Raw genomic sequence first — 111,667 nt, 5'->3', positions numbered from 1 at the left:
GGAGCCTGCGTGGTGGTGCGCAACCGATAGCCGACAGGACTGAAGGAGGCGGTTGAAATTGCCAGCCAGGATCGTTCTGCTCAACGGCGTCGGCAGTGCCGGCAAATCCTCGATCGCCAGGGCGCTGCAGCAGATCACCGCCGAACCATTCCTGCATGTCCAGATGGACAGTTTCATCGCGATGCTGCCCGATGCCTTGCAGGACCATGCCGATGGCTTTTCCTATGAAACCATCCGGCAGGACGGCAAGCCTTCGGTCGTGATCAGGACTGGACCGATCGGTGCACGGACCCTGCGCGGCATGCGCCACGCCGTTGCAGCCATGGCCGGACAAGGCAACAACCTCATCGTCGACGACGTGCTGTGCAACGGCGAAATATCGGAATATGTCGAGCTGCTGTCGGCCTTCGATCTCCATCGGGTCGGCGTCATGGCGCCGCTGGACGTTCTGGAAGCCCGCGAAACCCAACGGGCTGACCGGCTGCCCGGCCTGGCACGTTGGCAATATGGGCGTGTGCACAAGGGAATACGCTACGACCTCGAAGTTGACACCAGCGTGCTCACGCCGCTCGAATGCGCCCGTCGCATCCAGCAACAATTTCGACTATAGGCGGCGATCGATTGGCCGGGCTTGCCCTGCCTCAAACACGACAAGAGCGGCCATATGTTCGACGCCTATATTATCTGCGGCACGCCGAGAACCGGGAGCACTCTGCTGTGCAAGCTGCTGGCCTCCACCGGGACGTCAGGCGATCCCCACTCCTTCTACCGGCGGCAGGATGTGACGGAGTGGGCGCAGGAGTGGAAACTGCCAGCCCGCGAGACGATGGACGAGCTCGAATTCAGTGTTGCCTATCTCGAAGCGGCAATCGCTGCAGGGAAGGGCGGGACAGATATCTTCGGCCTGCGCCTGATGCGCGAAAACCTGGATGAGCTTTCGGCGATCCTCGACCGGATTTTTCCTGGGCTTGCGTCGGACACAGCGCGCTTCGAAAAGGCCTTTGGCCATGTCCTCTACATACACCTGTCGCGCGAGGACAAGCTGGCCCAGGCTGTCTCGCTGGTGAAGGCGCAGCAGACCGGCCTTTGGCATGTCGCGCCCGACGGAACCGAGATCGAGAGGGTCGGAGTTCCCGCGCAACCTCGGTATGACTTCCGGCGGATCAAGGGCGAGCTCGCCGAGCTTGAAGCGTATGACGCGGCCTGGAACACATGGTTCGCAAAACAGGGCGTCACCCCGTTGCGGGTAGGCTATGAGCGCCTTTCCGCCGATCCGGCCGCGGCATTGCTAACCATCTGCGAAGCCCTGGGCGTTCAAGCGCCTGACGCCGAGGCGGTGCGGCCAGGCGTCGCAAAGCTCTCCGACGAGACGAGCCTGGACTGGATGCGCCGCTTTCATGTGGACGCAGCCGTCTAAGGTGTCGATGCCGGGTGCTCAGGCCGTCTTCGCCACCACCGTCTCGCTCAGCCATGTGCCGATCTTGGCGCCGAGGCGATCGGGTGAAACCGGCTTGGGCAGATAGTCGTCCATGCCGGCCTCGATGCATTTGTCCCGGTCGCCCTTCAGCGCATGCGCGGTGACGCCGATGATCGGGATGTGGCCGCCCGAAGAGGTCTCGATCGCCCGAATGGCGCGGGTCGCTTCATAGCCGTTCATCTCGGGCATCGAGACATCCATCAGGATCAGCCTGGGACGCAGCGAGCGGTACATCTCGACCGCCGTGCGGCCATTGCCGGCGATGCGGTAGCTGAGGCCCAGGCCGTTGAGGATCTGGCCGAACACAAGCTGGTTCACATCATTGTCCTCGGCAATGAGGATGTCGATCGGCCCGTTCGGCGTGGCGGTCGATTCCGGCGCCGGGACCACCGGCAAGGCGGGGCCACGGATGACGGTGAAGGGGAGCGGTGCCGGCTGAGGCTGAGGCTGGACCGGCTCACGCGTGAATTGCGCCTTGCCGACCTGGGAGCGAGCCTTCTGGATGACCGAGATGACGGTGCCGAGCAGAACGGCGGAGCGCGCCGGCTTGGTCAGATGCGCGGCAATGCCGAAGTCGATGATCATCTTGCCGAAATCGACCTGGTCGACCGAGGTCAGGATGACGATAGGGATGGCCGACAGCCGGCTGTCGGCGGCAATGGCCCGCGCGACGTCGGCACCGTTCATGCCGGGCATCTGGTAGTCGAGGATGATGCAGTCGACTGCCGCACCCAGCTGGTAGGCGCGGTCGAGGAAGGCCAGCCCCACCGCACCGCTTTCGGCGGCGGCGCAGTCGAAGCTCCAGCTCCTCAGCTGTTCGAGCAGGATCTCGCGGTTGACCGGATTGTCGTCAATGACCAGCACGCGTGCGCCGGTGACGTCCACCGGCACGATCTCGTCGCGCGCCTGGGCAGTGTGAAGGGGCAGCGGCACCGCGAACCAGAACACCGAACCGCGGCCGATCTCGCTCTCGACGCCGATCTTGCCGGCCATCAGGTCGACGAGACGGGCGGCGATGGCAAGTCCGAGCCCGGTGCCTTCGTGACGGCGGGTCGACGATCCGTCGACCTGGGCGAATTTCTCGAATACGTTCTGCAGCTTCTCGGCCGGGATGCCGATGCCGGTGTCCTCGACACGCAGCTTGAGCTGGACGACGCCGTTGACGGTCTCACCGCCGACATCGATCAGCACATGGCCCTTCTCCGTGAACTTCACCGCATTGCCGACCAGATTGGTGACGATCTGCCGGAACCGGCCGGCGTCGCCGACGACATAGGCCGGCAGGCGCGGGTCGACACGCACGATCAGCTCGAGGTTCTTTTCGGCGACGCGCGCCGATACCAGCGTCGCCACGTCCTCGACAGCTTCGGAAAGGCGGAAGGGGGCGGGGTCCAGCGTCAACTGGCCGGCATTGATCTTGGAGAAATCGAGGATGTCGTTGATGATGGTGAGCAGCGCGTTGCCCGATTTGACGATGACGTCGGTGAAGGTCTTCTGGCGAGCGGTCAGTTCGGTCTTGGCCAGGAGCTCGGCCATGCCGAGCACGCCGTTCATCGGCGTGCGGATCTCGTGGCTCATATTGGCCAGGAATTCCGACTTGGCGCGGTCGGCGGCCTCGGCCTTGAACAGGGATTCGGCCGATTGGGCAAAGGCGCGACGGATCGCCTGTTCCATCGGCCGGAAGATCCAGAAGGCGACGACGGCCAGGACCGCGAACAAAAGGCCGCTCGCCCAGAGCAGCAGCCGGTCGCTGGCGATATCGGCCAGGTGACGCTCTTCATCCATGGCGGTGCGCACGCGGACCAGCATGGGCTGGACGAACAGATCGTTCTGGTTGCGGATTTCGCGGGAACTCCATTCGTCGGTCTTTTGCGCCACCGACATCAAGTTGAAGTTGCGCACCATGTCGCGCGGCGACCAGAACAGGTCGCCGTTGACGGAGGCCGCTTCGAGCTCGTTGAGGGTCCCGGCGGACAGGCGCGACCGAATCGCGGCGAGCTGCGCGCTCAGCGTTTCGATCTCGCCGGTCAGGCGCTCCGAATGGCCACGCGCCGCGGTGGTCAGGGCATCGCGCGTTTCTGCCCGCCAGGCGGAGCTGGTTGTCTCGGAGAAGCTGGTTGCGTTGCGCAGGTCGCGGGTGAAGATCACGAGATTGGCGCTCAGCGCATCGACCTCATGGCGGAAGGAATTGACGCGATTGAGCGCGAAAATGATGATGGCCGAAGCCAGCGCGAAGGCCAACAATCCTGAAAGATAACGAATCCGGACCAATCGGATGAAGGAAGAATATTCCGGCATGCGCAACCCCAACACATACGCATTATTTTAATGGTCGGGATTACGCTTCATTTACATTAAGATTTCGTTCGCGCGGACCGGCGAGTTGCTCGACAACGGAGAAGCGAGATCAGATCGATGCCGTGATGCCGCCATCGACATAGAGGATATGGCCGTTGACAAAGGACGAGGCATCGGAGGCGAGGAAGACACAGGCCCCGACCAGCTCCTCGACCTTGCCCCAGCGGCCGGCCGGCGTGCGCTTTTCAAGCCATTCGGTGAATGCCGGATCGGCGACCAGCGCGGCATTCAGCGGCGTGTCGAAATAGCCGGGCGCGATGGCGTTGCATTGCAGGCCGAACCTGGCCCAGTCCGTCGCCATGCCCTTGGTCAAATTGCCGACCGCGCCTTTGGTCGCCGTGTAGGGCGCGATGCCGGGGCGGGCAAGCGCCGTCTGGACGCTGGCGATGTTGATGATCTTGCCGCGCCCGCGACGGATCATGTGCCGGGCGACGGCCTGGCCGACATGGAAGACGCTGGCGACATTGGTCTGCAGCAGGCGTTCGAACGCGTCGGCGGGAAAGTCCTCGAGCGGCGTGCGGAACTGCATGCCGGCATTGTTCACCAATATGTCGATCGGCCCGCCGGACAGCTCGAAACTGTCGATCGCGGAACGGACCGCGTTGTGGTCGGTGGCGTCGAAGGCGAGCGTTTCCGCTCCGCCGATCTGCGCTGCCGCGGCGTCGAGCTTTTCCGCGTCACGGCCGTTGAGGATGACCACGGCGCCGGCTTGGCGCAGCCCTTTGGCCAAAGCAAACCCGATGCCTTGCGAGGAGCCGGTTACCAGCGCCCTGCGCCCGGCGAGATCGAACAGATTGGATGACATCTACGCTGATCTCCGTTGGTTCTCGCCATGCGGTCCCGATATCGGCGGCCGCCCGTCAGTTGTTCCGCGTCGCGACGAATGTGGCGGCGGCCTTCAGCAAGGCTGCGTTCTCGCCATAGGGTTCGAGCAATGCGTGCGCCTGCTCGACAAGCCCGTGCAACTGGCTGCGCGCCCAGTTCGTCCCGTGCAGCGCCACCAACGTTGCCTTGCCGGCGGCGGCGTCCTTGCCGGTGGCTTTGCCCATCTGGCTGGCGTCGGCCGTCAGGTCGAGCAGGTCATCGGCAAGCTGGAAGGCAAGGCCGACGGCCGAGCCGAATTCGGCCAGCCGCTCGCGGTCTTCGGCCGGAGCGCCGGCGATGATGGCGCCCGCCTCGCAGGCGAAGCGGATCAGCGCGCCTGTCTTCATCGCCTGCAGCCGGATGATGCCGGCTTCGTCCGGCGGCGTGCGCTCGGCTTCGAGGTCGAGCGTCTGGCCGCCGACCATGCCGCCGGCCCCGGCGGCGCGGGCGAGCGCCAGCACAAGGGCAGCCCGCCGCTCGGCCGGCAGAACGGTTGCCTCGCCGGCAATGATGTCGAAGGCCAGCGTCAGCAAGGCATCGCCGGCCAGGATCGCGGTCGCCTCGTCGAAGGCCTTGTGGACGGTCGGCTGGCCGCGGCGCAGATCGTCGTCGTCCATCGCCGGCAGGTCGTCATGGATCAGCGAATAGCAGTGCACGCATTCAAGTGCCGCGGCGACGCGCAGCGCCGCCTCGCCATCGGCTGAAAAAAGCGCCGCGCTTTCCATCACCAGGAACGGGCGCAGGCGCTTGCCGCCGTTCAGCACGCCATGGCGCATCGCCGCCATCAGACGGCCGGGCCGCGCGATCTCACCCGTGAGCGGACGGTCGTCGAGCAGCCGCCGCAGTAGCACCTCGACGGCGGCTGCCCGCCTGATGAGCGCCATTTCGAACGCCATTTCGTCGTCATTCGTCATGGCCGGGAGCGGTAGCCGACACTCAGACGTTGCGCAAGAAGGCAAGCGCCATTATGCCGGGGGAGGGAGAAGCACGGGTTGGGCGGCTTGGCGGAACCGATCGTCGATCATGAAACCGAAAAGCTGGACATGGCGCCGAGATCGCGCGGCGTGAACCGCCGCAGTCTCAGGCGCTGGGTCCGGCGTGGCATCGTCGTGGCCGCCGTGCTGGCGCTCATCCCGGTGGTGTTCACCTTTCTTTACTTGCCACCCTTCGTGCATCCGGTGTCGACGCTGATGCTGAAGGACCTGACGACATTCTCCGGCTATGACCGGCGCTGGGTATCGATCGACGATGTCGCGCCGGTGTTGGCCCATTCGGTCATCATGTCGGAGGACGGGCAGTTCTGCTTCCACCGCGGCGTCGATCTCGGCGAACTCCGGGGCGTCGTCGACGACGCGCTGGCCGGCGAGGCGACGCGCGGTGCCTCGACCATCACCATGCAGACGGTGAAGAACCTTTTCCTGTGGTCGCGGCCGCTGGGCTCGGTGCGCAAGGTCGTCGAACTGCCGCTGGCCGTCTACTTCGACGCGGTGATGTCGAAACGGCGCATCATGGAGATCTATCTCAACATCGCCGAATGGGGGCCGGGCATCTACGGCATCGAGGCCGCGGCGCAGCACCATTTCGGCGTTTCGGCAAAACAGCTGTCCAGACGGCAGGCGGCACTTCTGGCCGTCACACTGCCAAACCCGATCGCCCGCAATCCGGCGAAACCCGGACCGGGCCTGAGAAGGCTTGCCAACCTGATCGAACGCAGGGCCGGCCGTTCCGGCGCCTATGTCGGTTGTCTCCGGTAGGCTTGCTCAAAAAAATTCACGGCAGCGCTGGCCAAAACAGCATCAGGCGTGTATAGGCACCCGACTTTCTCAGATTTAGGCCCCGACATGGCCCTTTCACGAGGGCGGGCGGGGCTTTTGACCATGTAGTGGAGCATATCCATGGCCGTTCCGAAACGCAAAACCTCTCCGTCCAAGCGCGGCATGCGCCGCTCGGCCGACGCCCTCAAGGCCCCGACCTATGTCGAGGACAAGAATTCCGGCGAAATGCGCCGCCCGCACCACATCGACCTGAAGACCGGCATGTATCGCGGTCGCCAGGTGCTGACCCCCAAGGAAAGCTGAGACCAGCTTTTCCCAAGGTTTTTGGTTCCAAAAGACCGGCCAGTGGCCGGTCTTTTTGCGTTTGCAGGTGTCCGGGCCGGCATGACCTATGCCAAAGGCAAGGCGGTCGGTGGCGATACCCACCGGAGTGACCTTGCTGTACCGGGGTTTGAACGCTTTCGTCGCCGCCGTTTCATGTGGTTGGAAACACGCGAGACCCCGACCGCTCGAGCTGCGGATGATGACGAAGGCGAGGCAACAGAGGAGACCCCATGTCCAACCTGACCGTCACGCCGCGCACCGTCTTCCAGACATTCCTGGACTTTCCGCTGGTCGAAGACCTCGACAGGCTGAGCGCCGATGTCGCCATCATCGGCATGCCCTACGGCGCGCCCTATACGATCGACGAGACGATCAACGACCAGACCAATGCGCCGACCGCGGTGCGGCGTGCCTCGCAGCGTATCAGCCTTGGGCTCGATCGCTATGATTTCGACATTGGCGGTACCCTGTTCGACGGGCAGGACGTCAAGGTGGTCGATGTCGGCGATGTGCCGGGCGAAGCGTCCGATTCCACCGGGCATTACGCCAGAGCCGAGGCGGCGATCCGCAAGATACGCGCCGCCGGCGCGCTGCCGATCACCATCGGCGGCGACCATGGCATTCCGATCCCGATCTTCCGGGCGCTCGATGGCGAGGGGCCGATCACGCTGGTGCAGATCGATGCCCATCTCGACTGGCGCGACAATGTCAACGGCGTCAAGGAAGGCTATTCCAGCCCGATCCGACGGGCATCCGAAATGGCGCATATCGACGCGATCTTCCAGCTCGGCATTCGCGGCCAGGGCAGCGCCCGCATGGAAGAAGTCGAAGCGGCGCGCGCCTACGGCTCCAACATCATCACCGCCGGCCAGTGGCAGGATATCGGCACGGCGGCCCTGCTCGAGCGCATTCCCGAGGGCGGCCGTTACTACCTCACGATCGACGCCGACGGTCTCGATCCGGCCGTTATGCCGGCGGTGGAGGGACCGTCGCCGGGTGGCGTCACCTATCGCCAGACGATCGACCTGATCAAGGGGCTGTTCGCCAAGGGAGAAGTGGTCGGCGTCGACATCGTCGAGATCGCGCCGGCACGCGATATCAACGAGATCACGTCGATGACGGCAGGCAACATCATCCTCAATGTCATCGGTGCCGCCGTTCGCGCCGGTCAATTCAAGCGCCAAAATTGAAAATCAAGCGCTAGAGCAATTCCAGGAAAAGTGTGACACGGTTTTCCGTCCGGAATTGCGTAAAAACAAAGAGATAGAGCGGTTCGCCGTTTCCGTGAAACGGTGAAATGCTCTAGAACCGAAACCCTGCCAGCCGGACAACCGGCTGACAGGGTTGTTGCATCCGGTCTTCGACCGTGTTTGCGGCTTTGCACGAAAAATCTTGACGGCGTGCCTGCGGCGCATTCTACAGAAGATGCCCCCATATGGAGACGCCAGATGTTCGGTGCCGTCCCGCTCTTGATCGTGCCTTTCATTCTCTACAATCTCGGACTGCTCGGAATTTTCGGCGGCGGTGACGATCCGTGGGCGAGCGAGGTGTTCTCGTTCCGCATGATGTCGGGCGGGGTGTTCTCGATGACGCTCGGCGACCTGATGATACTGATCGGGCTGATCTTCCTGTTCCTCGAAATGGTGAAGTCGGCGCGCACCACCAGCGCTTCGATCATGGACCATCTCCTGTCGACGCTGGTCTTCGTCGCCTTCCTGGTCGAGTTCCTGCTGGTGAAGGGCGCAGCGCACTCCATCTTCTTCACGCTGATGATCATCGCGCTGTTCGATGTGCTGGCCGGATTCGCGGTGTCGATGCGGTCGGCCAGCCGGGACATCAACCTGAATTAGCCGGAACCTGAATTAGAGCCGGCGCCTCAGCCAGGATCGGCGGTGAAGCCAGCGGCCTCGATGCCGGCGATGGCCGCCGCCTCGTCATTGTCCGAGGTATCGCCGGAAATGCCGACGGCGCCAATAATGGCACCGGCCTTGTCACGGATCAGCACGCCGCCGACCACCGGCAGCACGCGTCCGCCCGACACGTCGGAGATGCCGGCCACCAGATGCGGGCGCTCCTTGGCGAAGGCCTCGACCTTGCGCGAACCCATGCCGATGGCCAGCGCGCCATAGGCCTTGCCGGCCGACATTTGCGGGCGCAGGAACGAGGCGCCGTCCTGGCGCTGGAAGGCGACCAGATGTCCACCGGCATCGAGCACCGAGACGCCAAGCGGCTTGAGCTTGAGATCGGCGCCCTTGGCGAAGGCCGCGGCGATGATCTCATTGGCTTTTTCCAGCGACAGTGCGGTCATTGCAGTCTCCTGTTTTGAAATGAGTCAATTTTCGGCCGCCAGCCGGATGAAGCAATCCCGCTTTCGGTTGAAATTGCTTCTCGTGAAGCGGTGTGATGGACAGCGCCGTGCAGCGAGATGGTATCGCTACGCGATCGACGATGGCCCGGTTCAGACCAGGTCGAAGCTGCCGGCGGTGTCGTGCGTTACTTTTTCTTGGCGCGGGCGGGCTTCTTGGCGGGCACTGCCGGTGCGTTGGCAAGGTCTTCGGCTTCCTTGGCGAGCCGCAGCGCGCGCAGCTTGTCGGTCTTGGCCTTGCGGGCGTCGCTCTCGGCGACATATTCCGCCATCGCCTTCTGGCGGACGGTCGCTGCTTCTTCCTGCTTCTTGAAGCGCAGATCGGCGCGAGCGCGGGCCGTATCCCTGGAGTTCTCAACCAACAGCCTGTCCAATCCCGTAAAGTGCGTTTTCCGCCTCTTGTAGCAGAGGCGGCCTCTCAACGGGGAAAATAGTTGGTCACGCGGCCGGGCTGGCGGCGCGCGCCTTGCTGGCGACGACGGCCTCATAGGCCGCTTGCAGGGTCGCCCGCACGGATGGGCCGGCCGTCGGGGCGGCCGGTTCGCCGAGGTGCTCATGGCGCAACTCGTCCATGAATTTTTCCCACATCGGCGGTCCGCCCTTTTCCAGAAGCTCGGCGCGGATCGACAATTCCTCGCTGGTCGGCAGCCAGACGCGACCCCAGGCGCCGAGATGGGCAAGGATCGGCACCAGCGTGATGGCCATCTCGGTCAGGCTGTAGATCGCCTTCTGCTTGTGCGAGGGGTCGTCGGCCTTGGTCAGCATGCCCAATTCCATCAGCCGCTTCAGCCGGTCGGCGAGGATGTTGGAGGCGATGCCTTCCATCGATCCGTTGAGCAGTTCGCGAAAATGGCGCCTGCCGCCGAAAATCATGTCGCGGAGGATGATCAGGCTCCAGCGGTCGCCGAACACTTCCAGCGACAGGTTGATCGGACAGCCGGACCGGCGATCAAGGCTCATTCGATTCTCTCCACAAAACCAGTTGCATTATCGTATCAGTTTTATTATGGTGCAACCGATTGCAAAATGCAATCGGATCGGGAGGCCATACGATGACGACGATCAATCGCCCGGAGATCATATCCGAAGCTTTCGGCGATCCTGAAAATCCCCCGCTGCTGCTGATCATGGGCGCGATGGCCTCGATGCTCTGGTGGCCGGAGGCGCTTTGCCGGAAAGTCGCCGATGCCGGCCTCTACGTGATCCGCTACGACAATCGCGATACCGGCCGCTCGACCAAATATCCGCCCGGCGAGCCGCCCTACACATTCGACGACATGGCCGATGATGCGATCGGTGTCCTCGACAGCCATGGCATCGGCAAGGCGCATGTCGCCGGCATGTCGATGGGCGGGATGATTGCGCAACGCGTGGCGCTCAAGCATCCCTCCCGTGTCGCGTCGCTGATCGTGATCAGCAGCTCGCCGATGGGCATGGACACCTCGCATCTGCCGCATATGAGCGATGCTTACGCCGAGCATTCGGCCGAGGGCGCTGGTGTCGACTGGTCGGATCGCGGCCAGGTGATCGATTTCATGGTCCGGGATATCAGGGCGATCGCCAGCACGGCGCATCCCTTCGACGAGGCCGGAATGAGAGACTTTATCGAACGGGATTATGACCGTTCCGGTGGTTTCCTGAGCGCCACCAATCACTTCCTGCTCAAGGGAAGTGATGAATGGAACGGCCGCCTGCACGAGATGACGGCGCCGCTGCTGGTCATCCACGGCACGACCGATCCGATCTTCCCGGTCGAGCATGGCGAGGCACTGGCCAAGGCGGTCGCCGGCGCGAAACTCCTGCGCGTCGAAGGCGGGGGCCACGAGATGCATCCGCAAGACTGGCCGGCGATCGCCGCCGCCATTGTCGCGCATATCCGATCCAATTGAGACGTCCCGGGCGAGCCTTGACGGACAAGCTTGCCGCAATAGTTAAGTAAATGCTTCAGTGTTAAAGGCGCGAGCATCCGGCCTCCGATGAAACCAGAAACGGACGAGAAAAGAATGTCCCTGACCCTTCACTTCCATCCTCTGGCCTCCTTCTGCTGGAAGCCGCTGATCGCGCTTTACGAGAACGGCACGCCATTCACGCCAGTCATCGTCGATCTCGGCGATGCCTGCTCGCGGGGCGCCTTCCTGAAGATTTCGCCGACCGGGAAGATGCCGGCGCTGCGCGACGATGCGCGCGACCGCACGGTGCTGGAATCGACCATCGTCGTCGAATATCTGGCCGCGCACTATCCAGGGCCGGTCGAACTCGTTCCCGCCGATATCGACCAGGCGCTGGCGGTCCGCCAAGCCGATCGCTTCTATGATTTCTATGTGCAGGAGCCGATGCAGAAGATCGTCGGCGACCGGTTGCGGCCGCAGGACAAGACCGATCCGTTCGGCGTCGAGCAGGCGCGCGACCAGCTGCGCAATTCCTACGCCATCGTCGAGCAGGAGATGCAGTCGAAGGTCTGGGCGATGGGCGATGCCTTCACCATGGCCGATTGCGCGGCCTCTCCGGCGCTCTTCTATGCCAACAAGGTGGAACCGCTCGGCGACAAATACCCGGCCGTGAAAGGCTATCACGACCGCTTGCTGCAGCGCCCCGCCTTCAGCAGGGTGATCGAGGAGGCGCAGCCCTACTTCAAGCTCTTCCCCTACAATAACGGCTGACCGCGATGCTGCACGATCCCGCCCAGCTCGACCTGATGTTCCAGGCGCTCGCCGATCCGGCGCGGCGGCAGATGGTCGACCGGCTGTCGCGCGGCCCTGCCTCGGTCAGCCAGCTGGCCGAGCCGCTGGCGATGTCGCTGTCGGCCGTCGTCCAGCACCTGAACCTCCTGGAGGCAAGCGGGCTGGTGCGCACGCGCAAGGTTGGGCGGGTGCGGACCTGCCAGATCGAGCCGAAAGCCTTGAGAGCGGCCGAACACTGGATCAACGAGCGGCGTCTGTCCTGGGAGCGCCGGCTGGATCGGCTCGGCGACTTTCTCGCTGAAAGTTGAAACGAAGCAGGAGACGATCATGCCCGGCAAAACAGATCGGCCCACCGCTGCGGTGTTTTCATTCCACAGAACCATTCCAGCTGACCAACGAGGACGCATTCCATGACCGAACGATCCGTTGTGCACTCCACCTTCGTCATCGAGCGCCTCTATCCGGCGCCGCCGTCGAAAGTCTTCTTCGCGCTCAGCAACCCGGACGCCAAGCGGCGCTGGTTCACCGATCCCGACAACCCGATGCCCGGCCGTTTTGAATTGGACTTTCGCGTCGGCGGCAAGGAGGTCAATGCCGGCGGGCCGAAGGACGGGCCGATCCACGTCTACACCGCCACCTATCAGGACATCGTGCCGGACCAGCGCATCGTCTACAGCTATGACATGCTGTTCGGCGCAACCCGCATCTCGGTATCGTTGGCCACGATCGAACTTCGTCCCGAAGGCATGGGTACGCGGCTGGTGTTGACCGAGCAGGGTGCTTTCCTCGACGGTCACGACACGTCGGACACACGTGAGCACGGGACCGGGGTGTTGCTCGATTTGCTCGGCGCTTTTTTAAGCTCCGGCAACTGAAGGCCGAGAAGCCGGCAAGCACATCAAAAAATCAGGCTTCCCAAAATTGATCGAGCCAGATGTTGAGTCTCAGGAAGCCGGCGTTGCTTACTGTATAGACACGCCGCGTGCCTTCGGCCTTGGCATGGACCAGACCGGCGTCGAGCAAAACTTTCAGATGCTGTGAGACGGCCGGGCGTGAAACCGGCAGCCCGGCTGCCAACTCGTTGACGGTCTTCGGGCCGCGTCGAAGTTCTTCGAGAAGGTGGCGCCGATTGGGGTCGGCGATCGCCATGAAGGCGTCGGAAAACATCATCGCTTATTTGTGGGGCAAAGTCTTTCGAATCTCAACTGCTTGCTTCTGCTTTTCTTCTTGGGTCAAGACGCAGTGCTTCCGGCGTGACGGAGCGGTCGGCCGGCTGGGTCTTGAAGGCGTCACGGCCTTCGATCGGCACCGGGGCGCGGCGGCTGATGCGCAGCAGCGTGTAGCCGCCCAGGCAGAGATGCGCGAAGGCGGTTGCCAGGAACAGGCCCTCCGGACGCATCCAGCCCATCAGGGCCGCGGCCAGCAACGGCCCGATCATGGTGCCGAAGCCGTAGAGCAGCAGCAGCCCGCCCGATACCTTGACGAAATCCTCCGACCGGGCGTGGTCGTTGGCATGCGCGACGGCGATCGAATAGAGCGTATAGGCGAAGGCGCCGTAGGCTGCGGTGAAGACGATGACGAAGACACCGGAGCGCGGTTCGAACAGGAAGATCATGAGCGCGACGAGCGCCGCGCCGAAGGCGGCACCCGCCAGCACGAAACGGCGGTCGGTCTTGTCGGACAGGCGTCCGGCGGGAAGCTGCATGGCGGCGCCGGCAACGACCACGAGGCTCATCATCAAGGCGATTTCCGCCGTGGAGATGCCGATGCGAGCGCCATAGACGGCACCGAGCGTGCCCCAGGCACCATTGGCGATGCCGATCAATAGACAGGCGATCGCGGAGACCGGCGAGTTGGCGTAAAGCCCTTTGACGTCGAGCTTGACGTCCTGCAGCGGCTTGGGGTGCGACGCCGTCGACACCGCGGTCGGGATCAACGACAGGCAGAACAGGATGCCGGTGATCATGAACAGCGACGCCGACTTCACGTCGCCGCCGGCGACGATCATCTGTCCGCCCATGATCGAGGCATAGGTGACCATCATGTAGAGGCCGAAGACGGTGCCGCGGTTCTCGTTGGTGGCTTTCTCGTTCAGCCAGCTCTCGATGACCATGAAGGCGCCGGCCATGGTGAAGCCGGTGAAGGCGCGCAGCAGGATCCAGACATATTCGTCGATGATGAGACCGGTGAGCAGCGCCACGATGGCACCGGAGGCGGCAAAGGCACCGAAGGCGCGCACATGTCCGGCACGGCGTACGATGCGCGGCGCGAAGAAGCAGCCGGTGACGAAGCCGCCTGCCCAGGCCGTGCCCATCAGGCCGAGCGATGCGGTCGAGAAGCCCTCCACCTGGCCGCGCAGCGGCAGCAGCAGCCCGTGCAGTCCCGATGCCGCCAGCAGGAAGGCGGTGCCGCGAAGCAGGGAAAGGATCGGTCTGTAGGATGCGAGCATTTTTTGATCCGGCTGGACTCTGGAACGGGTGACAGGGTCTGAAGACAGTCGCATTCGGGCTTTTCGGCGGCGGCCCGTGCCGCTGACGGATTATCCGCGGCGGAACAGTGCCTCGGCCGCCGACTTGGTGCTGTCCTTGGTTTTGAGCTCCGCCTCCAGCCTGGCGATCTCGTCGCGCAGGATGCCGATCCGTTCTGACAGTTCACCGACGGACAGCAGCGCCAGATCCTGCCCGATTTCGTGCGGGCGCGCCTTCTTCTTGGGTTCGTCGTCGAAGATCGCCATCGTCGCTCCTCCTCCGCCACACCAGATTGGCCATTTGCCTGATTTGGCAATGAGCATACATAGGGCGGGGGTGTCGATGCAAACAGCCGGTAGGAATGCGGCGAGGAAAGACGGGAAACTTCATGGCGAGCGGACAGAAAATTCCGGCAAGGATGACGGCGATCGCGATTTCGGAGCCGGGCGGCCCACGGGTGCTGAAACCGGAAATGCGCGACGTGCCGCAGCCCGGTCCCGGCGAGATCCTGATCAAGGTGCATGCCGCCGGCGTCAACCGGCCCGACGTGCAGCAGCGCAAGGGCGCCTATCCGCCACCGCCCGGCGCATCGGACCTGCCGGGCCTTGAGGCGTCGGGTGAAGTCGCCGCCCTTGGCGACGAGATATCGCGCTGGCGCATCGGCGACCGGGTCTGCGCGCTGACGCCGGGCGGCGGCTACGCGGAATATGTCAAGGTCCATGCCGGCAGTGTGCTGCCGCTGCCGGCCGGCTTCACGCACACCGAAGCGGCGGCGGTGCCGGAAAACTATTTCACCGTCTGGCACAATGTGTTCGAACGCGGCGGCCTGAAGAAGGGCGAGACGCTGCTGGTGCATGGTGGCTCATCCGGCATCGGCACCACGGCGATCCAGCTTGCCTCGGCCTTCGGCGCCTATGTCGTCACCACCGCCGGCAGCAAGGAGAAGTGCGACGCCTGCCTGAAGCTCGGTGCCGACCGGGCGATCAATTATCGCGAGCAGGATTTCGTCACGGCGGTCAAGGAGGCGACGGATGGCAAGGGCGCCAATGTCATCCTCGACATGGTCGGCGGCGATTATGTTCAGCGAAACTACGAGGCCGCGGCCGTCGAAGGCCGCATCGTCCAGATCGCCGCGCAGGCTGGCGCCGTCGCCAGCGCCGATTTTTCGAAAATCATGGTCAAGCGGCTGACCCATACGGGCTCGACGCTGAGGCCGCGTACCGTCGAATTCAAGGCGGCGATCGCGGCGGCGCTCGAAGCGCAGGTGTGGCCCCTGCTTGGCACACGCAAGGTTGCTCCCGTCATGGACATGATCTTCCCCCTTGGCGAAGCCTGGCGCGCGCACGAGCGGATGGAAGAGGGCGAGCATATCGGCAAGATCGTGCTCGACGTCGGCTAGCAGGCTGTTGAATAGGCGTATCGACATTCGGTGATGCCTGCCTGGCTGGTATCTCTGTGGCCTGAGTCAACGCGGCACGCGCCTGCCTACAAGATGAACAGAACCTTAATGGTGCAATGCAGCATTTGCATCATTGCTATGCAAAATCAGTCATTCAAGTCGCCCTCCATGATGACTATTTGAGCATCATCGAAACGAACACCCCATTTGGAGGACTACCATGAACCCGATCCGCGCTTTCCGTAACTGGCGTATGTACAACGAGACCGTGCGTGAACTGAACCGCCTCAACGCACGTCAGCTCAGCGACCTCGGCATCAACCGTGGCGACATCGAACGGATCGCCCGTCAGGCGATCTGACTTCAAGCGTGACCCGGCCACGGGGCCGGGTACACGCCTGGAAGTAGAGCCGTCGAGACGTTACCCGTCTCCGGTTCCGAACCCGCTGGACACTGTCCGGCGGGTTTTGTCTTTTTGGGCCAAGAAAAAGCGGCCGGTCAACTGTCCCGTGATATCGGCGGCGGCGGGCTTGACCTCAGTTTTCGGCATGGCACTTTGGCAGGCGGTTGCCGCATGACCGCGTGGTGGCGCCAACCCGCCAGCAGACCCGGCCGGTGGCGCTGCTCAAGGGCGCCGAGCCGTTCCGTTAGCCTCCGGTTCGCGGTTTCCGGCGAGTGCATCCAAAAACGTTGCGAAACGGGCAGGGAACGGTTATACAGGCCGCGAATTTCCCATTTTGGTGGCTCTAAACCACCGCCCGCGCGGGAACGCGGGCGAACGAGAAGGATTTTTAAAAATGGCCAATACGCTGCTGATGCCCAAGGCGACCGCCGTCTGGCTGGTCGACAACACCGCGCTCTCCTTCGAGCAGATCGCGCAGTTCTGTGGGCTGCATCCGCTCGAGGTCAAGGCGATCGCCGATGGCGAATCGGCGCAAGGCATCAAGGGCATGGACCCGATCATGACCGGCCAGCTGACCCGCGACGAGATCGCGCGCGCCGAGAAGGATGCCAACCATCGGCTGAAGCTCTCGGACCCCAAGGTTCGCGTGCCCGAATCCAAGCGCAAAGGGCCGCGCTATACGCCGCTGTCGAAGCGCCAGGACCGGCCGAACGCCATTCTGTGGCTGGTGCGCAACCACCCCGAACTCAAGGACGCGCAGATTTCGCGCCTCGTCGGCACCACCAAGTCGACGATCGAGCAGATCCGCGAACGCAAGCACTGGAATTCGGCCAACCTGCAGCCGATGGACCCGGTGACGCTGGGCCTTGCCTCGCAGATCGACCTCGACATGGAAGTCAACCGCGCTTCGCGTGGCCGCGAACAGGCACAGCCGGTCGGCGACACGCTGCTGCCGGCGGCCCTGACCGAGCGGCTGGTGCCGGCCCCGGAGAAGCCCAAGGACGAGGACGCCGAACTCGATGCCAACGCCGTGTTCGCCAAGCTCTCGGCACTGAAATCGAAGGACGAGGATTCCGACGACGAGAAATGAGCGCCCGCAACATGACGACAAAAAAGCCCGCTTCGAGCGGGCTTTTTTGTCAGCTTCGCGCCGCGCGGTCCGGCGCCATGCCGTAGTCCTCGCTGCGTTCCACCGCGCGGTAGAAGTCGGCGAGCTGCTTGCCGCGCTCCGGCTTGAAGATGCGGCCGGCGATGACCACCGAGGCGATGCGGTCGATGCGGAAGGCGCGGAAGTCGTCGCGCATCTCGCACCAGGCGACCAGCGTCCATACCTTGCCCCAGAACCACAGGCCGAGCGGCCGGATGTCGCGCGCGGTGCCGCGCCCTGCCTCGTCCGAGTAGTCGATGGTCAGCACCTGGCGCTTTTCCACCGCGCGCTCGATCAGGTCGATCGCCTCGCGGGCGGCGTCGCTGACCACCCACATCGGCGTGTGGATCTCGGTGCGGGCAATGCGGTCCTTCTCGGCATCGGGAAGCACGGCGCCGATCTTGACCAGCGCCTCGTCGGCGGCACGCGCCATGGCGGCGCCGCCGAAGGCGCGCACCATGCGCGCGCCGGCAACCAGCGCCACGATCTCGTCACGCGTGAACATCAGTGGCGGAAGGTCGAAACCCTCCCTCATCATGTAGCCAACGCCAGCCTCGCCGTCGATCGGCACCCCGGTCGACTGCAGGTCGGCTATGTCGCGATAGATCGTTCGCTCGGAAACCTCGAGCCACGTGCCGAGCTTCTGGGCGGTGACCAGACGGCCACCACGCAGATGCTGCACGATCTGAAAGAGCCTGTCGGCGCGGCGCATCGTTTGCTTCCCCAGTGTTTTTCCTGGAGCAGTTCACCGTTTTATGGAAACGGCGACCTGCTCCAACTCTTTGTCTTGATGCAATTCCGGACGGAAAACCGTTCCACACCGGAATTGCTCTATGCATGCAGTGGCTCCCGGACAGGATCCACTTCCAAATGACATGCATTAAGGTTTCAGCCCTTCGCGCTTGCGCTGCGCGGCAACGAACTCCGCGCCAAAGGACAGTTTTTTCGTTGTCGGCGTCTTCGCATCGAGCACGCGCCAGAATGGGACGATGTCGCTCAGCGTCATGCCGCGTTCGAGATCCTCCCTGGCGGCTTCGGCAACGGTGCGCAGATGATAGCCTATGGTGACCGGGCATGTCACTTCGGCGCCATGTTCGACGGCAAGCGCGGTGCGCAACGCGCGCACGTCCATCTCGACGCCTTGGGGAATGGAACGGATGAAATCGTCGACCTGCCGCGCCGTCGGCACCAGCATCGGCTGGCCTTCGACGACGTCTCCCATCGTGCGCGGCGTTGGTTTCACGCCGTTGACGCCCGGCGTGTTCAGCCTGTCGTTCCAGCTTTTCATCGATCGTCCTCTCGGCCGGCCATGCGCATTATCCCACCATCGCACGCAGCTCCTGACAGCATACTGTCAGGAGGCTTCAGCATACTCCCTGGCGAACAGCCCCCGCATCTGCGCGAGATCGCCGCCCTTTTCGGGGTAGAGCGTCTGCAAAAAGGCAAGGGCGAAGGTGCCGGGCGCCGAACCCGGCGCGGAAACGATCCTGCCGTCGGCCACGGCATGCAGGACGTCCTGGTAGTTGATGTCGCCGGCATAACCGGCTTCGTGGCGGTTGATCCAGTCGCGGCCATTGCTGGTATGCCTGGCCTTCGCGAACAGGCCGGCCCGGGCCAGCGCAAGCGTCCCGGCGCAGATGCCGCCAACGACGCCGTCGCGGGACGCGACGGCCGTAAGCAGTCCTGCGACATCCGGCTGTGCCTTGCCCGCCCATTGATCGGAACCGATTACGGCGACGGCATCGAGATCTGCATTCTCATCGACACTCGCGGAGCGGTCGGGCGTTAGCCGAAAACCGCTGATTCCGGTTACCGGCTTGCCTTCAGGCGTCAGCGAGACGGCGCGGGCGCCGAACCATTCCACCGCCGAGGCCGCCAGCAAGCCATATTCCCAGTCGGCGAAGCCTTCGATGAACAGAAAGCCGATTGTCTTCCGATCAGGCATAAGCCCGCTCCATCCCTTTAGCGCCGGACTTTGTTTTCATGCATGTCGCGATATATCTGGGCGTTGACGCGCCCATGTCCAACGCGCTGTCTCTAAATCTTGTCTCAATTGCCGCGATGGCGACGATCGGCATACATGTCCGGCCAGCCGATATCCTTGCGGATGTCCGCCGGCAGCGAATTCATGAAGCGCTGGGTGCGGATTTCGTTGCGCATGGTCCGCACCTTGCCGACATAGTGCTGCACGCCGCGAAGAATGGTAAACCCGTTCATGACTATTCTCCTCTCTCTGACTGGAGACAGTATCGCATACCCCTCCTGACAGCAGTCTGTCAGGAGGATGGCAGGCGCACGACAATAGCGCGGACGGGCGCGGGTCGCCGGGGTGTGGTTCTTGGGACCACGGCTTCCGACCAGCTTACCGACAGCGGAGTGTTCACTGATTAGGGGAAAGTCAATCTGCCGTTGTTCAATCAGCGGCGACGGACTGTCGGAGCGCGTGGCCTTTAGCGTCATGGCTGCCGTTCCGATATGGAAGGAGAAAATTCCCCCCAAGACAGGGAGACACCCGATGAGCCTGCAACTGACAGGAATCCACCATCTCACCGCCATCACGGCCAACGCGCCCGGCAATCTTCACTTCTACACGAAGGTGCTCGGCTTGCGGCTGGTCAAGAAGACGGTGAACCAGGACGACACCTCGGCCTACCACCTCTTTTATGCTGACGGCGAGGCTACGCCGGGCACCGACCTCACCTTCTTCGACTGGCCGGTCGGGAGCGAGCGGCGCGGGACGCACAGCATCGTGCGGACCGGCCTCAGGGTCGGCAGCCGGGAAAGCCTTGCCTGGTGGAAACAGCGCCTGACCGACGAGACGATCGCGACAGGAGAAATCGCCGAGATTGGCGGCTATGCCAGCCTGGATTTCGAAGACCCCGAGGGCCAGCGCCTGCGGCTGGTCAGCGATGGGGGCAAGGGCGATAGCCATCCCTGGGCGCAAAGTCCGGTGCCGGCCGAGCACCAGATCCGCGGGCTCGGACCGATCGTCATCAGTGTCCCCGACGTCACCAACACCGAGGCGGTGGTGACGGGGGTCATGAACATGCGCAAGGCGCGGGAGTATGGGTCGCCGGAAGGCCAGGTTCACGTCTTTGAAATGGGCGAGGGTGGGCCGGCGGCGGAGCTGCATGTCCTGGTGCAGCCAGGTGTCGCGCCGGCAAGGCAAGGCGCCGGTGCGGTCCATCACGTTGCGTTCAGGGCGCCGGACCAGGAGACGCTACATCAGTGGACGGCGCGCCTGGCCGAATTCCGCCTGCCGTCGAGCGGCGAGGTCGAGCGCTATTACTTCCGCTCGCTCTATTTCCGCGAGCCGAACGGCATCCTGTTCGAGATCGCCACCGACGGGCCGGGCTTCACCGCTGACGAGCCGCTGGAGACGCTGGGCGAAAGCCTGGCCCTGCCGCCATTCCTCGAAGCAAGGCGCGCTTCGATCGAGGCTGGGCTGAAGCCGCTGAAATAGGCCGCTGCGCGCTCAAGGCGGGCGCCGCGTCCCGGTTCGGGATCGCGGCGCCGGTTCTTCCCCGGAGACCGGACGATCCGCTTTGACAGCCAGCCACGTTGCTGGTCAAAGGCGGCATGACGAAATTCCTCGCCCTTGTCATTATCGGCTTCATGGTCATCCAGCTGATCAAGCCGCTCGGCTGGCCCGGGCTCAAGCGACGGGCTGATTTCTGGAAGCTGGCGCTGCTCGCCATGGCCGCGATCTCGCTGGCCGCCGTGTTCGGGCATTTGACATAGGGCGGCCAAGACAGAGCCTACCCGGTCGGCGTTCAGCCGGCGATCACTGGGCCGACAAGATGCTCGGCCCACACCCGGTAGCCGGCCTCCGAGGCATGGAAGCCATCCGAGGCGAACCCTGCCTCGGGATCGGTGATCGGCAGGCGAGGTGCGGGCACCGCGCCGCGCTCTAGGCACAGGCGCTCGCCCATTCGGTTCATCGCGGTGGCGCGGACTTCCAGGATCTTGCCGAGCAGCGGCGGCATCGCCGGCGCGCGGGTGAACTCCAGCACCGGCGACCACACCACGCGCGCCTCCGGCCATTTGGCGCGTAGCCCATAGAGCAGGCCGCCGAACTCCTTCTTGAAGCGCGGCACCGAGTGGAAATTCTTGGTGTCGTTGGTGCCGATGGCCAGCAGGATGTGCGTCCACGGATCGGCCGACAGATTGGGCAGGACATGATCGCGGATCTGGCCCGATGTCGCCGAATTGAAGCCGGCGGCGCGCCAGCGGACAGTGCGGCCGGTGCGCCGCGAAATCAGCACGGCGAGCTGCGCGGCTAGTCCGTTTTCGGAGTTGCCGATGCCGACCGAGGCGGCGGAGGAGTCGCCCAGCACCAGCAGCGAGATCGCAGGTGCTTCGCCTGATAGTTCATGCATGACCGGCCCCTGCGCCGGCAGCATGCGGGTGGTGCGACGGCGCACGCCCAAGCCCTGCCAGACATAGACGGGGTAGGCGAGCCAGGTGAGAAGGGCCGGGAAGCGCATGGCGATACCGTGAAATGATCAGGCAGGCTTATCGCATGTTCGGGCCGAGGTGAACGCCTTCAGTCGCAGCAGTTGGACTTGCCGGCCTGGTTGTCCTGATATTCATCATGCAGCCGCACCCAGTCCATCAGGCCGTGATAGGGACCGTTCTCGTTACGGCCCTTCGGCGTCATGTCGAGATAGTCATAGGTGCCGATCTGCGCCTCGCCGCCGCGGGCGCGCGACGTGAAAGTGAGGAAGATGTCGCCGTTCTCGTCCTTGTAGAAAACACTGGTGCCGGGAAGTTCCTTCGAGGTGCGGGGACGGGTCTCGAAATTGTAGGTGGTTTCACCGGCGGCGATCTGCCTGTCGGTGAAAGAGACCTGCATGTCGAAGTTGAAATCCGACGCATAGGACGACACCCAGTCGAACTTCCAGCCCATGCGCTGCTTGTAGGGCAGAAGCTCAGCCAGCGGCGCGCGCGAGATCACGACCAGCGACACGTCGTGGTGCTTGAGGTGCTGATTGGCGCCGTCGATATGGTCGGCAAGGAAGGAGCAGCCCTCGCAATGATGCGAGCAGCCCGGACCGAACATGAAGTGGTAGACGATCAGCTGGCTGTTGGCGCCAAACAGGTCGGCCAGTTTCTTCGGTCCTTGCCCGGTCTCGAAGACATAGTCCTTCCTGATCTTCAGCCACGGCAGCTCGCGCCGCTCGGCCGCGACGCGCTCGCGCAGCCGCGTCAGTTCCTTCTCGCGTGCCAGATGCGCCTTGTGCGCCTGGAACCAGTCTTCGCGTGAAACAACCTTGTTGCGATGCATGTATCTCTCCCTGTCTGCATCCCAAGGACGTTCGGGACGAGCGAAAACCGACATCGCCGCAGAGGAGATAAGGGTGGAGACGCGCCGTCCCAAGCCCGGCATGCCACAAACAAAAACCCGGGCGCGGCGGCCCGGGTTTGAAGGAAGACGAAAAAGATGTGGTCAGGCGGCCTGTTCCAGGCTCGCTTTCCATTTGCCCAGCGCCGCAAGGTGGTTCATGTGGGCGCGGTGGGTGAAGGCGGCCTGGCCGGCGGCGACGTTCGAAGCCTTGCCGCTCCAGGCCTTCTGCGGGGCGGCCTGCAGCGCGCGGCCGTAGGAGAAGGTCAGCTTCCACGGGTGCGGACCGATGGCGTTGATCGCGCTGAGGTTTGCGGTCGCCTCCTCGTCCTCCTGGCCTCCGGAAAGGAAGGCGATGCCCGGCACCGCCGCGGGCACCGTCTGGCGGAACAGTTTTATGGTCTTCTCGGCGACTTCCTCAGGGCTGTCCACCGTGCCTGACTTCTTGCCCGACAGGACCATGTTGGGCTTCAGGATGGTGCCTTCGAGCACGACGCGGGCTGCATGCAGTTCGTCATAGAGCTTGATCAGTGTCGCCTTCGATATCTCGTAGCAAGTGTCGATGTCGTGGGCGCCGTCCATCAGCACTTCCGGCTCGACGATCGGCACGATGCCGGCTTCCTGGCAAAGCGCTGCGTAGCGGGCGAGGGCGTGGGTGTTCGCAGCGATCGAGCTGGCCGAGGGCACGCCCTTGCCGGTATCGATGTCGATCACCGCGCGCCATTTGGCGAAGCGGGCGCCGAGCTGGTAATAGTCGGCAAGCCGCTCGCGCAGGCCATCGAGGCCTTCGGTGACGGTGTCGCCGGGAAAGCCGGCCAGCGGCTTGGCGCCGGCATCGACCTTGATGCCGGGAATGGCGCCTGAAGCCTTGATGATGTCGACCAGCGGCGTGCCGTCGGCGGCCTTCTGGCGGATGGTCTCATCGTAGAGGATGACGCCGGAAATATACTTCGTCATCGCGTCCTTGGCGCGGAACATCATCTCGCGATAGTCGCGGCGGCTATCGGCGGTCGATTCGACGCCGATGACGTCGAAGCGCTTCTTGATCGTGCCCGAGCTTTCATCGGCGGCCAGCAGGCCCTTGCCGCCCGCCACCATCGCGGCGGCAATGTCTTCGAGACGTTCGCTCATACTTGCTTCCTCCTGAAGGGGTTCTTCCGCGCATAACGGAAGTCTACCGCCAAAGGAATGGCATCGGAAAGCTCGAATCGATTGAAAGTCCCGGGCCGCCTCTCCGGCTCTCGCCGAGTTGATCGGATTGCCCGTTTTTCCTGGAATGCCTACCGCTTCAGCACATCGACGCCGGGCAGCGGCTTGCCTTCCATCCATTCCAGGAACGCGCCGCCGGCGGTCGAGACATAGGTGAAGTCGTCGGCGACACCGGCGTGGTTGAGCGCTGCCACCGTATCGCCGCCCCCGGCAACGGAGACCAGCTTGCCGGCCTTGGTGCGCGCCGCGGCATGCTTGGCCGCGGCCACCGTGGCGTGATCGAAGGGTGCGATCTCGAAAGCGCCGAGCGGGCCGTTCCAGACCAGCGTCGCGGCGCGGTCGATCCATTCGCCGACGGCCGTCACGGTCTTTGCGCCGACATCGAGGATCATGCCGTCGGCCGGCACCTCCGAGATGGCGACGGTTTCGCAGGCAGCGCCCGCCTTGAATTCCTTGGCGACGACGCCGTCGACCGGCAGGATGATGGCGCAGCCGGCCTCGGCTGCCTCGATCATGATCTGCTTGGCGGTCGCGGCCAAATCGTGCTCGCACAACGACTTGCCGACATTGGTGCCGCGCGCGGCGAGGAAGGTGTTGGCCATGCCGCCACCGATGACCAGCGCGTCGACCTTCTTCACCAGGTTCATCAACAGGTCGATCTTGGTCGAGACCTTGGCGCCGCCGACGATGGCGACGACCGGACGGACCGGGTTGCCCAGGCCCTTCTCCAATGCTTCGAGTTCGGCCTGCATGGTGCGGCCGGCGAAGGCTGGCAAGAGGTGTGCCAGCCCTTCCGTCGAGGAGTGGGCGCGATGCGCGGCCGAAAAGGCGTCGTTGACGAAGATGTCGCCATTGGCGGCGAGCCGTTCGGTGAAGGCCGGATCGTTCTTCTCCTCGGCCTTGTAGAAGCGGGTGTTTTCGAGCAGCAGCACGTCGCCCTTGTTCATTGCAGCGACCGCGCTTCCCGCCGTGTCGCCGACGCAGTCCGAGGCAAAGCCGACGGGACGGCCGAGCACCTGCGCCGTCGCTTTCGCGATCGGCTCCAGCGAGAATTCGGGAGAGGGGCCATCCTTGGGGCGGCCGAAATGGGCGAGCAGGATGACCTTGGCGCCCTTGCCGGACAGCTCGGCGATGGTCGGCGCGATGCGCTCGATGCGGGTGGCGTCGGTGACCTTGCCGTCGGCGACGGGAACGTTGAGGTCGACGCGCACCAGCACGCGCTTGCCGCTGATGTTGCCGATGTCGTCCAGTGTCCTGAAGGCAGCCATGCCGATCCCTTTCCTCGAAAAATCGCCGGGACCATACCCCGCATCGGCTACGATGCAAGGCTTGGGCTGGGTTCGGGACGAAATTTTGAGGCGGGCGGGCACACAGTCCGTGAAGACAGCGCCGACGTGGATGAGGGAGGCGCAAACGAGCGCCGCAGTCAGCTTCCCGTCGCTGCCTTTTCGACCGGCGGCTCAGGGGCGTCATCCGTCTTTGCCGCCACCTGCGTTACCACCGGTCTGCGCCAATCGCGGATGAAGGCAGCGAGGCGGTCGACGATCTCGCCGGCACTGAGGAAGACCGGCACCCGCGCCACCGGCGCGGTGGGCTCGAAGGAGAGACCCAGCCCGGTGATCCTGCCCTTGTCATCGACATCCCTGACGATCAGCTCGATCGGACCGATCAGCACACGGTCGGCATATTCGGCATGGCCGCCGAGCCGCGCGGTGACCAGCGCTCCGACGGTCTGCTTCTGCTCAGCTTCGGTCAGGCCCGGCGCGTAGGCGGCTTCCAGTTCGGCGGCCGAGCGTGCCGGGTCGACGGCGAAGGCGCCGAAGAAATCGGCGTCCTCGGGATCGACGACGGCGCGGCTGGCGAACAGCTTGTCGAGCAGGCGTGGATAGCGGTCGGGCACGAAGATGTAGACCTGGTCGCCGGCGGCGAGCCGGCCCATGTCCTGGAAGCGCATCGAGCGGCCGTCGCGCAGCACCAGCGAGGGCCGCGCCCAGCGCGGAATGCGCTCGCCGCGTGCCACCGGGCTGCCTTGTGCCACGCGATAGGCAAGCAGCTCGTGGTGGGCGGACCCCGGCAATTCCAGCTCGACCTTGTCCAGCGGGCCGAGGCGCGCGGGCACGATGAGGCCAAGGCGACGCGCCAGCGGGCCGACCGTCCAGCCCTGGATAACCAGCGACACAAGCACGATGATGAAGGCGGCGTTGAAGATGGTGCGGCCATTCTCCAGTCCGCCGAGCAGCGGGGTGATGGCCAGCAGGATCGAAACCGCGCCGCGCAGGCCGACCCAGGAAACAAAGGCGACCTCAGGGCGAGGCAAGCGGAACGGGATCAGGCAGAGCCAGACCGCGATCGGCCTGGCGATGAACATCAGGAACAGGCCAAGCGCTATCGCCGGCAGCATGATCGCCGGGAATTGCGAGGGCGTCGCGAACAGGCCGAGGATCAGGAACATGATGATCTGTGCCAGCCACGACATACCATCCTGGAAGCGCTTGAGGATGGTGACGGCGCGGATGTCGGAATTGCCGGCGATGAGCCCGGCAAGATAGACCGCCAGAAAGCCCGAGCCGCCAATGGCGCCTGCGGCGGCGAAAACCATCAGCGATAGCGTCAGCACGAAGATCGGCAGCAGGCCATGATCGAGGTTGAGCCGGTCGACGAGACGCACGATGCCGAGACCGCCGAGTATGCCGACAACGGCGCCGAGGCCCATGTTGACGAGGAAGCCCAGCACCAGGTTGGCGATCAGGACGTTGGTTTCGGGATTGGCGTGGGCGGCGATGATCTCGACCAGCGTGATGGTGAGGAAGATGGCGATCGGATCATTGGTGCCGGATTCCACCTCAAGCGTGGAGCGCACGCGCTCGCGCAAATTGATCTCGCCGGCGCGCAGCAGGAAGAACACCGCAGCCGCGTCGGTGGACGCGACGGCAGCCCCGAGCAGGAAGGATTCCAGCCAGCTGAGGTCGAGCAGATAGTAGGCGGCGGCCCCGAACAGGCCAGTGGTGAGCAGCACGCCGAAGGTCGCCAGCGACAGCGCCGGCCCCGCCGCCTGCCGCAAGGCATTGAGCGGCGTGCCGAAACCGGAATCGAACAGGATGACGGCAAGCGCCAGTGAGCCGGCAAAATAGGCGACGCGGGCATTGTCGAATTCGATGCCGAGGCCGTCGGTTCCGGTGGCGAGCCCGATGCAGAGAAACAGAAGCAGGAGGGGGGCGCCGAAGCGGAAGGCGATCAGGCTCGAAAACGCGGCGGCGACGACAAGCGCTGTGCCGACCAGCGTGACGAGATAGATCGCATGCTCCATCCGTGATTTGCCCCTCGAATTCCTGACGCATGACCCCGAAATCGGGATCGATTTCGGAAAGGATCATGCGCCAAGTCAAAGTGTTACAGCGTCCTTTGCGCGTCCGAGGACGCGCGGCGCTGTAATGCTTTCCCGATTCAACGGAGAGTGGGGCGAAGGCATGGCCAGCGCAAGGCGGGAGGGTGGTTTTTTGGCCTATGCCGCTGATTTTCGGGCGGCTGACCGTTGCGGCTCCGGCAAATGAAAACGCCCGGGCGAAGCCGGGCGTTTCAGGGTCTTGCGAAGACGGACCTTCGATCAGGCGATGGTCTTGCCGAAGGCGACCGCGGTGTCGCCCATGCGGTTGGAGAAACCCCATTCATTGTCGTACCAGGACAGCACCGAAACGAAGTTGCCGTCCATCACCTTGGTCTGGTCGAGCGCCATGATCGAGGAACGCGGATCGTGGTTGAAGTCGATCGAGACATTCGGGTGATGGGTGACGCCGAGAATGCCCTTGAGCTTGCCGTTGGAGGCGGCGATCACCGCTTCGTTGATTTCCTGCACCGTGGTTGCGCGCTTGGCGATGAACTTGAAGTCGACGACCGAGACGTTCGGGGTCGGCACGCGGATCGAGATGCCGTCGAGCTTGCCCTTGAGGTCGGGCAGCACGAGGCCGATCGCCTTGGCGGCACCGGTCGAGGTCGGGATCTGCGACAGCGCTGCGGCGCGGGCGCGGTAGAGGTCCTTGTGCATGGTGTCCAGCGTCGGCTGGTCGCCGGTGTAGGAATGGATCGTCGTCATCATGCCCTTTTCGATGCCGACCGTCTCGTGCAGCACGGCGGCCAGCGGCGCCAGGCAGTTGGTGGTGCAGGACGCGTTCGAGATGACGATGTGGTCCTTGGTCAGCTTGTCGTGGTTGATGCCGTAGACGACGGTGAGGTCAGCGCCGTCGGCGGGTGCGGACACCAGCACGCGCTTGGCGCCGGCGGTGAGGTGCGCGGCGGCCTTGTCACGGGCGGTGAAGATACCGGTACATTCGAGGGCGATGTCGACACCGAGTTCCTTCCAGGGCAGCTGCGTCGGATCCTTGATCGCGGTGACCTTGAATTTTTCCTTGCCGACGGTGATCTGGTCGCCATCGACGCTCACCTCGTGCGGGAAGCGGCCGTGCACGCTGTCGTAGCGCAGCAGGTGCGCGTTGGTTTCGACCGGGCCGAGATCGTTGACGGCGACGACGTCGATGTCCTTGCGGCCGGACTCATGGATGGCGCGCAGGATGTTGCGGCCGATGCGGCCGAATCCGTTGATGGCAACTCTGACGGTCATGTTTCTCTCCCTGGGAGTTGGAAGGTAATTTGGTCCGCAGCTTCATAGCGGCGGACGGCCGAAGAATCCAGCCATTCAAGGCATGGATTTAAATCGATTAGGTTGGGCCAGCCCACGAAAAGGCAAACGCAGTTTCGTGGGCCTGGGCACTTCAATCGGTTATTTGCCGTGCAGACGGGCTTCCGCCGCCTTGGCAGCCGCCTCGGCGGTGATGCCGAAATGCGGATAGAGCTGCTCGATGGTGCCCGAGGCGCCGAAGCCGGTCATGCCGATGAAGATGCCGTCGGAGCCGATGAGATGATCCCAGCCCTGGCGGATGCCGGCTTCGATCGCCATCTTGATCGGCGCGTTGCCGATCGTCTTCTTCCGATAGTCATCGCTCTGCTTGTCGAACAGTTCGAAGCAAGGCACCGACACGACGCGGGTCGGGTGGCCGTGCTTCTCCAGCAAGTCGCGGGCGCCAAGCGCGATCTCGACTTCGGAACCGGTGGCGAAGATCGTCACCGCCGCCTCGCCGCTGGCCGCGGCCAGTTCGTAGGCGCCCTGGCTGCTCAGGTTCTTGTCCGAGTGCTCGGTGCGCACCGTCGGCAGGTTCTGGCGGGTCAGCGCCAGGGTCGACGGGGTCTTCTCCGATTCAAGGGCGATCTGCCAGCATTCGGCGGTTTCCACCGCGTCGGCCGGACGGAAGACATTGTGGTTCGGGATGGCGCGCAGCGCCGCCATATGCTCGACCGGCTGGTGGGTCGGGCCGTCTTCGCCCAGACCGATGGAATCATGGGTCATGACGAAGATCGAGCGGATGCCCATCAGCGAGGCAAGCCGCATCGATGGGCGGGCATAGTCGGAGAAACACAGGAAGGTGCCGCCATAGGCGATGAGGCCGCCATGCAGCGTCAGGCCGTTGATCGCGGCGGCCATGCCGTGCTCGCGGATGCCGTAGTGGACATAGCGCTGGCCGTAATCGTCCGGCGTGATGTTCTTGGTCTGGCTGGTCTTGGTGTTGTTGGAGCCGGTGAGGTCGGCGGAGCCACCGATGGTTTCGGGCACGGCGCCATTGATGATTTCGAGCGCCATTTCCGAAGACTTGCGGGTGGCGACCTTCGGCTTGTCGGCCGAGAGCTTCTTCTTGTAGTCGGCAATGACGGCGTCGAAATTGGACGGCAGCTTGCCGCTGGTGCGACGCTCGAACTCCGCCTTCAGCTTGGCGTCGGCCTTGGCGAGGCGACCTTCCCAATCGGTGCGTGCCTTGACGCCAGCCTTGCCGGCGGTGCGCCAGGCGTCGAGGATGTCGGCCGGGATTTCGAAGGGCGGCGAGTCCCAGTTGAAGAACTTGCGTGCGCCGGCGATCTCGTCGGCGCCAAGCGGCGAGCCGTGCGCCTTGTTGGTGCCGGCCTTGGTCGGCGCGCCGAATCCGATGGTCGTCTTGCAGGCGATCATCGTCGGCTTGTCGGAATGGCGGGCGGCTTCGATGGCATAGGCGATGGCTTCGGGATCCGTGCCGTCGATGTGGCTGGCGTTCCAGCCGGAGGCCTGGAAGCGGGCGACCTGGTCGGTGTTGTCGGCGAGCGAGACCGGGCCGTCGATCGAGATGTTGTTGTTGTCCCAGAAGACGATCAGCTTGTTGAGCTTCAGATGCCCGGCCAGCGCGATGGCTTCCTGGGAAACGCCTTCCATCAGGCAGCCGTCGCCGGCCAGCACGTAGGTGTAGTGGTCGACGAGATCGTTGCCGAAGGCGGCATTCATGATGCGCTCGCCGAGCGCGAAGCCGACCGAATTGGCGAGGCCCTGGCCGAGCGGGCCGGTGGTCGTCTCGATGCCGGTGGCATGGCCGTATTCGGGGTGGCCAGCCGTCTTCGAGCCCAGCTGGCGGAAGTGCTTGATCTGGTCGAGCGTCATGTCCTCGTAACCGGTCAGATGAAGCAGCGAATAGAGCAGCATCGAACCATGGCCGGCTGACAGGATGAAACGGTCGCGGTCGGCCCAGTGCGGGGCCTTGGGGTCATATTTCAGGAAGCGCGTGAACAGCACCGTGGCGATATCGGCGCAACCCATGGGCAGGCCGGGATGGCCGGAATTCGCCTTCTCGACGGCGTCCATGGAGAGAAAACGGATCGCATTGGCCATCCGGTCATGTTGTTCACGCGACGTCATGGTTCCTCCAGAAATGGGGGTTTGGGGCTTGGGAGAGCCCTTGAAAAGGGTGCGCGACACATAGCAGGCGCGGGCTTTTAGTCAACAAATCGGGTGCATATTTGCCGGTCTTGTGATGCCGACGGCGGGCCTACATTAGCGTTAGCGGGGGACAGTCGCGAGAGCTTTGTTGACGTCGCCTTCACCCGGTGCCTAATGTTTCCGATATAACGCGTTCTGAACGCGAACGATTCGGTGATGGGCAGGGCACAGGACGAACGCCATGACCGGGGAAACCACGCTCAAGGAAGTGATCGCCAGGCTGGGCAAGGCCATGGAGGGGCTGGAAAACGCCGTCGCGGCCAAGCTCGAGCACGAACGCGACTACTCGGAAGCCGAGGCCGAGGTGCAGCGGATGAATGCCGACCGCTCGCGGCTGGCGCAGGAACTCGACAATTCCGAAGCACGCGCCGAACGGCTGGAAGACGCCAACAAGGAAGTCTCGCGACGGCTGGTAACCGCCATGGAAACCATCCGCGCCGTGTTGGACAGATAGGAGCTGGCCCGATGGCACAGGTCACGGTTTCAATCGACGGCAAGCAGTATCGCATGGCCTGCGACGAGGGCCAGGAAGAGCATCTGATCGACCTTGCCGAACGCTTCGACCGCTATGTTTCACACCTGAAGGACTCGTTCGGCGAGATCGGCGACCAGCGGCTGACCGTGATGGCCGGGATCATGGTGATGGATGAGCTTTCCGAGCTGCAGAAACGCGTCAAGGGCATGGAAAGCGAAGTGCTGACCTTGCGCAAGACGCGCGACGAGGCGCTGACCAAGGCCGACAAGAGCGACAGCGTGCTGACCAATGCGCTCGGCGCGCTGGCGCAGCGCATGGAAGATCTCACGGCGACGCTGGCGGTCAACAAGGCCTGAGCAAGTCGCGGTTGAACGGCATCGCGCGCCGGATCTGTTGTTTCATGCAGACCTGTCTCCGGCAGAGACAGCTTCGACTTCGGCGGACATCCGAAAATCCTGCCGCAATTTCCATCGAGGACAGAATCTTTTTCGCCGCCAGCGCTGCAGCTGGCAGGTATAAGCATTTTGTCGGCGCTGCCGGGAGTGCTAAAAAGGTGTCGGGCCGCGGCAGCGGGTTTGCGGCATTGTCAAGGGTAGGGATAGATCATGAGCCTTCGTATCAACGATATCGCACCGGACTTCACCGCCGAGACCACCCAAGGGGTGATCAAATTCCATGACTGGATCGGCGACGGCTGGGCGATCCTGTTCAGCCACCCGAAGAACTTCACTCCGGTCTGCACGACCGAGCTCGGCACGATGGCGGGGCTCGAAGGCGAGTTCAAGAAGCGCAACGTCAAGATCATCGGCATTTCGGTCGATCCGGTTGCGAGCCACGACAAATGGCAGGCCGACATCAAGACGGCGACCGGCCATTCCGTGAACTATCCGCTGATCGGCGACAAGGATCTCAAAGTCGCCAAGCTCTACGATATGCTGCCAGGCGGCGCCGGCGAGACGTCGGAAGGCCGCACACCCGCCGACAACGCCACGGTGCGCTCGGTCTATGTCATCGGACCGGACAAGAAGATCAAACTGGTGCTGACCTATCCGATGACCACGGGCCGCAACTTCGATGAGGTCCTGCGCGCGGTCGACTCCATGCAACTGACCGCCAAGCACCAGGTGGCGACGCCGGCGAACTGGAAGCAGGGCGAGGACGTCATCATCACGGCCGCCGTTTCCAACGAGGATGCGATCAAGCGTTTCGGCGCCTACGAAACCATCCTGCCTTATCTCAGGAAGACCAAGCAGCCATCGGCCTGAACAGGCGCCGGAACGTTTTTCGTCTTTTTCACCCCTACGGGCCACGTCATGCTTGACTGGCCAGTAGGGCTGGACAAGCATGCCTTTGTCGGGGTTCGGTGGAGAAAATCATTCCTGCCGCGGCGTTGGGTTGGGAGCTCGGTTTGGACATTGCTTTGGCAAGACCGCAGGTCAGGGGCTTCTATGACAAGCCGACCGGGGCCATCCAGTATATCGTCGCCGATCCGGCCACGAAGCGCTGCGCCATCATCGACCCGATCCTCGACTTCGACGAGAAATCCGGCGCAACGGGTACGAAGTGCGCGGATGCCTTGCTCGATTTCATGAGGGAAAACGGGCTGGAGCTGGAGTGGATCCTCGACACTCACCCGCATGCCGACCATTTCTCCGCCGCGCATTACCTGAGGGAGAAGACCGGGGCGCCGACAGCGATCGGCGACAGGGTCGTCGATGTCCAGAACCTGTGGAAGGCAATCTACAACTGGCCGGATTTTCCTGCTGATGGCTCGCAGTGGGACAGGCTGTTTGGGGAGGGCGAGACCTTCCGGATCGGAACACTTCCGGTCAAGGTGCTGTTTTCGCCTGGACATACGCTGGCGTCGATCACCTACGTGGTCGGCGACGCCGCCTTCATCCACGATACGCTGTTCATGCCCGACAGCGGCACGGCGCGGGCGGATTTTCCCGGCGGCAGCGCCTTGCGGCTCTGGCATTCGATCCAGGCCATCCTGGCTTTGCCAGATGAAACGCGCGTCTTCGTCGGCCATGATTATCAGGCCGGCGGCCGCGAGCCTCTGTGGGAAAGCACGGTGGCCGCGCAGAAGGCCACGAACATCCATCTGGTCGCCGCGCACAGCGAGGCCGAGTTCGTCGCCTTGCGCGAGGCGCGTGACCGGTCCCTGCCGATGCCCAGGCTGATCCTGCATGCACTGCAGGTCAACATGAACGGCGGACGGCTGCCGGAACCGGAGGCCAATGGCCGGCGATATCTGAAGTTTCCGCTGGATGGGCTTTGAGGGATATTTTTGTGCGTCACCGCCGGTGAAACTGCCGATCTCCGGCGAGATGCCCGGCAGGGCAGAAGGGGGCTGTCCCGCCGACCTGTCAACCAATTGTAGCTGGCCGTCTAAACTGACGTCCGGCCGGAGATGGCTGAAATCGAAAAGTAGCGTTCCTTCACAACCCCCTCTGTCCTGCCGGACATCTCCCCCGCAAGGGGGGAGATTGGCCATGGTCCCGGTTTTCGCCAACCGCCAGCCGAATATGAAAAAGGCGGCGCCAGTTTCCTGACGCCGCCTTTTGATCTTGTTGCCGAACCCGGCTTTACGCTGCCGGCTGCGCCTCGATGGTGCGCAACGCCTGCATCTGTCGCTTGGCGGCGGCCTTGACTGCATCCTGCACCTTCTCGAAGGCGCGCACCTCGATCTGGCGCACGCGTTCGCGGCTGATGTCGAACTCGGCCGACAGCTCTTCCAGGGTCAGCGGCTCCTCAGCAAGGCGACGCGCCTCGAAGATGCGCCGCTCGCGATCGTTGAGCACGGCCAGAGCGCCGGACAGCATGCCGCGCCGGTTTTCCAGCTCGTCCTGCTCGATCAGCATCTCTTCCTGGCTTTCGTGGTCGTCGACCAGCCAGTCCTGCCATTCGCCGGACTCGCCTTCCGTCGCCCGGATCGGGGCGTTGAGCGAGGCGTCGCCGGACAGGCGGCGGTTCATCGACACCACTTCGGCTTCGGAAACGTTGAGCCGCGTGGCGATCTCGGCGATCTGATCGGGCTTTAGGTCGCCGTCATCCAGCGCCTGGATCTTGCCCTTCACCTTGCGCAGGTTGAAGAACAGGCGCTTCTGGTTGGCGGTCGTGCCCATCTTGACCAGGCTCCACGAGCGCAGGATGTACTCCTGGATCGAGGCCTTGATCCACCACATGGCGTAGGTCGCGAGGCGGAAGCCACGCTCGGGTTCGAATTTCTTGACGGCCTGCATCAGGCCGACATTGCCTTCCGAGATCACTTCGCCGATCGGCAGGCCGTAGCCGCGATAGCCCATGGCGATCTTGGCGACGAGCCTCAAATGGCTGGTGACGAGCTTGTGCGCGGCGGACGTGTCTTCATGCTCGGCATAACGCTTGGCGAGCATGTACTCTTCCTGCGGCTGAAGCATGGGGAAGCGGCGGATTTCTTCCAGGTAGCGGCTGAGGCCGCCTTCGCCGGAAACGATACTGGGTAGTGACTGGGCCATGATAGCGCCCCCTCTCTATTGGAGTGATGCCCCCGAAACGCGGCGGGCATGTGACGCGAGCACCAAAAGGCTCGCCCGCGACATCGGATCATATACAGGAACAAAACCAGAAAAGACAGCATTTGTTCAACACGAAACGGTGTGTCACGCTGAAGTGAACAATGTCAGTCAGGTTTTTGATGGCTGGCTCAACGCCTGTCGTCAGCAGGTTCAGAACTTGCAAAAGCCGCCGACGAGTTCCTCCATGTCCCTCGGTATCGGCGCCTCGAACCTCATCGTTAAATGGGTATCGGGATGACGAAATGCAAGGAGCCAGGCATGCAAAGCCTGCCGGGAAAATGCCTTGACCTGGCTTTTCAACGGTTCGGGCAGCCGGTTGGCCTTGGTGCGGAAGGCCTGGCCGTAGTCGGGGTCTCCGATCACCGGATGACCGATATGGGCCATGTGGACACGTATCTGGTGGGTGCGGCCGGTTTCCAGCCGGCATTCGACCAGGCTTGCGGTGGCGAACTCCTGCTGTTTCTCGCCAAAACGCTCCTGGACGGCAAAGTGGGTGACGGCGTGGCGGGCGTCGTCGCGGCCTTCCGGCACCACGGCGCGGCGCACCCGGTCGGCGGCGCGGCCGAGCGGCGCGTCGACCGTTCCGGTCGGCCGCTGCGGTATGCCCCAGACCAAAGCCAGATAGGCGCGTTCGAGATCGCCGGTCAGGCCATGATCGGCGAAGGCTTCGGATAGGGCCTTGTGGGCGCGGTCGGTCTTGGCCACCACCATGACGCCGCTGGTCTCCTTGTCGAGGCGATGGACGATGCCCGGCCGGCGCACGCCACCAATGCCGGAAAGGCTCTCGCCGCAGTGATGGATCAGCGCATTGACCAACGTGCCGGTCCAGTTGCCTGCGCCGGGGTGCACGACAAGCCCGGCCGGCTTGTTGATGACGATCAGTGCGTCATCTTCATAAAGCACATCGAGCGCGATGTTCTCGCCCCGCGGCTCGGCCGGCTCGGGCTCCGGCATGGCGACCGAGACACTTTCGCCTGGAAGCATCTTGCGCTTGGTTTCATCAACCGGCTTGCCGTTGATGGAAACGGCTCCCTGCCGGATCAGCATCTGCACGCGGCTGCGCGACATGTCCGGGCCAAGGCTGGCAGCCAGCCATTGGTCGAGGCGCTGGCCCGCCGCATCCGCGCCCGCCACCAGCACGGTGGGTGCCTCCATCAATCCGTCCTCTATCAATTGAGGGGCCTCTTCGCTATGAGCGCTCATTGAAAAACCGTTCCGGAATGTTTGCCATGGCCAGCCCAACCGCCGAGGAAGATCAGGAAAAGCCGCTCGACCCCGAAGTCGAAAAGGTGCGCAGGAAACTCGTCCGTTTCGTCGGCATCAATCTCGGCCTGCTGTTTCTTGCCCTTATGGTGGTGATCGGCGCCCTTGTCTACAAAGCGCGCAACGCGCCAGCGACGAACCCGCCGCTGGCCGGCGATATCCAGACCCCCGCCGGCGAGCTTGCCAGCGGCGACATCGTGCTGCCGGTCGGGGCCAAGGTGGTGAGCCAGTCGCTGTCCGGCAACCACGTCTCCATCGATGCCGAGCTCACCGACGGCGGCCGCGCGATCTTCATCTACGATATCGCGGAGCGCCGCCTGATCGGCCGTTTTGCAATTCGCAACAGATGACGGGTTTCGCCGAACATCGTCGCGTCGCGACCGTTGCGCTGGTCGTCGCCAACTATGACGAGGCGATCGCCTGGTATGTCGGGCGGTTGGGTTTTGATCTCGTCGAGGATGTCGATCTCGGCGGCGGCAAGCGCTGGGTCACGGTGGCGCCGGCCAACGGCCAGGGCGCCAGGCTGCTTCTGGCCGAGGCTTCCGACGAGGCACAAAGCAAAAGCATCGGCAACCAGACCAGTGGCCGGGTTTTTCTCTTTCTCGAAACCGACGACTTCGCCCGCGATCACGCGGCGATGCTGGAGAAGGGCGTCGAATTCCGCGAGGCGCCGCGTTTCGAACTCTACGGCACGGTGGCGGTTTTCGCCGATCTGCACGGCAATCTCTGGGACCTGATCGAGCCCAAACGGTAACGCGTTAGCTGCTTTTTGTCCGATGCGGCAAAGCAGCCGAAACCCCAGTTGCTTTTTCCCAGCCGTCAGCCTATATCGCCGGTTCTTGAACGCGCCCATCGTCTAGCGGTCAGGACACCGCCCTCTCACGGCGGGAACAGGGGTTCGATTCCCCTTGGGCGTACCAAGGATTTTCTGCCAGATGCGATGCTTGCGCTATACGGCCTGTTGCAGCAAGTTGGCTGCATGAAACAATTGGCTTTGCCGCTCCTCATTTCCGCGTCCCTGATCGCCCAGTGCGGTCCGTCGTTCTCCAAGGACAGGAAGATCACCGGCACCATTCGAGGTTTCGAATGTGGCGATAATTGCTATCTGACTATTGTCGACCGCAAGAAGCAGGAGCAAGTCGGCCTGTGTTCCGCTCCCGAGTGCGGAAGCTGGAACGAGCAAACCGCGATGCCGTCCCGCTACAAGGGAAAACGCGTGACCGTTACAGTCGGACAAGGGAAGCAGATCGATGACAGCGGCAACGTGATGGGAGAGATGATGTCCTTCACGAAGATCAGATTTCTCGACTAGCCTTGGCGGTATTCGCGACCACCTCGCGCTCCAAGTGGAAGTGGAGGGCCAGCGCAATGCCGGCCCCTTTTGCTTTTAGACTGCTGTGCAGCGGTCCGTCCGGCGCAACAACGGCTCGGCCGTTCCTTCCCACAGTTTCGGATCACATTCTGACAAAGTACCCGTGTGGGTTGCGTTCACCGAAAGAAGCGGCAAAACCCGCGAAAATCCGGCGGCCGCATGGCCGAATTCACCCAATTTAAGTCAGGCCGCGACGCTTGAAAGCACAACGATCTCTGTTACTTGGCATGCGGGTAGCGTCCGCGGATGGCGGACTTTGGGTCGGGTAGAGTTGGGATGTCCTCAGTCAAGATGATTTGCTCGCGCTGCCATGGCGGCGGCAAGGTTTTCGATTGCTCGAGATGGTCTGCGTCAAAAGGGCATTGCTGCCCGCAGGGGACGCATCAGACAAGCTGCCCGGGGAAGACCATCGCATGCGCCGAATGTGGCGGCGTGGGGATGCTGGCGGTGGCCGAGCTCAGGGCCGTCGCGTAGTCGCGGTTTCGGCCAGGGCGCTACTAGCCCGCCTTTGGCTAGGGCTGATAACCGCAATCCTTAAAAACGTTTCCCTGGCTATTACAACCAGGAACGGTTTCGCCGGCGTGCCAACATTAGGGTTCGCCGCTTCTGGCGCGGCAGAGCCGATTGCATTAGCATCACCTCCTGGATCTTGAGGCACAGTTCGAGTGGCGCGCAGAACGCCGCGTGCCGGGGAGATCCGCACGGGCAGCTGATGCCTCGGGAGGGGCCAATGCAGAAACTGCAGTCGCAGGGTGTCCACCACATCACGCTGGTTGGCGCCGGCCGCCAGACCTCGATCGATTTCTGGGAGGGCGTGCTCGGCATGCCGTTCATCTTCGAGCAGCCCAACCTCGACAAGCCCAAGGAGAGCCATCTCTATTTCGATCCCGGCGACGGCCGGCTGATCACCGTCTTCACCGACGAAAGCCGCACGCCGGAGAAGCGACGCACGCCGACCGATACGGGCTGTGTCCACCATATCGCCTTTTCGGTGTCGCGCGTCACGTTCCTGCAGGCGGTCGCGCGGCTCGACGAGCGCGGCATCGAGCACAGCGGCGTCAAGGATCGCGGCTTCATGGATTCGATCTATTTCGAGGATCCGCTCGGGCTGCTGATCGAACTCGCCTCCTATCGCTTCGAGCCGCCGGCCGGCTTTAGCCATGCCGACGTGCTGATGGAAGCGCACAGGCTGCGGGTCGCGCGCGGCGACTACAACATCGCCGAAGTGCATCTCGCTGATGCGATCCAGGCGCTCGTCGAGCGTTCGCGCGCAACCCTGTCGGATGACCGGGCGCCGAAGAACCCATACTGAACGGGCACAGAGGGAGGAACAAATGGCCAAGACAGCGACAATAAAGGCGAAGAAACCCGCGGCCAAGGTGGCCGCAAAGACGACCCCAAAGGCGGCGGCCAAAGCAGCGGCGAAACCGGCAGCAAAGGCCACCGCGAAACCCGCTGCGAATGCCAAGGCCAAGCCGGCGAAGAAACCGGGGCTGAAGCTCAGCATGCTGAAGCCGAGCGTCAACAACATGACGGTGCGGGTTTTCGCGCGCGCGGCCGGATTCGACGCCGCCGAGACCGACGCCTGGGGCCACACGCGCTCGCCCGAATATATGGCGCGCAATCCGGCGCACCTGACGCCGATGATCGAGGACAAGGGGCTGCCCAGAGGCGTGCTTTGGGAAAGCTGCGCCATCATGCAGTATCTCGCCAACAAGCACGGGCTGGAGAAATTCTATCCCACGGCGCCGGCCAAGCGGGCAATGGTCGACAGCGCCATGTTCTACCTGATCGGCACCCTCTACCCCTATGTGGCGCGCGCCACCTATCCGGCGCTTGGTTTCCCGCACTATGCCGGCGAGGTCGGCCACAGCGACGCCCATCCCGACAAGAAGTCCGAAGCCCAGAAGGCAGCCATGGCCGCGATCGCCGAGCCGCTGGAGGTCTTCCACAGCTTCTTCAGGGACGGCAAGCCGTTCATCGGAGGCAAGCACCCGTCGATCGCCGACATCCGGCTGGCGGCGACGCTCGAGTTCCTGGCCGTCATCGACTACGCGCTGCCTAAATGGACGAAGGAGTACATGGCGGCGATCGAAAAGAAGCTCGGCAAGGCCTACGCCGAGCCGGCCGGCGACGTGCGCGGCTATATCGCCCATGTGAAGTCGCAGGCCAAGGGTTAGGGATTCGTTAACCAAAGCCCTGTCTACTGCCCGGAATTCACCGCGCGACCACGGATGTACTGGCGCCGAGGTGGAAGGAAAGGTCGGCCCCGCGCCGGCCTTTTGCTTTTTGGGGTGGTGGTGCCGGCACATCGCGGCACGAAACTCAGCAACGCCGAAGCATCAACTTTTGCGTCGAGATATTGTCATTGCCAACGTCGGCTCTAACATCCCTTACAGCCAGTCCAGCCATGAATGCCGGCCGGCAGTGAAATGAGGGATTGCAATGAAGTGCGTCGCGGCAAGGCTGATGATCGCCGTTGGAATGCTGGTCGGGACCCTTCTCCCGTCACAGGCCGCGACGCTCAATACAATGGCTGATGTCGGCGCCGCGATCCAGGCATGCTGGACGCCCCCGGCGGATGCCGGGAATTCGACCGTAACCCTGAGCTTCAGCTTCAAGCGCGACGGCACGCTGATCGGTCCACCAAGGGCGACTGCCGTCAAGGTGACCGGCGATGACAAGGCGCGGCAGGCGTTCATCGACGCGGCCACCGCGGCCGTCAAGAATTGCACGCCCCTGACTTTCTCGCCGACGCTGGCACAGGGCATTGGCGGCAAGGTGTTCACGTTGCAATTGGTTTCCCCGAAGCAGTTGCAATCGGTCTCCCCGAAGTAAGAGCTGCCTTCACCGACCTTACAGCGAGAAGCTAGGTGACCTTTCCTGACGCCAATGGGGCGTCTCGCGGAAAGCAGGGTGCCCGGCAGGCTTTACGCCTCTGGCAGGTACCCTCCGGGACCAACGGCTCAATAGCCCGGCGCTTCTGGGATAAATGGCTCAATGGCTCAGGCGCCGCGCCTCGGCATGCCGTGCCAGATCCGGTGTTTCGAAGACGTAGTCGTTCCAGGCCGATTCCGGAATTTGCCCAGCCAGATAGCACTCCAGCAACAGGTTCTGCTCGGCATTAAGCGGCCGTGGCGCGCCCTCATGATCAAGCCCGAGGGAATGAAAAAGGTTTCTTGTCAGTTCCGATACCGTGAAGTGGATCGACATCAGCGTTCTCCTTTGCCTTTCAACGCCGCGGCCCAGGCAAAGGTTTCAGGTCTGGTATCGGATTTAGCCGAGCGCCTGGCGTCCTGACCTTGCAGCATTGGCGCTCATCGATCGAGCCGCACTGTTTTCCGGTTCGTCTCAATCTTGAAATAAAAATGTAATATCGAATTTACAGAGGTGGTCATATTACACTAAATGAAGGTCTGCTTAGGCTGAAAGTCTTAAAATATTAGACTAAGCTCATTTAGTGAAAGGTTAGATCAGTCTAAAGAACGTGATTCCAGACTATCCGCAACAAGTATCATGTCGTCCCGATGACCCGTTTCTGGTTTCTCATGATGATGATCGCACTGGTAATGGTGACCTCCTTTGCGCTCGGCACAACATCTTCCTACGCGGACAGTTGCAGCGCGATCAGAGGTCAGTTGCTTTCCGCCGGTCGCGGTGGCGGCGTGAGCCCGGAACTGGCGCAGCTGCGCCGCCAGCTCGCGGCGATCCAGGGCCTGGAGAGGCAGCGCAAATGCACCGCGCAAAGTGCCGTGGGAGGTTTCTTCAATGCTTGCGCCGACCTTGCCAGGAACCGGTCGGACGTGCAGCGCCAGATCGTGGCCGCGTCCAATTCCGGCCGGGACATTTCGGGCCTGCAGGCACGGTTCGTGGCGCTCGGTTGCACATCCCGGGGCAAGGAGCAGCGCCCGGCGCCGAAGGCGCAGTCCGCGGCGGCAACGGCGATGCCAACGTACAGCGGCAACACGATGCTGTTTTGCGTGCGCCTTTCGGATGGATATTTCTTCCCGGCGCCCAAGTCGCAATTCGCCGGCAACGACGATCTCAAGGATACGGCCGATCAATGCCGTTACATCTGTGACAATCCGGCGGTCGACCTCTACACGCTGAGCGATGCCAGTCTGGAAACCGAAAAAATGGCCGCGCTTGATACGCGCAAGCCTTACACAGAATTGCCAACCGCTTTCCGCTACCGTGAGGATGCCAATTTCAAGGCCTGTGACGTCAAGCGCTATTACCGGCGGGTAGCCGAACTGAGAGCGAGGACGGTCACGCCCACGAACATGAGCAATGCCATCATCCCCCTGCCACAGCCAAAGCCGGACCTCGGCAGTGTCGCGGCAATTCCGGGATCCAGCCGCGAGGCTCCGGGCACCGCTCAGTTGCAATCGATCGAGGCCAGCAAGCGGTCGGTGCGCGTGGTTGGCCCTGCCTTCTTCCCCGTGGAATAGCAACGGTTTTTCGAACCCGGCGGCCGACCGCCGCGATGAGCCTGTCGCTTACCTGGCCGCGATCCTGGCCGCCGCGATCTGGCTGGAACAGGTGCCTGCTCCCGGCGTTGTGATCGACATCAGCTGGGAGCAACGCCATGGCGACGTTCAGGGAAATGCGGGTTCTGGAGATCCTCGAAGACGGCTCCTTGACCAAGGACGAGAAGATCGCCGAACTGCGCAAGATCGAATCCGAGGCGCGCGGGCTGCAGCGGGCAGCGTCGGAGAGCCCGATGGGCGACGATGACGGCTGGCAAGACGATCTGCGCCAGGTTCGTCTGGCGCTCGACAAGCTCGGTGCAAAGGAACCGAAGAAGGGCGCGGCAACGCTATAGAGTCCTATCTGCTGTAGGGTTCCGGCAGGCGCTTTCTGAAGAAGTTAGCCTAGTCGCAGACCATGCGAACGCGTTGGCCTGGAGCGCTTACATTCCTGCACGCCAGCTGCTTTTCCGGGCCGGAAGACGAGGGAGCCGGGGAGGAAAGCCTCCTTTGATGCCGTTTCTGCAAGGCAGGCTTCACAACTCTGCGCTCGGAAAACCGTTCGGGCGACTGTGGTGGCGCCGGAAACGCGCCATTGTCGACCTGCGACGGTCCGTAGTCGACATTGGGTGGCGGCCGGTCCCAGAAGCGCCTGGCATCGAGCGGCCGCGGGATGATGACCGTGCCGTCATAGCTGCGCGAACAGCCGCTGCCGAAAAGCAGCGCCACGCCCAGCAAAAAAGGCCCTATCCGTCCAGACATAAGCAACACCCCTGCGGGCGCTTATAACGCAGCGTTGGCCGACCCGGCAACCGGACGGAACAACGCAGCAACAACGGTCCGGTTGCTCGTTAAGGTTAGCGGATCGTTAATGCTTCTCGGGCACATTCCGCCGACGAACCGCGGAGGGAGGGTTCGGCCTTGATTTTCGGGGTGGGGACAGCATGGCGGAAGCGGACGAAGCAATCGGCGCACGCGGCAAGCGCGAGCCCGGCAAGGCAGCAGCGCAAGGCGGCGACGCCTTGCCGCATACTGCCGACATGGATCGCGCCGAAGGGCTTCGCCAGCTTGTCGAAGCCGGCTCGGACTGGATCTGGGAGACCGATGCGGAGCTGCGCTTCTCCTGGCTTTCGCAGGGCTACCAGGCGGCGACGGGCATCGATCCGGCCGATGTGCTTGGCCGGTTCCGCTTCGATTTACTCAACCAGGTCCTGAAGGGCAATCGCAGCGCGGCAGCGCATCTGGAGGATCTGCAGGCGCGCCGGCCGTTCCGCGACTTCGTCTATGAGCTGAAGGACGGCGGCGCCGACTGCCGCTGGGTGCTGACGTCAGGCTTTCCACGCTTCGACAGCGAAGGAAAATTTGCCGGCTATCGTGGCATCGGCCGCAACGTCACCGCGCTGGCCGCCGCCTTCGAGGAGATGGCGCCGAAACAGGACGAAGACGTTTCCTCGCAAAGCCTCGTCAACCTTCGCACGATGGTCGATTCGATACCGATCGGGGTGCTCGTCCTCGATGCCGATATGCGCGCGGAGGTGATCAACCGCGCCTTCCATGACTTCTGGAGGATCGATCCAAACCGCGCCGGGATCGGCTCCAGCTTCCGCGAGCTGATGGAAGCCAGCCGTGCCATCGATCCTTTCGGTGCCGACGAGACTGCCTGGCAGCGCCATGTCGCCGAGCGCGAAGCCGAGATTAGGGCCGGCGTCGCTGGCTCCAGGCAATTGCCGCACAATGACGGGCGCACGCTGGTCGCCTCACTGGCATCGCTGGCCGGTGGCAAGCGGCTCATTTCCTATGTCGATGTCACCGACATGAAGGGCCGCGAGACGGAAGCCGAGGATGCCCGCAAAAACCTTGCGACCGTTCTGGAATCGCTGCCGGCAGGCGTCATCATCTACGACCGAGACGACAAGTTCGTCTTCGCCAACCGCAAGCTGCAGGATTCGCTGCCGGCACTGAAGCCATACTGGCAGCCTGGGCGCACTTTCCGAGAGGCGCTGGAGTTCGGCCACTCGGTCGGCTACTTCCGCTCGAGCGGCGATGCCGAGGTGGACAGCCTTTATGCGGTCGATACCGAACGCTGGCTCGACGGCATGCTGAGGCGCTACCGTCTGCCAAATTCTTCCTATGAGCGTCTCAATGCGGATGGACGCTGGTATCAGGTCTACGACATGCGCACCGATGACGGCACGTTCATCGGCGTGCGCGTCGACATCAGCGACCTCAAGAGCCGCGAGGCCGCCTTGCGCGACTCGATGCGCCAGATCGATCTGTTCCGGCACGTCATGGACGAGCTGCCGGTGGCCGCCTTCATCAAGGCGCAGGACCTGAACATCGAATTCGTCAACAAGGCCTGGTGCGCGCTGACCGGCCTCGCCAAGGAAGATGTCATCGGCCGGACCGACCGGCAATTGTTCGGCGCCGAGGAAGCGGAAGGCTTCAGCCATGACGACGCCGATGTCGTGGCGACCGGCAATGTGCGCGAGGTCGAGGAGCCGATCACCCATCGCGACGGCACGGTGCGGCAGTTGATGACGCGCAAGAGCCGCCTGGTGGCCAGCGACGGCTCGGTGCACCTTGTCGGCTCCAGCACCGACATCACCGATGTCAAGGCACGCGAGCGGGCGCTGGAAGAAAGTATGCGCGAGAACGAGGTGTTCCGCAGCCTGATCGACAACGTGCCGGTGTCGATCTACGCCAAGCGCTCCGACCTCAGGCAGTTCTACGTCAACAAAGGCTGGTGCGATCTCACCGGTCTCAGCAAGGAAGAGGCGATCGGCAAAACCGACGTCGAGATCTTCGGGCCGGACGGCGAGGCCTTCGTCGCCGGCGACCTGGCCGTGCTGCGCACCGGCGAAACCCAGGAGATCGAGGAGACGGTGACGCTTGCCGATGGCAGCGTGCGCCACCAGTTCGCCCGAAAGGGCGCGATGATCGCGTCCGACGGTTCGCTCTATCTGATCGGATCAACCACCGACATCACCGAATTGAAGATGCGCGAGGCCGAATTGCGCGAGGCGCGCCAGCGTGCGGTGCTCGCCGACCGCGCCAAGTCGGAATTCCTCGCCAACATGAGCCATGAGATCCGCACGCCAATGAACGGCGTGCTGGGCATGGCCGAACTCCTGGCCAAATCCAATCTCGATCCAAAGCAGAAGACGTTCACCGACATCATCGTCAAATCGGGCAACGCGCTTTTGACCATCATCAACGACATCCTGGATTTCTCCAAGATCGATGCCGGCCAGCTGGTGCTCGATCCGGCGCCGTTCAATCTCGCGGAGGCGATCGAGGACGTCGCGACGCTGGTGTCGACACGCGCCAAGGAAAAGGATCTCGAACTCATCGTGCGCATCGAGCCGAGGCTCGGAAGCCTGTTCATCGGCGATGTCGGCCGGATCAGGCAGATCGTCACCAACCTGCTCGGCAACGCGGTGAAATTCACCGACGAAGGCCATGTGCTGGTCGACGTGACCGGCGAACGGATGCCGACCGGAACCAGGCTGACGATCTCGGTCACCGACACCGGGATCGGCATCCCCGAGGAAAAGCTGAAGCTGGTGTTCGAGAAATTCAGCCAGGTCGACACCTCCTCGACAAGGCGGCACGAGGGCACCGGGCTTGGTCTCGCCATCACCTCGCGACTGGTCGAACTGATGGGCGGCAAAATCGGTGTCGAGAGCGCCGAGGGCAAGGGTTCGACTTTCTGGTTCGAGGTGACGCTGCCCAGCGCCGAACAGCAGAACGGGCAGCGCATCATGCCGGTGGATGTGACCGGCGCTCGCGTGCTGATCGTCGACGACAATGCCGTGAACCGTGCCATCCTGACCGAGCAGATGACGTCGTGGACATTCGATTCATGCGCGGCTGAAAGCGGCGCCGAGGGGCTCAAGGTGCTGATCGCCGCCGCGGCCTATGGCGTACCGGTCGACTGCGTCGTGCTCGACTACCAGATGCCTGGGATGAGCGGCGCCGAAATGGCGCGCATCGTGCGAAACACCGCCGGCCTCGCCAACACGCCGATCATCATGCTGACCTCGGTCGACCAGTCGCTTGCCAACACCAGCTACCGCGATCTCGGCATCGACGCACAGCTGATCAAGCCGGCGCGCTCGTCGGCCCTGCTGGAAACGCTGGTCGCGACCGTCCAGCGCCATCGCCACACCACGGTTGGCCACGCCGCCCAGCCATCGGCAGGCGAGGACGCGCCTCAGCGGCCGCAATTGGCGCTGTCCGAGCAGCGCGCACAATTGCAGCCACCGCCGGTTCGTCCCAGGCTGCCGGCCGTCGGCGATGACGGACAGAGGCTTGATATCCTCGTGGCGGAGGACAATGAGGTGAACCAGATGGTCTTCACCCAGATCCTTGGCGAGACCGGCTACGGCTTCGAGATCGTCAGCAACGGCCGCAAGGCGCTCGACGCCTTCGGCAAGCTCAATCCTTGCATGATTCTGATGGACGTCTCGATGCCGGAGATGAGCGGTCTCGAAGCGACGGCCGCGATCCGCCGGCTGGAGGAAGACACCGGCACGCATGTGCCGATCGTCGGGGTCACCGCGCATGCGCTCAAGGGCGATCGCGAACGATGCCTGGAAGCGGGCATGGACGACTATCTGCCAAAACCAATCAGCCCCAGGGCCCTCTTGGAGAAGGTCGAGCGCTGGGTCGGCGCCAGCCGCCAGGCGCAGCGCAACGCGGGATAGCACCGCGTCGCGGATTCGCGGCATCTGAAGAGGCAAGCCGAAGGAATCAGTGGGAGATTCCCTGCTACCCCCGCGTGCAATGACTATGGTGCGATCGCACCATATCAAAGGCTGTGCCTAGCCGGGACAATGGCGGCATCGAATTCCGCTCATCCAGTTACGGGCGGGAGCAGCGACCGCCGGCAAGGAACAGCGTCACTCTACCCCAACGGACCTGTTTTCGGCGATGGCCCGGCCACGACACGCTCTGGCCTCGAGCAACGCACTCCCGTCCGGATTTTCTTCATCCTTGAAAGCCCCGTCGAATCCGGCGGTGGCTACGGCCTACGCACGGCCCAAGCCCATGATTCCGGGGACAAACTCGGATCGGGCCGCGAACCAGCCGCGCTACCGCCTTTGCCGGCTTCGGCAACGCGTTACCGGGCTGACATGAAACTGTCATGCGACTGTTATAATCGAAGGCTATTGGCCTCAGCGGGCGCTGGCAAGAAATGGCGCCGAGAGACCATCTTCCGAACAGGAGCAGGCCACATGAGACATTTCATCCGCTCGGCGGCCGTTGCGATTGCAATGGCTGCGGCGTCCACCATCACCCTTTCCGCGGCAATGGCAGCTGACCTTTCAGGCGCCGGCTCGACCTTCATCTATCCGGTGTTCGCCAAGTGGGCCGACACCTACAAGAAAGACACCGGCGTCGGCCTCAACTACCAGTCGATCGGTTCCGGCGGCGGCATCAAGCAGGTCATCGCCAAGACCGTGACCTTCGGCGCCACCGACAAGCCGATGTCCGATGCCGATCTGGAAAAGAACGGCCTCGTGCAGTTCCCGATGGTGATGGGCGGCATCGTGCCGATCGTCAACCTCTCCGGCGTCAAGCCGGGCGAACTCGTCCTCGACGGCAAGACGCTGGCCCAGATCTATCTCGGCGCCATCACCACCTGGGACGATGCCGCGATCAAGGCGCTGAACCCCACCCTAACCCTGCCGTCGACCGCCATCGCCGTCGTGCACCGCTCGGACGGCTCGGGCACCACCTTCAACTTCACCGACTACCTGGTTAAGCTCTCGCCCGACTGGAAGGACAAGGTCGGTTCGGACACGGCCGTCGAATGGCCGACCGGCGTCGGCGCCAAGGGCAGCGAAGGCGTTGCCAATACCGTCAAGCAGACCGACGGCGGCATCGGCTACGTCGAATACGCCTATGCCAAGCAGAACAACCTGTCCTACTCAAAGATGGTGAATGCAGCCGGCAAGGTCGTCGAGCCGTCGCTCGAATCCTTCGGCGCTGCCGCTTCGAACGCCGACTTCAAGACTGCCAAGAACTTCAACGTCATCATCACCAACGAGCCCGGCGACACCACCTGGCCGATCGCTGCTTCGACCTGGGTGCTGATCCACAAGGTTCCCGATGACGCTGCTGCCACCGGCGAAGCGCTGAAATTCTTCGCCTGGGCCTACAAGGACGGCAAGGAAACCGCCAAGGCGCTCGACTATGTGTCGATCCCCGACAGCGTCGTCGACCTGATCAAGGCTTCGTGGAGGACCGACATCCAGGCCGACGGCAAGCCCGTCTACGCCGGCGAGTAACATCTCTGGAGGAGCGCCGCGCCCGCGGCGCTCCTTTTCCTTCAACTCGAAAGAGCCGAGCTTGACATGAGCGCTGTCCAGGAAGCCTTGCCAGCCATTCGAGGTTCGCGCGACGCCATCGTCAGGCGGTTTGCGCTGACAGACGCGATCTTCCACGCAATGACCCGCGCCGCCGCGATATTGGTGCTGGTGCTGCTCGGCGGCGTCGCGATCTCGCTGTTTGCCGGCTCTTGGCAAGCCCTCTCGACCTTCGGCTTCTCGTTCCTGACCAGCGAAAGCTGGAATCCGGTGACGGAGAAATTTGGCGCGCTGGCGCCGATCTACGGCACCATCATCACCTCGGCAATCGCCATCCTGATCGCCGTGCCGCTCGGCATCGGCATCGCCATCTTCCTCACCGAGCTTTGCCCGCGCCCGCTGCGGCGCCCGATCGGCATGGCGGTGGAATTGCTCGCCGGCATTCCCTCGATCATCTACGGCATCTGGGGCCTGTTCGTGCTGGCGCCGTTCCTGCAGACCACGGTGCAGCCGTTCATCATCAGCGTGTTCCACGGCGTCCCCGGCCTCAGCAGCTTGTTTGCCGGCCCGCCCTACGGCATCGGCCTGCTGACATCGTCGATGATCCTCGCCATCATGGTGCTGCCTTTCATCACCTCGATCACCAAGGACGTCTTCGACACGGTGCCTCCCGTGCTGAAGGAATCGGCCTACGGCATCGGCTGCACGACCTGGGAAGTGACCCGCCGCGTCGTCATCCCCTACACCCGCATCGGCATCATGGGCGGCGTCATGCTCGGCCTTGGCCGCGCGCTCGGCGAAACCATGGCGGTGACCTTCGTCATCGGCAACGCCCACCGCATCAGTACGTCGCTGTTTGCGCCGGCAACGACGATCTCGGCGACCATCGCCAACGAATTCACCGAGGCGGTCGGCGATCTCTACACGTCTTCGCTGGTGGCGCTCGGCCTGATCCTGTTCGTCATCACTTTCCTGATCCTTGCCATCGCACGCTACATGCTGATGCGCATCGACGCCCGCACCGGAGCCTGACCGATGTCGACAGCCACGTCGCTTCACCAGAGCCGCAAGCGCAAGAATGGCGTGATGATGACGCTGTGCGTCGCCGCGGCCGGCATCGGCCTTGCCTGGCTGGCGCTCATTCTCGGCGCCCTGCTCTACAAGGGCCTGTCGGGTGTCAATCTTTCGGTCTTCACACAAATGACCCCGCCGCCCGGCGATGCCGGCGGCCTGCTCAACGCCATCTACGGCAGCATCGTGATGACCGTCATCGGCATCATCGTCGGCACGCCGATCGGTGTGCTGGCCGGCACCTACATGGCCGAATACGGCCGCTTTTCGAAGCTCACTACCATTGTCCGCTTCATCAACGACATCCTTCTGTCGGCGCCGTCGATCATCATCGGCCTGTTCGTCTACGAATTGATGGTCCGGCCGATGGGGCACTTCTCGGCGATCGCCGGCGCCGTCGCGCTGGCGATCCTGGTCATCCCCGTCGTCGTGCGCACCACCGAGGACATGCTCAATCTGGTGCCCAACGCCTTGCGCGAAGCCGGCACCGCGATCGGCGCGCCGCGCTGGGTGGTCATCCGTTCTGTCGCCTACCGCGCCGCGCTTTCGGGCATCGTCACCGGCATATTGCTGGCCATCGCCCGCATCTCCGGCGAGACGGCGCCGCTGCTGTTCACCGCGCTCAACAACCAGTTCTGGTCGAGCAATCTCAACGCGCCGATGGCCAGCCTGCCTGTCACCATCTTCCAGTTCGCTCTCAGCCCCTACGAGGAATGGCAGCAACTGGCCTGGACCGGCGCACTCATAATTACATTGACGGTTCTCGCGCTCAGCATCTTTGCGCGCAGCCTGACCGGACGCAGAGAGGACAAATGAGCCAGATGTTGTCTCCAGACATGACGATCGCCGCCGAGGCAGCCGCCAAGGCAAAGATCGAGGTCAAGAACCTCAATTTCTACTACGGCCAGTCGAAGGCGCTGAAGGACATCACGCTGTCGCTGCCCGAACGCAGCGTCACCGCCTTCATCGGACCGTCGGGCTGCGGAAAGTCGACGCTGCTGCGCGTCTTCAACCGCATCTACGAGCTCTATCCCAGGCAGACAGCCGAGGGCCAGGTGCTGCTCGACGGCAAGAACGTTCTCGACCGCTCGCAGGACCTCAACCTGTTGCGCACCAAGATCGGCATGGTGTTCCAAAAGCCGACGCCGTTCCCGATGTCGATCTATGAGAACATCGCCTTCGGTGTCAGGCTCTATGAGAAGATCAGCAAGGCCGAGATGGACGGCCGCGTCGAACAGGCGCTGAAGCGCGCAGCACTCTGGACCGAGGTCAAGGACAAGCTCAATGCCAGCGGCCTCAGCCTTTCGGGCGGCCAGCAGCAGCGGCTCTGCATTGCCCGTACCGTGGCGGTGAAGCCGGAAGTCATCCTGCTCGACGAGCCGGCCTCGGCGCTCGATCCGCTGTCGACCGCCAAGATCGAGGAGCTGATCGACGAATTGCAGGCCGACTACACGATCGTCATCGTCACCCACAACATGCAGCAGGCGGCGCGCGTGTCGAAGCAGACGGCCTTCATGTATCTGGGCGAACTGGTCGAGTTCGACAAGACGGAGAAGATCTTCACGTCGCCCCGCGAAAAGCGCACGCAGGACTACATCACCGGCCGCTTCGGCTGATCACGCATACGAGGACCAGGATCATGGCCGAACACACGGTTGCAGCCTTCGATGAAGATCTCGGACAGATCAGCAGGCTGATCAGCGACATGGGCGACCTCGCCGGCTCGATGGTCGGCGGTGCCACCAAGGCGCTGCTGAACTCCGACAATGCGCTCGCCCAACGCGTCGTCTCCGATGACGCGATCATGGATGCGCGCCAGCGCGAGCTGGACGACCGCGCCATCACGTTGATCGCAAAGCGCCAGCCGATGGCCGACGATCTGCGCCACGTCGTCGGCTCGATCCGCATGGCCGGCGATCTCGAACGCATCGGCGACCTTGCCAAGAACATCGCCAAGCGCGTCGGCACGGTCGGGCTCTCCGCCACGCCGCGCGACCTGTCGCACTCCATCGACGCGATGGCGCAGCTGGTGCTGATCCAGGTTCAAGGTGTTATCGAGGAATATGCGGCGCGCGATGCCGCCGCACTGGCCAAGCTGCGCGCCGACGACGAGCGTATCGACGTCAAATACACTTCGGTGTTCCGCGAACTGCTGACCTACATGATGGAAGATCCGCGCAACATCACCGCCTGCACGCATCTTCTGTTCTGTGCCAAGAACCTCGAACGCATCGGCGACCACGTGACCAACATCGCCGAGAATGCGTATTATGTGCTGACCGGCACGCAGCTGCCCGCCAATCGCCCGAAGCAGGACGAAACCGCGATGTCGGCGCCGGCGGCATAGCAGGGGTGACCAGCCGATGATCGCGCCACGCATCATGGTGGTGGAGGATGAGGAGCCGCTAGGGGTGCTGCTCCGCTACAATCTGGAATCCGAGGGCTACCAAGTCGAGGTGGTGACGCGCGGCGATGAGGCGGAGATCCGCCTGCAGGAGAACGTGCCCGACCTTCTGGTGCTCGACTGGATGGTACCGGCGGTGTCCGGCATCGAACTCTGCCGGCGCCTGCGGATGCGGCCCGAGACCGAGCGGCTGCCGATCATCATGCTGACCGCGCGGGGCGAGGAGAGCGACCGCGTGCGCGGCCTGTCGACCGGCGCCGACGACTATCTGGTCAAGCCGTTCTCGACGCCGGAATTCATGGCACGCGTCAAGGCGCTGCTGCGCCGCGCTAAACCTGAAGTGCTGTCCAGCGTGCTCAAGGTCGGCGATATCGTGCTCGACCGCGAATCGCACCGCGTCTACCGCAAGAAGAGCGAGATCCGGCTCGGACCGACCGAGTTCCGCCTGCTCGAATTCATGATGCGCCATCCCGGTCGCGTGTTCTCGCGCAGCCAGCTGCTCGACAATGTCTGGGGCGAGACGATCTACATCGACGAGCGCACCGTCGACGTGCATGTCGGGCGCCTGCGCAAGGCGGTCAACAACGGCCGCATGCCGGATGTGATCCGCACGATTCGTGGGGCGGGCTACGCGATCCGGGAAGATTAGGTTCTTCGGCGCGGAAGGTTAGAAAGTCGGATTTCGTGCTTAAGCCGGATCGCTTTACCTTGGCGATTGGCGAAAACGTCCATTGCTTCGTCATCCACGGGCGGAGCAAGGAGCGAAGCGACGCGGCGTAGACCCGAGGATCCATGCCGCGACTTCGAAGCGTTGCCTCGGCGCGGAATTCTGCTCCGCTGCACTCCGTGGCCAAGGTCGCGGCATGGATCCCAGGGTCTCCGCGACGGAGATTCGCTCCTGCTCCGCCCAGGGATGACGAAGTCGTGAGGCTTTGTCCAACCCACGGATGTTACGATGGCTTCGATTTCACGCCACGTTCTTCCCAGCCGCGCCTGCTCTCGCCTGCACGCCCGGCGCGAAAATTTCCTGGTCGACGAAGGTCAGTGCGCGCATGGCGCAGCCTTCGCGGATCAGCGGCAGTTCGTTAGGCTCGGTGTCGAAAGAGATCGATTTCGAGTGCTGGCCGCCGGCGGTCTGGGCAATCGCCTCGCGCAAGGCCGGCTCGATCAGGTCGAAGGCGGCGGCGCTGACGCCGACAATGGCGACGGGGGCGGGATCGATCAGCGCGAACAGGCTGCCGAGGCCATAGCCGAGTGCCTCGCCGGCCCTGCGATAGGCCTGGCGCTCCGGTCCGTCCTTGTCGCGCGCCGAGGCCGCCAGCGCCCGCATGTCGGCGTCGCTGACGTCGACCGGTTCGGTGTCCTCGCCAAGCTGTCTCGCGTTGCGCCAGATGGCGTAGTTGCCGGCATAGGCCTCGACGCAGCCGCGCCGTCCGCAGCGGCAGAGTGCGCCGTCCGGCCGGTGGATCATGTGGCCGAATTCGCCACCCGACGAGTGGGTGCCGGTGAACAGTTGGCCCTTCAGCACAAGGCCCATGCCGATGCCGTGAGACAGCAGAATGGCGATGAAGTCGTCGCGGTAGCGCTCGGGATCGCGCCAGCGCAGCGCCACCGCCATCATGTTGCAGTCGTTTTCCATGGTGGCGGGGATGCCGAACTCGGCCTCGAATATGTCGGCGAACGCGATGTCGGTCTGCGGCGTGATCGGCGACCACAGCATGGCGCGCGCCTCGGTATCGGTGATGCCCTGGATGGCCAGTGCGATGCGGGCGACGCTGCGGACATCGATGTCGGGATCGTCGATGCGGCGCCGCACGATGGCGACGCATTCGCCGATCAGCGCCTCGCGCGACATGGTCAGCGTGTCCAGCCGGCGCTGTTCCTCCGATATCACCTGGCCGGCATAGTCGATGACGGCGACCGACAGGAAATTCAGCGACAGCACCACGGTCATCACCGCCGCCGCCTCCGGGTTGAGTGTGAGGCCGACCTGCGGTCGACCGCGTTTCAGCGACCCGGCCTCGCTCGGCTTGCCCTCGGTCAGGACGCCTTCGCCGATCAGGTCGGAGGAGATCGCCGAGATGGTCGAGTGGCTGAGGCCGGTGGTGGCGGCGATCTCGGTGCGCGAAGGCTGACCGGCACGGCGCACGGCCGAGATCACCATGGCGCGGTTGCGCCGGCGCAGATCGTCGTGGCGGATTCCGACCGACATGTTCACCCACATCCTCCCGGTCGCCGCGGCCTTTCGTGCCTCCCGAAGGCCGCCAGCGAAGCCGCCAAATACTGGCAGAAGCGCCGCACGCTGTCATTATTTATTCCGGAGCTCGAAAAAAAGTCCGCGGCACCTCAAAATCCATCAGAATCATTGTTGACAGTGTTCCGGCGATGGACCAGTGTTTTTTCGAGGCTCGAAAAAATAGGGCCTTTGTGCCGGCCTTAGGGTCAGTTTGGTCGCGCCATACGCGGCGCAGGGAGGAATATCATGAAGAAATTCACAGCCGCCATCCTGGCGGGTGTCGCCATGTCGCTGACGCTTGCGTCGGTCGCGCAGGCGAAGGACAAGGTCATCGGTGTTTCCTGGTCCAACTTCCAGGAAGAGCGCTGGAAGACCGACGAGGCCGCGATGAAAAAAGCGATCGAGGCCGCCGGCGACAAGTACATCTCCGCCGACGCGCAGTCCAATCCCGGCAAGCAGCTCACCGATGTCGAAAGCCTGATCTCGCAAGGCGCCAATTCGCTGATCATCCTGGCGCAGGACGCCTCGGCCATCGGCCCGGCGGTGCAGAAGGCATTGGACGAAGGCATTCCGGTCGTCGGCTATGACCGCCTGATCGAGAACAAGGACGTCTTCTACCTGACCTTCGACAACAAGGAAGTCGGTCGCTTGCAGGCCAGCGCGGTGTTCAAGGCCAAGCCGGAAGGCAACTACGTCTTCATCAAGGGCTCGGGTGCCGATCCGAATGCCGACTTCCTGTTCTCGGGCTCGATGGAAGTGCTCAAGGAAGCCATCGACAGCGGCAAGATCAAGAATGTCGGCGAGGCCTATACGGACGGCTGGCTGCCCGCCAACGCCCAGAAGAACATGGAACAGTTCCTGACCGCCAATGACAACAAGGTCGACGCGGTGGTCGCGGCCAATGACGGCACCGCAGGCGGCGTCGTCGCGGCGCTGACGGCGCAAGGCCTTGCCGGCACCGTGCCGGTGTCCGGCCAGGACGGCGACCATGCGGCACTCAACCGCATCGCGCTCGGCACCCAGACCGTGTCGGTGTGGAAGGACGCGCGCGAGCTCGGCAAGAACGCGGCCGAGATCGCCTCGCAACTGGCCGACGGCAAGAAGATGGCCGACATTGCCGGTGCGAAGGACTTCACGACGCCTGGCGGCAACACCGTCAAGTCGCTGTTCCTGACACCGGTTGCGATCACCAAGGACAATCTCAACGTGGTCATCGACGCCGGCTGGATCAAGAAGGACGAGGTCTGTGCAGGCGTCGCCGCCGGCAGCGTCGCGGCCTGCAACTGATCCGAAGACGTCAGACAATGAAACGCCGCGGCTGCCAGGCCGCGGCGTTTTTTCAAGAAGATTTGTGTTTCCGCCGCGGGCGGGTAGCTTCCAGGCTCTATTCCGGCATCCGCGTCAGACGGCAAGCCGGCGGGAGGATTTCATGACCGACACGACCTCAAATGCACCGGCCGACACCGCGCGGGCATCGGAACTAGGCGCGGTCGCCCGGTTTCTGAAGGCAACCGAACTCGACACACGCATGCTTGGCATGGTCGGTGCGCTGCTGGTCATCTGGGTCGGCATTCACATCCTGTCGGGCGGACTTTTCCTGACACCGCGCAATCTCTGGAACCTGTCGGTGCAGACGTCCTCGGTCGCGATCATGGCGACTGGCATGGTGCTGGTCATCGTCATGCGCAACATCGACCTTTCGGTTGGCTCCGTCGAAGGTGTGATCGGCATGATCATGGGCGTGGCGCAAGCCGAATTCCTCATTCGCGTCATCGGCTTCCAGCTTGGAGATCCCTGGCTCTGGATCATTGCACTGGCCGCCGGCGTGGTGCTCGGTCTCCTGATCGGCGCATTCCAGGGCTTCATCATCGCCTACCTCGAAGTTCCGGCCTTCATCGTGACACTGGGCGGCCTGCTGGTCTGGCGCGGCATGGCGTGGCTCATCACCAACGGGCGCACGGTCGCGCCGCTCGACGCCACATTCCAGCTGATGGGGGGCGGACCGAGGGGCTCGATCGGCGCCACCGCCAGTTGGATCATCGGCGCCGTTGCTTGCGCGGCTGTCGCTTTCGCGCTGCTCAATGGTCGATCGCAGCGCAAACGGTTCAACTTTCCGCTGCGTCCCGTCTGGGCGGAAACCTTTCTCGGCGTAGTCGCCTGCGCTGCCATCCTTGGCGCGGTGTGGATCGCCAATTCCTATCCGTGGCCAATCGGCATCGTACGCCAGTACGCTCAGCAGAACGGCATCGCCATTCCTGAAAATGGACTGTTCATCGCCCACGGCATTGCCATACCGGTGCTGATGGCGGTCGCGGTCGGCATCGTCATGACGTTCATCACCAAGCGCACCCGTTTCGGCCGCTACGTCTTTGCCATCGGCGGCAATCCGGAGGCCGCCAATCTCGCCGGCATCAACACCCGCTGGGTGACGATGAAGGTGTTCATGATCATGGGTGTGCTGGCCGCGATCAGCGCGGCGATCTCGTCGGCCCGTCTTAACGCGTCGACCAATGCGCTGGGCACGCTGGACGAGCTTTTGGTGATTGCCGCCGCCGTTATCGGCGGCACCTCGCTTGCCGGCGGCTCCGGAACGGTGCTCGGCGCCATGCTCGGTGCGCTGCTGATGCAGTCGTTGCAGTCCGGCATGGTGCTGCTCGGCATCGACTCACCGCTGCAGAGCATCGTCGTCGGCGCCGTGCTCGTCGTCGCCGTCTGGCTCGATACCGTCTACCGCAAGCGGGTCTAGGGAAGGAGAACCATCATGGCCGACAACACCGCTCCCGCATCTGCTCCCGCCGGCACGTCGCTGGTCGACATGCGCAACATCTCGATCGCCTTTGGCGGCATCCGTGCCGTCGACGACGCCTCGATCGATCTTTTCCCCGGCGAGGTCGTGGCGCTGCTCGGCCACAATGGCGCGGGCAAGTCGACCCTGATCAAGATCCTGTCCGGCGCCTACAAGCGCGATGCCGGCCAGATCTTCGTCAATGGCGAGGAAGCGGCGATCTCCAACCCGCGCGACGCCAAGAAATACGGCATCGAGACGATCTACCAGACGCTGGCGCTGGCCGACAATGTCGACGCCGCCGCCAACCTGTTCCTCGGCCGCGAGCTGATGACCGCCTGGGGCACGCTCGACGACGTCGCCATGGAGGCCGAGGCGCGCAAGGTGATGGGGCGGCTCAATCCCCGCTTCCAGCGCTTCAAGGAGCCGGTGATCAAGCTGTCTGGCGGACAGCGGCAATCGGTGGCGATCGCGCGCGCGATCCTGTTCAACGCCCGCATCCTGATCATGGACGAGCCGACCGCCGCACTCGGTCCACAGGAAACGGCGCAGGTCGGCGAACTGGTCAGGCAGCTCAAGTCGGATGGCATCGGCATCTTCCTGATCAGCCACGACATCCATGATGTGTTCGAACTGGCCGACCGGGTCTGCGTGATGAAGAACGGCCAGGTCGTCGGCACCGCGCGTACCACCGACGTGACGCAGGACGAGGTGCTCGGCATGATCATCCTGGGCAAATGTCCTCCGGGGGCCATTCCTGGGCCGGGTGCGCTGAAGATCGCCGCCTGAGGCCTTTTGGCGGTCCCATCCACCCGTCGGCACTGTTGCCGCTCACGTGATGTATCAGTGATCACGATGGCATGGCATTGCCATTGTGTTGACCCGGCGATTTGCCCATAAAGGCCTGATATCGCTCATGGACCGCATCATCCGTTGAAGAAGCTTTTTCCAATCGTCGCGTTCATCGTGGTCGCGCTGATCAGCATGACCATGGCGGGGTTTGCTTATTTCGCGACGCAGGAAGCCGCCCGCATCAAGTTCGAAGGGGCGGCCGACGATGCGCTCAACCGAATCGAGAGCCGTATCGACCTGCATCTGTCGCTGCTGCGCTCCACGCAGGCTCTGTTCGACGCCCGCAACGGCGACATATCGCAGAATGAGTTCAAGGCATTCTTCAACGCGCTGGATATCAAGGACAATTTCGCCGGCCTGCGCGGCATAGGGTTCCTCCAACTCGTCAAGACGGGCGACGAGGCGGCGGTCGAACGCGATATCCTCCACGATTTCGGCGCCAGCCATCCGGTCTATCCGGATACGACGCAGCCCTGGCGCGCGCCCATCACTCTGTTCGAACCGGTGGATCCCTCCAACCAGGCGAGTATCGGCTACGACATGTTCAGCGAGCCGGTGCGGCGCGCGGCGATCGAAAAGGCAATGGCGGACGACCAGCAGCACGCGAGCGGGCTGGTGCAACTCGGCCAAGGCACCGGCGCCGCGCAGACCTTCACCGGCTTCCTGGTCTTCGTGCGGCTCAACGTCGAAACCGCGCCCGAGGTCATCAACGCATCGCGATCCTCGACCGCGGGCTTTCTCTACGCAGCCTTCCGGGCCCGCGACCTGTTCCAGATCGCGCTCAGCCGCACGCCGCTGCTGCCGGTCAACACCGAGATCTATGACGGCACGGTGAACGGCGACAATCTGTTGTTCCGGTCGGAGACGCCACCGGCTTCGTCGTTTGGCGACCGGCTGCTGGTCACCCGCAAGATCATGGTGGCCGGCCGCGCATGGACCATATTGTTCAGGCCGACCAGCGCCTTTTTGCAACCGTCGTCGCGCGCCATCCCGGTGATGCTGGGGCTGTTCGGCCTGCTCGCCGCGGGCGCCATCGCGCTGGTGGCGCGCTATCAGGAACGGGCTTACGAGGCGGCATCGCGTCTGCACGAGACGACCGAAAAGAGCCTGCTCGAAAAGGACCTGATGCTGCAGGAGATGAAGCATCGCATCAAAAATTCGATCACCAGGGTGCTGGCTATCGCGCGACAGACGGCGTCGCGGGCGACCGACGTCAACGAGTTTTCCGCATCCTTCTCGGCCAGGCTGCAGGCGATGGCGGCTTCCCAGGACATGCTGACGCGCTCGCGCTGGCAGAAGGCCGATCTCGCCGATCTGCTGCGCATCGAGCTTGGCCAGGTGTTCGGCAAGGAACTGCCCGAGGGGCTGCTGTCAGGGCCGGAGGTACTGCTCGACGAGACGACGACGCAGTCGCTTGGCCTGACCTTCCACGAACTGGCGACCAACGCGCTGAAATATGGCGACGCCGGCAATTCCGCCAATTCGCTTGGCAGTGACTGGGCGCTCAAGGTGGACTGGTCGCTGGAAGCGCGTGGGCGCGAGCGGACGCTGGCGCTGAACTGGCGGGAGGCCGGAAAAAAGAAAGTCGAGGCGCCGGCCGAAACCGGATTCGGCACCAAGCTGATCGACCTCAACGTCACGCGCGAACTGCGTGGCACGATCAAACGCGATTTTCAGGCCGATGGTCTGAAGGTGGAGATCAGAATTCCGTTGCTCGGCTGAGGTTCAGCCTGTCAGCAGGGACAGCCACAGATTGCCGGTCATAAAAAAATCCGGAGGCCGGACACGGCCTCCGGATTTGCATTCCATTATCGCAGATTAGTTGCAGCGTGCCGTGTAGATACGGCCATGGCGGTCGCGATACTGGCAGTAGCCGTTCTGCAGCTTGCGCACCAGCAGGCCGGAACCGGCACCGACGGCCGCACCAATCAGCGCGCCCTTGCCACCGCCGACCAAGCCGCCGATACCGGCGCCAATCAAGCCGCCGCCAACCACGTCCTGCTCGGTGGAGGTGCAGCCGCTTAGAGCAGCCACCGCAACCATGGCAATAATCATCTTCCGCATTGAGTCACTCCTCACTTTGTGTCCACACTTTGGTAAGCACCAGCAGCCATTTAGCATGAAATAACGGGCTTTGCTGCTCCAATTTATTGTTGGCTAAGGTCGCCTTTTTCTGGGCGCGCCGCGTTCAATGCCACGACGAGGCTGGATATCGCCAGCGAGGCGTCGAGACTGCCATCGGTATGCACATTCCAGACGATCCGATCATAGTCATCCTCGAGCGCGGGATCGACCGCGAGGCACTTGGCGACGACGTGTTGCGCCTGCCCCCGCACATCGCCCACGGCGAACGGACGCTCGGCGGTGCATTCGTCGGCGGTCGCAAAGACGCTGACCGGAACCTGCAGCTCATGACAATCGGCCATCGAGTTGGTGCAGCCGATGACCAGCAACAGTGCAGCGATGTGTTCCATGGCGAACCCTCTCGCCACAATAACGGTCCAGATCGGCCAAAAGTTCCTGGTTCATGGGGGGTGGCTAGCGAATAATGGCTGTCGCGAGCAGCTAACATCACGTCCCCGTTGCCGGCGGCTCAGGATGGATGCAGTCAGGTCAGCCGGAACACGGTGACCAGGAGAATCGTCGCGGCCGCAGCCAGGACCACCCCCCACAGCAGACCGTGATGAGGAGGGGAAAGTGGTTCCGCGGATGCTTCGGGATCCTGGAATTCGCCCATCGAAACACGGGCCGCCTGTTCCAGTCTGTTCACGTCGGAGACGGTCAAGCATTCCTCCCAATACCTTGTCGCAACCCAAGCAGGTTGCAGCAGTATCTGGGTAAAACAGCATCCGCCCTTATGGTGAACAGCCGGTTAAGAATCGCTGGCCGCCGCGGGTGTTCCCGGCCACCGCTCATTATGTCTCGAAATTGCTGTGCGGAACGACAAGGCGGTATTCGAGGTGGCCATCCACGATATCGAGGTTCGCGGTTCCATTCAGGGACGTGGGCACCACCCGCTCCAGCGCGACGCTGCCGAAACGCTTTTGACTGCCTCGACCGCCATTGGTTCCAATCGCTTCGGCCCAGGTCAGCGACAGGACGACCTCACCGGCGGTTGCGGTGTTGAGATCGGCGCTTACCTCGACGAAACCATCCGGCCGGGACAGGGCACCATAGCTGACCGAGTTGACGGCGAGTTCATGCATCGCCAAGCCAATATGCAGTGCGGCGTTGGGATTGAGGTAGGGATTGGCGCCCCGGAAGTGAAGGCTGTGCGATGTGCTCGTGCCATAGCGACCGACCTGGCTTGCCACCAGTTCATGGAGGGCCGCACCGCGCCAGTTGGAAGAAGTCACCAGATCCTGGGAGGACGCCAGCGACTGCAGCCGGCCACGAAAACGGGTCAGGAAATCGCTGATGCCGTCGGAATAGCGGCCGGTCTGGGTCGCTATGCTCTGGATGATCGCCAGCAGGTTCTTCGAGCGGTGGCTGACTTCGCGTAACAGCGTCGTCAATGTCTGTTCGCGGCGCTTCTGCTCGGTCGTCTCGACCATTGTGGTGACCACGCCTTGCACATCGCCGCTGTCGCCATGGTCGGCATCGACCCATACCTGGAACCAACGGATGCCATCTTCGCCCGGGACACTGATCTCAAGCCGCTCCGGATTGCCGGTCGCGACCACGTCGCCCTTTGCGGCGCGGATGCGGTCGGCCTGCGCTACCGGCAAGATGCCATTGCCCTCGGCGTTGTCGGAGACCCAGGGCGCACGCATGTTGCGAGCCCATACGGTCTTCATCTCGCGATCCTGATAAAGGACGGAAATGCCGGCATTGTGCAGCGCGTGGAGAAGCGCCCGGCCAAGCTGCATGCCGCTTTCCGCCGGATGCAGCGCGATGACTTCGTCACTCCCCGCGCCTTCCGTCCTATCTGAAGTCTTGGAGCGCATCGGTCAATCTGTCCACCCCTGCTAGGCTGAACGGTTCCCCGGCAAATGGGTTCCCAAGGAAAAACCAGCTTCCAAATAGCGGTCCGCCGGACGGCGTCCGTTTGAGGGACACCGCCCGGCGGTGGCTGGAAACCGTTTGAGGGGTGCGGCTTCCAGTGTTCGCCTGAATGAAGGTCGCCTCATGCCCGCCTGAACAGACCGGCAAGAAGCGAGATGATCAGGAAGGCGAGAAAGACGAAGAACAATATCTGCGCGATGCCAGCAGACGTGCCGGCGATGCCGCCGAAACCAAGCGCGCCGGCTATGATGGCCACGACGAGAAATACGAGCGCCCAGTAAAGCATGGTTCATCTCCTTCCGAATGGTGCGAGCAAAACGTGGGTGGTTGCGGTTTGTTCCACCATTTGCTGAAAAAGACGACGCTTGCAAACGGTTCCGGGGAAATCGCTGATGAGGGAACCCCGGCTTGCAAAGGGCCGCCCGATGCGGCATCGGGCGGCCCTTACCGGGAAGTCTTGTTGCCAGTCGGATCTTGCGGTTAGACGCCGGGTCTATGCGGCGGCCTTGGCTTGACGGTCGAAGAACAGCGCCTGGCTGATCAGCGCCTTGACCATGTCGGGGTTGAACGGCTTGGTCACCAGGAAAGCCGGCTCTGGGCGCTCGCCGGTCAGGAGGCGCTCGGGAAAGGCGGTGATGAAGATGACCGGCACCGACGTTGATGACAGGATCTCGTTGACCGCTTCGATACCCGAACTGCCGTCGGCGAGCTGAATGTCGGCCAGCACCATCTTCGGCCGCGTCTTGCCGAACAGCGTCACCGCTTCGGCATGGGTGCGCGCCGTTCCCACGACGCGGTGGCCGAGGCTCTCGACCATCTCCTCTATGTCCATTGCGATCAACGGTTCGTCCTCGATGATCAGCACGTCGGTTGCCACCTGGCGAGAGATTTCATTGCTCGCCTGGGCAAGCAGCTCGGAGAATTCCTGGTCGCCGACGTCGAGGATCTCGGCCGCCTCGTCCTCGCTGAAGCCTTCGACGGCGACCAGCAGGAAGGCCTGTCGGGGAAGCGGCGCGATGGCATTGAGATTGGCGGCTGCGCGCTGCTCCCATGCCGATTGTGCCTGCTCCTGCGGAACACGGATGGCGACCGACGTGAACAGTTTGGCGAAAACCTTGTAGAGGGCGATACGGTCGCTCGATGCTTCGGGAAAGATATCGACATCGGCAATGATGGCCTCGAGCATCGCGGCGACCAGCGCATCTCCGCTCTCCTGGGATCCGGAAACGGCGCGCGAGAAGCGGCGCAGGAACGGCAGGTGCGGGGCGATGGTGGCGGATAAACTCATGGTAGGACGTCTCCCTCAGAATGACGCGATTGCCTGGATTTGCAGGTCGAGCTGATTGCAGGCCCAGCTAACATAACGCGGGCTCTCCGAAAAAGTTCCGGCGCAAATGGAACGAATGGGCGCGAAAGGCGTTTGGGGTTGGGATGGGCGACCAGACGAGGATGCCGCTTGCCTTGTGTCGAGTTGAATTCAAGCGGCTTCCGTGCTGGGAATATAAGGGCGAAATGAAGGATATGACGAAAGAAATTTTGACTGGCGCCGCGGGCAGGCGCCGGAACGGTTCGGGCGACCCGCTCGGGCCGAACTCCGAAATCGGACGCAAACTCAAGCAGTATTACGACGAGCTGGTCTCCGACGATGTGCCGGATCGCTTTGCCCAGTTGCTCAGGCAACTGGAACGGACCGAACCCGCGCAGAAGAAGGACTGAGGCATGGCAGCGGTCTCCCAAGGCTTCAAGACCGATCTGCTTGGGGCGATCCCAAGCTTGCGGGCCTTTGCCGTGTCGCTGACGCAGAATGCCGACAAGGCCGACGACCTCGTTCAGGAGACGCTGGTCAAGGCGTGGGACAAGCATGAGAGCTTCCAGCCCGGCACCAATCTCAAGGCATGGCTTTTCACCATCCTGCGCAATGAGTTCTATTCGCAAATGCGCAAGCGGGGCCGCGAGGTGCAGGACAGCGACGGCATCATGACGGCCAGGCTTGCGGTGCATCCGGCCCAGCACGGCCAACTCGACCTCAAGGATTTTCGTGGCGCTCTCGAGCAATTGCCGGAAGACCAGCGTGAGGCCATCATCCTCATCGGTGCTTCCGGCTTCTCCTACGAGGAGGCCGCCGAGATCTGCGGTTGCGCGGTCGGAACGATCAAGAGCCGGGTCAGCAGGGCCCGCACGCGCCTGCAGGAAATCCTGAAGATCTCGGGTGAAGACGAATATGGTCCCGATGCGATCTCGACCCAGGTCACAGGGACGGCAGCGCATTGAAGCATGCCCAGTAGCAGGAACCCGGATGCCGCCGCGTCGGTCTCAATCAGGCCGGCCACGTCCGTAGGCCAGCGCCACCGCTTCGACCAGATCTTCGCCTGAATAGGGTTTGGTGACCAGCCTCACCCCTGGAAACGTTGCCTTGATCTCGTCCGCATCCGAATAGCCGGAGGCAAACACGAAGGGGACGCCTGTTTCACGCAGACCCGCGGCGAATTCGAGCGTGGAAGTGCCGCCCAGCATCAGATCGACGATGGCCGCGTCGAATTGCGTTGCGACCTTTCGGCCATCGACCTCGGTCAGGTCGCGGGCAATCACCACCTCGCCTGCACCGTGGTCACGGCAAAGCTGCTCGACGTCCATGGCTATGAGGAACTCGTCTTCCAAGACAAGAATGCGCAATCCATCAAGTAACGGGGGCACAGGCAATGGCTCCTTGAAACGGTGGAAGTCATGATGGTTATTTGGGCCGTTGTCATTTAAAAAAGACATGCCGCCGCTCGTCTAACAGAGACATCCCGCCGCTCGTCGGAACTTCGATCCCGGCAAAGCGTTTCAAATCTTGCCTGCCGCCCGGCGGGCTCTCGAGGAGGGGTCGAAATGCCAAGCCAGAATGGGCGCTTTCCAGCTGATGGATCGCAAGCTGGTCGTCTGGCGCGACGGCGGTTGCGAGGCGCTAAAGCAGCTCGGGAGGGCCGCCGAGCTCTGACGCAATGCATCTTGCCAGATCGGGTGCGCGTGGGCAGCTTTCCAGGTAGTTTGAACCGATGCCGGAACGTTAAGCCGCACGGCGCGTTTGAAATCGAGCAATCACAAGGAGTTAAGCAATGGCAGCTGCCGCAGGAAAGACCGCCAACGAGGCGCGGGCGAATTCGGACCTCGAGGCCGATATCAGGCAGTTGAAGGCCGATATCGACAAGCTTACCAAACAGTTGGCCAAGACCGGCGAACACGGCTACGGCACCGCGCGCCGTGCGGCGGCCGAAGGTGTCGAGCAGTTGCGGGCCCAGGGTGAAGCGGCTTTCGATAGCTTGCGCGGCAACGCCAGGGATATCGAGGCGCAGATGGTGGCGAGCGTACGCGAAAAGCCTGTGACGTCACTGGCAATCGCCGCCGGCGTCGGCTTCCTCTTCGCGCTGCTCGCGCGTCGCTAGTCACGCCGCAGATGGGACTGCTGGCATCGCTGCTTTCGGGTTTCGCCTCGGGTGAAACTTTGGCCGCGGTGCGCCGCGCGCGTACGGCGGCCATCGTCTACGCGCTCGCCGCTCTGGCGGCATTGTGCGGTCTCGGCTTTCTGGTGGGGGCCGCCTATATCTGGGCGGCGGCCCGCTATGGATCGCTGGCGGCGGCGCTCGGTTTCGGCGTCGGCTTTCTGGTGGTCGCGGGCCTCGTTCTCCTGATCCATCGGTTGATGTCCGGCGCTCGCGCTCGCCGCGAGGCAAAGCGGCGCAAAACCGACATGAAGGCGATCGGCGTCACGGCCGCACTGGCCCTGCTGCCGACGTTGCTCAAGGGAACAGGGGGGCTCAAGAGAGGTGGGCTCAAGGGAAAAGGCGGCCTCGGGCTCATTCTGGGCCCGGCTGTGGCGCTCGCGGCCTATGCCATCTACCGCGAGAACTCCAAGCCCGGCGCTGACCATCCGGATGATGCCGGCGAGGGGAAATAACGCCACCGCTTCGATCCGGAATGGTCCGTCACTTCGACAGGTCTTCCAACGGCATCGAGATTTCGGCGAATACGCCATCCCGACGGAATTCGTGGATCACTTCGCTTGAAAGGACCTTGGCCAGGCTGCGCCGGATGAGGATCGACCCAAATCCGTGGCGCTGGGGCGGGGCAACCTGCGGGCCGCCGCTTTCGCGCCAGGTCAGCACCAGGCGACGGTCGCTCTTCCTGCCTTGCGCCTTCCAGCCGAGATCGACCTTGCCCGACGCGACCGACAGCGATCCATATTGCAATGCGTTGCTGGCCAATTCGTGCAGGATAAGGCCGAGACCGACGGCCTGATCGGGCGACAGCAGCAGGTCGGCGCCGGAAATCGTCATGCGCGGCTGGCCGGCTGTGTCAAAGGGTCCGGTCTCGATCTGGACGAGTTCGCGGATGCCGATGCCGCGCCACTCTCGGTCGGACAAGAGATTGTGCGCGATGCCCAGGGCCTGAAGCCGGGCACCGAAGGCCTCCAGGAATTCGCTCGGCTGGCGGGCATGACGCACGGTCTGCGTCGCCAGCGCCTGGACGGTCGCCAGCGTGTTCTTGACGCGATGGTTGAGTTCGCGCAGCAACAGCCGCTGCCGTTCGTCGCCGAGCTTGCGTTCGGAGATGTCGTAGTTGACGCCGAAGATCAGCGTCGGCTTGCCCTCACCGTCGCGTTCGATGACACGGCCACGCGTCGCGACCCAACGCGGCGGATGGAAGCCCTTGACGCGATATTCACCGAAGTAGTCGTCGCTGCCGGTCAAGGCGTCGCGAAAGCGGGTCTCGGTCTGGTAGACGTCGCGCGGATCGATGGCGGTAAGGATGTCGCGTGCCCGCAGCCGGGTCGAGCGCGGCAGGTTGAACAGTTCCGACAGCCGGACATCGCATTCGATGATGTCGGTGCGGATGTCCCATGCCCAGCTGGCAAGCGAGGCCGCGTCGAGCGCGATGGCGCGGCGTTTTTCCTCGCGCGCCAGTGCGGCCTCGGCGATAGCGCCGCTGCGGGTTGCATCCTTCAGGGTGAACAGGCTGGCGGCGAGGCCGGCGAGCATCTTCAACTGGTCGAGCGTGGCGGGGGAAGGATAGGCATGCGGCTTGCGGTCGAGGACGCATAGCGTGCCGATCCTTGCGCCGGCCACCAGCATCGGCGCGCCGGCATAGAAGCGCACATGGTGCTTGCCCGTGACCAGCGGGTTGGTTTTGAAGCGTGGATCCGTCGTTGCGTCCGTCACCACCATGGGTTCGTCGCCGGCGGCGATGGCATGGGCGCAGAATGAGATGTCGGTCGTCGTTTCGGTCTCGTCCAGGCCAAAGCAGGACTTGAACCATTGCCGCTCGATATCGACGAGGGTGACCAGGGCGATCGGCGCTCGCATGACGGTCGCGGCAAGGCTGCTGATGCTGTCGAAGTCCAGATCCGCGGCCGTATCCAGCATCCCCAGCCCGTGCAGCACGGCCAGACGGCTTGCGTCCTTTACCGCGCGCGCAACCGCGGCCGGCAGAACCGGCACTGTTTCCACCTTGCTATCCACCCAAGTCCCCAAAGCCCAGCCCCGGTCTTTGCCGCTTCGCCGGCCTGCGGCCGATCGGCTCGTCTCGGAACCATCCTAGCAAGGAACCGTTACCGAGAACGTCAACAGGCGCGGAACGAAACAAGGACCGGCCATGATCAAGATCATTCCCGAAAACAAAGCGCGTCAGGGGCGATGGGGCAGGCATGGCTTGCGTATCCTGATCGCCGCACTGCTTCTCGCCTTCGCGGCCTGGGGCATCGCCGAAATCTATGGCGAGGTCGCCAAGACGCCGGCGACAGAGCAAGGAAGCGCGCCGAGCAACTAGAGCCTTGACCGTCATCGTCCGAGATCGCATCAGGCGGCCTTTGCCTCGGCAATGCTGGCCGGCACCAGGACATTCAGCGCGCCAGGCCGGATTTCGAGTGTCGTCTCACGGTCGAGCCTGACCAGTTCACCATCCATCACGGCGTGGAACTTCTTACTGCCCGAGTGGATTTTCAGAACCGCCCGATCGGCTTGGTGGATCTCGACATGCTCGTTGTCGCGCCATTTGCCGCGCGCCACGTCGAAGAAGAATTTGACCAGTTCCGCACGCTGCTGCGCCACCGTGACGTAGATGCCAAGCACGCCGCCAGCCGGGTTGTCGGCATAGGGCAGGTGGCCTTCGCCAAACAAATTGTTGGTAATGCCGATGCCGGTGATGCGCGCCGCGATCTCGGTTTCGCCGATGCTCAACGTGACGTTCATCGCCGGCGGATTCTTGATCGTCGCCCACGCCGCCTTAGCCGAAGCCCCGATCTTTCCCAGGCGCGAACCGAATTCCATCCTTTGGCGCAACTGAACCATCCTCGCATGCATGCCGATGGAGAACTGATGGATGAAGGGCTGGCCGTTGGCTGTAGCCATGTCGACGGCGATGATTTCGCCGTCGGCGAAGGATTTCAGCGCCGCATCGAGCGACTGGGGAATGCCCAGGCCGCGTGCGAACAGGTTCATCGTGCCAGCCGGCAATATGGCAAGCGCTTTCTCCTTGCCCATCAGCCTGGCGGCCGCGGCGGAAATGGTTCCGTCACCGCCACCAGCCAGCACGATATCGACGGCCCGGCGCGAGGCAGCGCTGTCGAGGGTTTCGACCACGTCCTTGCCGGCAACGACATCGATGCTGAGAGAATGGCCCGCGCTTTCCAGGGTCCGACGCATCCGGTCGGAAAAAGCCGCGAGGTCGGTGGTACGCAGGGTGCCACCGTCCCGGTTCAGCACCGCTGCAAATTTCATGCCCGCTCCGCTGTCTAAGACACAGTTTGGCCGAAACGCGCCAAGCCGAAGGCTGAAACGCAGCGAAGCGGGAAAGGTTCCGGCGGCGCCGGAACCCGCCGTTGCATCCAGTGGGCTGCCCCGCATTTCGCTTCAGGTTTTCATCACGAACGCCGCGCGTTTTTTGTCGGAACAACAGCATGCTCACGACGTTGTGAATTGTAGAAATGCCGCGCTCGGCGACGGTCAAAACCGGGCGCGGCGTGTACGCAATGATGAACTCAGGCACGCAGGAGAGATGATCATGATCCGCACCCTTTTAGCTTCGACCGCACTCGCAGCGATGGCCGCGACCGGCGCCTTTGCGCAGACCGAGGCAAGCCCGGGACCGGCCACACCTTCCGTCCAGCAGCCCGCCGCTGGTTCGGCGATACGCGCCGAAGGTAGCATCGTCACCAACATCATCGGCGAATCCGTCTATAACGGCCCCGGTGACGACGCCGAAAATATCGGCAAGGTCACCGATGTCGTCTTCGACAAGGATGGCATGACAAAATCCGTCGTCATCGGCGTCGGCGGCTTTCTCGGTGTCGGAACGAAGGATGTCGCCTTCGACTACGACAAGCTGCAATGGGCCGAGAAGAACGGCGACCGCTGGCTGATTGCCAAGACAACCAAGGACGAGTTGAAGGCCCAACCGGAATTCGACAGCAAGCCTTATGAACCCGCGCCAGCGCCTGCGGCTTCCAACGCGGCAGCACCCGCGGCAACCGATACGGCACAGGCACCTGCCGCCGCTCCAGCCGAGCCGGTAAAGCGCGCCGATGGCAATCTTGCCACCAACATCATCGGTGAGACCGTCTACAACGGCACCGGAGATGACGCCCAGAATATCGGCGAGGTCAATGACATCGTGCTGTCCAAGGAAGGCAAGGCCGAGTCCCTGGTCATCGGGGTAGGCGGGTTCCTGGGCCTCGGGGCCAAGAACGTGACCTATGACTTCAGCAAGGCAAAGTGGGCCGAGAAGAACGGTGACCGCTGGCTGGTCGCGCAGACCACCAAGGAAGAGCTGCAGGCGCAACCGGATTTCAACCGCAAGGCCTATGATCCTGTGCCGGCGACGACGGCATCCAATGCGCCGGCTGCAACCGCTCCGGCCACGGCGCCCTCCGCCACCACCGCACCTGCCGCCGCTCCCGCAGACAAGACCGCCGAGGCTCCCGCGGCTACGGCTCCCGATCAGACACAGACCGCAGCCATCGACAAGTCGTCGCTGACCCCCATGCCCATCGGTGAGATCAGGGTCGACGACCTCAAGGGCACAACCGTTTACGGCGCCGATGACGCCAAGGTCGGTGAGATCGGCGATGTGGTGCTGACCCCGGACAAGAAACCAGACGCGGTCATCGTCGACGTCGGCGGCTTCCTTGGCATAGGCTCGAAGGAAGTGGCTGTCGGCATGGATAATTTGAAATTCATGACCGACAAGAACGGCAAGAAGTACCTCTACACGACGTTCACCAAGAAACAGCTGGAGGCGCAAACTGCCTATGACAAGGGCAGCTATGCCGAAAAGCGCGACCAGCAGCGGATGGTTGTACGATAGGCAGTAGGGCAGTAGGGCAGTAGGGCAGTAGGGCAGTAGGGCAGTAGGGTGCCAAGTCGGCGCCGGCCATGTCGCCCTTACTGCCCTACTCCCTTATTGCCCTCACTCACATACCCCACCACACCATTGTCCGTCAGCTCCGCCAGCGCCAGCGACTGGTCGAGATGTTCGGCACGCCAGGCGAGAAGCCGCTCGGCGAATTCCAGACGAGTGGACAGATGTGCAGGGCTGGTGGCGAGGTTGGTCAGTTCGCCAGGGTCTGCCTCGACGTTGAAGAGCAAGGGTGGCAAGCCGCCGCCAAAATGCACGTATTTGAATTTTTTGGTGCGGATGACAGCCAGGTTGCATTGGCGCGAGGCAATGCCGAAATGCCGCTCGGCTTCGCCGTCCGCGATCGAGCGGAAATCGAACTCCCAATGCGCCGCGTCGCGCCAGACAGCAGGGGTTCCGCCGCTCAGGAATGGTCTCAGCGAACATCCGTCGAGATGCGGTTCAGGGGCTTCGCCAAGCAGATCCATGAGCGTGGGCAAGATGTCGACCGCTTCGGTGAAGCGATCGACCGAACTGCCGGCGGCCTTGCGATGTCGTGGATCGCGAATGATCAGCGGGATGTGATAGCTGCCGTCGAAGTAGCCGCCCTTGCCCAGCATGAAATGGTCGCCCATCATCTCGGCGTGGTCCGAGGTCAGCACGATGACGGTGTCGTTCCACGCACCCGCGGCCTTGACTGCTTGCCAGATGCGGCCGAGCTGCGCGTCCATCTCCGCGATCATGCCGTAATAGATCGCGCGGATCTGGCGGAAATCATCCTCGCTCCAGTCGTGCACTTTGCCTACAGCGCCGGGGCGGAACCTCGCGCGTTTCTGCCCGCCAAGATCATAGGCGAGATAGGGATGGCTCTGCGCTTCAGCCCGCCAGCTCTCCGCGCGGTGAAAGGCCGGGCCTTCGGCTGGATCGTATAGCGTGTTGTACGGCTCCGGCACGATGAAGGGTGGGTGCGGGCTGATGAAGGAGAGATGCGCGAACCAGGGCGCGGCCTGCTCCTGCTCGCCGAGCCAGCGGATGAACTCACCGGTAAGGAAAGCCGTCGGCGTATGGTCTTTCGAATAGGCTGGCGGCGCCTCCGTCACTGCGTCGGCGTGGTCTTCCAGGGGACGATGGATGCCGGGCGATCCGGCGCTGACCTCGATGCCCTGCTGCTTCAACCAGGAGAGCCACTGCTTCTGATGCTCGGGCAGCAGCTGGCGCACCGTGAAACCCGGCAGCACGCCTTCGTAGCTCTGCAGCCTTGGGTCGCCTGGCGCCAGCAAGCGCGGATCGAGCGAGACGTCGGTGTAGCCGAACAGCGTCGGGTCGTAGCCCAGGCTGCGCGCATGCAGAGCAATGTTGCCGTGGCGAGCGTCGAGCGGCGTGCCGTTGCGGCAGACGCGATTGTTCATCTGGTAGAGGCCGGTGTAGAGGCAGGCGCGGGCCGGCGAGCAAGGTGCGGCGCCGCCATAGTGGCGCTTGAACAGCACGCCTTCGGCGGCCAGCGCATCGGCATTCGGCGTCCTCACCACGGGATGGCCGGCGGCCGAGAGGCTATCGCCGCGCCACTGGTCGCAGGTAATCAGGAGAACGTTGGGGCGCCTGCCTGTTCCGGCCACGTGTTATACCTTTCGCTGCATGTTCGAACGCCGCTCATGGAACCGATTTCCGGCAATGGCGCAAGACCGCTTCTGTGAGTCGATTGGTGAACAAATATCTTTCGATTGTTCACTTTTGCAGCACAGTCCATTCTGTGTTTGCCGCCTTTGCCGCAAACGGCGGTGTCCTCATATTGGCGTGGACAGCGGCGAGGGCCGCACAGATACCAAGGGAAGGAGCAAGACAATGCTCGATCAGATCAAGGGCCTGCACCACGTCACCTCGATGGCCAGGGATGCAAGGCAGAACAATGATTTCTTCACCCATAAGCTCGGCCTGCGCCGGGTCAAGAAAACCGTCAATTTCGACGCGCCCGACGTCTACCATCTCTATTATGGCGACGAGGTCGGCACGCCCGGTTCAGTGATGACTTATTTCCCGTTTCCCAACATCGGCAAGGGCCGTCGCGGCGTCGGCGAAGTCGGCACCACGGTTTATTCCGTGCCGCAGGGCACGCTCGCCTATTGGGAAAAGCGCTTTGCCGATGAAGGCGTCACCGGCGTCTCGCGCGAGGAGAGCTTCGGCGAGAAGCGGATCAGGTTTAATGGCCCCGACGGCGACGGTTTCGCGCTGGTCGAGGACAAGGCCGACAGCCGTGCGCCCTGGGCCAAGGGCGGCATTCCCGCGGACGAGGCGATCCGTGGCTTTCACTCGGTTGCGCTCAGGCTGAAGGATGGCGGCGCCACCGAGGAGCTTTTGAAGTTCATGGGCTACGAGGAAGTCGAGAAATCAGGCACGATTAGCCGGCTGGCGCTGAAGAACGGCAACGGCGCCGATGTCGTCGACATCGAATCGCTGCCGACGGCAGCCTTCGCCGATCTTGGCGCCGGCTCCGTCCACCATGTCGCCTTCGCCGTCGAGAACCGCGCCAAGCAGCTCGAGGTGCGCAAGGCGCTGATCGACACCGGCTATGGCGTGACGCCGGTGATCGACCGCGACTATTTCTGGGCGATCTATTTCCGCACACCGGGCGGTGTGCTGTTCGAAGTCGCCACCAACGAACCGGGTTTCGACAGGGATGAAGATACCGCTCATCTCGGGGAGACGCTGAAGCTGCCGACGCAGCACCAGCACCTCAGACCCTATCTCGAACAGCATCTGCAGAAACTGGAAGGCTGAAGCCATGAGCAAGGACGCCTACATCCAAAAGGTGCTGCCCGGTTCGCCCGGTGGTCCGCTGCTCTTCGTCTTTCATGGCACGGGAGGCGACGAGAGCCAGCTTGTCTCACTGGGGCGCGATCTCGCGCCCCAGGCCACCATCATCTCGCCGCGTGGCGATGTGTCCGAACAAGGCGCGACGCGCTTCTTCCGCCGTACCGGAGAGGGCGTCTACGACATGGACGATTTGGCGCGGGCGACGGACAAGATGGCCGGCTTCGTCAAGGCGCATGTCGAGGCTGCGAAGCCATCGGCGGTGTTTGGCCTCGGCTATTCCAACGGCGCCAACATCCTGGCCTCGGTAATGTTTGCCGCACCAGAGCAGTTCGATGCCACCGTGCTGATGCATCCGCTGATCCCGTTCGAACCACAGGTCAACGGCAGCCTCGCCGGCCGTCACATCTTGGTGACCGCCGGCAAGCGCGATCCAATCTGCCCGCCGAACCTGACGACGCGGCTCGAAGCCTATTTGCGTGCCGATGGCGCCGATGTCACAGTGGAGTGGCACGATGGCGGGCACGAGGTGCGGCCGAACGAAATCGAGGCGGCCCGGCGGTTTTTTGCCGGCGCCGCGCAAGGAGTCTAGAGATGCCCGACCAACTGCCTGAGATCGAACTGGAGGACCGCGGCTCCAAGGGGCGCTATGTCTGCGCGGCCCCGGTGGCGCCGAGGCCGAGATGACCTTCACCAAGATCGGCGAGCACCAGATCATCATCGATCACACAGAAGTGCCGGACGTCTTTCGCGGCCAGGGTGCCGGGCTTCGGCTCGTGACCCGCGCCGTCGAGGATGCGCGTGCGGCGGGCAAGAAGATCATCCCGCTTTGTCCGTTCGCCAATGCCCAGTTCCGCCGGCATAAGGAATGGGCCGACGTGCTGAAGCAATAGGATCGGACAGGCGGGTGATCAGGTGCGCGGTGACAAAAGGTCAGCCGCCGGCACGGCTTTGTAATTTGCGCGGGTAGCACATCGTGCCTAAGTGGGTATGATAATCGCTCCCGCGCCGACAAACGAACCGAATGATCCCCAATGACCGCATCCGATCTCGTCCCCGTCTTCGACGGCCATAACGACACGCTGCTCAGGCTGTATCAGTCCAAGGACACGGACGTCGAAAAGCTGTTTATCGAGGGGAAATCGGGCGGCCACATCGATCTGCCGCGCGCCAAGGCCGGCGGCTTTGCCGGCGGCATGTTCGCCATCTTCCCGCCGCCGGTCGAGAAAGCCAGGCGCAGCGCCGTACCCTCGGCACCGAGCGACAGCGAGCCTTTGCCTCCGGAAGTCCCGCGCACCGATGCGCTCAACTCGACGATCGCGATGGCCTCGATCCTGTTTCGGCTGGAACGGGCCGGAGCGCTTGCCGTTTGCCGCAGCGCCGCCGATGTCCGCGACGCCATGGCGCGCGAGACGATCGCGGCGGTGTTCCACATCGAAGGCGTCGAGGCGATCGATCCCGAACTCACCATGCTCGACGTGCTGCATGCCGCGGGCCTGCGTTCGCTCGGTATCGTCTGGAGCCGGCCGAATGCCTTTGGCCATGGCGTACCATTCCGCTTTCCCTCTTCGCCCGATACCGGGCCCGGGCTGACCGATGCCGGCAAGGCTCTGGTCAAGGCCTGCAACGAGCTGAAGATCATGATCGACCTCTCGCATCTCAACGAGAAAGGCTTTCGCGACGTGGTTGCGCTTAGTGATGCACCGCTGGTCGCCACGCACTCCAACGTGCATGCGATCTGCGGCCATTCGCGCAACCTCACCGACTGGCAGCTCGGCGCGATCCGCGAGTCCGGTGGCATGGTCGGGCTGAACTTTGCCACCGGGTTCCTGCGCGAGGACGGCCGCATGAATGCCGACACCAGCCTCGATATCATGGTGCGCCATGTCGATTCCCTGCTGCAGGCCTTGGGCGAGGAGGGCGTCGGTCTCGGCTCGGATTTCGATGGCGCCATGATCCCGGCAGTCATCGGAGATGTGGCCGGCCTGCCGAAGCTGATCGATGCGCTGGCCGCGCGCGGCTTCGGGCGCGCGCTGATCGAGAAGATCGCTTACCGCAACTGGCTAAGCATGCTCGAAAGAACGATAGGCTGAACGACCTATTCGAAGCCGATGCGCTTCAGCCAGTCCTTGCCGATCCCGCGATCCCTGATGATCGGCAGCGGGTTTTCCGAATCGAGCCTTGCGCAGATGCGATAGACTTCGAGCGTCTCGGCGCTCATCTCGCCGCGTTTGTAGAAGTACATGGCGGCGGCATAACGCGTCCGGCCCGACCATTTCTCGCCGAGCGGCGTGTTGACCAGCTCCCACTGCTCGGCGGCTTCCGCATCTTCTTGCTCGTCTGTCTCGTCGGCCACGGTCAGAAATCCGCCGGCGGATTGGCAGTGCGGCGGCCGAGTTTTATGAAGGGCCGCGCCACCACCTTGGCCCGCTTCATCAGCTTTTGGTACTGCAGCTCGCGCATGGCGTAGATCTCGACCCACAGGTCCTCCACGACAGTATCACCGTAGGGCCGCGCCAGCGAGGCGATGGCGATGTTGCGCTTGGCCATCGGCGACCACATGGCGGCGCTGACCAGACCGACCTCCTGGCTTTTCTTGTGGTAGACGATGGCGTGTTCGGCCGGGACGTTGCCTTCGATCTCCAGCCCGACCAGCACATGGCGGAGCTTGCGTTTAGCGCGAGCCTCGAGAATGGCACGGCGGCCGTTGAAATGGCCCTTTTCCGGATCGATCATGAAGCCGAGCCCGATCTCGTCCGGCATGCGCAAGCGGTCGGCGCGAATGGCGTGCTCGGCTGTGGTGAAGTCCGCATTGGCGACGATCAGCCCGGCCTCGAGCCGCGCACGATTGAGTGCGGTGTAGCCGATGGCGCGGATGCCGCGCGGTTCGCCCGCCGCCATCAGCCGGTCCCAGAGGCTCAGCGCTCCGTCGGCCGGCACGAACAGTTCGTAGCCGAGATCGCCGGTGAAGCCGGTGCGCGAAATGCTGACGGTACCGCCGTCATGGGGAAAATCGGCGAGGTCAAACACCTTGAGTTTCTCGACGCCGACGAACCCGGCATCGCGCAGGACGGCGAAGGAGGTCGGCCCTTGCAGCGCAAGGCCGGCGACGGCCTCGGTTTCTTCCTCGACCGTAACGCTGAAGCCAATGGCGCTGTCGAGAAGCCAGGGCAGATGCCGTTCCTGCGAACAGAGCCGAAAGCGAGTCGACGAAAGCCGGAACAGCGTACCGTCATCGAGGACGAAACCCGCGTCGTCGCACCACGCCGTATAGTGGACGCGGCCGGGCTTGAGTTTCGTCACGTCGCGCAAGGTGACGCGGCTGAGGAAAGCTTCGGCGTCCGGCCCCTCGATCCGGTATTTGGTCATCGGCGAAATGTCGAACAGCGCCGCCTGGCTGCGGATGGCGAAATATTCGAGCTCCTCGTCCCACAGTGAATGCGGCGCGCGGTAGCCGGCCCAATTGTACCAGTCCTGGGTCTTGGCCAGCACATCGAGGCGCGGCTGGAACGATGTGCCGAGGCGCAGCGTGCGGAAATGCGATTGCGCGGCGATGCGATCGGCGGATGGGGTGATGGTGGGTTGATGGTTCATGATGGCGATCCTTCGCCGCAGGGCTGGACTTCCGTGAATAGAAAAATCATGCCTACCCCTTCATCGCAATGATACGCCGCGCGGCATTGAGCCCGGGTGCCCCGGAGACACCGCCGCCGGGATGCGAGCCGGCGCCGGCCAGGAACAGTCCGTCGAGCGGGGTGTCGTAGCCCGACCAGCCGGAAACGGGGCGTGAGATCAGCATCTGGTCGGCCTGCAATTCGCCGTGGTGCCAATGGCCGCCGGGCATGCGGTAACGCGCCTCGATGTCGGCCGGTGTCAGGAGCTCGGCATGGACGACGCTCTTGCCGATGCCGGGTGCGTAAGCCTCGAGTTGCATCATGACAGCCTCGAGGAAGTTCGGCCTGCCGGCAGCCCAGCCCTCCTTCAACGCGTAGGGCGCATATTGCACCACCGCCGACAGCACGCAGCCGCCATCCGGCGCGAGCGACGGATCGGCGAGGCTGGGCAGCGTGATTTCCATCACCGGCTCGGGCGAGAACGCGCCATATTTGGACGGGTTGAAGGCGCGCTCGACATGATCGGGCGAGGGTGCGATGACCAGGCGGCCCTTGTGGCCGGCGGCATCGACGCCGGTGAATTGCGGCGGCCGGTCGAGCGCCAGATTGAGCTTGGCCGCATCGCCCTTCATGCGGATGTTCTTCACCTTGCGCACGAAGCCGGTGTCGATCTGGCGCGGGCCGACAAGATCGAGGAAGGTGGTCGCCGGGTTGATGGCGGAGACGATTGTTCTGGCGCGCAGCTCCTCGCCATTGTCGAGCGCGACACCGATGGCGCGGCCGTTCTCGACAATGATTTTTGCGACCGGAACCGATGTGCGGATTGTCACGCCGGACTTCTCCGCCGAAGCGCGAATGGCGGTGACGACCGCACCCATGCCGCCCTTTGGCAGCATCTGCGCACCGGCTACCCCGCCGGTCTCGCCGGCCAGGCGATAGTAGAGGCCAAGCAGCGAAGTCGGCGAGCGTGGACCGAGATGGCTGCCGAGCGTCGCGTCGAAGGCAAGCAGGCCTTTCAGCCTAATATCGGTGAGCTGTTCGTCAAGCAGGTCGGCGACGTTCATCAACAGCACGCGCAGGAAATCGCGCATGTCTTCCTTGCCGAGCTTCTTCAGCGCCAGCGCGGCCTGGCCGAGGGCTGCGGTCTCCAGTAGCGACATGCCGGCAAGATCGGGTGCGCGGCGGGAGAGGAAAGGTTTCAATATGCTGGCATAGCGCAGCAGCTGCGCGCGCAATTCCTTCCAGGCCGATTGCTCGGAGGAACTGGCGCCGGTCAGCACCTCGCCATAGGCGCCATGCAGGACAAGTGGCGGGCCATCCCTGGACAGAGCAACCGAGGGCATGAAGTCGGCGCGCAGAATTCTTAGCCCGTGCTTCTCCAGCTCCAGCGTTGTTATCACGTCGGGATGCAGCCGGTTCAGCAGATGAGCGACTGACGAGACGCGAAAGCCGGGCGCGAATTCCTCGGTGCGCGCGGCGCCGCCGATCTCGGCTCCAGCCTCCAACACCAGCACGTTGCGGCCAGCCTTTGCCAGCGTGGCGGCGGCGACAAGGCCGTTGTGGCCGCCGCCAATGACGATTGCATCAAATGACGTCATGGGCCGGGCTCATATGCGAGGTCGATTTGGCGAGATCGCGCAGGATTTCCGCCGCCGCGTTGCGGCCGGGCGCACCCATCACGCCGCCGCCGGGATGGGTGGAGGAGCCGCACATGTAGAGGCCACCGAGCGGCGAACGGTATTGCGCGTAGCCGGGCACCGGGCGGTTGAACAGAAGCTGGTCGAAGGTCAGTTCGCCCTGGAAAATGTTGCCTTCGGTGAGGCCGACCTCGGCCTCGATCTCACGCGGCGTGCGCACCTCCATATGGACGATGCGGTCACGGAAACCCGGCGAGTACTCGGCGATCTGCGCGATCACGCTTTCGGCGAAGCCGTCGCGGTCAGCGTCGGTCCAGTCGCGGCCATTCACCTTCGGCGGCGCATACTGCACGAAACAGCTCATGAAGTGCTTGCCAGGGGGAGCCATGGTCGGGTCAAGCGTTGTCGGGATCACCATGTCGAGGAACGGATCGGCCGACCAGCGACCGGCCTTCCAGTCGTCATAGGCGCGCTCCATGCGCTCCATCGAATCGGTGAAATGCATGTCGCCGCGATAGACCGGCGAATCTTTCGGCAAGGCCGGGAATTCCGGCAGCGAATCGAGCGCGATGTTGACCTTGCCGGAGGAGCCGCGGATCTTGAAGTTCTTCACCCGGCGCAGGAAAATGTCGGGCAGCTCCTTTTCCTCGACCAGCTTGAGGAAAGTGCGCTTCACATCGGCGTTGGAGACGACGAGCTTGCCGTAAATCTCCTCGCCTCCGGCCAGTACCACGCCCTTGGCCTTGCCTCGGTTCACCAGCACGTGGTCGACCTCGGCGCCGGTGCGGATGGTGCCGCCCGAGGCCCTGAATGAAGCGGCCAGCGCCTTGGTCACTGCGCCCATGCCGCCGCGCGCATAGCCCCAGGCGCCGACCGAGCCGTCGACCTCGCCCATATAGTGGTGCAGCAGCACGTAAGCCGTACCCGGCGACATCGGCCCGAGCGCGGTGCCGATGATGCCGGACAAAGCGAAGTTCGCTTTGATGACATCGGTCTCGAAATATTCGTCGAGGAACTCCGAGATCGACATAGTCCAGAAGCGCAGCGTCAGCGCCATTTCTTCCGCCGACAGACCGGCGAATTTCTTGCCGAGATAGAGCAGCTCGCCGAGGTCGCGTGGCTTGAGGCTGGTCGGGTCGGGCGCGGTGCGCATCAACAGCGGCTGGATGAAGCGGCACTGCCGCGTCACATCGCGGGCGTAGCGGTCATAGGCCTCGGCGTCGCGTTTGGAGAAGCGGGCGAATTCGCGCCGATGGGCATCGTGGTCACGGTAATTGGCGAGGTAGTCGCCGTCGCGGGTGAACACCGCGCCGCCTTCGTAGGAGATGACCTGCAGGCCGAAGCGCGGCAGTTCAAGGTCGCGCATGATCTCGGGACGGAACAGCGAGCAGACATATGAGCAGTTGGAATAGCGGAAGCCCGGGGTCAACTCGCGGCTGGTGGCGGCGCCGCCGACCCAGTCGTTCTTCTCGACCACCAACACGTCGAGCCCGGCGCGCTGCAGATAGCAGGCGTTGACCAGCCCGTTGTGTCCGCCGCCGATGATGATCGCATCCCAAGCTTTCATTTTGGCTTAATTCTCACGTTCGACCCGCTGTTCATTTTTGCGTGATCTGTTCCCGATTGCGCGGAATTTGGCACGGCATCGGCCATTCTGTCCAGTCATACTGAATGAATGTTCAACAAATGATGTTGCGTTTTCCTTGGCATGCGCTACGCTTTGCGACGTTCGAAACGGGCATTCATCGATTGGGGATCGAATGATCGAAACGGCAGATGCCGAGCCGGAGTATGACGACACCGCCATCCGCTTCCTCGAGGCGCTGTGGGGTGATGGTTACCTGTCGCCGGGTGGACCCGAGGAGGTCGACCGGGTGATCGAAGGCCTTTCGCTTGAGGGCAGGACGATCCTCGATATCGGCTGCGGCTCGGGCGGCATCACGCTGCATCTGGTCGAGCGCCATGGCGCCGTCCATGCCACCGGTTTCGATGTCGAACAGCCGGTGATCGACGCGGCTCGACGGCGAGCCGCCGCGCGGGGGCTCACGGAGCGCGCCAGCTTCATCCAGGCGCCGCCGGGACCGCTGCCTTTCGCCGAGCGCTCCTTCGATGTCGTTTTTTCCAAGGACGCACTGCTGCATGTGGCTGACAAGGACACCTTGTTCGCCGAGATATTCCGCGTGCTGAAGCCCGGCGGTGTCTTCGCGGCCTCCAACTGGATGATTGGGCATGACGGCGAACCGTCCCCCCAGATGAAGGCGTATGTCGCCGCCGAGGGGCTGTCCTTCGCCATGGCATCGCCGGCGCGCTATGCACAGGCGATGCGCGGTGCAGGCTTTGCCGATGTCACCATCAGGGACCGCAATCCCTGGTATCGCGAAGTGGCGCGCGGCGAGCTGGAAAGGCTGAAAGGACCACTCTATGCGCCGGTCGCAGCCGCGGTCGGCGCGGCCTATGTCGACAAGAACATCACGACCTGGGAAGCCATGCAGAAGGTGCTTGACAGTGGCGAGCACCGTCCCACTCATCTGCGCGGTTGGAAGCCGGCTGGATAGCCGGCAATGCTGGAGACCGTCACACCCATGAAGACTTCCGAAGCCGGGGACATTCTCGCTGAAACGGCGCCAAAGAGCGATGCCGAAAAGCGCGGCCGCAAGGCCTCGAAAGAGGTCCGTCGGCTGCAGCTGATCGAGGCGACGATCGATTCGCTGGCCAAGCGCGGCTACGCCGAGACGACGATGGCCGATGTCGCCGATGGCGCGGGCCTCTCGCGAGGCATCGTCAACTTCCATTTCGAGAGCAAGGAAAAGCTGCTGATCGCGACGCTGCAGCATATGTATGACGAGTATTCGGTGCATTGGCGCGCCTCCCTGCAGAAGGCAGGCGACGATCCGGCGCGGCAGCTGCAGCAACTGGTGTGGGCCGACTTCGACCGCTCGATCTGCAACAAGCGCAAGCTCGCAGCCTGGCTGGCCTTCTGGGGCGAGGCCAAGTCGCGGCCGACCTATCAGGCGCTGAGCAGTTCGCGCGACGCTTATTACCAGCAGGTCTTCATCGATCTCTGCACGACGCTCAAGCAGAGCGGCTCGTATGCCTATGAGCCGCAGGTGATGGCGCTGGCGCTCAGCGCCATGCTGGAGGGGCTGTGGCTGCGACTGATGATGGGGACCGAGGACACCACCCGCGAAACCGCCCTGCTGGCGGCCAACGAATTCCTGTCGGCTGCTTTCCCGAAGCACTACCCGCTGAAGGGCGCGACCAAAGCATAAGAAAACCACAGAGGATGGAACAGCAATGAAGACATTGACGAGACGCCTGACGCTGACGCTCGCGCTGGCGGGAACGCTGGCGGCCTCGGCCGCGGCATTGGCGATCGCCGCCGACAAGGATCTGATCGTGTTCGACTGGTCTGGTTATGAAGACCCAAGCTTCCACCCGAAATATGTCGAGAAGAACGGCGACTCGCCGACCTTCGCCTTCTTCGGCGACGAGGACGAGGCCTTCGAGAAGGTGCGCTCCGGTTTCAAGGCCGACCTCGGCCACCCCTGCTCTCAGAGCGTGACGAAATGGCGTGAGGCCGGCCTGCTGCAGCCGCTCGACACGTCGAAGATCACCGGCTGGAAAGACCTCAATCCCGGCATCATGGCGATGAAGAACCTTGCCACGACCGATGACGGCAAGGCGTGGTTCATGCCCTGGGACTGGGGCAACACGCAGCTGACCTACAATTCCTCCAAGATCGACGAGAAGGACGTCCAGTCGCTGAAGGCGTTTGCCGATCCGAAGTTCAAGGGACGGGTGTCGATCGGTGACAATGTCGACGATGCCTATGCGCTGGCGAGCCTTGCCATCGGTGTCAAGGACTGGACCAAGATGACGGACGACCAGTTCAAGCAGGCGTCCGACTTCCTGCGCCAGGTGCACAAGAACGTGCGCTCCTACTGGACCGACACCACCGACGTCGTTCAACTGCTGAGCGGCGGCGAGGTCGACCTTGCCTGGGCCTGGAACGATGCGACGGTGCAGTCGGTCGCGGCCGGCGTGCCGATCAAGTCGAAGAAGGACACCAATGAGGGCATCTCGACCTGGGTCTGTGGCTATGTGCTGTTCAAGGATGCGCCCGGCAATATCGACAAGGCCTATGACTATCTGAACGCCGTCAACGATCCGGAGACCGCCAAGGTGCTGGTCAAGGACTGGGGCTACGGCCAGGCTAACGCCAAGGGGATGGCGGGCGTCGATCAGGCGATCCTGAAGGAAAAGGGCTATGACGACGTGCAGAAATTCATCGACAAGACCCTGTTCCAGTCGCCGGTTCCCTCGGATCTCAAGCTCAAGATGATCGCTGAGTTCGAGAAGATCAAAGCCGGCTACTGAGCCGGTTTCGGCTCTCCGTCCACGCGCCGGGATGGCGGGTGGACGGGCTCGCCAAGAGAGCCGAATTCTCCTAACCTCGCAGCAGCTTTTTTCGCGATGGGGGAGTTTGCCATGAAGTCAGTGCTACGCCGCCTTGCCCTTGCCACTGTCTGCATGATCGGTGCCGGTCCGCTCCATGCCTTCGCCGAGGGCGGTGGCGATCTCGTGGTGTTCGACTGGTCGGGCTATGAGGACCCGCTGCTGCACCCGGCCTACACGACCAAATATGGCGCCGAGCCGACCTTTGCCTTCTTCGGCGACGAGGACGAGGCCTTCGAGAAGATGCGGGCGGGCTTCAAGGCCGACATCGCCCATCCCTGCTCGCAAAGCGTGGTCAAGTGGCGCGAGGCCGGCATGCTGCAGCCGCTCGACACCTCCCGGATCGCGGGCTGGAAGGATCTCAATCCCGGCATCATGGCGATGAAGGACCTTGCCGTCACCGCCGATGGCAAGGCCTGGTTCATGCCCTTCGACTGGGGCAACACGTCGTTGCTCTACCGCACCGACAAGGTGACAGCCGGCGAGGCGCAGTCGCTCAGGATCTTCGCCGACCCGAAATATAGGGGGCGCGTGACCATCGGCGATAATGTCGACGATGCCTATGCGCTGGCAAGCCTGGTCATCGGGCTGAAGGACTGGACCAAGATGACCGATGCGCAGTTCCAGGAGGCGTCGGCCTTCCTGCGCGATGTGCACAAGAACATCCGTTTCTACTGGACCGACGACACCGATCTCAACCAGGCCTTCATCGGCAATGAGGTCGATCTCGTCTGGGGCTGGAACGAGACCTATGTGACGCTCAAGGGGCAGGGCCTGCCGATCGCCATGAACCGCGACAGCAAGGAAGGCATTTCGACCTGGGTGTGCGGCTATGTGATGATGAAGGATGCGCCCGGCAAGCTTGATGAGGCCTATGACTTCTTGAACGCGGTCAACGCTCCCGCTGTTTCGGACTATCTGGTCAAGACCTTCGGCTATGGCCACGGCAACGGCGCCGGCATGGCCGCGATCGACCACAAGGTGCTGACCGACCGCGGCTTCGACAATCTCGACAAGTTTCTCGACAAGACGCTGTTCCAGCAGCCGGTGGCGCCGGAACTGAAGCAACGCATGGTCGCCGAGTTCGAGAAGATCAAGGCCGGCTATTGACGAGCGAATTGGAAAGCACCGATGTCATCATCGTCGGCGCCGGTTTCACCGGCCTGTCGGCAGCGCTCGAGCTGAAGAAGGCCGGCATCGATTTCCTGCTGTTGGAAGCACGCGACCGCGTCGGCGGCAGGGTCGAAGCTGTTGGCAACGGGCTTGGCGAACGGATCGACAGTGGCGGACAGTTTTTCTGCGAAGACATGCCGGAAGTGACTGCGCTGGCCGCGGCGCGCGGCAAGGCCTTCGTCGAAACCTATGTGAATGGCGATTTCATCACCCATCCGTCGATGTCGATCGAAGAGGCCGAGCGAACCTATCATGGCGCGATGGCGATCCGCGAGCGGATGAACAGGATCGATCCCGACGATGCCTCGATTGCCGGACTGACCGTCGCCGACTGGCTTGCCCGCCAGCACGATCCGGCCGATGCCAGGGTGGCCTTCCGTTCGATGATCGAAGGCCTGTGGTGCCTGGCGCTGGACCAGGTGCCGCTCTGGCATCTGATCGACAATGACCGGCGCATCACCAACGAGGTGCCGGAGCTGCAGTATTTCCTGCGCGACACCATGCAATCGCTGGCCGACGATCTGGCGGGCGATCTGGGCGGCCAGGTGCGGCTCGGTGAACCGGTCACGCGCATTGAGCACGGCCCGCAAGGGGTTCGTATCGTCTCGGCCAGCGGCGCCATAGAGGCGCGACAAGTGCTGGTCGCGCTGCCGCCGGCGACGGCCGCAAAGCTCGATTTCGCGCCTGCCTTGCCGGCGGTCCTCAACAAGGCGCTTGGCGTGTGGGAAAGCGGCGCGGTGATCAAGATCCTGGTGCGCTATGCCAGGCCGTTCTGGCGTGATCGCGACTTGTGCGGCATGGTGATGTGGCGCGACCTGCCGGGACTGTTTGCCTGCGACGCCAGCAAGGATGTCGACCACGCCGCGCTCGTCGTGTTCATCGGCGGCCCGCTGGCGCTGCGCTGGCGTGATCTTGGCGAGCCTAGGCTGCGCGCGGAAGTCACCGCCCGCCTGGAGGCAGCCCTCGGCCCGGATGCCGGCGCCGTCATCGATTTCAGTTGGCGAGACTGGACGCATGACCGCTGGAGCGGCGGCGCCTATAGCGATCTCGTCGTCGACGTGACGGCGAGGGACGCCGAGCGAACGATCCTTGCCGGCGCGCCGCCGGTGCATTTCGCCGCGTCGGAACTGTCGCCGTCATTTCCGGGCTATGTCGAGGGCGCGATCGTGGCGGGGCGCATCGCTGCCAGGAAGATCGCGGCCGCGCTTCAGTCCGACATCGCCACCAGGGCCTCGGGGTCGTAGGCGAGGCGGATCGGGGTGCCGACCGGAATGTCGTCGGCACCGAAATCGTTGGTCTCGGTCACCGACAGCGGCTTTTCGAGGCCCGGTATCTCGACGATCAGATGGGTGATCTCGCCGAAATAGTGGCGCTCGACCACCTTGCCGGCGACCTCGAATTTCGCGGTTGCATTGTCCCACAGCACGCGCAGGCGCTCCGGCCTGATACCCAGCGTGGCGCCACCGCCATTGCGCACGAAAGCCTTCGGCTTGTCGGTCTTGACGCGGCCGAAGCCCAGCGTGTCGACGACCAGCGAGGCACCGTTCTCCTCGACGATCTCGGCCTTGACGAAGTTCATGCCGCCGAGGAAGTCGGCGACCTGGCGGTTGACCGGCCGCTGGTAGATTTCCTTCGGCGAAGCGACCTGCGCGATCCTGCCGCCGAACATCACGGCGATGCGGTCGGACATGGCGAGCGCCTCGTACTGGTCGTGGGTGACCAGCACGAAGGTGATGCCGACCGCCTGCTGCAGGCGGCGCAGTTCGACTTGCATCTGCTCGCGCAGCTTCTTGTCGAGCGCCGACAGCGGCTCGTCAAGCAAGAGCACCTTGGGCCGCATCACCAGCGCGCGGGCGAGCGCCACGCGCTGCCGCTGGCCGCCGGAGAGTTCGGTGGCAAGCCGCTTGCCGAGCCCGGTCAGCGACACCTGCGCCAGCGCTTCCTCGACGCGGCGCTTCTCCTCGCCGTGCAGCCTCAGCCGCTTCAGCCCGTAGGCGACGTTCTGCTCGACATTGAGATGCGGGAAGATCGCGTAGCTCTGGAACACCATGTTGGTCGGCCGGCGGTTGGCCGGGATGCCTTCCATCGGCTGGCCGCCGACCGCGATCGAACCGCTGGTCGGATTGTCGAAGCCGGCGATCATGCGCAGCAGCGTGGTCTTGCCGCAGCCGGACGGGCCGAGCAGCGAGAAGAACTCGCCTTCCCTGATGGTCAGCGAAGCGTCATCCAGCGCTTTGAACGCCCCGTAGCTACGGGTGACGTTGCGGATCTCGATCATGGATCGCTGCGTCCGCTCAGGCATAGAGGCCTCCCTCGTTCTGGGTGCGTCTGGCCGCGCGGCGACGCAGGATTTCGGCGATGGTCATCAGCAGGAAGGAGGCAACCAGAAGCAGCGTTCCCAGTGCCAGCACGCCCGGCAGCTTCGCCGCGAAGCGCAACTGGCCCCAGATGTAGATCGGCAGCGTCGCCTCGGTGCCGGTCAGGAAGAAGGCGATGATGAATTCGTCGAGCGAGATGGTGAAGCAGACCAGCAGGCTGGAGATGATGGCCGGCGCCACCATCGGCAGCGTCACCCGCCGGAAGGTGCCGAAGGCGCTTTCGCCGAGATCGGCGGAGGCTTCCTCCAGGCTGCGGTCGAAGCCTTCGAAGCCGGAGGTCAGCACCGTCATCGAATAGGGAATGCAGATCAACACGTGGCCGAGCACCACGGTGAACAGCGAGAGGCTCAAACCGAGTTGCAGCATCACCAGCAGCATCGAGATGGCGACGATCACTTCGGGCAGTACCAGCGGCGCCATGATCAGGCCGTTGATGGTGCGGCGGCCGGGATAGCGGTAGCGGGTGATCGAGCGGGCGGCGAGGATGCCGAGCACCGTGGCGAGAACCGAGGCGCAGACGCCGACCTTCAGGCTGTTCCAGGCGGCGTCGAGCAGGGCCGGGGTGTTGGGCAGATCCTCATACCATTTCAGCGTAAAGCCGGAGAGCGGAAACTTCGGCGTCGCTGCCGTGTTGATCGAGAAGATCGGCAGGAAGATCACGGGCAGATAGAGGAAAGCGACATAGAGGAAGGCATAGGCGGACAGCCAGCCGCTGGACAGGAAGCGCCGCACCGCCGTCATCGTGCCATCCTCTGCAGCGCGCGAATGATCAGCACCGTGACCCCGGCCATCAGCGTCACGATCACCATGGTGGTGACGGAAAGGGCGGCGCCCAGCGGCCAGTTGGAGGCCTTGCCGAACTGTGCCTGGATGGCGTTGGCGATCATGACGCCGTCCTTGCCGCCGACGAGCTTGGGCGTGACATAGTCGCCGACGGTCGGGATCATGACGATCAGGGCCGCCGAGATGACGCCCGGCGCCGACAGCGGCAAGGTCACGCGCAGGAACGAACGCAGCGGACCGTCGCCGAGGTCGGTCGCCGCCTCGACCAGCGTGCGGTCGACCTTTTCCAGCGAGACGAAGATCGGCAGGATGGCGAAGGCCGCCCAGGCATGGGTCAGGGTGATGATGACGGCGCTCGAATTGTAGAGCAGCGCGGTCGACGGCTCGTCGATGACGCCGAGGCCCATCAAGCCGGAATTCAAGACTCCGTTGTAGCCGAGAATGACCTTCCACGACATCACGCGCAGGAGATAGCTGGTCCAGAACGGGATGGTGATCAGGAACAGCCAGAGGCTCTTGTGACGGCCGCCATGGAAGGAAATGAAATAGGCGATCGGGTAGGCCAGGACGACAGTGAACAGGCTGACCGTGAGCGAGATGTAGAGCGAGCGCCACAACAGATCGCGGTAGATCGGCTCGGTCAGCGCGACGCGGTAGTTCTCCAGCGTGAAGGTGCGGTCGATGGTCAGGTAGTGCTGCGTCCAGAAGGAGTGGGCGATGACCACCAGGATCGGCAGGACCAGCAGGATGAGCGCATAGAGAAAGGTTGGGCTGATCAGCGCAAAGCCCTGTACGGGTTCGGATTGCAGAAGGGCATTTCGTCTGGCCCGCGTCATGCGCAACGGAGGCGACCCTTCCGCGGCCGCCGTCATTGCCAGATCCTAGGGGGCAGGACTCGGGGGAGCAAGACTCCGGAGGGCAGGACTCCGGGTGTGATCTCGGTTGCTGGCCTGGACTGTCCCGCCATGCGGCATCCCATTGTGCTGGCGCCGGCTGTGTTCCCATTTTGGTTTCGGAGCGCGATCGGACGCAAAACCGGTGACCACTTTTGCTGATCGCATTCCTAGCTTGCCGGCTTTCTTTCATCATGCGCGCATCCGTCGATTGAAATCAAGCGCTATTTCTGAGATATTGATTGAATGGACATTCAAAAAGCAGGTGAAGAAAGCCGCCATTTCCGGCATTTGCGCCGATTTTAAGTCCGAGAAAAGATTGACAGGCGGTATGGAGGCGAGAATGGCGGCGGTGAGAGACCTGAAGGCGACTGAAATGGCGGCGCATGGCGGCGATGATGCGATCGAGCTGGGCAAGCGACACCTCATCCAGCCTTGGCCCTATGCCGGTTCCGTCGGTGCCGAAGCGCGCGCGCTGATCGGCGAGGGCGACGGGATCTACATTACCGACAGCACCGGCAAGCGGCTGATCGATGGGCCTGCCGGCATGTGGTGCGTCAATGTCGGTCACCGCCGCGAGGAGCTGGCCCGGGTGATGTACGACCAGGCGATGGCGCTGTCCTACAACACGCCGTGGTACACGATGAACGCGCCGTCGGCGGAGCTTGCCATGCGCATCGCCGGCCATGCGCCCGGCGATCTCAGCCACGTCTTCTACACCACCGGCGGCTCTTCGGCCGTCGAGACGGCGCTGCGCTTCATGCAGTTCTACAACAATGTGCGCGGCCGGCCGGAAAAGAAGCTGATCCTGAGCCGGGGCGGCGCCTATCACGGCTCGACCTATCTGTCGGCCTCGCTCAACGGCCGCCCGCGCGACCGCGACTGGATGGACGGCGCCGACGAACTGGTGATCAAGCTGTCTTCGCCCGATCCGTTCCGCCGCCCGCACGGCATGAGCCTTGCCGCCTTCACCGATTTCCTTGTCGACCAGTTCCGCGACACCATCGCCCGCGTCGGCGCCGACAAGATCGGCGCTTTCGTCGGCGAGCCGGTGCAGGCCTCCGGCGGCGTCGTCGTGCCGCCCGACGGCTATCTCAAGCGCATCCGCCAGATCTGCCGCGACAACGACATCCTCTATGTCTCCGACGAGGTGGTGACGGGTTTCGGCCGGCTTGGCCATGTTTTTGCCTCGGGCGACGTGTTCGGCATCGATCCCGACATGATCACCTTCGCCAAGGGCGTCACCTCGGGCTATTTCCCGCTCGGCGGCGTCATCATCTCGGAACGGCTGCTGGAGGAACTGCGCCGCTCGAACCATCCCGACGCCCTGTTCGGCCATGGCCTGACCTACACCAGCCATCCCGTCGGCTGCGCCGTGGCGCTGAAAAACCTCGACCTGCTGGAACAGGGCGTGCTTGCGCACACGCAGGCGGTCGCGCCCTATTTCCAGGCGCAGTTGAAGACACTGGAAGAGCTGCCGCTGGTCGGCGAAGTTCGTGGCGTCGGGCTGATGGGCTGCGTCGAATGCGTCGCCGACCGCGAAAGCAAGGATCCGCTGCAGCTCGACAAGGATGTCGGCAAACGCATCGACGCGCATTGCCACGAGCTCGGCCTGCTGGTGCGGCCGCTGATCAACATGTGCGTGATGTCGCCGCCGCTGATCATTTCGCGAGAGCAGATCGACGACATGGTCGCCATCCTGCGCGAAGGCATTTCGCGCACCATGGACGATCTCAGGAAAGAGGGCGTGTGGCGGGGGTGAAGCTCGTCCCTTCTCCCCGTTTCACGGGGCGAGGGTGCCAGCAGGAGGATGAGAGGCGGCGCCAGCGTTGGCGATTGTTCGCATCCGCATCTCGTTGCCTACCCGATGCAATTCCGCAAGGCTGCCCTTCACCTGCCTGCCGGCATCCCCTTCCCGTAGAACGGGCGAGAGGGACGCTCGCTTCGCGGTCAGCATCTTACGAACGCGACCTGAGCGCGTCGTTCAAGTTCCACATGTCCTTCTCCTCCGGCGCTGTCTCCAGGCCCAGCACCGGCAGCATCTTGCGCAGGTGGTCGTGGTGGGTGCGCACGCCATATTCGAGGTCGGAGAGGTAAAACCCCTCGAAGGCTTCGGACAGCATGGATTCGTTCGACCACACCGAGAGCTGCACGTCTTCCGACATGGTGTCGCGGTCGATGCGGAAGGAGAGATAGCGGGCGGCGGCCTGCTCGCGGCTCTCGTCGCGGTAGCGGTAGATGGCGCCGCGCAGCAGCGTCTGCCCGGTCGACAGCGGAAACTCCTGGTAGAACTGCACCGATTCCGGCATCACCGAGATGACCGCATTGGGGAAGATGCCGTAATAGACCCAGGCCTTCTTCAGATAGTGGGGCAGATGCGTCGGCTCGGGCGCGATCTTGACGTAGTTCCGGACGCTCCAGCGGCGGCCGGCATGCGGGTTGTAGGTGGCGAAGGAGCGCGACACGCCGTTGATGAACGGCTCGTCGAAATAGGTCGCGCCATATAGATCCTGCAAAGCAGGATGGGCCATGGCGACATGATAGCCTTCATTGTCGACATCGCGCACCGACTTCCAGTTGACCGGCGTCTTCTGGGTCCAGATGCCCCAGGAGGGCACCATGTCGGCGGCCTTGTAGTGCGCGAATTCGGGCTCGATCGGCTTCATCAGTTCGGCGACCGAAGGCTGCGGCCCGCCATTGCGGAAACGGATGAAGATGAAACCCATCCAGATTTCGAGATCGAGCGGCATCAGTCCGAACTCGGTCTTGTCGAGATCGGGGAAAGAGCGCGGGCGCGCGGCGCCGCGCAGCGTGCCGTCGAGATTGTAGACCCAGCCATGGAACGGGCACACCAGCGCGTTCTTGCAATTGCCCTGGCTGTCGGCGACGACGCGGCTGCCGCGATGGCGGCACATGTTGTTGAAGCCGCGCACCACGGCATCCTTGCCGCGCACGATCAAGGCACGCTCGCCGACCACGTCCATGGTCAGATAGTCGCCGGCGTTGGGTACGTCGGAGACATGTCCGACGATCTGCCAGTGGTTGCGAAAGACATGTTCCTTCTCAAGCTCGAGAAGGGCATCGGAATGGTAACTCCAGCCCGGTAGTCCCCGCCGGTCCCAATCGTTGGGGATCGCCACGTCACGAAGGTGCGGGTTCATAAAAGTCTCTTCTTTTTATTGAATAATCATTCAATAAAAGCATATTTTGCATTAAAATGCAATGGCTTGCGAAAATCGTCCTGATTTTTCACTGAAATTCGAGCGCCGTTCCCGCTTGAATCCGATTGGGCTGTTGGCCGGGAAAATCCCTGAGAATCCGGGTGTTAGTGATGGTTTCCAGGGTGCTGTCCCGGCTCGACTCCGTATGGCGTGCCGACGGACGAACAAGGCTTGTCGCGAGGGATCAAAATGGCCTCGCCGGCTCTGCCCGCGCTGCAGCGGCGCTCTGGAACGGATCGGGCCCGAAACCGGCGGCGCGAACCTTTGTTCGACGAGCGTGTGGCCGGGTTGTGACCGTTTTTGCCCGATTTTGCCCGGAACCATGTTTCGTTTCGGTTACATTGCCAGGCTCGCGTCACCTTTGCGCCGTTACAAAGTGCGGCTAGGTTCGTTTCATCACCAAAAAGAAACTCAGCGAAGGGGAAGGCAATGTATGCGAAAGTCGAGACCATCAGCAGCGACCACCGCCTTGAGGCTCCGCAGCGCGCTGACCGCCGCCGGAAACTGGCGTTACGCCAACGCGCCAGCGACCACCCGATGGCCATGTTCATGGGGCTGGCTGCTTGCGCCTTCCTCGGCATGGCGCTTACGCCGACGGTCGGGCCGGCCTTCGCTTCGCTGAACCCGCCGGCCAACGCCATCGATGGCGCGCCGACAACCATCAAGACCGCGCGCCTGCCGATGCGCGCAATCGACTTCGCCTGCAAGGGCCAGTCCTGGGGCGCCGAGAGCGTGGATTGCCTGCGCGCCATTGCCCAGCAGTCCGGTACGCACAAGAACCGCGCCATCCGCATGATCGCCAACGCCGCACCGTTGACCGATACGCCGAACGTTTTCTGATTTCCGTCGAGGCATGATCCCGAACCGGTTCCCTCTCGGGATCGTGTCCTGACCTCCCCGAGCGCTCCTCCAGCGCTCCATTCGGCTCCCGCGGCGCAATCCGCCGGGGGCCACTTTTTTATCCTTTGACCGTCGCCTGTTCGGCAATGGCGGACAGCACGCTGCGAACATCGAGCGTGCTGAACGGCTTTTCGAGGATCTGTGGCCGCTGCTGCGCCGGCAAGGCTTCGATCTCCGCTTTCGCACCGATCAGGTCGCCGGTGACCAGCACGAAACGCCGCGCCAGATCAGGCCTTTCGGCCAGCAGTTCGCGATAGATGGCGATGCCGCTGATGCCAGGCATGCGCAGGTCCGAAAACACGATGTCCGGCGGCATGTAGCCGCTCAAGGTGGCGGCGCCCGATTCCCAGACGAGCGCGACCCGCGACTTGATGCCCATCAATTCGAGAATGTCGGACAGCGATCCTGCGACGTCAGGCTCGTCGTCGATGATCAGGGCATGGCGCAGGCCACTCGAGCGCGGTTGGTTCTCGCCGGCGGCAGCGATGCCGGCTTCAATGGCCGGAAGCTGGACGACGAAACGCGCGCCTCTCGGCAACACTTCCTCGAACCAGACATTGCCATTGTGCCGCTCGATGATCGACTTCGAGATCGACAGGCCAATACCGGTGCCGACGCCAACTGGCTTGGTGGTGAAATAAGATTCGAAGATGCGGGAGCGGATGACTTCTGGCACACCGGGCCCGTTGTCCTCGACCGAAAAGCCGGGTTTGCCCAGGTCGCCGCGGAACGTCCGTACCTTGATCAGCCGGTCGCCGGCGACACCGGCCAGCGCATGCTGGCTGTTGATGAGGAAATTCGCCGCCACCTGCGTCACGTGGTCGGCATCGGCCATGGCCAGCAGCGGGCCAGCGGCAAAATCCGTGTCGATGATGATGCCGCTCGATCGTGCGCCATAGGCGGTGACCTCGAGAGCGGCGCGGATCACCTGGTTGAGGTCGGTTTCGGCCTGTGCCGCCGGATGAAGGCGGACCATCGACAGGAAGCTCTTGACGATGCGCCCGCAGCGCTCGGCGGCGGCGCGGACTTTCTCGGCACGAACCTTGGTCTGGGGGTCGGAAGCGAATTCGTGCAGCAGCGTCGATTGCGCGACCACCACCGCCAGCGGGTTGTTGAGCTCGTGCGAGACGCCGGCCAGCAGCGAGCCCATCGCCGCCATCTTCTCGTTCTGGTGCAGCTTTTCGCGCTGCCGGTTGATTTCCTCCTCGGCGCGCAGCCTGTCGCGCAGGTCGCGGATCGAGCCGAAGATCAGGCGACGGTCGCCGACGCGCATCTCGGTCGCCGTCAGCTCGATCGGAAACACCTCGCCGGCGGCATTCTGCGTCACCGTTTCCAGCCGCTGGCCGACCATCGGCGCGCCGCGCCCCGACATGTAGTCGGCGCCCGAGGTATAGCCCTTGCGGTAGTATTCCGGCACGACGGTGTCGAGCAGATCCTTGCCGAGGATGTCGCTGCGCTGGAAGCCGAACATCTTTTCGGCGGCTGGATTGAATTCGATGATCGATCCGGCTTCGTCGATGACGATGATGGCGTCCAGCGAGGCCTGCAGCATCGTGCGGCGGATGACCTCGCTGGCATGGGCGTCGGAGAGCGAATGTTCGATGGCGTCGCCGATGGCGAGCGCGATGATATGCAGCGTCGCCTCTTCCTCGTCGGTCCACTCGCGCTCGTCGACGCAGTCATTGACCGCCAGCGTGCCCCACAGATGGCCATGCGCGAAGACGGACACGGACAGGAACGACTTGATGTTCTGCTTTTCGAAGTCGGTCCTCAGGAAACCCTCGAGATCGCGCGTGTGTCCGGCGAAGATCTTGCCCTGGCGTTCGTCCTCGGCCACCCGCTCCAGCAGCGGATCCGAATTGACGATCGACTGCATGATGACGGTCGGCGCCGCCAGCTCTCCGCCGAAGTCGGGATCGATCCAATAGGCGGCGACCGACTGGGCAAAACCCTGGCCGGGCAGTTCGCGCAAGCGGAACAGGATGCCGCGCTGGCATTCGATGGCGCGGCACAGCGTTTCCAGTATGCCGTCCATTTCGCGCTGCCAGTCGCCGGCCTCGCGCAGCCGGCGAACCACGCGCACCGCCGCCATCGCCGCGCCCTGCCTGAGCCCTTGCATATCCGTGCTTGCTGTTTCAGCGGTCATCGTCAGCCGTTATTCCCAAGTCCTGCCAATTCGCTCGGCCCAATTCGCTCGGCGAGCCACGGCTGAGAACCTGAAACTGTAGGCCTGGCTTTCAGTTGCCGTCGCCGGTCGGCAGCGAGAAGATATAGCCTTCGCCGCGCACCGTCCGCAGGAATTTCGGGTTGGCAGGGTCGGTCTCGATCTTCTTGCGCAGACGCATGATGCGAATGTCGACCGCGCGCGAAGATTCCGGATCCTCGGTGAAGCCGATCGCCTCGGAAATCGCGGCGCGGGTCAGCAGCCGGTTGGCACGCGTCAGGAAAACCTCGAGCACGTCGAATTCGCTCTTTGCCATGTCGATCACCGCGCCATTGGCGCCGGTCACCAACCTGCCGTCGAGATCGGCCTGGAAGGGGCCGAAGGCAACGGAGCGGCGATCCGTCCTGGCTTTCCTGTCCAGCAGTTCAGACGGCTGCGGAACACGGCGCAGCACGCTGCGCACCCGCGCCAGCACTTCGCGCAGCTCGTATGGCTTGACGATATAGTCGTCGGCGCCGAGCTCCAGCCCGACGATGCGGTCGAGCGCGGTGCCGGCGGCGGTCGCATAGATGATGCCTATCGGCATTCTCGAGCGCAGCCAGCGGCCGAGCGACAGTCCGTCCTCGCCCGGCATGGCGATGTCGAGGATGGCCAGATGGAAGGGCTGCGTCTCGATCAGAATGCGGGCCGCGGCGGCGGTTTCCGCGGTCGCAACGTCATAGCCGGCGGCGTCGAGATACTCGGCGACCGCGTCCCTCAGGTCGGGCTCGTCCTCGACGATGACAATTCTTGCCCGCACGATGCTCTCGCTCCCACTTTCAGTGGAAAGTAGATTGGGTATAAACATGATGTCCAGCACTCATATCGGGTTGCCAGGGAACGGTTGGAGAATATGGCCCCACGAGCCGTCATTGCGCTTGTTTCCGTCGCCGACGTGATTGCGACGGAACTTGCCGATCATCTCGAGCGGCGTGGCCATGACGTGCGTCAGGCGCGGCAGCCCTGGGAAGCCGAATCGTTGCTGTCGGGGAAGGGCGTCGATGTCGTGGTCGTCGGCGACAGCCTCAGCCAGGCGGATGGCCGGGATCTGCTGCGGCGTTACGGCGGCCAGGGGAATGGCGGCGAGGACGGACCGGATTTCATCCTGATCTGCCGGCCGGCCGACCTCGTCGACAAGGTGCTGGCGCTCGAGCTTGGCGCTGCCGATGTCGTCGAGAGCCCGCTCAATGTCAGGGAACTCGCCGCCCGTGTCGGCGGCCTGCTTTCGCGACGCGGCCGGGGCAACCAGGAACTGATCGTGCTGGAGAACGCGACCGTCGACTTGAGGTCGGCGATGGTCATGCATCGCTCCGGCACCGAAGAGCAGCTGTCGCCCGGCCAGGTGGCGCTGCTCAGGCTGTTCCTGGCAAGTCCGCGCAAGGTGCTGACGCGCGACGACATCATCGCGGCGGCGCCGGCCGAAAACGCCGACGCCTTCGACCGTTCGATCGATTCGCGCATCGTGCGGCTGCGCCGCAAGCTCGACACCGAAACCATCACCACCATCCGTGGCGCCGGCTACCGGTTCGATCCGCCGCGTCAATTCGCCGACTGACTGCTGGGCACTCTCGGTGACGGTTTGGCCGAGCATCGGATTTTCCTGTTCGCCAATGCTCCCGGAGTTCAGCGTACCACCAGCAGCGACGGACCCGATGGCATGTCTTTGCTCATGACGAGTTCGTTTGCCTGGGCGCGCTCCTTGAGGAGCACCGTGGCAAGGGCGGCAAAGCCAAGCAGGCCCTGCGCATAAAGCAGTGCGGAAAGCACCGAGGCCGCGAATTTCGTTTTCATCGTCCGACTCCCAGAATGTCAATTCTTCAAAAAATGAATGTGTCGCGGGTCGCCTCGGGAAACTCCCGAAGTGCCCGCGCCGCCCACGGAGCCCCCCGCAGCGGCGCGGGCCTTCGGTCCTCTCGGCAGCAAGTTGCCGGAGGGGCCGCGCAATGCCAGCAGCCGAAGGCCAACCCGCCAGAGGGCCTTCAATCGGGCGATGCGCACGCTGGTGGTAATCCAGACCGAGGCGGAAAACAGAGCGACGTGCAGGCTAGAGATCTCGCTCGAACTCATCGCCAGCCTTGTCACAGGGGCGCCGGCAAGAATGCCGACACTACCTATGGCCGCTGCCGTCGTGCTGATCCTGAAGAACCAGAACTGCGTGTTCGCTTTCGTTCCCGTGGCCGTTGCCGTCTGCTTTCGTTACGTCAACCTTGCCGGCCAGCTGTATCGGCTTCATGCCGCTTGAAGCCGCGCTTTGTTGCAGATTGGTTTCGGGAAATCGCCTCTATCCTTTCATTAAGGGAAGTTCGAACTTTCGTTTCGGGCTGAATACCTATGTGCTGTATTGCCCGCTCGTTCGGCGACAGCGATCGCGCCACCCGACGACTTGGGCCGTTAACCAGAGGAAACAGATTCGAAACACAAACGAGCATTTCGCGAAATCTCTCCGAAACATGCGGAGCCGATAAGCCACCATCGAATTGGAGCCGGCCAGACCGGCAGAGAGAGGGGACATCATGCACACCACCATCGCCGCGAAGCTCATCAACATCACCGCCGCCACGCTCACCGGCGCCGCGCTTCTGTTCGGCGCCAACGCCGCTCACGCCGCCAACAAGATCGTGGCGCGGGTCTCGCTTTCGCAGCAGGTCATGGAGATCTCGGTCGATGGCCGGCCGACTTTCGCCTGGAAGGTCTCCACCGGTGACAGAGCGCATGTGACTCCGACCGGCTCGTTCAAGCCGACCCGCATGCATGAGATGTGGTATTCGAAGAAATACGACAACGCGCCGATGCCGCACTCGGTCTTCTTCAGCGGCGGCTATGCGGTCCACGCCACCTATGCCATCAAGCGTCTCGGGCAGCCGGCCTCGCATGGCTGCGTGCGGCTGCACCCGGACAATGCCGCCGATTTCTACCAACTGGTCGAGACCTTCGGGGCCGCCAACACCAGCATCGTCATCGTCAAGTAGCAGGCTGAAGAAGCGGGCAGGTTTACCGCCGTGCCCGTGTTCAGGCTCTCGCCGGAAATGTCCGCGGTATCGAGCTCGCTCAAACCGGCGGTTTGAGCACAGCCAAAAAAAGAGGCCGGGGATTTTTCCGGCCTCTTTTTTGTTCTTCGGCTTTTCTATCAGTCCGGCAGGGCCGGCATCAGCTTCGGATCCGGCTTTTCCGCCAGATGTGGCAGGTCCTTGCTGGCGATGAAGGTGTAGAACATGGGCACGACGAAGAGCGTGAACATGGTGCCGACCAGGATGCCGGTGAAGATGACGAGGCCCATCGAATAGCGGGCTGCGGCACCGGCACCGCTGGAGGTGATCAGCGGCACGACGCCGAGCGCCATCGCCGCCGTCGTCATCAGGATCGGCCGCAGGCGCACCTTGGCCGAGGCGATGATGGCATCACGCCGTCGCATGCCGTGGAGTTCGCGCTGCTGATTGGCGAACTCGACCAGCAGGATGCCGTGCTTGGTGATCAGGCCGATCAGCGTGATCAGGCCGACTTGCGTGTAGATGTTGAGGGTGCCGAGGCCCAGATTGAGCGGCACGATGGCGCCGAAGATCGACAGCGGCACCGCCATCATGATGATCAACGGGTCGCGGAAGCTTTCAAACTGCGCCGCCAGCACCAGATAGATGACGATGACGGCAGCCCCGAAAGCGATCAGGATCGTGTTGCCCTGCTCCTTCTCCTGCCGCGACTGGCCGGAGTAGTCGATGAAGAAGGTGTCGGGCAGGCTCTCCCTGGCGATGTCCTCGAGCACTTTCAAACCATCGCCGGTGGTAACGCCGGGCAATGGCAGCGCGGAAATCGTCGATGAATTCAGCTGGTTGAACTGCTCGATCGCGGCCGGCGAGGCATTGTTCGAAATTTTCACGACAGCCGACAGCGGCACCATCTCGCCCGTCACGCTGCGCACGAAGTATTGGCCGAGTTTTTCAGGGTTGTCGCGGAATTCCTGCGGCACCTGCGGAATGATGTCGTAGCTGTTGGAGTCGCGGTCGAATTGCGCCACTTCGGCGCCGCCGACCAGCAGCGTCAGCGTCCGGCCGATATCGGCGATGGGCAGGTTGAGGGCCGCGGCGCGATCGCGGTCGATGGTGACTGTCACCTGCGGCGAATCATAAGACATCGAGTTCTGCACGACGATGAAGCGGCCCGAGGCCTGCGCCTTGTTCTTGATCTGCTCGGCTTGCTGGTACACTTCCGAGGAATCGCCGGTCGAGCGCACCACCATGGCGATCGGCAGGCCGCCGCCGGAGCCCGGCAGCGTCGGCGGGGCGAAGACGAAGGCCTGGACGCCCGCGACCTTGTTGATACGAGCCGTAATGTCGGCCTGCAGCTCCTTGGAATTGCGCTTGCGCTCGGCCCAATCCTTGAAGGCAAAGCCGACGAAAGCGCTGTTTGTCGTGCCACCGAAGGCCACGGCGGAGAACTGCGCCCGTGTTTCGGGAATGTCCCTCACCAGGCCGAGAATCTGGTTGACGTAGGTCTCGGTGTAATCGGACGTCGCATAGGCCGGCGCGGTCACGATCGAGAGCAGGAAGCCCTGGTCTTCTTCCGGCGCCAGTTCGCTCGAGGTCTTGGTGAACATGAAGCCGGTCACGCCGACCAGCGCCAGCACGATGAGCAGCGTCAGCGGGCGATAGTTCAGCGAACCGGTGACGGCACGCTCGTAGACATGCTCGACCCGCGAGAAAACGCCGTCGACGATGCGCTGGAAACGGCCGGCGTTGCCGGGCTTCAAGAGACGCGCCGACATCATCGGGGTGATGGTGATGGCGATGACGCCCGACAGCACCACCGAGCCGGCGAGCGTCACCGCGAATTCGCGGAACAGCGCACCGGTCAAGCCACCGGTGAAGGCCAGCGGCGCGAACACGGCGGCCAGCGTCATGGTCATGGCGACGATAGCGGAGGCGATCTCGCGCATGCCGCTGAACGCCGCTTGCATGGGCGTCATGTGGTCTTCTTCCATGTGGCGGTGGATGTTTTCCACCACCACGATGGCGTCGTCCACGACAAGGCCGATTGCCAGCACCATGGCCAGCAGCGACAGAAGATTGATCGAATAGCCGACCGCGAACAGAAGGAAACAGACGCCGACCAGCGACAGCGGGATGGTGATGATCGGCATCATCACCGAACGGAAAGAGCCAAGGAACAGAAGGATGACGACGACGACGATGGCGACCGCCTCGGCGATGGTCTTGAACACCTCGTCGATCGAGGCGCTGATCTGCCCGGTGGCGTCGTAGACGACCTCGATCGTCATGCCTTTCGGCAGCGTTTCCTGGATCTGCGGCACAAGCTTGGTGAGCGCGGCCGCTGTGGTCAGCGGGTTGGCCGCCGGGGTCGGGAAGATGGCGAGGAAGGTGCCGGGCTTGCCGTTGAAGGAGACCCTGGTGTCGGTGTTCTCGGCGCCGAGTTCGACGCGGGCCACGTCGCGCAGCCGCACCACATTGCCGTCGGTCGAGCGCAACGGCAGTTCGGCGAAGGCTTCCGGCGTCTGCAGCGTCGAACGCACCGTAATGGAGGAAACGACATATTCGTTCTGGGTGTTTCCCGGCGCAGACAGGAAGTTGGAGTTGTTGATCGCTGCGAGCACTTCCGCTGCCGTCACCCCGCGCGCGGCAAGCCGGACCGGGTCGATCCAAACGCGCATCGAATATTCCTGGGCGCCGAAGATCTGCACATCGGCGACACCTTCGACCGTCGACATGCGGGGCCTGATGACGCGCTCGATATACTCGGTCAGCTGCTCCTTCGTCATGTTCGGATTCTGCATCGAGATGTACATCATCGCGAACTGCTGGCCGGTGCCCTTGACGATGACCGGGTCCTTGGACGCGTCCGGCAAGGTGCCACGCACGCCCTGGACCTTGGACAGCACTTCGGTCAGCGCCACGTCGGGGTTGGAACCGAGCTTCATCTGCACCGTCACGGTGCTGGACGACGGACGGCTGGACGAGGTGACGTAGTCGATGTTTTCGGTCGAGGCGACGGCGCGTGCGATCGGGGCGGAAATGAAGCCCTGGATCAGGTCGGCGCTGGCACCCGGATAGGCGGTCGTGATGGTGATCGCCGTTTCGTCAACCTTCGGATACTGCCGGATCGACAGGTTGAAGATGCCCTGGAACCCGAGCAGCAGGATCATGCAGGCAAGGACCGTCGAAAGGACGGGCCGGCGAATAAAGAGATCGGAAAAGCTCATTGCTGGTCGGCCTGCTTGTTCGCCGATTTGGTCGGGTCGATGGTGTTGTCGACGTTGACGGACATGCCGTTGAAGAGGCGGTTCTGGCCCGCGGTGACGATCTCGTCGCCTGCCTTCAGCCCTTCGACGATCTCGACCATGCCCTGGTTGCGGCGACCGGGCTTGACGAAGACCTGCGACAACACCAGCGCTGGCTTGTCGCCTTCCGCCGCCGGCTTGGCCGCATCGGTAGCGGGCTGGTCGGCAGGTTTAGCCGCATCGGCCGCGGGCTTGGCCGCTTCAGCGGCCGGCTTCATGGCATCAGTTGCCGGCTTCATCGCGTCCGCCGGCTTGGCATCCGCTGGCTTGGCATCCGCCGCCTTGTCGGTAGCCGCAGCGGGTTTTTCTTCCGGCTTGGCCGGCGCCGCCGCAGCCGGTTTGGCCGGTTGCACGACGAAGACGTAGTCGCCGTAGAGGCTGGTGGTCAGCGCCGTCTGTGGCAGTATCAGCACGTTCTGCTCCTCGGGCAGTTCGACACGCACCTGCACGAACTGGCCGGGGGTCAGCTTGCCGTCGGGGTTGGCGACCTCCGCCCGGATGTTCACCAGCCGGCTGGACGGGTCGATCTTGGGGTCGATGCCGCGAATGGCGCCGGCAAACGGCTTGTCGTCGCCACCAAGTCCCAAGCGAACCGTCTGGCCGATCTTGAGCAGCGGGAGCTCCTGTTCGGGAACCGTGAAGTCGGCCCGCATCGTGTCGAGATCCTGCAGTGTCACAACGGAAGTGCCGGGCGACAGATACTGGCCGAGGTCGATCTTCGGGATGCCGACCGTACCGGCGAAGGGAGCCGTCAGCTGCTTCTGCTCGAGCACGGCCTGGAGCCTGGTGACCTGGGACGCCGAAGCGGACGCCGCCGCCCGCGCGCTGTCCAGTGTCGAGTCGGAGCCGACGCCGCGTTTTGTCAGTTCGAGGGCGCGGTTCAGCGACACCTGATCGAGCGCGGCCTGCGCTTTCTGCGCGTCGAGATCGGCGCGCTCGACGGCGTCGTCGAGCTGCAGCAGCACCGCGTTGGCCGCGACTTTCTCGTTGGCATGGAAGGGGATTTCCTTGACGATGCCGGCAGTCTCGACCGTCAGGTCGACACCACGCACCGCCCGCACGGTGCCGATCGCCTCGACGCCGGGCGTCCAGCTCGATGGCTTGACGATTGTCGTCGACACGGTCGCCGCGGGCGGCTTCATGGTGGCGAAATACTGCTTGATGCCGTTGTCGCGCAGGAAGTTGAAGCCGACGATGCCGCCGACCACGATGACGAGCACGGCCAGGACCGCAATGATGATAATGATACGGAGTATGCGCTTGAACAAGGAAGTCCCCTCAGTCGAAATCCGGCGCAAAGCGCGGACATCGGGACACATATCGACTGCAGGCCCCGATTTCAAACAGCGGCGGTCTTACTGTACCGTCTGGACGGTCTTGTCAATTGGGCCTAAGCTTGCCAAGGGAGGCGCCATGAGAGCCCAACGACCGAATTCGCGCGAGAAGATTCTCGCCGCGGCGGCAGATGTTGCCCGGGAAACCGGGCCCGGCAGCCTCTCGCTGGAGGCCGTCGCCAGCCGCGCCGGCGTGTCGAAAGGCGGGCTGCTCTACAATTTTCCGACCAAGGCCAAATTGATGCAGGGGCTGGTCGAGGACTATCTGCGCGAATTCGAGCGGGCGTTGGAAGTCGCCAATCGCAATGGCGAGGGTAAAAACCCGCTCGCCGTCTACATCAGGCTGTCGGCCAATGACTGCGAGGAAAAGCAGCCCTCGGCCTCCTGGATCTTTTCGGCGATCGCCGAGGATCCCGATTTCATGACGCCGATCAAGACGTTCAAGCGCCAGCTTTTCGAACGGCTGAAGGGCGAAACATCAGACCTCAAATCGCTGCTGGTCTGCTATCTCGCAATCGAGGGGCTGCGCAGCATGAACCTCTTCGATTCCGATGTGCTGTCGAAAGACGAGCGGGAGCTGCTGGTCTCCTCCCTGCTTGAGATCGCCAAATAGTCGGGGCGGTGCGAGCCGACAGCGCTGCCCCTTGCGGCTTGTCTCAGGCCGTTGTCAGGGCCTTGCCTGTCGAAGGGTCGAAAAGGCGAAGCGCTGCTTCATCGAAGGTGAGGCTGTGTTTTTCGCCCTTGGCGACCCGGGCTCGCGGCGGCAGGCAAGCGGTCAGCCTTTGCGTGCCGATCCGTGCCGTCGTGACCAGTTCGGGGCCAGTCAATTCGACAACCTCGATCTCCACGGGCAACGACAGTTCCGTCGCGGTGTCGCTCGCCACGCGAAGCGCTTCGGGTCTGATACCGACGATCACCGGAGCGCCTTCGCGAGCCGCGTTCGCATAGCGCGCGGGCAGAGGCATCCGCACATCGGACTCGGCAACGGCCAGCTTGCCGCCGGTGACGATGGCCTGAAGCATGTTCATCGACGGTGCGCCGACAAAGCCCGCGACATAGAGCGTTGCCGGCTCGTTGTAGATCTCTTCCGGCGTACCGAGCTGCTCGATCCTGCCGTCGCGCATGACCGCGATGCGCGTCGCCAGCGTCATCGCCTCGATCTGGTCATGGGTGACGTAGACGACGGTGGTCTGCAGCATCTGGTGCAACCGCTTCAGCTCGGTGCGCATTTCCAGGCGCAGCTTGGCGTCGAGGTTGGACAGCGGCTCGTCGAACAGGAAGACCTGCGGCTTGCGCACCAGCGCCCTGCCGATGGCGACGCGCTGGCGCTGGCCGCCGGAAAGCTGGCTCGGCTTGCGGTCGAGCAAGGTCTCGATCTGCAGGAGTTTCGCCGCCTCGTTCACGGCCGTCTCGCGCTCATCGGCCGCAACCCCGCGCATCTCGAGCCCGAAGCCGATGTTGCGGCGCACGGTCAGGTTCGGATAGAGCGCATAGGACTGGAAGACCATCGCGATGTCGCGGTTCTTGGGGTGAACGCCGAGGATCGAGCGGCCGCCGATCAGCACATCGCCGCTGGTCGCTTCGGCGAGCCCGGCGATGATGTTGAGCAGCGTCGACTTTCCGCAGCCGGACGAGCCGAGCAGCACCAGAAATTCGCCGCTCTGCAGCGCGATGTCGATGCCCTTCAACGTCTCGACGCTGCCATAGCTCTTGCGGATGCCGCGGATTTCAAGCGCGCTCATGCATGGGCTCCTCGAGATGCATCGGCCCGCCATAGTTGCGGGGCAGAGTGGAAATGGCGCGCGAAGCGACATGCGTCGCGGCGCGAAGGCAGGCGGACAGCGGCCGTTCCTGGGCGAGGGCCGCCAGGAAGGCGGCGTTGAAGACGTCGCCGGCGCCAATCGTGTCGACAACGCGGACATCGGGTGCCGTGGCTTCGACGAGGTTCCCGTCCGGACCGATGGCGATGGCGCCTTGCGGCCCGCGCTTGACGACGAAGGTCGCACCCTGCCGCATGCTGGAGCGGATTTCGCGCGCGGCTTCCACCGGGCTTGGGGTTGCCGCCAGCGTCACCGTCTCGACCTCGTTGAAAAGGGCGAGGTGGCAGCGCGAGAGCCATGCTCTTGTCGTGGCGCAGTTGGCCTCGGTCCAGCCGTCGATCGGCCAACCGGTGTCAAGCGCGACGGCAATGCCGTGGCCGTCCGCCCAGTCGAAAAACGCCTCGTAGTCACGCGTCAGGTCTTCGGTCAGAAAGGAGCCGCACAACAGCGCGTAGCCGCCGGAAAGCGCGTTGCCATCCAAAACGGACAGCACGTCGGCAAGGCTGAAGCGCGGCAGGTGGCCCCGGGTGGTGAAGAAGGTCCGTTCGCCGTCTGGATGGGTCATGCCGACCGACAGCGTCGTGCCTTCGGGACGCACCGGCCATTTTTCGGCGCGGCTTGCGAAAGCCTCGCGAAGCCAGCGGCCGAACTGGTCGTCGCCGACATTGGCGGCAATGGCGAAGTCGACGCCCAGCGCCTGCCAGGCCAGTCCGCTGTTGCCGGCCTGGCCGCCGACGCGCAATTCGTCATGGTCGACCACGGTCTCGGTTCCCGCCTTCGGCCACGGCGCGACCGGGCCGACGATCAGGTCGACATTGACGTTGCCGATCACCGCGAGTGGACGCATCACTCGCTCCTGGTGATCTTGGTGGTGCGGACAGGCGTGCCGGCATTGTCGACACGGCTGTCGGCGAAAGCGATCATGAGGCGCTGGGCGACCGGCAGCATGGCAAAGATGGCGGCCATGCCGGAGGCCGGCTTGAACGGAAGCGTGACGGCACCCGCCACGGGTGGTTGCCCCGACGCGTCGAAGATGACGAGTGGCGCGCCAGCCTCGACCACGGAGGTGGCCATGGCGGTCACCAGTTCCGCCGTCGGGTCGTTGCCGCGGAACAGGATGACGCCGATCCGCGGGCCGAGCATCTCCATCGGCCCATGCCGCAACTGGCCGCCTTCGAGTGAAAAGCACGGCAACCGCGACAGTTCGGTGAGGCCGAGCGCCAAGGCCTCGGCAACGCCCTGCAGACGGCGACCGGAGGTGACGATGGTCGTCACCTTCTCCAGTGCCGCGAGCGCCTGCTTGATGTCCGTGTCATGCGGCTGGTCCAGCGCGCCGAGCGCGGCATTCGGGTCGTCGCCGAGGGCTGCAAGGATGGCCAGGTGCAAGGCGAAGCTCACGGTCAGGCTGCGGGTCGCGGCAAAGGCCAGTTCGGTGCCGCCGGCGCCGACCAGGCAAGGCACGGTGCGCGCCAGGAAGGAGGTGCTTTCCAGAGTCAGGCCGAAAACATCGACGGTACCGCCGGCCTCCGCAAACCACCTGACGACCTCGGCGCTCTCGCCGGATTGCGAGGTGACAAGCACCATCCGTCCCGCCAGCGGCAGGGGCTGGCCGAGCTGTTCGGAAAGCGGCAGCGCCAGGGCATCGATGCCGAGCGCGCGATAGAGCGGCTCGACGGCGCGCCCAACCGCATGCGAACCACCCATGCCGAGCAGAAGCAGGCGTCCGGTCTTCCCGATCGCGGCGGCGACCTGTTGCGCCACGGCGGCGTTCTGTTCGAACGAAGTGCGCGCGTCGGCATGCTGTCGCGCCATTTCGCGGTCGATCGCGGCCAGTCCGGCCGGCCGGGTTTTTGTCGCAGTCATCATCATCCTTTCACACCGCCGCTGGTCAGGCCCGAAATCAGCGCCCGCTGCATGACCAGGCCGATCAGCACCGGCGGCAGAGCGGCGAGTACGCCGGCGGTGGCGATCAGCCCATAATCGGAAACACGGCCGCCGGCCAAATCGGCGATGGCGACGGTCAGGGTCTTGGCGCGCTGGTCGGAGGTGAACAGCAGCGCATAGAAGAATTCATCCCAGGCGAGCAGCACGGCAAACAGCGCCGAGGTCGCCATCACCGGTGCGGCGAGCGGCAGCGTGATGATGCGCAGGGTCTGGAACAGGCCGGCGCCGTCGATCATCGCCGCCGCCTCGATTTCACGCGGGATGGAATCGAAGCCCGATTTCATCAGCCAGGTGGTGAAGGGCGCCAGTATGGTCAGGTAAACCAACGCCAGGCCGAAGACATTATTGAGCAGGCCGAGATGCGACAGGCCCATATAGAGCGGCACGGCCAACGCCACCGGCGGCAGCATGTAGGTGGCGATGACCATCGACAGCGACCAGCCGATCGTGGGCGTGCGCGAGACCGCCCAGCCGGCGGGGATGGCGAGGGCCAATGCCGCCAGCGTCGCCATGCCGGCGATCTCCAGGCTGTTGCGCAGCGACGAGGTGAAGGCGGCGCCGGCGCTGTTTTCAGCGGTCGACAGCAATTGCCGGTAGCGCGAGAAGTCGGCGGCCTGCGGCCACCAGCGCAGCGGCTTGGCGGCAAGGTCGACGGCCGGCGATATGCTCATGATGAACAGCCAGGCGATGGGCGCCAGGATGATTGCGGCGAGCAGCAATGCGCAGGCGTGGATGAAGATGGTGAAGCCGAGGCTCTTGCGTTCCATCAGGCGGCACTCCCAGCGGTCTTTCGCACCAGCGTCGCATAGGCGACGGCGAGCACCGTCACGAGCAGCGTGACGATCAGCGCCAGCGACGCGCCGGAGCCGGCGCGCTGGAAGGAGAAGGCCTCCTGGTAGACGAGGATCAACAGCGTGCGCGTGCTGTTGGCCGGGCCACCGCGGGTCATCACCCAGATAATGTCGAAGACCTTGAACGCCTCGATGGTGCGCAGCACCAGCGCCACCATCAGCGGGCCGGCAAGATAGGGCAGGATGACGAAGCGGAAGCGGTTGAAGGGTCCGGCGCCGTCGACCAGCGAGGCTGCGGTGATGTCGCGCGGCACCGCCTGCAGGGCGGCCAGCGCAATCAGCGCCACCAGCGGAAAATTCTTCCAGCAGTCGGCGACGATCAGGGCCGCCAGCGCCGTGCCGGGTTCACCGAGCCAGGAGCGATAGGCGTCGATTAGATGGAGTTGCGTGAGAGCCGCGTTCAGCGCGCCATATTCAGGATTGTAGATCAGCCGCCACAGGGTGGCGTTGACCACCGTCGGCAGCGCCCAGGGCAGGATCATCAGGGCACGCAGGACGGCGCGGCCGTGGAACTCCTGATTAAGCAAAAGGGCCGCGAGAACGCCGATCACCATCTCGGCGGCAACCGAAATGACCGCGAACAGCGCCGTGGTGACCAGCGTGCGCGAGAAATTCGTGCTCGACAGCATCTTCGTGTAATTGTCGAAGCCGACGAAATCGCCACCCGTGCCGACCAGCTTGGCATCGGTGAAGGAAAGGCTGACCGTATCGACCAGCGGCCAGCCGATAACGGCGATCATGACCACGAGCAGCGGCAGCATCAGCAACCACGCACGGGTGGTCATCCAGGTGCCCGACATCAGAGCAGCCTCTCTTCATTCATCGTGATTTCAGACATAGCACGGGCGGCACTAGGCCGCCCGCAACTGGAGAAAGGTGCTCAGAGACCGCTGTTCTGCGCGGCGGTCTTCAGGGCGTCTTCCGGCGAGGACTGGCCGAGCAGCGATTCCTGGATTGCTTGCTGCAGCGCGGTCGACAGCTCCTGGTATTTCGGCGTGGTCGGACGCGGATACATGGCGGCCAGGCCGAGCTTGGCGGCGGCGATCAGCTCTTCCTGGCCCTTGGTGACGGCCGGGTCGTCATAGGATGAGGCCCAGATCGGCAGCGAGAGCTTGGCATACTGGTTCTGCGTCGCCTGCGAAGTCATGAACTCGATGTATTTCCAGGCCTCGTCCGGATGCGTCGAGACAGCCGTGACGCCAAGGCCCATCGAGCCATTGACGGCCGAAACCTCGCTGGTGCCGGCAACGCCAGGCGCCGGCACAACGCCGACCTTGCCGACGACCTTCGAGTCCTTCGGATCGTTGGCCATGTTGTACATGTAGGTCCAGTTCAAGGCGAAAGCGGCATCGCCGTTTTCGAAAACCTTGCGCACGTCCTCCTCCAGGAACTCCTTGGAGTTCGGGTTGGTGAGGCCGGACTTGTAGCTGTCGACCATGTATCTCAGCGCCTCGAGGCCGCCGCCGTTCTGGAAGTCCGGCTTGCCTTCCTTGAGGAAGTCGCCGCCATAGGCGCTGACCAGCGTGGTGTAGTCGCAGATCGCGGCTTCGGCTTGCGACCAGCTCCAGGCGATCGGCGTCTTCAGCAGGCCTTTGTCCTTGATGATCTTTGCCTGTTCGCCAAGCTCTTCCCAGGTCTTCGGCGGCGTCTTGATGCCGGCTTTTTCCAGGATTTCCTTGTTGTAGAACAGGTATTTGGTGTCGAGGATCCAGGGCATGCCATAATATTTGCCGTCGTAGCGGACGGTGGTCCAGGCGCCGGGCAGCACGCCTTTCTTCATGTCGTCGGTGATTTTGGACGATACATCGACCAGTACCTTGTTGGTGGCGTATTCGGCTGGCCAGATGACGTCGAACAGCACGACGTCGTAGCCGCCGCCCGAGCCTTGGGCGAGCACGGTCTTGTCGTGCAGGCCTTCATAGGGGACGAATTCGAGATTGACCTTGAGGTCCGGATTGGCCTTGGTGAAGGCATCCGTCATGGCGCGCACATCGGCCTCGCTGTAGGCGGCCTGCGCCATGAAAAGCGCGTTGAGCGTGGTTTCGGCGAAAGCGTGCGGAACGAACAGTCCGCCAGCGAAGACCGCGCCGACCAGTGTTTTGGTGATTGTCTTAAGCATCTTCTTCTCCCATTTCCGGCGTTGACGGGCCGGCGGTGCGGATGTTCGCATCGTCTTCCCGGATCCATGTCGCGTGACCTGGTGATCACCCGGCTGCCCAGTGGCGTTGGGCCGAGGCCCTGGCCATCTTGTTTTCCGGCATTCGGTTCGCATTAAGTCAACTCGCTTGACTTAATTAGTCGATCAATATTCTAATCGAGTCAAGAGGGGAAACGCCGGTGGATGACATCAGCCCGATCCGCGCCAAAAGCGGCACCAATCAGGAAGGCACCAGCGCGCACAACCGCCGTGTGATGATCGAGGCGTTGCGCCTCAATGGCGCCCTGTCGCGCGCCGACCTCGCGCGGGCGACGCAGCTCACCAAGCAGGCGGTTTCCAACATCATCGAGGATCTCGAAAGCGACGGCCTTGTCGTGCCGCTCGATGCGGTGCGCAAGGGCAGGGGACAGCCCTCGACACCCTACAGGCTGGTTCCCGAAGGCGCCTTCGCCATCGGCTTGCAGATCGACCGCTACCTGACGCGGGCGGTCGCGGTCGATCTGATGGGCAGTGTGCTGGCGCGCGCCGATGCGAACCTGCCGTTCGATGAGCCGTCGAAGGGCGTCGAGGTGATCCTCGGCCTGATCAACGGCGTCCGGCGCGACCTGGCCGGGATTTCCTCGCAGTCGGAGAAACGGCTGGTCGGTCTCGGCGTGGCCATGCCCGGCCCTTTCGGACTGAAGGATTCGGACGACAAATGGATGATGCCGGCCTGGCAGAAGTTTCCGCTGCTGGAGACGCTGGCCAAAGGCACGGGGCTGAATGTAGGCTTGCAGAACGACGCCGCCGCTTGTGCCACGGCGGAGCGCATCGTCGGGGCGGCGCATGGCGTCGATCACGCGGTCTGCCTCTATGTCGGCTACGGCATCGGCACCGGACTGATCCTCAATGGCGAACTCTACAGCGGCGGCCACGGCAATGCCGGCGAAATCGGCATGGCCTTGCTGTCGCCGGCCGGCCCCGGCTCGACGCCGCTCGAACATCGCGCATCGCTGGCCTCGCTCTACCAGCATCTCGGCCTCAACCCGGCGGACAGCGATATCTACGAGCAGATGAACGCCCTGGTCCTGGCCGGGAATCCCGGGATGATGGCCTGGATCGATGGCGCGGCGCATGATCTGCGCTGGAGTGTGCATCTGATCGAGACGATCTTCGATCCGCAGACCGTCATCCTGACCAGCGGCGCGCCGGAAGCACTGGCCCGCCGGCTGGTCGAGGCGATGCATCCGCTGCTGCCGTCGATCGCCGACCGGCCGGGCCGGACCTTGCCGCGCCTGCAGCTTGGCACCACCGACCCTTGGTCGATCGCGCTCGGCGCCGCGGCGGCGCCGATCAGCCGCGCCTTCGACCCGCTGTTTTCGGCAATCCTGAAAACAAGCTCCGGCCCGGCCTAGGAGCTTCAGGGGTCCACCCCGGCGTCACACAGGGTTCATCGTCCGGACATAGCGTCTTTCCCAGTTCTTTGCTGCAATGCAATAGGAGTGGGACATGGTGGACATAGTTTCTAGCGAGGCGGGCATTCCGAGACCGGAGCATCCGCTGGATCATTCAGGTGGCGCGAAGTGGTTCCTGCCGGCCTTCGGTGTGCTGGTGCTGGTCGGCATCGTCTATGTCGGATACGCGCTCAGCCAGGACCTGGCGGTGGCCAAGACCGTGCCGTGGATCCTGCTCGGCATTGCCTTGCTGATCGCGCTCGGCTTCGAATTCGTCAACGGCTTCCACGACACCGCCAATGCGGTGGCGACCGTCATCTACACGCGCTCCCTGCCGGCCGAATTCGCCGTCATGTGGTCGGGCGTCTTCAATTTCCTCGGGGTCCTCACCTCCAGTGGCGCGGTCGCCTTCGGCATCCTGTCGCTGCTGCCGGTCGAGCTGATCCTGCAGGTCGGCTCCTCCTCGGGCTTTGCCATGGTGTTCGCGCTGCTGGTTGCCGCCATCCTGTGGAATCTCGGCACCTGGTTCCTTGGCCTGCCGGCCTCGAGTTCGCACACTATGGTCGGTTCGATCATCGGCGTCGGCCTCGCCAACCAGTTCATGGCACCGGCCGGCAGCGCTACCAGCGGCGTCGACTGGTCGCAGGCGACCAATGTCGGCACCACCTTGCTGGTATCGCCGATCGTCGGCTTCTTCGCCGCCGCCATCCTGCTCTATGTGATGAAGCTTCTGGTGCGCAATCCGGCGCTCTACGAGGCGCCGAAGGGCAATGCCCCGCCGCCCTGGTGGATCCGTGCCCTGCTGATCTTCACCTGCACCGGCGTCAGCTTCGCGCACGGCTCCAATGACGGCCAGAAGGGCATGGGCCTGATCATGCTGATCCTGATCGGCGTGGTGCCGACGGCCTATGCGCTGAACAGGACGCCCGACATCAACTACCTCGAAGCCTACAAGTCGGCCTCCGTCAATGTCGAGACGGCGCTCGGCAAATATGCAAAGCCCGGCATCACCGTCGCTGATGCCAAGGCCGCTGTCCAGGATGCCGTGCGCACCCGGACCTGGAGCGACCAGACCACCGTGGCGCTGCAGACCTATATCCACAACACGACCGCCGGGCTGCAGCCCTATGCCTCGGTCGACAACGTGCCGACCAATCTGGTCAGCAACGCCCGCAACGACATCTATCTGATCGGCGAGGCGCTCAAGCTGATCGACAAGAAGAAGCTGCTGCCAATGGAAGCGGCCGACCTCAAGGCGGTCACCGACTACCACAAGGCGGTCGACAACGCGACGAAGTTCATCCCGTTGTGGGTGAAGATCGCCGTCGCCCTGGCGCTTGGCCTTGGCACGATGGTTGGCTGGAAGCGCATCGTGGTCACCGTCGGCGAGAAGATCGGCAAGAGCCACCTGACCTACGGCCAGGGTGCGGCCGCCGAACTGGTGGCGATGGTGACCATCGGCATGGCCGACAGGCTCGGCCTGCCGGTGTCGACAACCCATGTGCTGTCGTCGGGCGTCGCCGGAACGATGGCCGCCAACGGTTCGGGCCTGCAGTGGTCGACGGTGCGCAACCTGCTGCTGGCCTGGGTGCTGACCCTGCCGTGCTCGATCGCGCTCGCCTTCGTGCTGTTCATCATCTTCCGCCAGGTGTTCTGAAGAGGCGTATAAGCTTCCAAGCAAAGGCAGCGCCGGTCGCCGGCGCTGCCTTTTTCATTCCGATGTGTCGGCGGGACAGCACCCCCCTCTGGCCTGCCGGCCATCTCCCCCGCAAGGAGGGAGATTAGCAGTTCATACGCCCCGCCAGTTTTGAGAGCTATTGGAGATTGGCGAAGGCGCAGCCCTCATCGACCTCCCCCCATGCGGGATTGTTGCAAAATTGGGTGGATGTGATTCCCTGTTTTTGAACAGGGGATCGTGCAATGACGACGAAGCCGAGCG

The 111,667-nt window shown here is 63.5% G+C and carries 115 protein-coding genes, 1 tRNA gene and 1 pseudogene (1 of these 117 cut by a window edge); 63 read left to right on the top strand and 54 right to left on the bottom strand.

Annotated features, from left to right (window positions below):
• The 3 genes in view from LB577_RS12000 to LB577_RS11990 are tightly spaced (at most 54 nt apart) and all read left to right on the top strand, a layout consistent with a single transcriptional unit that may run on beyond the window.
• Positions 1-30, top strand: partial view of a lytic transglycosylase domain-containing protein gene (locus tag LB577_RS12000; RefSeq protein WP_224686857.1) — the 3' portion only. Its footprint begins 825 nt before the window's first position; only the last 30 of its 855 coding nucleotides appear in the window; the start codon falls outside the window, past its left edge; the stop codon is at positions 28-30.
• 28 nt (positions 31-58) lie between these two features.
• Positions 59-610, top strand: coding sequence for a phosphotransferase-like protein (locus tag LB577_RS11995; protein WP_224686856.1), 552 nt, complete (start codon positions 59-61; stop codon positions 608-610).
• Positions 611-664: 54 nt separating this feature from the next.
• The gene (locus LB577_RS11990; RefSeq protein ID WP_224686855.1) at positions 665-1,417 is read left to right on the top strand and encodes a Stf0 family sulfotransferase; all 753 of its coding nucleotides are present in this window, start codon (positions 665-667) and stop codon (positions 1,415-1,417) included.
• Between the two features lie 18 nt (positions 1,418-1,435).
• Here LB577_RS11990 and LB577_RS11985 read toward each other — a convergent pair whose 3' ends face one another.
• The 3 genes from LB577_RS11985 to LB577_RS11975 form a co-directional block, all read right to left on the bottom strand.
• On the bottom strand, positions 1,436-3,775 hold the full coding sequence (locus LB577_RS11985; RefSeq protein WP_224686854.1) for a response regulator: 2,340 nt from the start codon (positions 3,773-3,775) through the stop codon (positions 1,436-1,438).
• 109 nt (positions 3,776-3,884) lie between these two features.
• Positions 3,885-4,640 carry an SDR family oxidoreductase gene (locus LB577_RS11980; protein WP_224686853.1) on the bottom strand — a complete coding sequence of 252 codons (756 nt, stop codon included), beginning with the start codon at positions 4,638-4,640 and terminating at the stop codon, positions 3,885-3,887.
• A gap of 55 nt (positions 4,641-4,695) precedes the next feature.
• Entirely contained in the window at positions 4,696-5,613 is a 918-nt protein-coding gene (locus LB577_RS11975) for a polyprenyl synthetase family protein (RefSeq protein WP_411969241.1), read from the bottom strand.
• A 78-nt stretch (positions 5,614-5,691) separates the two neighbouring features.
• On the opposite strand from LB577_RS11975, the gene LB577_RS11970 reads away from it, so the two are divergent.
• From LB577_RS11970 to LB577_RS11955, 4 genes are all read left to right on the top strand, one after another.
• Positions 5,692-6,453, top strand: coding sequence for a biosynthetic peptidoglycan transglycosylase (locus tag LB577_RS11970; RefSeq protein ID WP_031249896.1), 762 nt, complete (start codon positions 5,692-5,694; stop codon positions 6,451-6,453).
• 141 nt (positions 6,454-6,594) lie between these two features.
• Positions 6,595-6,777: a 50S ribosomal protein L32 gene (gene rpmF, locus LB577_RS11965; protein ID WP_008834724.1), complete on the top strand. Its 183-nt coding sequence runs from the start codon at positions 6,595-6,597 to the stop codon at positions 6,775-6,777.
• Positions 6,778-7,028: 251 nt separating this feature from the next.
• Positions 7,029-7,988, top strand: a complete 960-nt coding sequence (locus LB577_RS11960; RefSeq protein ID WP_224686852.1) for an agmatinase — start codon at positions 7,029-7,031, stop codon at positions 7,986-7,988.
• 258 nt (positions 7,989-8,246) lie between these two features.
• On the top strand, positions 8,247-8,648 hold the full coding sequence (locus tag LB577_RS11955) for a hypothetical protein (RefSeq protein ID WP_013892609.1): 402 nt from the start codon (positions 8,247-8,249) through the stop codon (positions 8,646-8,648).
• Positions 8,649-8,674: 26 nt separating this feature from the next.
• Here the strand turns inward: LB577_RS11955 and LB577_RS11950 are convergent, their stop codons facing one another.
• The 3 genes from LB577_RS11950 to LB577_RS11940 form a co-directional block, all read right to left on the bottom strand.
• Entirely contained in the window at positions 8,675-9,106 is a 432-nt protein-coding gene (locus tag LB577_RS11950; protein ID WP_224686851.1) for a GlcG/HbpS family heme-binding protein, read from the bottom strand.
• 185 nt (positions 9,107-9,291) lie between these two features.
• Positions 9,292-9,525 (bottom strand): hypothetical protein, encoded by a 234-nt coding sequence (locus LB577_RS11945; protein ID WP_013892611.1) that lies wholly within the window; start codon positions 9,523-9,525, stop codon positions 9,292-9,294.
• A gap of 76 nt (positions 9,526-9,601) precedes the next feature.
• The gene (locus LB577_RS11940; RefSeq protein WP_224686850.1) at positions 9,602-10,123 is read right to left on the bottom strand and encodes a winged helix-turn-helix transcriptional regulator; all 522 of its coding nucleotides are present in this window, start codon (positions 10,121-10,123) and stop codon (positions 9,602-9,604) included.
• A gap of 92 nt (positions 10,124-10,215) precedes the next feature.
• Between LB577_RS11940 and LB577_RS11935 the strand changes: the two genes are divergently transcribed.
• The 4 genes from LB577_RS11935 to LB577_RS11920 all read left to right on the top strand — a co-directional run bounded on the left by LB577_RS11935 (position 10,216) and on the right by LB577_RS11920 (position 12,719).
• Complete coding sequence (locus LB577_RS11935) at positions 10,216-11,052, top strand: alpha/beta fold hydrolase (RefSeq protein WP_224686849.1); 837 nt, start codon at positions 10,216-10,218, stop codon at positions 11,050-11,052.
• A gap of 114 nt (positions 11,053-11,166) precedes the next feature.
• Positions 11,167-11,823 carry a glutathione S-transferase family protein gene (locus tag LB577_RS11930; RefSeq protein WP_224686848.1) on the top strand — a complete coding sequence of 219 codons (657 nt, stop codon included), beginning with the start codon at positions 11,167-11,169 and terminating at the stop codon, positions 11,821-11,823.
• 5 nt (positions 11,824-11,828) lie between these two features.
• Entirely contained in the window at positions 11,829-12,152 is a 324-nt protein-coding gene (locus LB577_RS11925) for an ArsR/SmtB family transcription factor (RefSeq protein ID WP_031257398.1), read from the top strand.
• A 102-nt stretch (positions 12,153-12,254) separates the two neighbouring features.
• Positions 12,255-12,719 carry an SRPBCC family protein gene (locus LB577_RS11920; protein ID WP_224686847.1) on the top strand — a complete coding sequence of 155 codons (465 nt, stop codon included), beginning with the start codon at positions 12,255-12,257 and terminating at the stop codon, positions 12,717-12,719.
• Between the two features lie 31 nt (positions 12,720-12,750).
• Here LB577_RS11920 and LB577_RS11915 read toward each other — a convergent pair whose 3' ends face one another.
• The 3 genes from LB577_RS11915 to LB577_RS11905 form a co-directional block, all read right to left on the bottom strand.
• Positions 12,751-13,014: an ArsR/SmtB family transcription factor gene (locus LB577_RS11915; RefSeq protein WP_023763711.1), complete on the bottom strand. Its 264-nt coding sequence runs from the start codon at positions 13,012-13,014 to the stop codon at positions 12,751-12,753.
• A 31-nt stretch (positions 13,015-13,045) separates the two neighbouring features.
• Entirely contained in the window at positions 13,046-14,293 is a 1,248-nt protein-coding gene (locus LB577_RS11910) for an MFS transporter (protein WP_023763712.1), read from the bottom strand.
• A 90-nt stretch (positions 14,294-14,383) separates the two neighbouring features.
• Positions 14,384-14,578, bottom strand: coding sequence for a DUF1192 domain-containing protein (locus tag LB577_RS11905; protein WP_023763713.1), 195 nt, complete (start codon positions 14,576-14,578; stop codon positions 14,384-14,386).
• A gap of 122 nt (positions 14,579-14,700) precedes the next feature.
• Between LB577_RS11905 and LB577_RS11900 the strand changes: the two genes are divergently transcribed.
• The 3 genes from LB577_RS11900 (at position 14,701) to LB577_RS11890 (ending at position 17,204) form a co-directional block, all read left to right on the top strand.
• Positions 14,701-15,711 carry an NAD(P)H-quinone oxidoreductase gene (locus tag LB577_RS11900; RefSeq protein WP_224686846.1) on the top strand — a complete coding sequence of 337 codons (1,011 nt, stop codon included), beginning with the start codon at positions 14,701-14,703 and terminating at the stop codon, positions 15,709-15,711.
• Positions 15,712-15,931: 220 nt separating this feature from the next.
• Complete coding sequence (locus tag LB577_RS11895; RefSeq protein WP_013892619.1) at positions 15,932-16,072, top strand: DUF1127 domain-containing protein; 141 nt, start codon at positions 15,932-15,934, stop codon at positions 16,070-16,072.
• 436 nt (positions 16,073-16,508) lie between these two features.
• A complete protein-coding gene (locus LB577_RS11890) occupies positions 16,509-17,204 on the top strand; it encodes a DUF1013 domain-containing protein (RefSeq protein WP_023763715.1) in 696 nt (231 codons plus the stop codon).
• Between the two features lie 49 nt (positions 17,205-17,253).
• Here LB577_RS11890 and LB577_RS11885 read toward each other — a convergent pair whose 3' ends face one another.
• From LB577_RS11885 to LB577_RS11870, 4 genes are all read right to left on the bottom strand, one after another.
• A complete protein-coding gene (locus LB577_RS11885) occupies positions 17,254-17,973 on the bottom strand; it encodes a helix-turn-helix transcriptional regulator (protein ID WP_013529238.1) in 720 nt (239 codons plus the stop codon).
• A gap of 168 nt (positions 17,974-18,141) precedes the next feature.
• Positions 18,142-18,549, bottom strand: coding sequence for a hypothetical protein (locus tag LB577_RS11880; protein ID WP_224686845.1), 408 nt, complete (start codon positions 18,547-18,549; stop codon positions 18,142-18,144).
• 66 nt (positions 18,550-18,615) lie between these two features.
• Entirely contained in the window at positions 18,616-19,206 is a 591-nt protein-coding gene (locus LB577_RS11875) for a DJ-1/PfpI family protein (RefSeq protein ID WP_224686844.1), read from the bottom strand.
• A 104-nt stretch (positions 19,207-19,310) separates the two neighbouring features.
• Entirely contained in the window at positions 19,311-19,478 is a 168-nt protein-coding gene (locus tag LB577_RS11870) for a hypothetical protein (protein ID WP_013892624.1), read from the bottom strand.
• 298 nt (positions 19,479-19,776) lie between these two features.
• On the opposite strand from LB577_RS11870, the gene LB577_RS11865 reads away from it, so the two are divergent.
• Together LB577_RS11865 and LB577_RS11860 are read left to right on the top strand one after the other, a co-directional pair.
• Positions 19,777-20,724, top strand: coding sequence for a ring-cleaving dioxygenase (locus tag LB577_RS11865; protein WP_224686843.1), 948 nt, complete (start codon positions 19,777-19,779; stop codon positions 20,722-20,724).
• A 116-nt stretch (positions 20,725-20,840) separates the two neighbouring features.
• The gene (locus tag LB577_RS11860; protein ID WP_224686842.1) at positions 20,841-21,002 is read left to right on the top strand and encodes a hypothetical protein; all 162 of its coding nucleotides are present in this window, start codon (positions 20,841-20,843) and stop codon (positions 21,000-21,002) included.
• A 32-nt stretch (positions 21,003-21,034) separates the two neighbouring features.
• Here LB577_RS11860 and LB577_RS11855 read toward each other — a convergent pair whose 3' ends face one another.
• The 7 genes from LB577_RS11855 to tkt all read right to left on the bottom strand — a co-directional run bounded on the left by LB577_RS11855 (position 21,035) and on the right by tkt (position 30,580).
• Positions 21,035-21,748 carry an SGNH/GDSL hydrolase family protein gene (locus LB577_RS11855; RefSeq protein ID WP_224686841.1) on the bottom strand — a complete coding sequence of 238 codons (714 nt, stop codon included), beginning with the start codon at positions 21,746-21,748 and terminating at the stop codon, positions 21,035-21,037.
• A 59-nt stretch (positions 21,749-21,807) separates the two neighbouring features.
• The gene (locus LB577_RS11850) at positions 21,808-22,548 is read right to left on the bottom strand and encodes a DUF899 domain-containing protein (protein ID WP_224686840.1); all 741 of its coding nucleotides are present in this window, start codon (positions 22,546-22,548) and stop codon (positions 21,808-21,810) included.
• Positions 22,549-22,710: 162 nt separating this feature from the next.
• Complete coding sequence (locus LB577_RS11845) at positions 22,711-23,736, bottom strand: class I fructose-bisphosphate aldolase (protein ID WP_224686839.1); 1,026 nt, start codon at positions 23,734-23,736, stop codon at positions 22,711-22,713.
• A gap of 149 nt (positions 23,737-23,885) precedes the next feature.
• Positions 23,886-25,082 carry a phosphoglycerate kinase gene (locus tag LB577_RS11840; protein ID WP_013892630.1) on the bottom strand — a complete coding sequence of 399 codons (1,197 nt, stop codon included), beginning with the start codon at positions 25,080-25,082 and terminating at the stop codon, positions 23,886-23,888.
• Between the two features lie 158 nt (positions 25,083-25,240).
• Positions 25,241-27,121: a potassium/proton antiporter gene (locus LB577_RS11835; protein WP_224686838.1), complete on the bottom strand. Its 1,881-nt coding sequence runs from the start codon at positions 27,119-27,121 to the stop codon at positions 25,241-25,243.
• A 297-nt stretch (positions 27,122-27,418) separates the two neighbouring features.
• Positions 27,419-28,429 (bottom strand): type I glyceraldehyde-3-phosphate dehydrogenase, encoded by a 1,011-nt coding sequence (gene gap, locus LB577_RS11830; RefSeq protein ID WP_013892632.1) that lies wholly within the window; start codon positions 28,427-28,429, stop codon positions 27,419-27,421.
• Between the two features lie 159 nt (positions 28,430-28,588).
• Positions 28,589-30,580: a transketolase gene (tkt, locus tag LB577_RS11825; RefSeq protein WP_224686837.1), complete on the bottom strand. Its 1,992-nt coding sequence runs from the start codon at positions 30,578-30,580 to the stop codon at positions 28,589-28,591.
• Positions 30,581-30,842: 262 nt separating this feature from the next.
• Between tkt and LB577_RS11820 the strand changes: the two genes are divergently transcribed.
• The 4 genes from LB577_RS11820 to LB577_RS11805 all read left to right on the top strand — a co-directional run bounded on the left by LB577_RS11820 (position 30,843) and on the right by LB577_RS11805 (position 33,417).
• The gene (locus LB577_RS11820; protein WP_023763725.1) at positions 30,843-31,115 is read left to right on the top strand and encodes a DUF4164 domain-containing protein; all 273 of its coding nucleotides are present in this window, start codon (positions 30,843-30,845) and stop codon (positions 31,113-31,115) included.
• A gap of 11 nt (positions 31,116-31,126) precedes the next feature.
• Entirely contained in the window at positions 31,127-31,492 is a 366-nt protein-coding gene (locus LB577_RS11815) for a cell division protein ZapA (RefSeq protein WP_013892635.1), read from the top strand.
• Positions 31,493-31,741: 249 nt separating this feature from the next.
• On the top strand, positions 31,742-32,401 hold the full coding sequence (locus LB577_RS11810) for a peroxiredoxin (protein WP_224686836.1): 660 nt from the start codon (positions 31,742-31,744) through the stop codon (positions 32,399-32,401).
• 155 nt (positions 32,402-32,556) lie between these two features.
• On the top strand, positions 32,557-33,417 hold the full coding sequence (locus LB577_RS11805) for an MBL fold metallo-hydrolase (protein ID WP_224686835.1): 861 nt from the start codon (positions 32,557-32,559) through the stop codon (positions 33,415-33,417).
• 307 nt (positions 33,418-33,724) lie between these two features.
• Here LB577_RS11805 and rpoH read toward each other — a convergent pair whose 3' ends face one another.
• The gene (gene rpoH / locus LB577_RS11800; RefSeq protein ID WP_013892638.1) at positions 33,725-34,636 is read right to left on the bottom strand and encodes an RNA polymerase sigma factor RpoH; all 912 of its coding nucleotides are present in this window, start codon (positions 34,634-34,636) and stop codon (positions 33,725-33,727) included.
• Between the two features lie 210 nt (positions 34,637-34,846).
• The gene (locus LB577_RS11795) at positions 34,847-35,899 is read right to left on the bottom strand and encodes an RluA family pseudouridine synthase (protein WP_224686834.1); all 1,053 of its coding nucleotides are present in this window, start codon (positions 35,897-35,899) and stop codon (positions 34,847-34,849) included.
• Positions 35,900-35,925: 26 nt separating this feature from the next.
• On the opposite strand from LB577_RS11795, the gene LB577_RS11790 reads away from it, so the two are divergent.
• From LB577_RS11790 to LB577_RS11760, 7 genes are all read left to right on the top strand, one after another.
• The gene (locus LB577_RS11790; protein ID WP_224686833.1) at positions 35,926-36,309 is read left to right on the top strand and encodes a fimbrial protein; all 384 of its coding nucleotides are present in this window, start codon (positions 35,926-35,928) and stop codon (positions 36,307-36,309) included.
• Positions 36,306-36,713: a VOC family protein gene (locus LB577_RS11785; RefSeq protein ID WP_224686832.1), complete on the top strand. Its 408-nt coding sequence runs from the start codon at positions 36,306-36,308 to the stop codon at positions 36,711-36,713. The genes LB577_RS11790 and LB577_RS11785 overlap by 4 nt, the downstream gene beginning before the upstream one ends.
• A 91-nt stretch (positions 36,714-36,804) precedes the next feature.
• Positions 36,805-36,879: transfer RNA gene (locus LB577_RS11780), tRNA-Glu, on the top strand.
• Positions 36,880-36,899: 20 nt separating this feature from the next.
• Complete coding sequence (locus LB577_RS11775; RefSeq protein ID WP_224686831.1) at positions 36,900-37,271, top strand: hypothetical protein; 372 nt, start codon at positions 36,900-36,902, stop codon at positions 37,269-37,271.
• Between the two features lie 790 nt (positions 37,272-38,061).
• Positions 38,062-38,643: a VOC family protein gene (locus LB577_RS11770; RefSeq protein ID WP_224686830.1), complete on the top strand. Its 582-nt coding sequence runs from the start codon at positions 38,062-38,064 to the stop codon at positions 38,641-38,643.
• Between the two features lie 22 nt (positions 38,644-38,665).
• Positions 38,666-39,511 carry a glutathione S-transferase family protein gene (locus LB577_RS11765; protein WP_224686829.1) on the top strand — a complete coding sequence of 282 codons (846 nt, stop codon included), beginning with the start codon at positions 38,666-38,668 and terminating at the stop codon, positions 39,509-39,511.
• Positions 39,512-39,776: 265 nt separating this feature from the next.
• Positions 39,777-40,169, top strand: coding sequence for a hypothetical protein (locus LB577_RS11760; protein ID WP_224686828.1), 393 nt, complete (start codon positions 39,777-39,779; stop codon positions 40,167-40,169).
• Between the two features lie 159 nt (positions 40,170-40,328).
• On the opposite strand, the gene LB577_RS11755 is transcribed toward LB577_RS11760, so the two are convergent.
• Positions 40,329-40,544 (bottom strand): hypothetical protein, encoded by a 216-nt coding sequence (locus tag LB577_RS11755; RefSeq protein ID WP_023763735.1) that lies wholly within the window; start codon positions 40,542-40,544, stop codon positions 40,329-40,331.
• Positions 40,545-40,858: 314 nt separating this feature from the next.
• Between LB577_RS11755 and LB577_RS11750 the strand changes: the two genes are divergently transcribed.
• Both LB577_RS11750 and LB577_RS11745 read left to right on the top strand, forming a co-directional pair.
• Positions 40,859-41,782, top strand: a complete 924-nt coding sequence (locus LB577_RS11750; protein WP_224686827.1) for a DUF2865 domain-containing protein — start codon at positions 40,859-40,861, stop codon at positions 41,780-41,782.
• A gap of 137 nt (positions 41,783-41,919) precedes the next feature.
• Positions 41,920-42,156 carry a hypothetical protein gene (locus LB577_RS11745; RefSeq protein ID WP_023776889.1) on the top strand — a complete coding sequence of 79 codons (237 nt, stop codon included), beginning with the start codon at positions 41,920-41,922 and terminating at the stop codon, positions 42,154-42,156.
• A 49-nt stretch (positions 42,157-42,205) separates the two neighbouring features.
• On the opposite strand, the gene LB577_RS11740 is transcribed toward LB577_RS11745, so the two are convergent.
• On the bottom strand, positions 42,206-42,562 hold the full coding sequence (locus LB577_RS11740) for a hypothetical protein (protein ID WP_224686826.1): 357 nt from the start codon (positions 42,560-42,562) through the stop codon (positions 42,206-42,208).
• A 182-nt stretch (positions 42,563-42,744) separates the two neighbouring features.
• Between LB577_RS11740 and LB577_RS11735 the strand changes: the two genes are divergently transcribed.
• The 7 genes from LB577_RS11735 (at position 42,745) to phoB (ending at position 52,235) form a co-directional block, all read left to right on the top strand.
• A complete protein-coding gene (locus tag LB577_RS11735) occupies positions 42,745-46,506 on the top strand; it encodes a PAS domain-containing protein (protein WP_224686825.1) in 3,762 nt (1,253 codons plus the stop codon).
• 531 nt (positions 46,507-47,037) lie between these two features.
• Positions 47,038-48,093 (top strand): phosphate ABC transporter substrate-binding protein PstS, encoded by a 1,056-nt coding sequence (gene pstS, locus LB577_RS11730; RefSeq protein WP_224686824.1) that lies wholly within the window; start codon positions 47,038-47,040, stop codon positions 48,091-48,093.
• A gap of 66 nt (positions 48,094-48,159) precedes the next feature.
• Positions 48,160-49,143: a phosphate ABC transporter permease subunit PstC gene (gene pstC, locus LB577_RS11725; RefSeq protein ID WP_023763740.1), complete on the top strand. Its 984-nt coding sequence runs from the start codon at positions 48,160-48,162 to the stop codon at positions 49,141-49,143.
• Between the two features lie 3 nt (positions 49,144-49,146).
• Positions 49,147-49,998, top strand: a complete 852-nt coding sequence (pstA, locus tag LB577_RS11720; RefSeq protein WP_023776884.1) for a phosphate ABC transporter permease PstA — start codon at positions 49,147-49,149, stop codon at positions 49,996-49,998.
• Positions 49,995-50,798 (top strand): phosphate ABC transporter ATP-binding protein PstB, encoded by an 804-nt coding sequence (gene pstB, locus LB577_RS11715; RefSeq protein ID WP_013892654.1) that lies wholly within the window; start codon positions 49,995-49,997, stop codon positions 50,796-50,798. Before pstA ends, pstB begins: the two co-directional genes overlap by 4 nt.
• A gap of 23 nt (positions 50,799-50,821) precedes the next feature.
• On the top strand, positions 50,822-51,529 hold the full coding sequence (phoU, locus tag LB577_RS11710) for a phosphate signaling complex protein PhoU (RefSeq protein ID WP_010911897.1): 708 nt from the start codon (positions 50,822-50,824) through the stop codon (positions 51,527-51,529).
• A gap of 16 nt (positions 51,530-51,545) precedes the next feature.
• Positions 51,546-52,235 carry a phosphate regulon transcriptional regulator PhoB gene (phoB, locus tag LB577_RS11705; protein ID WP_010911896.1) on the top strand — a complete coding sequence of 230 codons (690 nt, stop codon included), beginning with the start codon at positions 51,546-51,548 and terminating at the stop codon, positions 52,233-52,235.
• Positions 52,236-52,553: 318 nt separating this feature from the next.
• Here phoB and LB577_RS11700 read toward each other — a convergent pair whose 3' ends face one another.
• Positions 52,554-53,798 carry an ROK family protein gene (locus LB577_RS11700; RefSeq protein ID WP_224686823.1) on the bottom strand — a complete coding sequence of 415 codons (1,245 nt, stop codon included), beginning with the start codon at positions 53,796-53,798 and terminating at the stop codon, positions 52,554-52,556.
• A gap of 270 nt (positions 53,799-54,068) precedes the next feature.
• Between LB577_RS11700 and xylF the strand changes: the two genes are divergently transcribed.
• The 4 genes from xylF to LB577_RS11680 all read left to right on the top strand — a co-directional run bounded on the left by xylF (position 54,069) and on the right by LB577_RS11680 (position 59,181).
• Entirely contained in the window at positions 54,069-55,109 is a 1,041-nt protein-coding gene (gene xylF / locus LB577_RS11695; protein WP_013892657.1) for a D-xylose ABC transporter substrate-binding protein, read from the top strand.
• Positions 55,110-55,251: 142 nt separating this feature from the next.
• Positions 55,252-56,568 (top strand): sugar ABC transporter permease, encoded by a 1,317-nt coding sequence (locus tag LB577_RS11690; protein ID WP_224686822.1) that lies wholly within the window; start codon positions 55,252-55,254, stop codon positions 56,566-56,568.
• 15 nt (positions 56,569-56,583) lie between these two features.
• The gene (locus LB577_RS11685; protein ID WP_013892659.1) at positions 56,584-57,396 is read left to right on the top strand and encodes an ATP-binding cassette domain-containing protein; all 813 of its coding nucleotides are present in this window, start codon (positions 56,584-56,586) and stop codon (positions 57,394-57,396) included.
• A gap of 144 nt (positions 57,397-57,540) precedes the next feature.
• On the top strand, positions 57,541-59,181 hold the full coding sequence (locus tag LB577_RS11680; protein WP_224686821.1) for a CHASE domain-containing protein: 1,641 nt from the start codon (positions 57,541-57,543) through the stop codon (positions 59,179-59,181).
• Between the two features lie 96 nt (positions 59,182-59,277).
• Here the strand turns inward: LB577_RS11680 and LB577_RS11675 are convergent, their stop codons facing one another.
• From LB577_RS11675 to LB577_RS11650, 6 genes are all read right to left on the bottom strand, one after another.
• Positions 59,278-59,523 carry a YMGG-like glycine zipper-containing protein gene (locus tag LB577_RS11675; RefSeq protein ID WP_023763747.1) on the bottom strand — a complete coding sequence of 82 codons (246 nt, stop codon included), beginning with the start codon at positions 59,521-59,523 and terminating at the stop codon, positions 59,278-59,280.
• An 83-nt stretch (positions 59,524-59,606) separates the two neighbouring features.
• Positions 59,607-59,933, bottom strand: a complete 327-nt coding sequence (locus LB577_RS11670; protein ID WP_224686820.1) for a hypothetical protein — start codon at positions 59,931-59,933, stop codon at positions 59,607-59,609.
• A gap of 134 nt (positions 59,934-60,067) precedes the next feature.
• On the bottom strand, positions 60,068-60,244 hold the full coding sequence (locus LB577_RS11665) for a hypothetical protein (protein WP_023776879.1): 177 nt from the start codon (positions 60,242-60,244) through the stop codon (positions 60,068-60,070).
• Positions 60,245-60,374: 130 nt separating this feature from the next.
• Positions 60,375-61,406 (bottom strand): sensor histidine kinase, encoded by a 1,032-nt coding sequence (locus LB577_RS11660; RefSeq protein ID WP_023776878.1) that lies wholly within the window; start codon positions 61,404-61,406, stop codon positions 60,375-60,377.
• Between the two features lie 179 nt (positions 61,407-61,585).
• Entirely contained in the window at positions 61,586-61,750 is a 165-nt protein-coding gene (locus LB577_RS11655; protein ID WP_013892665.1) for a DUF1328 domain-containing protein, read from the bottom strand.
• 207 nt (positions 61,751-61,957) lie between these two features.
• Positions 61,958-62,752, bottom strand: a complete 795-nt coding sequence (locus LB577_RS11650) for a response regulator (RefSeq protein ID WP_023763751.1) — start codon at positions 62,750-62,752, stop codon at positions 61,958-61,960.
• Positions 62,753-62,976: 224 nt separating this feature from the next.
• On the opposite strand from LB577_RS11650, the gene LB577_RS11645 reads away from it, so the two are divergent.
• Positions 62,977-63,180, top strand: coding sequence for a NepR family anti-sigma factor (locus LB577_RS11645; RefSeq protein WP_013892667.1), 204 nt, complete (start codon positions 62,977-62,979; stop codon positions 63,178-63,180).
• Between the two features lie 3 nt (positions 63,181-63,183).
• Positions 63,184-63,735: a sigma-70 family RNA polymerase sigma factor gene (locus tag LB577_RS11640; protein ID WP_013892668.1), complete on the top strand. Its 552-nt coding sequence runs from the start codon at positions 63,184-63,186 to the stop codon at positions 63,733-63,735.
• Between the two features lie 42 nt (positions 63,736-63,777).
• Here the strand turns inward: LB577_RS11640 and LB577_RS11635 are convergent, their stop codons facing one another.
• Positions 63,778-64,227, bottom strand: a complete 450-nt coding sequence (locus tag LB577_RS11635; protein ID WP_224686819.1) for a response regulator — start codon at positions 64,225-64,227, stop codon at positions 63,778-63,780.
• 335 nt (positions 64,228-64,562) lie between these two features.
• Here LB577_RS11635 and LB577_RS11630 point away from each other — a divergent pair, with 335 nt between their 5' ends.
• Together LB577_RS11630 and LB577_RS11625 are read left to right on the top strand one after the other, a co-directional pair.
• Complete coding sequence (locus LB577_RS11630) at positions 64,563-64,889, top strand: YqjD family protein (RefSeq protein WP_140573302.1); 327 nt, start codon at positions 64,563-64,565, stop codon at positions 64,887-64,889.
• A gap of 11 nt (positions 64,890-64,900) precedes the next feature.
• Entirely contained in the window at positions 64,901-65,401 is a 501-nt protein-coding gene (locus LB577_RS11625) for a hypothetical protein (protein ID WP_224686818.1), read from the top strand.
• 28 nt (positions 65,402-65,429) lie between these two features.
• On the opposite strand, the gene LB577_RS11620 is transcribed toward LB577_RS11625, so the two are convergent.
• On the bottom strand, positions 65,430-66,962 hold the full coding sequence (locus LB577_RS11620) for a sensor histidine kinase (protein ID WP_224686817.1): 1,533 nt from the start codon (positions 66,960-66,962) through the stop codon (positions 65,430-65,432).
• A gap of 133 nt (positions 66,963-67,095) precedes the next feature.
• Between LB577_RS11620 and LB577_RS11615 the strand changes: the two genes are divergently transcribed.
• Positions 67,096-67,269: a hypothetical protein gene (locus tag LB577_RS11615; protein ID WP_013892673.1), complete on the top strand. Its 174-nt coding sequence runs from the start codon at positions 67,096-67,098 to the stop codon at positions 67,267-67,269.
• 29 nt (positions 67,270-67,298) lie between these two features.
• Here the strand turns inward: LB577_RS11615 and LB577_RS11610 are convergent, their stop codons facing one another.
• Positions 67,299-68,219, bottom strand: coding sequence for a diacylglycerol/lipid kinase family protein (locus LB577_RS11610; protein ID WP_224686816.1), 921 nt, complete (start codon positions 68,217-68,219; stop codon positions 67,299-67,301).
• A 283-nt stretch (positions 68,220-68,502) separates the two neighbouring features.
• Between LB577_RS11610 and LB577_RS11605 the strand changes: the two genes are divergently transcribed.
• Entirely contained in the window at positions 68,503-69,804 is a 1,302-nt protein-coding gene (locus LB577_RS11605) for a PRC-barrel domain-containing protein (RefSeq protein ID WP_224686815.1), read from the top strand.
• 77 nt (positions 69,805-69,881) lie between these two features.
• Here LB577_RS11605 and LB577_RS11600 read toward each other — a convergent pair whose 3' ends face one another.
• Positions 69,882-71,450, bottom strand: a complete 1,569-nt coding sequence (locus tag LB577_RS11600; RefSeq protein WP_224686814.1) for an alkaline phosphatase family protein — start codon at positions 71,448-71,450, stop codon at positions 69,882-69,884.
• A 226-nt stretch (positions 71,451-71,676) separates the two neighbouring features.
• Between LB577_RS11600 and LB577_RS11595 the strand changes: the two genes are divergently transcribed.
• The 4 genes and pseudogenes from LB577_RS11595 to LB577_RS11580 all read left to right on the top strand — a co-directional run bounded on the left by LB577_RS11595 (position 71,677) and on the right by LB577_RS11580 (position 74,735).
• Positions 71,677-72,609: a VOC family protein gene (locus LB577_RS11595; RefSeq protein ID WP_224686813.1), complete on the top strand. Its 933-nt coding sequence runs from the start codon at positions 71,677-71,679 to the stop codon at positions 72,607-72,609.
• 4 nt (positions 72,610-72,613) lie between these two features.
• Entirely contained in the window at positions 72,614-73,234 is a 621-nt protein-coding gene (locus LB577_RS11590; protein WP_224686812.1) for an alpha/beta hydrolase, read from the top strand.
• Between the two features lie 2 nt (positions 73,235-73,236).
• Positions 73,237-73,535: pseudogene (locus LB577_RS11585) on the top strand (GNAT family N-acetyltransferase).
• Between the two features lie 141 nt (positions 73,536-73,676).
• Positions 73,677-74,735 (top strand): dipeptidase, encoded by a 1,059-nt coding sequence (locus tag LB577_RS11580; protein ID WP_224686811.1) that lies wholly within the window; start codon positions 73,677-73,679, stop codon positions 74,733-74,735.
• A 5-nt stretch (positions 74,736-74,740) separates the two neighbouring features.
• Here LB577_RS11580 and LB577_RS11575 read toward each other — a convergent pair whose 3' ends face one another.
• Genes LB577_RS11575 through LB577_RS11560 form a run of 4 tightly spaced genes read right to left on the bottom strand, consistent with a single transcriptional unit; the run spans position 74,741 to position 79,460 of the window.
• Positions 74,741-74,998, bottom strand: coding sequence for a hypothetical protein (locus LB577_RS11575; protein WP_224686810.1), 258 nt, complete (start codon positions 74,996-74,998; stop codon positions 74,741-74,743).
• Positions 74,999-75,000: 2 nt separating this feature from the next.
• Positions 75,001-76,236 (bottom strand): aminomethyltransferase family protein, encoded by a 1,236-nt coding sequence (locus LB577_RS11570; protein ID WP_224686809.1) that lies wholly within the window; start codon positions 76,234-76,236, stop codon positions 75,001-75,003.
• A gap of 52 nt (positions 76,237-76,288) precedes the next feature.
• Positions 76,289-77,854, bottom strand: coding sequence for a phytoene desaturase family protein (locus LB577_RS11565; RefSeq protein WP_224686808.1), 1,566 nt, complete (start codon positions 77,852-77,854; stop codon positions 76,289-76,291).
• On the bottom strand, positions 77,841-79,460 hold the full coding sequence (locus tag LB577_RS11560) for a phytoene desaturase family protein (RefSeq protein WP_224686807.1): 1,620 nt from the start codon (positions 79,458-79,460) through the stop codon (positions 77,841-77,843). The genes LB577_RS11565 and LB577_RS11560 overlap by 14 nt, the downstream gene beginning before the upstream one ends.
• A gap of 193 nt (positions 79,461-79,653) precedes the next feature.
• On the opposite strand from LB577_RS11560, the gene LB577_RS11555 reads away from it, so the two are divergent.
• From LB577_RS11555 to LB577_RS11535, 5 genes are all read left to right on the top strand, one after another.
• Complete coding sequence (locus LB577_RS11555; protein WP_224686806.1) at positions 79,654-80,448, top strand: methyltransferase domain-containing protein; 795 nt, start codon at positions 79,654-79,656, stop codon at positions 80,446-80,448.
• A 27-nt stretch (positions 80,449-80,475) separates the two neighbouring features.
• A complete protein-coding gene (gene betI, locus LB577_RS11550) occupies positions 80,476-81,162 on the top strand; it encodes a transcriptional regulator BetI (protein WP_411969240.1) in 687 nt (228 codons plus the stop codon).
• Between the two features lie 25 nt (positions 81,163-81,187).
• Positions 81,188-82,270, top strand: coding sequence for an ABC transporter substrate-binding protein (locus LB577_RS11545; protein ID WP_224686804.1), 1,083 nt, complete (start codon positions 81,188-81,190; stop codon positions 82,268-82,270).
• 111 nt (positions 82,271-82,381) lie between these two features.
• Positions 82,382-83,458 carry an extracellular solute-binding protein gene (locus LB577_RS11540; protein ID WP_224686803.1) on the top strand — a complete coding sequence of 359 codons (1,077 nt, stop codon included), beginning with the start codon at positions 82,382-82,384 and terminating at the stop codon, positions 83,456-83,458.
• A complete protein-coding gene (locus LB577_RS11535; RefSeq protein WP_224686802.1) occupies positions 83,455-84,765 on the top strand; it encodes a flavin monoamine oxidase family protein in 1,311 nt (436 codons plus the stop codon). Before LB577_RS11540 ends, LB577_RS11535 begins: the two co-directional genes overlap by 4 nt.
• Here the strand turns inward: LB577_RS11535 and LB577_RS11530 are convergent.
• From LB577_RS11530 to LB577_RS11520, 3 genes are read right to left on the bottom strand one after another with little or no spacing between them, the layout of a single operon-like run.
• The gene (locus LB577_RS11530) at positions 84,729-85,799 is read right to left on the bottom strand and encodes an ABC transporter ATP-binding protein (RefSeq protein ID WP_224686903.1); all 1,071 of its coding nucleotides are present in this window, start codon (positions 85,797-85,799) and stop codon (positions 84,729-84,731) included. The two genes, LB577_RS11535 and LB577_RS11530, sit on opposite strands and share 37 nt — an antisense overlap.
• A 16-nt stretch (positions 85,800-85,815) precedes the next feature.
• The gene (locus LB577_RS11525; protein WP_140573285.1) at positions 85,816-86,640 is read right to left on the bottom strand and encodes an ABC transporter permease; all 825 of its coding nucleotides are present in this window, start codon (positions 86,638-86,640) and stop codon (positions 85,816-85,818) included.
• Positions 86,637-87,554, bottom strand: coding sequence for an ABC transporter permease (locus LB577_RS11520; RefSeq protein WP_224686801.1), 918 nt, complete (start codon positions 87,552-87,554; stop codon positions 86,637-86,639). Before LB577_RS11520 ends, LB577_RS11525 begins: the two co-directional genes overlap by 4 nt.
• Before the next feature lie 364 nt (positions 87,555-87,918).
• Here LB577_RS11520 and LB577_RS11515 point away from each other — a divergent pair, with 364 nt between their 5' ends.
• Positions 87,919-89,337: an aminotransferase gene (locus LB577_RS11515; RefSeq protein ID WP_224686800.1), complete on the top strand. Its 1,419-nt coding sequence runs from the start codon at positions 87,919-87,921 to the stop codon at positions 89,335-89,337.
• Between the two features lie 196 nt (positions 89,338-89,533).
• Here the strand turns inward: LB577_RS11515 and LB577_RS11510 are convergent, their stop codons facing one another.
• Complete coding sequence (locus tag LB577_RS11510) at positions 89,534-90,736, bottom strand: aromatic ring-hydroxylating oxygenase subunit alpha (protein WP_224686799.1); 1,203 nt, start codon at positions 90,734-90,736, stop codon at positions 89,534-89,536.
• Between the two features lie 489 nt (positions 90,737-91,225).
• Here LB577_RS11510 and LB577_RS11505 point away from each other — a divergent pair, with 489 nt between their 5' ends.
• On the top strand, positions 91,226-91,636 hold the full coding sequence (locus LB577_RS11505; RefSeq protein ID WP_224686798.1) for a hypothetical protein: 411 nt from the start codon (positions 91,226-91,228) through the stop codon (positions 91,634-91,636).
• 118 nt (positions 91,637-91,754) lie between these two features.
• Here LB577_RS11505 and LB577_RS11500 read toward each other — a convergent pair whose 3' ends face one another.
• Both LB577_RS11500 and LB577_RS11495 read right to left on the bottom strand, forming a co-directional pair.
• Complete coding sequence (locus LB577_RS11500; RefSeq protein WP_224686797.1) at positions 91,755-93,842, bottom strand: PAS domain S-box protein; 2,088 nt, start codon at positions 93,840-93,842, stop codon at positions 91,755-91,757.
• A gap of 91 nt (positions 93,843-93,933) precedes the next feature.
• The gene (locus LB577_RS11495; protein WP_224686796.1) at positions 93,934-94,707 is read right to left on the bottom strand and encodes a response regulator; all 774 of its coding nucleotides are present in this window, start codon (positions 94,705-94,707) and stop codon (positions 93,934-93,936) included.
• 45 nt (positions 94,708-94,752) lie between these two features.
• Between LB577_RS11495 and LB577_RS11490 the strand changes: the two genes are divergently transcribed.
• Positions 94,753-95,454, top strand: a complete 702-nt coding sequence (locus LB577_RS11490) for a response regulator transcription factor (protein WP_023763781.1) — start codon at positions 94,753-94,755, stop codon at positions 95,452-95,454.
• A 68-nt stretch (positions 95,455-95,522) separates the two neighbouring features.
• Here the strand turns inward: LB577_RS11490 and LB577_RS11485 are convergent, their stop codons facing one another.
• The gene (locus tag LB577_RS11485) at positions 95,523-95,690 is read right to left on the bottom strand and encodes a hypothetical protein (RefSeq protein WP_023763782.1); all 168 of its coding nucleotides are present in this window, start codon (positions 95,688-95,690) and stop codon (positions 95,523-95,525) included.
• Between the two features lie 199 nt (positions 95,691-95,889).
• Here LB577_RS11485 and LB577_RS11480 point away from each other — a divergent pair, with 199 nt between their 5' ends.
• Together LB577_RS11480 and LB577_RS11475 are read left to right on the top strand one after the other, a co-directional pair.
• Entirely contained in the window at positions 95,890-96,141 is a 252-nt protein-coding gene (locus LB577_RS11480) for a hypothetical protein (RefSeq protein ID WP_224686795.1), read from the top strand.
• Between the two features lie 271 nt (positions 96,142-96,412).
• On the top strand, positions 96,413-96,868 hold the full coding sequence (locus tag LB577_RS11475; RefSeq protein ID WP_224686794.1) for a L,D-transpeptidase: 456 nt from the start codon (positions 96,413-96,415) through the stop codon (positions 96,866-96,868).
• 158 nt (positions 96,869-97,026) lie between these two features.
• On the opposite strand, the gene LB577_RS11470 is transcribed toward LB577_RS11475, so the two are convergent.
• Positions 97,027-100,110: an efflux RND transporter permease subunit gene (locus tag LB577_RS11470; protein ID WP_224686793.1), complete on the bottom strand. Its 3,084-nt coding sequence runs from the start codon at positions 100,108-100,110 to the stop codon at positions 97,027-97,029.
• On the bottom strand, positions 100,107-101,456 hold the full coding sequence (locus LB577_RS11465; protein ID WP_224686792.1) for an efflux RND transporter periplasmic adaptor subunit: 1,350 nt from the start codon (positions 101,454-101,456) through the stop codon (positions 100,107-100,109). The genes LB577_RS11470 and LB577_RS11465 overlap by 4 nt, the downstream gene beginning before the upstream one ends.
• 145 nt (positions 101,457-101,601) lie before the next feature.
• Between LB577_RS11465 and LB577_RS11460 the strand changes: the two genes are divergently transcribed.
• Positions 101,602-102,135 (top strand): TetR/AcrR family transcriptional regulator, encoded by a 534-nt coding sequence (locus LB577_RS11460; RefSeq protein WP_023763787.1) that lies wholly within the window; start codon positions 101,602-101,604, stop codon positions 102,133-102,135.
• Positions 102,136-102,178: 43 nt separating this feature from the next.
• On the opposite strand, the gene LB577_RS11455 is transcribed toward LB577_RS11460, so the two are convergent.
• The 6 genes from LB577_RS11455 to LB577_RS11430 form a co-directional block, all read right to left on the bottom strand.
• Positions 102,179-103,264, bottom strand: coding sequence for an ABC transporter ATP-binding protein (locus LB577_RS11455; RefSeq protein WP_224686791.1), 1,086 nt, complete (start codon positions 103,262-103,264; stop codon positions 102,179-102,181).
• Positions 103,251-104,189, bottom strand: a complete 939-nt coding sequence (locus tag LB577_RS11450) for a PfkB family carbohydrate kinase (RefSeq protein ID WP_224686790.1) — start codon at positions 104,187-104,189, stop codon at positions 103,251-103,253. Before LB577_RS11450 ends, LB577_RS11455 begins: the two co-directional genes overlap by 14 nt.
• A complete protein-coding gene (locus tag LB577_RS11445; protein WP_224686789.1) occupies positions 104,189-105,211 on the bottom strand; it encodes an SIS domain-containing protein in 1,023 nt (340 codons plus the stop codon). The genes LB577_RS11450 and LB577_RS11445 overlap by 1 nt, the downstream gene beginning before the upstream one ends.
• Positions 105,208-106,053, bottom strand: coding sequence for a carbohydrate ABC transporter permease (locus LB577_RS11440; RefSeq protein WP_023763791.1), 846 nt, complete (start codon positions 106,051-106,053; stop codon positions 105,208-105,210). The genes LB577_RS11445 and LB577_RS11440 overlap by 4 nt, the downstream gene beginning before the upstream one ends.
• Positions 106,053-106,937: a carbohydrate ABC transporter permease gene (locus LB577_RS11435; RefSeq protein WP_224686788.1), complete on the bottom strand. Its 885-nt coding sequence runs from the start codon at positions 106,935-106,937 to the stop codon at positions 106,053-106,055. Before LB577_RS11435 ends, LB577_RS11440 begins: the two co-directional genes overlap by 1 nt.
• Positions 106,938-107,017: 80 nt before the next feature.
• The gene (locus LB577_RS11430) at positions 107,018-108,256 is read right to left on the bottom strand and encodes an extracellular solute-binding protein (protein WP_224686787.1); all 1,239 of its coding nucleotides are present in this window, start codon (positions 108,254-108,256) and stop codon (positions 107,018-107,020) included.
• Between the two features lie 218 nt (positions 108,257-108,474).
• Between LB577_RS11430 and LB577_RS11425 the strand changes: the two genes are divergently transcribed.
• Positions 108,475-109,689 (top strand): ROK family transcriptional regulator, encoded by a 1,215-nt coding sequence (locus LB577_RS11425; RefSeq protein WP_224686786.1) that lies wholly within the window; start codon positions 108,475-108,477, stop codon positions 109,687-109,689.
• A 94-nt stretch (positions 109,690-109,783) separates the two neighbouring features.
• Entirely contained in the window at positions 109,784-111,385 is a 1,602-nt protein-coding gene (locus LB577_RS11420; RefSeq protein ID WP_224686785.1) for an inorganic phosphate transporter, read from the top strand.
• The last annotated feature ends 282 nt before the right edge of the window (positions 111,386-111,667 follow it).

This window comes from Mesorhizobium sp. B283B1A (genome assembly GCF_020165735.1).
GTDB classification, from domain to species: domain Bacteria; phylum Pseudomonadota; class Alphaproteobacteria; order Rhizobiales; family Rhizobiaceae; genus Mesorhizobium; species Mesorhizobium opportunistum.
This window is presented reverse-complemented; position numbering and strand designations above follow the sequence as displayed.

Coding starts and splice junctions, on each gene's coding strand:
- LB577_RS11990 (WP_224686855.1), top strand. CDS start 665: ATGTTCGACGCCTATATTATCTGCGGCACGCCGAGAACCGGGAGCACT.
- LB577_RS11985 (WP_224686854.1), bottom strand. CDS start 3,775: ATGCCGGAATATTCTTCCTTCATCCGATTGGTCCGGATTCGTTATCTT.
- LB577_RS11980 (WP_224686853.1), bottom strand. CDS start 4,640: ATGTCATCCAATCTGTTCGATCTCGCCGGGCGCAGGGCGCTGGTAACC.
- LB577_RS11975 (WP_411969241.1), bottom strand. CDS start 5,613: ATGACGAATGACGACGAAATGGCGTTCGAAATGGCGCTCATCAGGCGG.
- rpmF (WP_008834724.1), top strand. CDS start 6,595: ATGGCCGTTCCGAAACGCAAAACCTCTCCGTCCAAGCGCGGCATGCGC.
- LB577_RS11960 (WP_224686852.1), top strand. CDS start 7,029: ATGTCCAACCTGACCGTCACGCCGCGCACCGTCTTCCAGACATTCCTG.
- LB577_RS11955 (WP_013892609.1), top strand. CDS start 8,247: ATGTTCGGTGCCGTCCCGCTCTTGATCGTGCCTTTCATTCTCTACAAT.
- LB577_RS11950 (WP_224686851.1), bottom strand. CDS start 9,106: ATGACCGCACTGTCGCTGGAAAAAGCCAATGAGATCATCGCCGCGGCC.
- LB577_RS11940 (WP_224686850.1), bottom strand. CDS start 10,123: ATGAGCCTTGATCGCCGGTCCGGCTGTCCGATCAACCTGTCGCTGGAA.
- LB577_RS11935 (WP_224686849.1), top strand. CDS start 10,216: ATGACGACGATCAATCGCCCGGAGATCATATCCGAAGCTTTCGGCGAT.
- LB577_RS11930 (WP_224686848.1), top strand. CDS start 11,167: ATGTCCCTGACCCTTCACTTCCATCCTCTGGCCTCCTTCTGCTGGAAG.
- LB577_RS11925 (WP_031257398.1), top strand. CDS start 11,829: ATGCTGCACGATCCCGCCCAGCTCGACCTGATGTTCCAGGCGCTCGCC.
- LB577_RS11920 (WP_224686847.1), top strand. CDS start 12,255: ATGACCGAACGATCCGTTGTGCACTCCACCTTCGTCATCGAGCGCCTC.
- LB577_RS11915 (WP_023763711.1), bottom strand. CDS start 13,014: ATGATGTTTTCCGACGCCTTCATGGCGATCGCCGACCCCAATCGGCGC.
- LB577_RS11910 (WP_023763712.1), bottom strand. CDS start 14,293: ATGCTCGCATCCTACAGACCGATCCTTTCCCTGCTTCGCGGCACCGCC.
- LB577_RS11905 (WP_023763713.1), bottom strand. CDS start 14,578: ATGGCGATCTTCGACGACGAACCCAAGAAGAAGGCGCGCCCGCACGAA.
- LB577_RS11900 (WP_224686846.1), top strand. CDS start 14,701: ATGGCGAGCGGACAGAAAATTCCGGCAAGGATGACGGCGATCGCGATT.
- LB577_RS11895 (WP_013892619.1), top strand. CDS start 15,932: ATGAACCCGATCCGCGCTTTCCGTAACTGGCGTATGTACAACGAGACC.
- LB577_RS11890 (WP_023763715.1), top strand. CDS start 16,509: ATGGCCAATACGCTGCTGATGCCCAAGGCGACCGCCGTCTGGCTGGTC.
- LB577_RS11885 (WP_013529238.1), bottom strand. CDS start 17,973: ATGCGCCGCGCCGACAGGCTCTTTCAGATCGTGCAGCATCTGCGTGGT.
- LB577_RS11880 (WP_224686845.1), bottom strand. CDS start 18,549: ATGAAAAGCTGGAACGACAGGCTGAACACGCCGGGCGTCAACGGCGTG.
- LB577_RS11875 (WP_224686844.1), bottom strand. CDS start 19,206: ATGCCTGATCGGAAGACAATCGGCTTTCTGTTCATCGAAGGCTTCGCC.
- LB577_RS11870 (WP_013892624.1), bottom strand. CDS start 19,478: ATGAACGGGTTTACCATTCTTCGCGGCGTGCAGCACTATGTCGGCAAG.
- LB577_RS11865 (WP_224686843.1), top strand. CDS start 19,777: ATGAGCCTGCAACTGACAGGAATCCACCATCTCACCGCCATCACGGCC.
- LB577_RS11860 (WP_224686842.1), top strand. CDS start 20,841: ATGACGAAATTCCTCGCCCTTGTCATTATCGGCTTCATGGTCATCCAG.
- LB577_RS11855 (WP_224686841.1), bottom strand. CDS start 21,748: ATGCGCTTCCCGGCCCTTCTCACCTGGCTCGCCTACCCCGTCTATGTC.
- LB577_RS11850 (WP_224686840.1), bottom strand. CDS start 22,548: ATGCATCGCAACAAGGTTGTTTCACGCGAAGACTGGTTCCAGGCGCAC.
- LB577_RS11845 (WP_224686839.1), bottom strand. CDS start 23,736: ATGAGCGAACGTCTCGAAGACATTGCCGCCGCGATGGTGGCGGGCGGC.
- LB577_RS11840 (WP_013892630.1), bottom strand. CDS start 25,082: ATGGCTGCCTTCAGGACACTGGACGACATCGGCAACATCAGCGGCAAG.
- LB577_RS11835 (WP_224686838.1), bottom strand. CDS start 27,121: ATGGAGCATGCGATCTATCTCGTCACGCTGGTCGGCACAGCGCTTGTC.
- gap (WP_013892632.1), bottom strand. CDS start 28,429: ATGACCGTCAGAGTTGCCATCAACGGATTCGGCCGCATCGGCCGCAAC.
- tkt (WP_224686837.1), bottom strand. CDS start 30,580: ATGACGTCGCGTGAACAACATGACCGGATGGCCAATGCGATCCGTTTT.
- LB577_RS11820 (WP_023763725.1), top strand. CDS start 30,843: ATGACCGGGGAAACCACGCTCAAGGAAGTGATCGCCAGGCTGGGCAAG.
- LB577_RS11815 (WP_013892635.1), top strand. CDS start 31,127: ATGGCACAGGTCACGGTTTCAATCGACGGCAAGCAGTATCGCATGGCC.
- LB577_RS11810 (WP_224686836.1), top strand. CDS start 31,742: ATGAGCCTTCGTATCAACGATATCGCACCGGACTTCACCGCCGAGACC.
- rpoH (WP_013892638.1), bottom strand. CDS start 34,636: ATGGCCCAGTCACTACCCAGTATCGTTTCCGGCGAAGGCGGCCTCAGC.
- LB577_RS11795 (WP_224686834.1), bottom strand. CDS start 35,899: ATGAGCGCTCATAGCGAAGAGGCCCCTCAATTGATAGAGGACGGATTG.
- LB577_RS11790 (WP_224686833.1), top strand. CDS start 35,926: ATGGCCAGCCCAACCGCCGAGGAAGATCAGGAAAAGCCGCTCGACCCC.
- LB577_RS11785 (WP_224686832.1), top strand. CDS start 36,306: ATGACGGGTTTCGCCGAACATCGTCGCGTCGCGACCGTTGCGCTGGTC.
- LB577_RS11775 (WP_224686831.1), top strand. CDS start 36,900: ATGCTTGCGCTATACGGCCTGTTGCAGCAAGTTGGCTGCATGAAACAA.
- LB577_RS11770 (WP_224686830.1), top strand. CDS start 38,062: ATGCAGAAACTGCAGTCGCAGGGTGTCCACCACATCACGCTGGTTGGC.
- LB577_RS11765 (WP_224686829.1), top strand. CDS start 38,666: ATGGCCAAGACAGCGACAATAAAGGCGAAGAAACCCGCGGCCAAGGTG.
- LB577_RS11760 (WP_224686828.1), top strand. CDS start 39,777: ATGAAGTGCGTCGCGGCAAGGCTGATGATCGCCGTTGGAATGCTGGTC.
- LB577_RS11755 (WP_023763735.1), bottom strand. CDS start 40,544: ATGTCGATCCACTTCACGGTATCGGAACTGACAAGAAACCTTTTTCAT.
- LB577_RS11750 (WP_224686827.1), top strand. CDS start 40,859: ATGACCCGTTTCTGGTTTCTCATGATGATGATCGCACTGGTAATGGTG.
- LB577_RS11745 (WP_023776889.1), top strand. CDS start 41,920: ATGGCGACGTTCAGGGAAATGCGGGTTCTGGAGATCCTCGAAGACGGC.
- LB577_RS11740 (WP_224686826.1), bottom strand. CDS start 42,562: ATGTCTGGACGGATAGGGCCTTTTTTGCTGGGCGTGGCGCTGCTTTTC.
- LB577_RS11735 (WP_224686825.1), top strand. CDS start 42,745: ATGGCGGAAGCGGACGAAGCAATCGGCGCACGCGGCAAGCGCGAGCCC.
- pstS (WP_224686824.1), top strand. CDS start 47,038: ATGAGACATTTCATCCGCTCGGCGGCCGTTGCGATTGCAATGGCTGCG.
- pstC (WP_023763740.1), top strand. CDS start 48,160: ATGAGCGCTGTCCAGGAAGCCTTGCCAGCCATTCGAGGTTCGCGCGAC.
- pstA (WP_023776884.1), top strand. CDS start 49,147: ATGTCGACAGCCACGTCGCTTCACCAGAGCCGCAAGCGCAAGAATGGC.
- pstB (WP_013892654.1), top strand. CDS start 49,995: ATGAGCCAGATGTTGTCTCCAGACATGACGATCGCCGCCGAGGCAGCC.
- phoU (WP_010911897.1), top strand. CDS start 50,822: ATGGCCGAACACACGGTTGCAGCCTTCGATGAAGATCTCGGACAGATC.
- phoB (WP_010911896.1), top strand. CDS start 51,546: ATGATCGCGCCACGCATCATGGTGGTGGAGGATGAGGAGCCGCTAGGG.
- LB577_RS11700 (WP_224686823.1), bottom strand. CDS start 53,798: ATGTCGGTCGGAATCCGCCACGACGATCTGCGCCGGCGCAACCGCGCC.
- xylF (WP_013892657.1), top strand. CDS start 54,069: ATGAAGAAATTCACAGCCGCCATCCTGGCGGGTGTCGCCATGTCGCTG.
- LB577_RS11690 (WP_224686822.1), top strand. CDS start 55,252: ATGACCGACACGACCTCAAATGCACCGGCCGACACCGCGCGGGCATCG.
- LB577_RS11685 (WP_013892659.1), top strand. CDS start 56,584: ATGGCCGACAACACCGCTCCCGCATCTGCTCCCGCCGGCACGTCGCTG.
- LB577_RS11675 (WP_023763747.1), bottom strand. CDS start 59,523: ATGCGGAAGATGATTATTGCCATGGTTGCGGTGGCTGCTCTAAGCGGC.
- LB577_RS11670 (WP_224686820.1), bottom strand. CDS start 59,933: ATGGAACACATCGCTGCACTGTTGCTGGTCATCGGCTGCACCAACTCG.
- LB577_RS11660 (WP_023776878.1), bottom strand. CDS start 61,406: ATGCGCTCCAAGACTTCAGATAGGACGGAAGGCGCGGGGAGTGACGAA.
- LB577_RS11655 (WP_013892665.1), bottom strand. CDS start 61,750: ATGCTTTACTGGGCGCTCGTATTTCTCGTCGTGGCCATCATAGCCGGC.
- LB577_RS11650 (WP_023763751.1), bottom strand. CDS start 62,752: ATGAGTTTATCCGCCACCATCGCCCCGCACCTGCCGTTCCTGCGCCGC.
- LB577_RS11645 (WP_013892667.1), top strand. CDS start 62,977: ATGAAGGATATGACGAAAGAAATTTTGACTGGCGCCGCGGGCAGGCGC.
- LB577_RS11640 (WP_013892668.1), top strand. CDS start 63,184: ATGGCAGCGGTCTCCCAAGGCTTCAAGACCGATCTGCTTGGGGCGATC.
- LB577_RS11635 (WP_224686819.1), bottom strand. CDS start 64,227: ATGTCTTTTTTAAATGACAACGGCCCAAATAACCATCATGACTTCCAC.
- LB577_RS11630 (WP_140573302.1), top strand. CDS start 64,563: ATGGCAGCTGCCGCAGGAAAGACCGCCAACGAGGCGCGGGCGAATTCG.
- LB577_RS11625 (WP_224686818.1), top strand. CDS start 64,901: ATGGGACTGCTGGCATCGCTGCTTTCGGGTTTCGCCTCGGGTGAAACT.
- LB577_RS11615 (WP_013892673.1), top strand. CDS start 67,096: ATGATCAAGATCATTCCCGAAAACAAAGCGCGTCAGGGGCGATGGGGC.
- LB577_RS11610 (WP_224686816.1), bottom strand. CDS start 68,219: ATGAAATTTGCAGCGGTGCTGAACCGGGACGGTGGCACCCTGCGTACC.
- LB577_RS11605 (WP_224686815.1), top strand. CDS start 68,503: ATGATCCGCACCCTTTTAGCTTCGACCGCACTCGCAGCGATGGCCGCG.
- LB577_RS11595 (WP_224686813.1), top strand. CDS start 71,677: ATGCTCGATCAGATCAAGGGCCTGCACCACGTCACCTCGATGGCCAGG.
- LB577_RS11590 (WP_224686812.1), top strand. CDS start 72,614: ATGAGCAAGGACGCCTACATCCAAAAGGTGCTGCCCGGTTCGCCCGGT.
- LB577_RS11580 (WP_224686811.1), top strand. CDS start 73,677: ATGACCGCATCCGATCTCGTCCCCGTCTTCGACGGCCATAACGACACG.
- LB577_RS11570 (WP_224686809.1), bottom strand. CDS start 76,236: ATGAACCATCAACCCACCATCACCCCATCCGCCGATCGCATCGCCGCG.
- LB577_RS11565 (WP_224686808.1), bottom strand. CDS start 77,854: ATGACGTCATTTGATGCAATCGTCATTGGCGGCGGCCACAACGGCCTT.
- LB577_RS11560 (WP_224686807.1), bottom strand. CDS start 79,460: ATGAAAGCTTGGGATGCGATCATCATCGGCGGCGGACACAACGGGCTG.
- LB577_RS11555 (WP_224686806.1), top strand. CDS start 79,654: ATGATCGAAACGGCAGATGCCGAGCCGGAGTATGACGACACCGCCATC.
- betI (WP_411969240.1), top strand. CDS start 80,476: ATGAAGACTTCCGAAGCCGGGGACATTCTCGCTGAAACGGCGCCAAAG.
- LB577_RS11545 (WP_224686804.1), top strand. CDS start 81,188: ATGAAGACATTGACGAGACGCCTGACGCTGACGCTCGCGCTGGCGGGA.
- LB577_RS11540 (WP_224686803.1), top strand. CDS start 82,382: ATGAAGTCAGTGCTACGCCGCCTTGCCCTTGCCACTGTCTGCATGATC.
- LB577_RS11530 (WP_224686903.1), bottom strand. CDS start 85,799: ATGATCGAGATCCGCAACGTCACCCGTAGCTACGGGGCGTTCAAAGCG.
- LB577_RS11525 (WP_140573285.1), bottom strand. CDS start 86,640: ATGACGGCGGTGCGGCGCTTCCTGTCCAGCGGCTGGCTGTCCGCCTAT.
- LB577_RS11520 (WP_224686801.1), bottom strand. CDS start 87,554: ATGACGGCGGCCGCGGAAGGGTCGCCTCCGTTGCGCATGACGCGGGCC.
- LB577_RS11515 (WP_224686800.1), top strand. CDS start 87,919: ATGGCGGCGGTGAGAGACCTGAAGGCGACTGAAATGGCGGCGCATGGC.
- LB577_RS11510 (WP_224686799.1), bottom strand. CDS start 90,736: ATGAACCCGCACCTTCGTGACGTGGCGATCCCCAACGATTGGGACCGG.
- LB577_RS11505 (WP_224686798.1), top strand. CDS start 91,226: ATGTATGCGAAAGTCGAGACCATCAGCAGCGACCACCGCCTTGAGGCT.
- LB577_RS11500 (WP_224686797.1), bottom strand. CDS start 93,842: ATGACCGCTGAAACAGCAAGCACGGATATGCAAGGGCTCAGGCAGGGC.
- LB577_RS11495 (WP_224686796.1), bottom strand. CDS start 94,707: ATGTTTATACCCAATCTACTTTCCACTGAAAGTGGGAGCGAGAGCATC.
- LB577_RS11490 (WP_023763781.1), top strand. CDS start 94,753: ATGGCCCCACGAGCCGTCATTGCGCTTGTTTCCGTCGCCGACGTGATT.
- LB577_RS11485 (WP_023763782.1), bottom strand. CDS start 95,690: ATGAAAACGAAATTCGCGGCCTCGGTGCTTTCCGCACTGCTTTATGCG.
- LB577_RS11480 (WP_224686795.1), top strand. CDS start 95,890: ATGCGCACGCTGGTGGTAATCCAGACCGAGGCGGAAAACAGAGCGACG.
- LB577_RS11475 (WP_224686794.1), top strand. CDS start 96,413: ATGCACACCACCATCGCCGCGAAGCTCATCAACATCACCGCCGCCACG.
- LB577_RS11470 (WP_224686793.1), bottom strand. CDS start 100,110: ATGAGCTTTTCCGATCTCTTTATTCGCCGGCCCGTCCTTTCGACGGTC.
- LB577_RS11460 (WP_023763787.1), top strand. CDS start 101,602: ATGAGAGCCCAACGACCGAATTCGCGCGAGAAGATTCTCGCCGCGGCG.
- LB577_RS11455 (WP_224686791.1), bottom strand. CDS start 103,264: ATGAGCGCGCTTGAAATCCGCGGCATCCGCAAGAGCTATGGCAGCGTC.
- LB577_RS11450 (WP_224686790.1), bottom strand. CDS start 104,189: ATGCGTCCACTCGCGGTGATCGGCAACGTCAATGTCGACCTGATCGTC.
- LB577_RS11445 (WP_224686789.1), bottom strand. CDS start 105,211: ATGATGATGACTGCGACAAAAACCCGGCCGGCCGGACTGGCCGCGATC.
- LB577_RS11440 (WP_023763791.1), bottom strand. CDS start 106,053: ATGGAACGCAAGAGCCTCGGCTTCACCATCTTCATCCACGCCTGCGCA.
- LB577_RS11435 (WP_224686788.1), bottom strand. CDS start 106,937: ATGTCGGGCACCTGGATGACCACCCGTGCGTGGTTGCTGATGCTGCCG.
- LB577_RS11430 (WP_224686787.1), bottom strand. CDS start 108,256: ATGCTTAAGACAATCACCAAAACACTGGTCGGCGCGGTCTTCGCTGGC.
- LB577_RS11420 (WP_224686785.1), top strand. CDS start 109,784: ATGGTGGACATAGTTTCTAGCGAGGCGGGCATTCCGAGACCGGAGCAT.